The following is a 92887-nucleotide window of genomic DNA, read 5'->3' as shown; positions in this document are numbered from 1 at the left end:
GCCAAGACCAGCCTCCAACACCAGCTCACCGGCGCCGCCGTCAACCTCATCCGCATCAACGCCTGGCTCACCGACCAACCCCACGCACGAACTCGCACCAACCCCCTGACAGCACTTCGCCCCGCCGCATAACGACGGGGCGAAGCAACCAGGCCCGAATTAACCAACAGCATCCCCAGTCGGAGACGGGGCCCTCGGCGTACTGCGGGTTGTGAGCGGGTGTCAGCCGCGCAGCACCCGGCCCTGCTTGTCGGTGCGGTCGTTGCTCGTGAAGAACAGGATCGCGTCGATCAGAGCCCAGAATCCGAGCCCACCGCAAGTGAGGAGCTGAGCGACGCCCACGCCGACGGAACCGACGTAGAACCGGCCGATGCCCAGCGTGCCCAGGAAGAGCTGGAGGATGCCCGCGATGACCTTGGACTTGTCGGAGTACGGGCGGCCCTGCGGGTCGTAGCCGAACGGGGCGTCAGGTGTGGGGACGGGGACAGACATGCGAGTTGCTCCTGGCGTACAGAGGATTGAGGAACGAAATGTTCCGAGCGGTCGCCGGAGGAAACCCGCGACAAGCTGCACGCATGCGCTCGTCCCCCCTGCGGATCTTGAAGCCTAGAGGGGCGGAGGGGGCGGAGCGAGAGGGGTGAGGTGATCGTATTCGTTCCGTGACCCTTGGCCGAAAGGTCACTTGACACTTAGTGAAGTCCGGTGCGGCAAGCGCCCCTTCAGGTGCCCTGGGCGGTGACATTGTGCGGCTCGGCCGCGTGGGCGCACCCCTTCATGCAGGCGCCAGGGGACGCGCCCCTTCAGGGGCGCGGGGCTGTGTCAATTTGCGGCTCCGCCGCGTGGGCGCGACCAGCCACGACGTGCCCGCAGTCGAACTCCATGTCCGGCGGAGCGCTCAGTGAAGGTTGCGGACCACGGTCCACGCAACCGCCACGACCAGCACCAATGCCTGGGCCACGCGGCCGAGTTCGGGCCGCCACCGCCGGCCGCGCAGGCCCTCGACGCCCCACCGGGCCAGCAGGGCAAGAGCGAAAGGCGAGGCCAGCAGCAAGAGCCGGTTATCGTGCCACGCGGCGCTGAAGTGGCCGTGCATCAGGTCGTACACCATGCGAGTGCCGCCGCAGGCCGGGCAGAGCAGCCCGGTGACGAGGCGGAAGGGGCACTGGGGCAGCAGATGCCCCGGCTCGTGCGGATCGGTGCCGTAGAGATACCAGGCACCGGCGGCACCGGCGACGAACACGGCAAGCGGTGCCGTCGCCGGGTGCCGAAGTACGGATCCTGGCGCGGATCCGGACTCAGCCGCCACGCAGGACCCGCCCTTGGGAGTCCGTGTTGTTACTGCCGGTCAGCAGGATGATGCCGTCGATCAGCGACCAGATGCCGAGGCCGCCGCAGGTGAAGAGCTGGGCGATACCGATACCCACGCTGCCGATGTAGAACCGGCCGATGCCCAGCGTGCCCAGCGTCAGCTGGAGCACTCCGGCGACGACCTTGGACTTGTCGGAGTACGGCCGCCCCATGGGGTCGTAGCCGTACGGGGCGTTCGGGTCGCCCGTGTACATGCCGGGCTGCGGCGGCATGGCACCGGGCGGCGGGTAACCGCCGCCCTGCGGGTAACCGTAGCCGGGCTGCTGCTGGTACGGGCCCTGCTGCTGCCCGCCGGCATAAGGGTTCTGCCCCTGACCAGGATTGGGGCTGGCGTTCGGATACCCGTACCCCGGCGGCTGGTTCGGGGGCTGCGGGGGCTGCTCAGTCAAGGCGACGACTCCTGTGTTCCGGTGCTCCGGTTGACCCGGTACGCGAGAAAATAGACACGACCGCTCGTCATGTTGTCAGGCTGGACCGGGCGAGGGCCAGCCTGAGTTGCGACTTGCCCGTACAAATGGCCACGTCCTCCTGTAGGGGCGGCTGCGTTGGCCTCTCAACTTCCGTGCGCACATGCCGAGTTGCTGTGACTGACGGGACTCTTGTTACAGACTGGGCCCATGGCATCCCTGAGGAAGACCGCCGCCGCGTTGGCAGCCGCCGCGGCAGCGCTGTTCGCGATACCCCCCACGGCCTCGGCAGGCCCCGCCCCGCACGACAGGCACGACGCGCACGGCACGCTCGTACGGGAGAACTTCAACCGCCTCCCCCTCGGCCCGGTCACCGCGGGCCGCGGCTGGACCACCGACGCGGAAGGGGGCACGCTGGCCGTCGCGCCCAGCTCCACCGGCCACGGCCGCGAACTCCGTATCCGTACGGAAGGCAACGGCCACGCCTTCCTCGTCCTTGACGACCTCACCCTGCCAGGCAACAGCGCCTGGGCCCGCATGCGCCTGCGCGTGGCCGACTACCCCACAGCCCCCGACTGGGCCCACTGGACCCTCGCGGAGGCATCCGGCTCCGACTCCCCCACCCTGGTCCGCCCGCTCGGCGGGCAGTACGTCCCCACCGAGAACGCCAACTTCTTCGGCGTCGGCTCGGACCTGGGCCCCACCGGCGACTGGACGGCATGGAAGACCTCCTCCCCCGCGACGGCCGGAAAGTGGCAGTGCGTCGAGTTCCACCTGGACGCCACGGACAATCGCGTCACGGTCTACCTGGACGGCGTCGAACAACCCGACCTGACGGTCTCCACCAAGAACCACGGCGGCACCGAGGACGACTTCGTCTTCCCGACCTTCGACAAGCTGAAGCTGGGCTGGCAGCTCTACCAGTCCGACCCGACGCCGTCTTCGTACGACCTCCGTCTGGACGACATCGCCCTCAGCACCCGGCGCGTGGGCGGCTGCGGGGCCTGAGCCCGGCGTCGCCGCGGGGCTGAACAGGATGAGGACAAGGGGAGTGACCGGGATCTTCCCGATGGAACCGGCCGCGGGCTGAGTTCCGCGCGGCCAGCTCCGTCAGCGGCGATCACTCGATCGGGTGACCTCGGACGTCCGCTGGTGGACCGGATCAAGGGTTCGGCCCTGCACCACCTCAAGGAGCTACGCCCTGGCTGGACCACCTGGCCCGGCGCCGGAAGAGGGAGGAACAAAAGTGACCAGGCCCACGGCCCTCAGCCGCCCGGCCCGCTCGGCAGTGTCACCGTCACCGCCAGCCCCTTGCCCGGAGCCGTCCGGACCGCGACCTCGCCGCCATGTGCGGTCACCACGCCCTGCACGATCGCCATTCCAAGGCCGCTGCCCGCGCCGCCGCCCGCCCGGAAGAACCGGTCGAAGATCCGTGCCGCGTCTTCCTCCGCGAGCCCCGGCCCTTCGTCCGCGACGCACAGTCGTACGACCCCGTCCTGGCGCTCCAGAGCGAGGGTGGCCGGTACATCGGCGGGCGTGTGCGTGCGTATGTTGCCGACGAGGTTGCCGAGGACCTTCCGCAGCCCCGACTCGTCGGCCTGGACGAGGAGAGCACCGTCGGCGTCCACCTTGACCTGCCGGTCGGGCTGCTGGGCCCGCAGGTCCTCGGCGGCGTCGCGCACGAGACGGCTCAAGTCGACGTTCTTGAAGCGCAGTTCGGGCTGCTGGTCGAGGCGCGCCAGGGTGAGCAGCTCGTCGACGAGGCGGCCCATGCGGTCGGCCTCGCAGTTCATCCGGTCCCAGGCCCGCTTGCGCTGGACCGGATCGCGCAGCATCCCCTTGTCGTACAGCTGGAGATAGCCGCGGATCGCCGACAGCGGCGTACGCAGCTCGTGTGAGGCGTCCGCGACGAAACGGCGCAGCTGGGCCGCGCTGCGCTCGCGCGTGCGGTACGCCGACTCGACCTGGTGCAGCATCGAGTTGAGGGCGAGCCGCAACTGCTCGACCTCCTCGGTGGGATGCCGGCTGGAGGGCACCCGGCGGGTCAGATCCCCCTCGGCTATCGCCGACGAGGTCTCCACCATGTCCTCCAGGGGGCGCATCCGGCGCCGCACGCTGAGCATCGTCAGTATGCCGAGCAGTGCGAGCAGCAGGGCGCCGACGGTGAAGTCGAGCACGGCCGCCTTGCGGATCACCTCGTGCACGGACCCGGTCGACCTGGCCATCAGCACCGTCGTGCCGTCGGCCAGGGGCGCGGCGGAGACCCGGTAGGGGGTGCCGTCCAGTCTGAGGTCGTGCGGTTCCTCGTCGCCGATGAGGGCGGCCGGATCGTCCACCGCCGCGGCGAGCGCGCGCTGGGTTTCGGTGGGCGCGAAGGGTCCGATGGCCGCAGGACGCCCCTGATCGTCCACCGCCACGAAGATGCCGTCCTGCACCCACGAGTCGGCGTCCGCCTCCTTGTCGGAGGGGGTGGGCGAGATCCGGGCGCGTACGGCGGCCAGGGCGCTCAGAGAGTCGACCTGCTCGAGGGTGAGCTTGGAGTCCCCGATCGAGTCGCGGGTCGCCATCAGCTGGGTGTCGACGCTGTCCAGCAGGTAGGTCCGCATGCCCATCAGGCTCACCGCGGTCGCCACGACGATGCCCAGCGCCAGCATCGCCACGTTCGCCAGCGTCAGCCGGCCGCGCAGTGAGTGGCTGCCTTTGCGGCAACGGCCCCTGATGGTCACGCGAGCCCGTATCCCACGCCTCGGCGGGTCGTGATCACGGGTGCGCCGAGGGCGTCGAGCTTGCGCCGCAGATAGCTGATGTACGTCTCCACGACGGTCGACTCGGCCGAGTGCTCGTACTGCCAGACGTGGCGCAGGAGTTGCTCCTTGGGCACGATTCGCCCCTCGTTGCGCACCAGGAAGCGCAGCAGCGCGTACTCCGTCGGGGTGAGCTCCACCGAGCGGCCCGCGCGGTGCACGGAGTACGTCGTCTCGTCCAGCTCCAGGTCGCCGTAGCGCAGGGGCGGGCGCTGGGGGAGGACGTCGGCGGGGCGGGTGCGGCGCAGGACCGCGGTGATCCGGGCGACGACCTCGTCGATGTTGAACGGCTTGGTGATGTAGTCGTCACCGAAGCCGAGCGCGCCGACGATCTCCGCGGGCGCGTCCCGCGCGGTCAGGAACACCAGCGCCAGGTCCGGCTGGCGCTCGCGCAGTTCGCGGCCCAGCGCCCGGCCGTCGCCGTCCGGCAGCATCACGTCGAGGAGCGCGGCGTCGGGGCGCGTGCGCTCGGCGAGGGTGAGCGCGCCCCGGACGGTGCCCGCCGTCATCACCTCGAAGCGGTGGTAGCGCAGGGCGATGGCCAGGACGTCGGCGATGCTCGGCTCGTCCTCGACGACCAGGACGGTGGCCCCCTCGTGCACGCCCATGTCGCCGGCCTCCCCCTCGTGCCCCATGTGAGCGGTCATGTCCCCAGTATCGGCCGGGGCACTGACATCGGGGCCGTCGCCCTCTTTGGAGTTCCTTGAGAGTCATGGCCCTGCCGTGTCCACGCCCGCACCGCGCCGTCAATGCTGAGCCGCAGGACCTGGGGGACCAACCGACCGACAAACCGACCGACAACAAAGGAGCGTTGAGGCGTGGCGACATTGGCACGCTGGTGCTATCGGCACCGGCTGGTGGTCCTGTTGCTGTGGGTGGGGGCACTGTTCGGCGTGGGCTTCGCGGGGTCCGCCGCGGGCACGGACTACGCGAACAGCTTCTCCCTCCCGAACACGGACTCCACACGCGCGTACGACCTGATGGAGAAGGCCTTCCCGCAGAGCTCGGGCGACACCGACACGGTGGTGTGGAAGGTCGACGACGGCACGGTACGGGACGAGTCCGTACGCTCCCGGATCGAGCCCGCGCTCGAAGAGATAGGGCGGATGGAGGGCGTCGGCGAGGTCAGCAGCCCGTACGCCGCGCAGGGGGCCGCACAGATCAGTGAGAACGGGCGGATCGCCTATGCCCAGGTGACCTTCACCGAGCAGGCGAACTCCGTGCCCAAGGAACTGGTCGAGGACGTCGTCGACACGGCGCAGGACGCCGAACGCGCCGGTCTCCAGGTGGAGCTGGGCGGCCAGGCGATCACCCGCGTCCAGGAGCCGCCCACCGGCATCGCCGAGCTGGTCGGCATCGTGGCCGCGGCCGTGGTCCTCTTCATCGCCTTCGGCTCGCTCTTCGCGATGCTGCTGCCGCTCGTCGTCGCGATCGCGGCGCTCGGCACAGGGCTGATGGCGACCTCGCTGCTCAGCCATGTCACCGACGTACCCGAAGTCGCCCCGCTGCTCGGCTCGTTGATCGGCCTCGGCGTCGGTATCGACTACGCGCTGTTCATCGTGACCCGGCACCGGAAGGGCATCCTGCGCGGGATGAAACCCGAGGAGGCGGCCGTCACGGCCCTCAACACCTCGGGCCGGGCGGTGCTGTTCGCGGGCGGCACGGTGTGCATCGCGCTCGCCGGAATGCTGGTGATGAACATGCGGTTCCTGGACGGCGTGGTCATCGCGACCTCGCTGACGGTCGTCCTGAGCGTCCTGGCCGCGACTACCCTGCTGCCCGCACTCCTGGGACTGCTCGGCATGCGCGTCCTCAGCCGCAGGCAGCGGCGCCGGCTCGCCGCCGCGGGACCGGAGTCCGAGGAGGCGAGCGGCCTTGCGGCACGCTGGTCCGCGTTTGTCGAGAGGCGCCCGCGCTCGGTCGCCGTCACGGCACTGATCGCGATGATGATCCTGGCGCTGCCCGTCCTGTCGCTCCGGCTCGGCGCCACCGACCAGGGCAACCACCAGGAGTCGACGACCACACGACAGGCGTACGACCTGCTCGCCGAGGGCTTCGGGCCCGGCTTCAACGGCCCGCTCCAGGTCGTCGCGGAACGCGGTGAGACGGACGCGCTCGTCTCGGCCATCCGCTCGACCGAGGGTGTCGCACAGGTCGCAGCCGCGCCGCCCGCCCAGGGCATCACGGTGATCCAGGTCGTGCCGACCACATCACCGCAGTCCGAGCAGACGGACCAGCTGATCGACCGGCTGCGGGACGACGTGATCCCGGAGTCCGGGACCGAGGCCCATGTGGGCGGAGTGACCGCCGTCTTCAAGGACTTCGCGTCCGTGACCGGCGACCGGCTGCCGTACTTCATCGCGGCGATCATCACGCTCGGTTTCCTGCTCCTCCTGGTGGCCTTCCGCTCCCTGGTGGTGCCGCTGACGGCCGCCCTGATGAACCTGATCGCGGCCGCCGCGTCGTTCGGTGTGCTGGTGGCGATCTTCCAGTGGGGCTGGGGTACGGAACTCCTCGGCCTCGGCAAGGAAGGACCGATCACCGCCTTCCTGCCGGTCATCATGCTGTCACTGCTCTTCGGTCTTTCGATGGACTACCAAGTGTTCCTGGTGAGCCGGATGCACGAGGAGTGGGTGCACACCAAGGACAACGCTCGGGCGGTCCGGGTGGGCCTCGCCGAGACCAGCAGGGTCATCAACTGCGCTGCCCTGATCATGATCTGCGTCTTCTCGGCCTTCGTGCTCAGCGGCGACATGGAGGGCGCGATGGCGGGCATCGGGCTGGCCGCGGCGGTCGCGCTCGACGCGTTCATCCTGCGTACGGCACTGGTGCCGGCCGCGATGCACCTCCTGGGGAACTCCAACTGGTGGCTGCCGGAGGGGCTGGAGAAGCGGCTGCCGCATCTCGCGGTGGAGCCGCGGGAGGAGGCCGCCGAAGTCGGCGGGGCCGCCGAGAACGTGCTCCACGCGCGCGTGCCCGACGACAAGGGGCACTCCACGGTGGTCCACGGCTTCGTACGCGGTGCGGACGGAGGGCCGGTCGAGGGGGCCGTACTGACCCTGCACTCCAAGGGCGGTGGCCTCCGGCTCGACCAGGTGACCTCCCTGGCCGACGGCTCGTACATCGTCTCGGTGCCCGCGCCGGGCTCCTACCTCTTGTCGGCCACGGCTCCCGGGCACGCCGCCCGGGCACGCTCCGTGACGGTCGGCGAGGGGCCGTTGGTGTATGACGTGGAGCTCGCGGAGGACGAGATGGACGCGGTGAACTGACCGCGACCGATGAGTCCGATGAGTCCGATGACTTGGACGAAGGAGCCCAAGGCCCTCAGGCCTTGGGCTCCTTCGTGGGATCGGGGAGAGCCAGAGCAACTCGGGGAGGATGTCCCGCAGTTCGGCCGGAAACTTGGCCCTGGAGCCGACGAGTACTTCTCGGCAGACGCTGATCGCCTCCACGTGCGCATGCTCCGGCTCCTGGGAGAAGGGACTGAGCGGGCTGTCGGGATGAGCGGCGTTCTTGAAGAACTGCACCACCACCTGGTGTTCGGCGCGGACCGGCCGGCCCGGCTCCCAGCACTCCTCCCCCACTCTCGGCTTCTTACCGGATCCGAGGCGGTCAGGCCTGCCTGGAGGCCAGTTCCACGACCGTGATGTCGGACGGCGCGCCCACCCGCGTGGGCGGCCCCCACGCGCCGGCGCCCCTGGAAACGTACAACTGCGTGTCGCCGTAGCGCTCCAGGCCCGCGACGGTCGGGTTGGCGAGGGCCGCGACGAAGTTGCCGGGCCAGAGCTGGCCGCCGTGCGAGTGGCCGGAGAGCTGGAGGTCCACGCCGTGGTCCACGGCGTCGTGGATCTGCACCGGCTGATGGGCGAGCAGCACGCACGCGCGTGCCCGGTCGCGGTCGCCGAGCGCCTTCTCGTAGTCGGGCGCCTGCCCCTCGTCCTCACCCGTCACGTCGTTGACACCTGCGAGGTCGAAGCCGGGCAGCTCCGTGCGCACGTTCTGCATGGGCGTGATCCCCAGTTCGCGTACGTGCTCGACCCACTGTTCGACACCGGAGAAGTACTCGTGATTGCCGGTGACGAAGTACGAGCCGTGCCGCGCCTTCAACTGGGCGAGCGGCGCGGCGGCGGGCCCGAGGTCCTTCACGGAGCCGTCGACGAGATCGCCCACGACCGCGATGAGGTCCGGCTGGGTCGAGTTGATGGTGTCGACGACCCTCTGACAGAACCCAGGCCCGAGCACCGGCCCGAGGTGGATGTCGCTGACCACAGCAATCCGGAACCCGTGCGCGCTCCGCGGCAGTTTGGCCAGCGGCACGGTCACCCGCTTCACCTTCGGCCCGCGCAGCACGCCGTACGTCCCGTATCCGACCGTCCCGAGCGCGGCGGCGGCAGCAGCGCCACCGACCACACGGGAGACGAAGAGGCGCCGGGAGGGCCCACTGGCGGCGGCGCCGGACGTGGCGGCGGACGTGACCGTGGCGTCCGAACCGTCGTCAGGAGTGCCGTCGCCCTCGGCGCCCTCGCCCTCGCCCTCGCCCTCGCCCTCGGAAACAGGCTCCATCGCGCCGGCCCCGGCTTGCCCGGCCCCCGCCCCCACGACGGCATCGGGCGCGGCAACCGCCACCGGCTCGCGCTCGCCCACCGCCTCGGGTGCTGCGGGTGCCTCAGGCGCTGAACGCCGCTCGACGACCCGCCGTACGAGGGGCCGTACGACCTCTCCGACGAGCAACGCGAGCAGGAGATAGAGCACGATCGCCAGCCACAGGAACCCCGGCCATCCCAACACCTGTTGGAGCCAGAACGGCGCCCCGCCCCGCTCGGCGGTCATCGCCGCGACGAAGAGCAGCGGCCCGGCGATGAACACCGCCGCGCCCACGCGCCGGGCGGTCCCAGGACCGGTCGTCGTGTCGCGCACCAGGCGCCGCCACATGTACCAGTGGACCGCGCCGAAGAGGGCCAGAACCAGCAGGATGATGAGCACAAAGACGAAGGCCACGCGGAGCTCCCGTTATGACGTGCGGTGAATGGCGCGAACTCCGCGCAACCCGATGAACCCGACGACCGTCCCAAGGACAAAGGAGACAACGGCGAGCGTCAGGTGCACCCAGAAGTACCCGGTCGGATCGCCCGCGTCGTCGAAGGCGAGCCCACTCCCGTCCGCCCAGAGATTCTTGACGAAAGTGATCCAGATGACCCAGCTCCACACCCCGAAGGCGAGCAGGAACCAGGAGACGGGACGGCTGAGCTTCATACGTTCAGTATCGCTGCCGTCGAGTGGTGACCGCGTCCGGGGTGAGGAGACCCACAGCGGAGTGGGCCACAGTGCAGAGGGCGGCGGCGGAGAGGGCGGTGCGAGTTCCCGTCCGCGGCCAGGTACGTTCTCGTCTGTGTCCGCCATGAAAAAGACCGCCAAGTCCTCCTTGCTGGTCACCTCCGCCACGCTGTTCAGCTTGTCGCTCACCGCGACCGCGATCGCCACCGGGCCCGCTGTCGCGGACGGAACGCCGACACCGAGTCAGAAAGCGTCCCCGAAGGCCAGCACATCGCCCACCGCCACGCCCCCGGCGGACATGTCGACCGTGGGCGGCGCCCAACTGGGCAAGGCGGGCACCCAGGTGAACCTCGGCAGCGGCGCGCCGGTGCTTCCGAAGGATCTGAGCGCGCGCTCCTGGGTCGTCGCGGACGCCGAGTCCGGCGATGTGCTGGCAGCGCACAACGCGCACTGGCGGCTGGCTCCGGCGAGCACCCTGAAGATGCTGTTCGCGGACGCGCTGCTGCCGAAGTTCAGCCAGAGGGAGGAGAAGCACAAGGTGGTGCCCTCCGATCTGGCGGGCATCGGTCCGGGCTCCAGCGTGGTCGGCATCAAGGAGGATGAGACGTACACGGTCAAGGATCTCTGGCTCGGCGTCTTCCTCGCCTCCGGCAACGACGCGGTACGCGTCCTGTCCGCGATGAACGGGGGCGTCGACCAGACGGTCCAGGACATGAACGCGCACGCCGAGGAACTCCAGGCCCTCGACACGCACGTGGTCAGTCCCGACGGCTACGACGAGGTGGGGCAGGTGTCGTCGGCGTACGACCTGACCCTCATCGCCCGCTCCGGACTGCAGAAGAAGGACTTCCGGGAATACTCCTCGACCGTGCGCGCCAAGTTCCCGGGCGAGACGAAGAAGAACAAGAAGGGCAAGACGACCCGCACGTCCTTCGAGATCCAGAACACCAACCGGCTGCTGACGGGCGACTACGGCCTCGATGTCTACAAGGGCATCGCGGGCGTGAAGAACGGCAACACCACGAACGCGGGCTCCACCTTCACCGGGGTCGCCGAACGCGACGGCAAGGTGCTGCTCGTCACGGTCATGAACCCCGAGAAGGAGGAGGCCAACGAGGTCTACAAGGAGACCGCTCGCCTTCTCGACTGGGGTTTCCAGGCGGCGGACAAGGTCGAGCCGGTGGGTGAGCTGGTGCCGCCGAAGAGCGCGGACACCGGTACGGGGGCGCAGCCGGACGCGGAGGCCTCCGGTGAGGCGGGCGGCAGCTCGGGTGACGGCAGCCCCGTCGCCGCCTCGGCGCAGGAGCCGGGTTCGGGCGGCGTCGGTGTCGCGCTGGGCATCACCGGGGGTGTGCTTGTGCTCCTCGCCGGCGGGGCGTTCCTCGTCAACCGCCGCTGGCCGCTGCCCGACCTGGTGCGCCGCCGGCCGCGCCGCTGACGTCCGTCTTGCCGGCCTCGGGCTTGCCGGTGTGCGCGGCAACTTCCGCGGCCTCGTCGGCATCCGCGCCGGCTTCCTCCGAGGACTCCCCGGAGTCCTCGGCCTCCTCGGAGTCCTCGGCGTCCAGGGACTCGTTCTTCTGCGCCGCCGTCCAGGCGGCGCAGAAGAGCACCAGTTTCGCGGTGAAATTGATCCACAGCAGCAGTGCGACGGGCACGCCGAAGGCGCCGTACATGCTCTTCGAGGCGACGCCGCTGATATAGCCGCTGAGCAGCAGCTTCAGCAGCTCGAACCCGGCGGCGCCGATCAGCGCGGCGGTGAACAGCCGGCGGCGGGGCGGCTCGACGCCGGGCAGCAGCGTCAGGACGTACAGCAGGAGCAGGAAGTCGGCCAGGACGGCGATGGCGAACGCGGCGGTCTGCAGCAGCGCGCCACCCCAGCCTGCCTCGTCGATGCCGAGTTGCCGCGCGGTCCAGCCGACCATCGTCGCCGCGACGGCGGACGTGACGATCGTGACGAGTACGGCACCACCGAGACCGACCAGAACCCCGGCGTCCTTGGCTTTGCGCAGTACGGGGTTCTCGTCGGGCTCGGGCAGCTCCCACACCGCCCGCAGGCACTCGCGCATGGAACCGACCCAGCCGATGCCGGTGAACAGCAGCAAGGCGCCCGCGATGAGGCCGACGGTGCCGGCGTTGTTCACCAGGCCGCCGATGTCCAACTGATCGGAGATGCCCGGGATCTGCTCGGCGATCTTGTCCTCGAGCTCTTGCTGCCCTTTCTCGTCGAGGGTCGCGGCGGCCACCGCGGCGGCGACGGTGATCAGCGGGAAGAGCGAGACGAAGCTGATGAAGGTCATCGCGGCGGCGAGCCGCGTCCACTTCACACGGTCCAGGCGTTCGTACGAGCGCCACGCGTGCGTTGCCATCAGACGCGTGACGACCGGCCCGATGCCGGGGAGCCTCTTCAGCCAGTCCATGATCCGAACATGCCCCCTTTGCCGACGCCCAATGTCCGGGTACCCCGAACCCGTGGAAAGCACAGAAAGAGCGGCACAGGGGCGAGGGCCAGACGGTCCCGTACGGTCGCGGCCCTCGTGTGGCCGCGTTCTCGTATGCCCGGTGCCGTGACTCACCAGTCGGCCACCTCCAGGGCGTACATCCCGAGCCACGCCCCGCCGATCAGGGCAAGCGGACGGTCGCGCAGGACGACCTCTTCGGGCTCGCCCGCGGAGCCGCGGTCGGCGAAGACGGCGTACCGGAGGACGGCGAGGACGAAGGCGGCCATCGACAGCTGCCGCCAGGGCAGCACGCCGGTGTGCGGCAGGCCGCCCTCCTCCAGGGCCCACAGGCAGTAGCCGAGGACGGCGACGCCGGCCGCGAGCTGCCAGACGAACCGGAGGTAGCCAGTGGTGTATTCGGTGAGCAACGCGCGCGTGGCGCCCGCTTTTCCGGCCATCCGCACTGCTTCGGAGTACCGCTTGGCGGCGACCATGAACAGCGCACCGAAGCCCGTGGTGATCAGGAACCAGCGCGACAGCGGGATGCCGAGCGCGACCCCGCCGATCATCGCGCGCATCAGGAACCCGCTGGTCACCACGACGAGATCGACGACGAGGACGTGCTTGAGGCTGACGCAGTACGCCAGTTGCATGCCCAGGTAGGCGATCAGCAGCGCCGCGGTGGCCGGCGAGCACAGGACCACGGCGCCGGCCGGAGCGACGACGGCGAGGGCGGCCCCGACGGCGTACGCGAGCGGTACGGGCACCTGTCCTGCAGCGATAGGGCGATGGCGCTTGACCGGGTGGGCTCGGTCGGCGTCCGCGTCCCGTGCGTCGTTGATCAGGTACACGGCGGCGGCGCAGGTGGTGAACAGTACGAAGCAGAGCGCCACCTGGGTGAACGCGTGATGCGAGAAGAGATCGCCCGCAGCGGCCGGGGCGGCGACCACAAGGATGTTTTTGACCCACTGTCTGGGACGGGCGGCCCAGAACAGGCCTCTTAGGAGGCCGATTTTCTGCGGGCCGGGCTGCGGCTGTGGCGTGCCCTCCAGGAGGGTCGTTTCCGTCATGGTCACGGCCTCCTGGTGTTCGCGAGGCGGGGCGTCAGCATCCAGCGGGAGCCGAGCCGGGCGGTGAGCGCGCCGAGGGCCGCGCCCGCCGCCACATCGGAGGGGTAGTGCACGCCGGCGACAAGCCGCGAGACGCACATCGCGGCGGCCAGCGGCGGCACCGGACGCGCGCCCAGTGCCCCATAGGCGAAGGCCGCTGCCGCTGCAGCCGTGGCGTGCACGCTGGGGAAGGAGTGCCTGCCGACGGTACGGACCAGGGGCTCAACGTGCCAGGGGCGCGGTCGGCGCACAAGCCGCTTCACGCCCATGCCGACCAGGTGCGCGCCCGCGGTCAGGACCGTGCCGCGCAGCCAGGCACCGCGCCGGTCACCGTCCACGACGGCACCCACCAGCCCGGCCGCGAGCCACAGCCCTCCGTGCTCTCCCGCCCGGGAGAGGGCACGGGCGGCGGCCGCGACCCGCGGGTCCGTACCGCAGCCGTGGAGGGCCTCCAGGAGCCGACGGTCCATGTCGTCGAGGTTGTCCATGCCGATCCACTGTTCATGGCGACCACTCGGGAGATCAGCCAATATTTGCCGACATCCCATTAATCACCCGTTTCGGCGAGAGCAGTGATGCTTCGGTTGTTTCCTTGATCAAAGGCCCACATAGGGGCGATACGGTCGCCGGTATGCCCGCCGACTCCTCGTCCGCCATCGCCTCTGCCTCCGTCTCCGATATCGCCCCCGTGCCCCTCACGGGCTGGGCCCGCACCGCCCCCACGGCCGCCCGCCTGATCCGCCCTCGTACGTACGAGGAAGCCGCGGCGGCCGTCCTGGCGTGCGGGGCCCGTGGGGGCATCGCGCGAGGGCTGGGACGCGCGTACGGGGACGCGGCGCAGAACGCGGGCGGGGCCGTGCTCGACATGACGGGTCTTGACCGGGTCCACGCGATCGACGCGGACGGCGGGACGGTCCTGTGCGACGCCGGCGTCAGTCTGCACCGGCTGATGCAGTCCCTGCTGCCGCTGGGCTGGTTCGTGCCGGTGACTCCCGGGACCCGCTATGTGACGGTCGGCGGCGCGATCGGCGCCGACATCCACGGCAAGAACCACCATGTGTCCGGGTCGTTCACCCGCCATGTGCTCGCCCTGGAACTCCTCACCGCCGACGGCGAGATCCGTACGGTGAGCCGTGGCACCCCTCTCTTCGACGCCACCGCGGGCGGCATGGGCCTGACGGGCGTCGTCCTCGCGGCGACCGTGCGCCTCCAGCCCGTGGAGACGTCGCTGATGTCGGTCGACACGGAACGCGTCAAGGACCTGGACGACTTGATGGCCCGCCTCACCGCCACCGACCACCGCTACCGCTACTCGGTCGCCTGGATCGATCTGCTCGCCCGCGGCACCTCCGTGGGGCGCTCGGTACTGACACGCGGGGACCACGCTCCTGTCGACACACTGCCCGCACGCGCGCGTAGAGACCCACTCGCGTTCCGTCCTGTTCGCTTCCCCGCCGCCCCCTCCTCCGTCCCCGAGGGCTTGCTCGGCCGCACGACGGTCGGTCTCTTCAATGAGCTCTGGTACCGGAAGTCGCCCCGCGCGCGTACCGGTGAACTGCAGACGATCTCCGCCTTCTTCCACCCCCTCGACGGCGTGCCGCACTGGAACCGCCTCTACGGGAGGGGCGGTTTCGTGCAGTACCAGTTCGTCGTCGGATACGGCCAGGAGGGCGCCCTGCGGCGCATCGTGAGCCGGATCTCGCGGCGCCGCTGCCCGTCGTTCCTGGCCGTGCTGAAGCGATTCGGGGAGGGCGATCCGGGCTGGCTGTCCTTCCCGGTGCCCGGCTGGACGCTCGCCCTCGACCTCCCCGCGAACCTGCCGGGTCTCGGCGCCTTCCTGGACGAGCTGGACGAGGAGGTCGCGGCGGCCGGCGGACGCGTCTACCTCGCGAAGGACGCCCGTTTGCGGCCCGAGCTGCTCGCCCCGATGTACCCACGGCTCGATGAATTCCGGGCGCTGCGGGCGGAGTTGGATCCGGCCGGAGTGTTCACGTCGGATCTGTCGCGGCGCCTCGGGCTGTGAGCCGTACAGGGAGTCCGGTTTTCCAACCCACTTCTACAGGAGCTCGATTTCCATGAAGGACGCCTTCGGAACCCCCCAGTCCCTGCTCATCCTCGGCGGCACATCCGAGATCGCGCTCGCCACCGCGCGCCGTCTGATCGCCCGCCGCACCCGCACCGTGTGGCTCGCGGGCCGCCCCACGTCCGCCCTGGAGACGGCCGCCTCAGGGCTGCGCGAACTCGGCGCCGACGTACGCACCGTCGCCTTCGACGCGCTCGACTCCGACTCCCACGAGTCCGCGCTCGCCCCGGTCTTCGCCGAGGGCGACATCGACATGGTGCTGCTCGCGTTCGGCATCCTGGGCGACCAGGCGCGTGACGAGAACGAGCCCGGTGCGGCGGTGCGCGTCGCGCAGACCAACTACACCGGCGCGGTCTCGGCCGGTCTGATCTGCGCCAAAGCCCTCCAGGCCCAGGGACACGGCTCCCTGGTGGTGCTCTCCTCGGTCGCCGGCGAACGCGCCCGCCGCGCCAACTTCATCTACGGCTCCAGCAAGGCAGGCCTCGACGCCTTCGCCCAGGGCCTGGGCGACGCGCTGCACGGGACGGGCGTCCACGTCATGGTCGTGCGGCCCGGATTCGTGCGCTCCCGCATGACGGCCGGCCTCCCGGAGGCTCCCCTCGCGACGACCCCGGAGGCGGTGGCGACCGCGATCGAGGTGGGCCTGCGCCGCCGCTCCGAGACGGTGTGGGTGCCGGGGTCGCTGCGCCTGGTGATGTCGGCGCTACGGCATGCGCCGAGGGCGGTGGTCAGGCGCCTGCCGGTGTAGTCGCTGCCGGGGGGACCAGACGCGCGGTTGGCTTCAGCGCGTGGGCAGCGTGGTGTCGCTCTGCGTGGGCGCGCTCGCCTGCGGAGGCACCACCACTCCTCCGAAGACGAAGTCGCGGAGCCTGCGCCACACCCCGTCGGCGCCCTGCTCGTAGAGCGAGAAGCCGGTGCAGGGCCACTCGGCCTCGTACTCGGACAGTTCCTCGTACGCCCGGTCCATCGCCTCGTCGTCGATGCCGTGCGCCACCGTCACATGGGGGTGGTACGGGAACTGCAGTTCGCGTGCCACGGGCCCGGACGCGTCCCGGACCTGCTTCTGGAGCCACGTACAGGCCTCGGCGCCCTCGACGACCTGGACGTACACGACGGGTGACAGCGGGCGGAAGGTTCCTGTGCCGCTCAGCCTCATCGGGAAGGGGCGCCCGGCCGCCGCGACCTCGACGAGATGCGCCTCGATCGCGGGCAGCGCCGAGTCGTCGACCTCCGTCGGCGGCAGCAGCGTGACATGAGTGGGGATGCCGGAAGCAGCGGCGTCGCCGAAGCCCGCGCGCCGCTCCTGGAGCAGGCTGCCGTGTGGCTCCGGGACCGCGATCGACACGCCGATCGTTACGGTCCCCACGTCGTCTCCTGTCGTTGTGCTTGCTGTTGTGCTTGCCGTTGTGGTGGTGCCTGCCATGGCGCTCCGGGTGTTCCGGACGCTTCTGGCGGGCAGGTTTGGCCGCTGGTCCTGTGTGTCCCCTGTTTCCGTACGGCTTACGACTGTACGGCCGTCGGGCCCGATCCCGGGTGTCAGTGCCTCGGTCAGTGCTTGGCGGGCAGGAAGCCCACCTTCTCGTACGCCTGGGAGAGCGTCTCCGCGGCGACGGCGCGCGCCTTCTCCGCACCCTTGGCCAGGATCGAGTCGAGCGTCTCCGGGTCGTCCAGATACTGCTGCGTACGCTCCCGGAACGGCGTCACGAAGTCGATCATGACCTCGGCCAGGTCCGTCTTGAGCGCACCGTAGCCCTTGCCCGCGTACTTCTGCTCCAGTTCCGCGACACCGGCTCCGGTGAGGGTGGAGTAGATGCTCAGCAGGTTGCTGATGCCCGGTTTGTTCTCGGCGTCGTAGCGAATCTCCGTGCCGGTGTCGGTGACCGCGCTCTTGACCTTCTTGGCGGTCGCCCTGGGCTCGTCGAGGAGGTTGATGAGGCCCTTCGGAGTCGATGCCGACTTGCTCATCTTGATCGACGGGTCCTGGAGGTCGTAGATCTTCGCCGTCTCCTTGAGGATGTGCGGCGCCGGGACCGTGAACGTCTGCCCGAAGCGGCCGTTGAAGCGCTCGGCGAGATCGCGCGTGAGCTCGATGTGCTGCCGCTGGTCCTCGCCGACCGGCACTTCGTTGGCCTGGTACAGCAGGATGTCGGCGACCTGGAGGATCGGGTACGTGAACAGGCCCACGGAGGCCCGGTCGGCGCCCTGCCTGGAGGACTTGTCCTTGAACTGGGTCATACGCGACGCCTCGCCGAACCCGGTGAGGCAGTTCATGATCCACGCGAGCTGCGCGTGCTCGGGGACATGGCTCTGGACGAAGAGCGTGCACCGCTCCGGGTCGAGCCCGGCGGCCAGCAGCTGGGCGGCGGCGAGCCGGGTGTTGGAGCGCAGCTCGGCGGGGTCCTGCGGAAGGGTGATCGCATGCAGGTCGACGACCGTGTAGAACGCGTCGTGGGTCTCCTGCAGGGCCACCCACTGGCGGACGGCGCCGAGGTAATTGCCGAGGTGGAACGAGCCTGCGGTGGGCTGGATTCCGGAAAGCACACGGAGAGGACGCTGCATGGCGGAGCCATTCCCCTGAGGGTGGTGGTGGGAGACGGGCGGGCGTTCAGAGGCCATGTACGCCATTCTCTCAGGTGTCGGGGGCCGCTCCGGAACTGGTCGGAAACAGGTGGGAACCGATCTGTCTCCGGCGGTGTAACAAGAGTGTGAGGACGCGGGAGGGGGGCCGCATCGTCGATGAGGCCGCGGTGATCGCACGCGTACGCGCCGGAGAGCCGGAGGCGTATGCGGAGCTGGTGCGTGCCCACACGGGCATCGCGCTCAGAGCGGCCGCGGCACTGGGCGCGGGTGCGGACGCGGAGGACGTGGTGCAGCAGGCCTTCTTCAAGGCGTACTGCACCTTGGGGCGATTTCGGGAAGGCGCGGCATTCAAGCCGTGGCTGCTCTCGATCGTCGCCAATGAGACGAGGAACACAGTGCGGACGGCGGTGCGTCAGCGGACCCTGGCCGGCCGTGAGGCCGCGCTCGTGGAGGCGGAGCCGGTGATACCCGAGTCGGCGGACCCGGCGGTCGCGGCGCTGGAGGTCGAGCGCAGGGCGGCGCTGCTGGCCGCCCTGGACCGGCTGAGCGAGGAGCACCGGCTCGTCGTGACCTACCGCTATCTGCTGGAGATGGACGAGCCGGAGACGGCCCAAGCCCTGGGCTGGCCGCGCGGGACGGTCAAGTCCCGGCTCAATCGCGCCTTGCGCAAGCTGCAGCGGCTGCTGCCGGACTTCCAGCCCCGGGAGGGAGGTGATGAGCATGAGTGAGTCGTACGAGCACGGGGGCCCGGAGTCCTCGGGCGATCGTGCCCCCGGGGAGCCGGTGCGCGGGAGCTCGGACCGGCTGCCCGACGAGTTGCGCGCGCTCGGACGGTCGCTGGACCCGCCGGGCGCGAGCGGGACCGAGTCGATGGTCGAGCGGGTGCTGGAGCAGATACTGGCCGAGCACGTGCCGGTGCCGGTGGCCGAGCCGTCGGGACCGGCGACGCGGATCCGGTCGGCTCGGCGGTGGGCGCGGCAGCGCTGGCGTTCGCTGACCGCCGCGCTGTGTGGACTGCTGACGGTGCTGGTGCTCACACCTCCGGTGCGGGCCGCGGTCGTCGGCTGGTTCGACTTCGGCGGGGTCGATGTGCGGTACAAGCCGGGGCCGCACGCTTCTCCTTCTCCGGTGCCGGGCTGCGAGCAGGGACTGACCGTGGCTGGCGCGGCGCGAAGGGCGGGGTTCGAGCCGTTGGTGCCAAGGGAGTTGGGGCGCCCGTCGGCCGCGCAGGTGTCGGCCGACCGCCGGGTCCTGTCGCTGTGCTGGGACAACGGGGACGGTGAGGTGATACGGCTCGATCAGTTCCGGGCGACGCTCTCTCCGCTGTTCTGGAAGTCGACGACGGTGCCGTACGAACCGGCCACGGTGAACGGCGACTCGGGCCTGTGGTTCGCCGAGCCCCACCGCCTCGAGCTCGCCTTGGTCGACGAGCAGGGCCACGAGTACGCCCGGACCGTCCGCACGGCGGGGCCGACGCTGCTGTGGCAGCACCGGAGGGAGCAGCGGACGCTGCGACTGGAGGGTGTGGAGTCGCGGGAGCGGGCGGTGGCTGTTGCGGAGGCCGTGGAGTAGGGGCCGTGGAGCCGGTCCATGGGACAGGCGCCGCGAAGTGGTCGGAAGTCGTGCGGGCCGAGTGGGAACCCCGGCGGGTCGGGCGGTGTACCAGAAGTGACACGGTGCGGACGGGCCGCATCGGGGATCGACTGGGGGTCCGATGAGTCCGATGCGCAGGGTTCGTGAACTGGTAGCGGCAGCCGGGGCGTTGACGGTGGCGCTCGCTCTGGTTCTGACAGGGGCGCCGACCGCGGTGGCGGGTGGGCCGACGAGTGTGCTGCTCGTATCGCCCGACAGCGCGGAGACGGCATCGCTGTACAACAGTGACGAGGACTACACGCGCCTGAGGGACCTGCTCCCCCAGGAGGGCGGCGACCTCGAGAAGTTGCGGGAGAAGCCGCCGGACCTCGATTCCATAGGCCGTCGGATCAACATCACATGGATGATCCATGACGTTTGAAGTCGTAGGTACTGCTCACGCCGGGAGCCCGTTTCGCTCTGCAGAAGCCGGACAGCCAAGGAAGCGCCGAAATCCGATGAACGGTGGCGCCTCGACAACCGAGGGGACATACATACAGATGCGAGCGCAGCCTGCTACGTCTGAGGTGCGCAGGCCCGCAGCGCAACTTGTAGCATACGGGGGCAGCCAGGCAGGGTCAATGCGCGAAGGCGCACACCCGGGGCGGATCGCCGCATACCCGGCACAAGACGACTCGCGGCCGAGCCGTATACCAGACGCCGTCTGGAGTCACGCAGGCTCAAGCAGCCCCTTCCGTGACACCACCGGACGGGCGACGCGACGCCCGGCGGGGGTCGCGGAGAGTTCCCGCGCCAGCCGTGGCTGGTGGGACCGGAACGCGGACGACTATCAGGTCGAGCACGGCACGTTCCCGGCTCCACGGGCCGGCGCTCTTCGGGCTCTTGGATGATCGGCTCCCTCGTATTAGTCTGCGGCCTCGGCCTGGCAGGGTCCGTACCGGAGCCCTTTCCCACATGACGAGCAGCATCACTCCCTGGCGGGTGGACATGGTGCACCCTGACGTGACCGGCTCCCGGAGCGTCTGGATCCTCACTCAGCTCAAGTTGGGACCTGAGGCGTCGGAGCCACCGAAGGAGATCTGGCACCGGGCGGAGAAGCCAGACGAGCTCCGGTCCCTGCTCACCGACCTCCGCGTCATGAGCAAACACCCTGAGGGGACGAACCCGGATTCGGGGCCGAAGGACGCCTCGGACGACATATCGGCAGCGGTGCCGCCCGACGCCGGGAAGACCCCTGCGGCGACGGCCACGGCCGCCACAGCGGCAGATGACGGAACCGACTGGTGGTGGGCGATACCGGGACTGGCAGCCGGAGCCGTTCTGGCGCTGCTGCTGCGGCCGTTCGCGGTGCGGTTGCCGGGGGCACTGCCTCTGGGACGGGCGAGTACGGGATGCCGGGCCTCGGCAGGAGCTGCGGGACGTTTGACCGGTGCACGGCTCAACCGGCCGGCACACGCCCCCGCCCTCTGCTGAACCGAGTTGCCTCAGCGGAGGCAATTCGGTTCAGCAGAACCCGCACCGCCTCAGCCCAGGTCGATCTCCGGGTACAGCGGGAAGCCGGCCACGAGATCGGTGGCCCGGCGGGAGATCTCGTCCGCGACCTTCGCGTCGAGCACGTGCTGGGCCTTGGAGGGGGCGCCCTTGGCGGTCGTGCCGGGCTCCGTGGTCGTGAGGACGCGGTCGATGAGACCGGCGACCTCGTCCATCTCGGCGGTTCCCAGGCCACGCGTGGTGAGGGCGGGGGTGCCGATGCGGATGCCGGAGGTGTACCAGGCGCCGTTGGGGTCGGCGGGGATGGAGTTGCGGTTGGTGACGATGCCCGAGTCGAGCAGTGCGGACTCGGCCTGGCGGCCGGTGAGGCCGTAGGAGGTGGCGACGTCGATCAGGTTGATGTGGTTGTCGGAGCCGCCGGTGACCAGCGTGGCACCGCGCCGCATCAGGCCTTCGGCGAGGGCGCGGGAGTTGTCGACGACGGCCTGGGCGTAGTCGCGGAACTCGGGGCGGCGGGCCTCGGCGAGTGCGACGGCCTTGGCGGCCATGACATGAGGAAGGGGGCCGCCGAGCACCATCGGGCAGCCGCGGTCGACCTGGTCCTTGAGGGAGTCGTCGCACAGGACCATGCCGCCGCGAGGGCCACGCAGCGACTTGTGGGTGGTGGTCGTGACGATCTGGGCGTGCGGGACGGGGTCGAAGTCGCCCGTGAGGACCTTGCCGGCGACGAGGCCCGCGAAGTGCGCCATGTCGACCATCAGCGTCGCACCGACCTCATCGGCGATCTCCCGCATGACGCGGAAGTTCACGAGACGGGGGTAGGCGGAATAGCCGGCCACGATGATCAGGGGCTTGAACTCACGAGCGGAGGTGCGCAGGGCCTCGTAGTCGATGAGGCCGGTGGTGGGGTCGGTGCCGTAGGAGCGCTGGTCGAACATCTTGCCGGAGATGTTCGGGCGGAAGCCGTGGGTGAGGTGGCCGCCGGCGTCCAGGGACATGCCGAGCATGCGCTGGTTGCCGAAGGCCTGGCGGAGCTCGGCCCAGTCGACCTCGGAGAGGTCGTTGACGTTGCGGACGCCGGCCTTCGCGAGCGCCGGGGCTTCCACGCGGTCGGCGAGGACGGCCCAGAAGGCGACGAGGTTGGCGTCGATGCCCGAGTGCGGCTGGGCGTAGGCGTGCTCGGCGCCGAAGAGTTCGCGGGCGTGCTCGGCGGCGAGGGCTTCGACGGTGTCGACGTTGCGGCAGCCGGCGTAGAAGCGGCGGCCGACGGTGCCCTCGGCGTACTTGTCGCTGAACCAGTTGCCCATGGCCAGCAAGGTGGCCGGGGAGGCGTAGTTCTCGGAGGCGATCAGCTTGAGCATCTCGCGCTGGTCGGCGACCTCCTGGCCGATGGCGTCGGCGACCCGGGGCTCGACGGCGCGGATCACTTCGAGGGCGCTGCGGAAGGCGGTGGATTCGGTGGAGAGGGGTGCAGAGTTGTCAGACATCAGGGACCTCCGGACGTGGCGTTCAGCGTTCACGGTTCGGCCCAGGCGCACGGCACTTGTTCGTCACGGGCCGCTCCCCGATGGTCGGTCCCATCCCAGCGCGCCAGTCACGGCCCGCCGATCAGCCTACCGGGCCTCCCCGATCACAGATCCCCGAGTCCATCATGCGAGCGACGGCGCGAGGGACGATACGAGCGACGATGGGAATGCGCCTCAGACCGCCCGGATCCCTGAGAACCGGATCCCTGAGAAAGCGTGCCGTGAGGAGGGGAGATCCCGTGACCCGTACGGAGGCGCTGATCGCCTCGGCCGAAGCGCACAGCGCGCACAACTACCACCCGCTGCCGGTCGTCGTGGCCACGGCGGACGGGGCGTGGATGACGGATGTCGAGGGGCGCCGTTTTCTCGACCTGCTGGCGGGATACTCCGCGCTCAATTTCGGTCACCGCAACAGACGGCTGATCGAGGCGGCCAGAGCGCAGCTGGAGCGGGTGACGCTGACGTCCCGGGCGTTTCATCATGACCGGTTCGCCGAGTTCTGCGCGCGGCTGGCGGAGCTGTGCGGCATGGAGATGGTGATGCCGATGAACACCGGCGCGGAGGCGGTGGAGTCGGCCGTGAAGACCGCACGCAAGTGGGGGTACCGGGTCAAGGGCGTGCCCGACCAGATGGCGAAGATCGTAGTGGCGGGCGACAACTTCCACGGGCGTACGACGACGATCATCAGCTTCTCCACGGACGCTGAGGCGCGGGCAGACTTCGGTCCGTACACGCCGGGCTTCGAGATCGTGCCGTATGGCGATCTGACCGCGATGCGCGAGGCGGTCACTGAGAACACGGTCGCCGTGCTGTTGGAGCCGATTCAGGGCGAGGCGGGGGTGCAGGTGCCGCCAACGGGTTATCTCGCGGGCGTACGGGAGTTGACGCGGGAGCGGAATGTCCTGTTCATCGCGGATGAGATCCAGTCGGGGCTGGGGCGGACGGGCAGGACCTTCGCGTGTGAGCACGAGGGGGTGGTGCCGGACGTGTATGTGCTGGGGAAGGCGCTCGGGGGCGGGGTCGTGCCGGTGTCGGCGGTGGTGTCGAGCGCCGAGGTGCTCGGGGTGTTCCGTCCCGGTGAGCATGGTTCGACGTTCGGCGGGAATCCGCTGGCCTGTGCGGTGGCGATCGAGGTCATCGCCATGCTGCGGTCCGGGGAGTTCCAGGCGCGGTCCCGGGAGCTGGGGGAGCATCTGCATCGTGATCTGGCGGTGTTGCGCGACATGGGCAGGGTGACGCAGGTCCGGGGGCGCGGGCTGTGGGCGGGGATCGACATCGCCCCGGCCTACGGCACGGGCCGGGAGGTTTCCGAGAAGCTGATGGACCGGGGTGTGCTGGTCAAGGACACCCACGGGGTCACCATCCGGATCGCGCCGCCGCTGGTGATCAGCAAGGAGGACCTGGAGTGGGGACTCGCCCAGCTCCGGGCGGTCCTGAGGGCGTAGCGCGACGAGTCGCGGGGGACCGTCACAGAATCACATGCGGCAGAAAACGCGCGTACTCGTCCGTCACCAGCCCCGACGACTCGCGGATGCCGAGCCCCGCCGACTCGTGCTCGACGACCCACGCGCCGAGGACGACACGGTTGCCGCCGAAGGAGGGAAGGGGGGCCAATTCCTGGTAGCAGCAAGGCTCTTCACGGATCACGGGGGCGTTTCCGGGTTTGTGGACCGTGACGCCGGCGCCCTCGCGGCCGAGGAGGGGCTTGGCGACGTAACCGGCGGTGGTGGCGAGTTCGCGAGGCCCGTCGAGATGGGCGGGGAGGAGGTTCGGGTGGTCCGGGTAGAGCTCCCAGAGGATGGCGAGGAGCGCCTTGTTGGACAGGAGCATCTTCCAGGCGGGTTCGATCCACATCGTCGAGCCCGTGGCGCCGCCGTTGTCGAGGGTGTCAAGGACGTGCACGCCGAAGCGGTCGGTGGTCAGCCACTCCCAGGGATAGAGCTTGAAGCAGCTGCGGATGAAGCGGAGTTGCTTGTCGACGAAGCGGCCGGAGAGGCGGTCCCAGCCGATCTCCTCCATGGCGATCCAGTCGGTCTCCAGGCCGGCCTGTTCCGCGGTCTCCTTCAGATACGCGACGGTCATCAGGTCCTCGCCGAGTTCGTCGGCGGCGGAGTGCGCGAAGTAGAGCGGGCTGCCCGGCGGGAGGAGGGCGGACTGTTTCTTCCAGGCGTCGGCGAGGCGTTCGTGGAGGGAGTTCCACTGATCGGCGCCGGGGAAGCGTTCTTCCATCCAGAACCACTGGGGACTGGCGGCCTCGACCAGCGAGGTCGGCGTATCGGCGTTGTACTCGAGGAGTTTCGCGGGGCCGGTGCCGTCGTAGCGGAGGTCGAACCGGCCATAGAGGGCGGGGAGTTCGGACCGCCGCTGCCAGGCCTCGGCGACCGCTTCGGCCACCCGGGGATCGGTGATGCCGAGGTCGCCGAAGCGGTCCCGCTCGACGATGTGCGCGGCGGCGGCCAGGCACATGCGGTGGAGTTCCTCGACGACCGCCTCCAGGGCCTCGACCTCCGGCAGCGAGAAGACGTAGTACGCGCTCTCGTCCCAGTACGGGCGCAGGGTGTCGTCGGGGTAGCGGGTGAGGGGATAGATCAGCCCCTGCTCCTCGACCGTCTGCTGCCAGCCGGGGCGGGGCGTGAGGGTGCGGCGTTCCATGGCTGTCGTTCTCCGGCGCCGGTCAGCCGCCGCCGCTGCCGGAACCCGAGCAGCCGAAGCCGTCGCGGTCGACGGCATCGCTGCGGCTGAAGGTGCCGTAGTCGGCGTACCGGCCGTCGACGTCGGCGTCGTAGTACCAGGCGGCGTCGGTACCGGAACGCTCGCCCGTGCTGCTCGACCTGCGGCTCTTGCCGGACGTACTGGAGCCCGACTTGCAGTTCTTGTCGCCGATGATCTTGTAGCCGTTGGCGTAGTCGTAGCTGTCGCGGTCCACGCAGCGGCGGTCGGGGTCGGATCCGCATGAGGTGAGGGCGGCGGCTATGACGCCCATTCCACCGAGCACGACCGTGCTCGACCGCAAACGCCTGCGCTGATCTGCCATGGTGTCTCCCCGTTGGGCTTTCTCGGGCCCGTCCGACTGTCCGTACCGTCCTGTCCGTTCGTCCGGGATTAGCGTAGTGATCCACTGAGCCGATGACACAATCCGGCCGCCCGCAGCCAGCGGACCCAACCACACCAACCCACCGGGGCTAAGGCAGCACCCTGCACAGTGCGTCCAGCGCACCCGCCCAGGCGTGGTCCGGAGGTGTGCCGTAGCCCACGACAAGGGCGTCGTGCGGTTCAGCCGCAACGGCAGCGTCCTCGTGGCGGTAGCGGTTCAGGCCGTGCAGCAACAGGCCCTGCCAGCCCGCCGCCCGGATCACCGACTGCTCGGTGCCGGGCGGGAGTTGGAGGACTGCGTGGAGGCCTGCGGCGATACCGGTGGCCCGCACCGACGGAGCATGGGGCGCGAGCGCCGCTACGAGCTGGTCGCGGCGGCGGCGATAGCGCAGACGGGACGCGCGGACGTGACGGTCGTACGCGCCCGAGGTGATGAACTCCGCCAGGGTCAGCTGGTCCAGGACCCCGCACGACCAGTCCGTGCCGCCCTTCGCCGACACGACCTCCGACGCCAGCGACGGCGGCAGGACCAGCCAGCCGAGCCGCAGCCCCGGTGCCAGGGACTTGCTCGCGGTGCCCACGTACACGACGCGGTCCGGGTCGAGGCCCTGGAGCGCGCCCACCGGCTGACGGTCGTAGCGGAACTCCCCGTCGTAGTCGTCCTCCAGGATCAGCCCGCCGGTCCGCCGCGCCCAGTCCACGACGGCGGCCCGCCGGTCGGGCCGCAGCGGCACGCCCATCGGGAACTGGTGCGAGGGGGTGAGCAGGACTGCCCCCGCCCCCGTTCCCGCCAAGCCGCCGGTACCCGTTCCCAGTTCGTCGAACGGAAGCGGCACAGTCCGCAGCCCCGCCGCCTCCGCCACTCCCCAGTGCACGTCGAGCCCGTACGACTCCACGGCGAGCGAGCGCAGCCCTCGTTGCCGCAGTACAGCGGCGAGCAGCCGCAAACCGTGCACGAAGCCGGAACAGATGACGATGCCGTCGGGGTCGGTACGTACTCCGCGGGCGCGGGCGAGGTAGGCGGCGAGGGCGGTGCGGAGTTCGACGCGGCCCCGTGGGTCGCCGTAGCCGAGAGCGTCGTGAGGTGCCGAGGACAGCGCGCGGCGGGCCGACTTGAGCCACTCGGCGCGGGGGAAGGAGGCGAGGTCGGGGTTGCCGGGTTCGAGGCTGTGCGTCGGTCCGCGGGCCGAGCGAGGCCGGGGCGCGGTCGCCGAATCCGGCGCCACCACGGCCCGTTCCGCGACCCGCGTGCCCGACCCCTGGCGCGCGGTGAGCCAGCCCTCGGCGACGAGATCGGCGTACGCGTCGGCGACGGTGTTGCGCGCGATACCGAGGTCGGCGGCGAGCGACCGCGACGACGGCAGCCGCGTCCCCGGTGCGAGCCGCCCGCTCCGCACCGCCTCGCGCAAGGCGTCCGTGAGCCCTCGGCGCAGGCCGGGGCCGGTGAGTTCGACATGCAGGTCGACGCCCAAAGTGGCCCAGGATTTCGCCATGGAAATGGACCATACTCCTGGGCTATTCGAGCCGTAGGGTCGCAGTCATGACGACGAACGAGACGACCGACAACACGACCAGCAACACGACCGACACCACCTCGTACGTCCCCGAACACACCCCCCGGCTCGCGTGGGCCAAACTCGCGCCCGACGTCTACAAGGCCATGATCAGGCTCGACACGGCGGCCCGGCAGGGCGTCGACCCCGTGCTCCTGGAGCTGGTGAAGATCCGCGCGTCGCAGATCAACCACTGCGCCTTTTGCGTCGACATGCACTCCAAGGACGCGCTCGCGGCCGGCGAGAGTGTCGAGCGGATCATCCAGCTCAGCGCGTGGGAGGAGTCGCAGCACTTCTACACGGCGAAGGAAGTCGCGGCGCTCGCGCTGACCGAGGCGGTCACGGTCCTCACGGACGGTTTCGTGCCGGACGAGGTGTACGACGTCGCCGCCAAGCAGTTCGACGAGGCCGAGCTGGCGCAGCTGATCGCCGCGATCACGGTGATCAACGCATGGAACCGGTTCGGCGTGACCTGCCGTATGGTCGCGGGGCACTACCAGGCGGGCGAGCACAGGTGACGGCTCGCACGCAGGTCCTCGATCCCGAGGTCGGCAAGGCCATGTCCGCGCTGAGCGCCGCCGCGAAGAAGGGCCTGGGCGACTCCGGGCTCGCCGAGCTGGTGCAGATCCGCGCCTCACAGCTCAACCACTGCGCGTTCTGCCTCGACATGCACCTCGAACTGGCCCGCAAGCACGGCGTGAGCGAGAAACAGCTCGACCTTCTTTACGCCTGGGAGGAGGCGGAGGACCTCTACAGCGAGCGCGAGCGGGCCGCGCTCGCGCTGACCGAGGCGGTCACGGTCCTCACGGAAGGCTTCGTGCCGGACGACGTGTACGAGCGGGCGGCGCGGCACTTCGACGACGCCCGACTCGCGCATCTGATCGGTCTGATCACCGTTATCAACGGGTGGAACCGGCTGATGGTCAGCCGACGCATCCCGCCGGGAGGCCGCGCATGGTGAGCAAGGTCGAGACGTTCCGCGCGCTGCACCAGGGCCGCGCGCCGGGCGATCCGCTGGTCCTCCCGGGCCCGTGGGACGCCGTCAGAGCGCGGGGCTTCGAGACGCCGGCCCTTGCGTTCACACTGCCCACCTGCAGGTTAAACAATCGTTAGACAGTTGCTCGACACGGCGGTACGCTGATGAGCATGGCGAGCACCATAGGGTTCAGGCCCACCGAAGAGGACGAGCGCATCATTAAGTCCGCCATGCGCGAGGGCGACAGCACCAGCGACGTGATCCGCCGTGCGCTGCGGCTCCTGGAGCGTGAGGCATGGCTGACGCAGGCCCGTGCCGACGCGGAACGTCTGGCAGACGAGGACTTGTCAACTGAAGAGGACGCCTGGTGATCCGGGGAGCCGTGTACCGGGTCGACCTCGGCGACGCCAAACGGGGGCACGAGCAGCGCGGCAAGCGGTACGGCCTCGTGATGAGCCCGTCCTCGATGCCGTGGAACGTTGCAACGGTCATCCCCACGTCCACTGGCGCGCAGCCCTCGGTGTTCCGGCCGGAGCTGGACATCGCGGGCACCCGGACCCGACTGCTGGTGGACCAGATCCGTACTGTCGACGTCAGGTACATCCACGGTGACCCGGTCCACTACCTCGATCGTGACGAGATGGCCGAGGTCGAACACGCCCTCGGCCGCTATCTGGGCCTCTGATGAGCCGGGCGCCCCGTCAGAAAGGGTGCTCGTTCAACACGTGGAGGGCTACTTGGGCAGCCACGCCTTCCACGTCGACTCGTGGCTGTCCACCCACTTCTTGGCCGCCTCCTCAGGAGTCAGCTTCTCCTCGGCGATCATCAGGGAGACCTCGTTCTGGTCCTCGGTCGTCCACTTGAACTTCTTCAGGAAGGCCGCCGCCTTGCCGCCGCCACGCGCGAAGTCCGCGTTGAGGTACTTCTGCAGCGGGGTGTGCGGGTAGGCGCAGGCGACCTTCTTCGGGTCGGCGTCGCAGCCCTCCTTGTACGCGGGCAGCTTCACCTCGGTCATCGGGACCTTCTCGAAGAGCCACTGCGGGGTGTACCAGTACGTCAGGAAGGGCTTCTTCTCCTTGGCGAACTGCCTGATCTGCGTGATCTGGGCCGCCTCCGAACCGGCGAACACCACCTGGTAGTCCAGGTCCAGGTTCTGCACCAGCGCCTTGTCGTTCGTCACGTACGAGGGCGAACCGTCCAGCAGCTGCCCCTTGCTCCCGCTCTCCGCGGTGCGCAGCTGGTCGGCGTACTTGTTGAGGTTCTTCCAGTTCGTGACGTCGGGGTGCTGCTTGGCGAAGTACGTCGGGACGAACCAGCCGATGTGCCCGGTGACCCCGAGGTCACCGCCGCGCGCGATCGTCTTCTTGTCCTTGACGTACCGCTGCTCCTCCTCGGGGTGCCCCCAGTCCTCCAGGATGGCGTCGATCCGCCCCTGGCTGAGCGCATCCCAAGCGGGCACCTCGTCGACCTGCACGGTGTCGACGCGATAGCCGAGCTCGTGCTCCAACAGATACTGCGCGACCGCCACGTTGGCCTGCGCGCCCACCCAGGACTGCACGGACAGGGTGACCGTCCTGGAGCCCGCCACAGCCGCGAAGGGCGAGGCCTGCTTGGTCATGTCGGCGGCTCCGCAGCCGGTCAGCATCAGCAGGGCGGACACACCGGCAACGGCCGAGAGCATCTTCGTACGCATCTCAGGCCCCCTTCCTCGTACGGCGTTCCGTCGGCTGGGTCACCCGGTCGAGCATCAGGCCGAGGCAGACGATCGCCGCACCGGCCACAAGGCCGGTCGCCAGGTCGCCCTGGGCGAGCCCGAACACGACGTCGTAGCCGAGCGCGCCACCTCCGACCAGGCCGCCGATGATGACGACGGCGAGGACCAGGACGACGCCCTGGTTGACGGCGAGGAGCAGTGCCGGGCGGGCCAGCGGCAGCTGCACCTGCCTCAGTTGCTGCCAGCTCGTCGCGCCCAGCGAGCGTGAGGACTCCATCGCGGCAGGGTTCACCTGGCGCAGGCCCTGCGTGGTGATGCGGACGACGGCGGGCAGGGCGTAGACGACCGCCGCGGCCACGGCGGGTGCGCGGCCCACTCCGAAGAGGGCCACCACCGGGATCAGATACACAAACTGCGGCATGGTCTGGAACACGTCCAGTACGGGGCGCAGCAGCCGTTCGACGCGCTCGCTGCGCGCGGCCGCGATGCCGATCGCGAAGCCCACGACCAGCGTCACCGTCACGGCCGCGAGCACCTGCGAGAGCGTGTCGAGCGACTGGTTCCACACGCCGAGCACCCCGATCGCGGCCATCGCGAGGACGGCGGTGAGTGCCGTCTGCCAGGTGCCGATGAGCCACGCGAGCGTGGCGACGATCAGCAGAACCGACCACCAGGGCAGCCCCTGCAGGCCGTCCCGCACGGGGTTGAGGACCGAGGTGGTGAAGTGTCCCGCCCAGTCGGCGGTGCCGCCCACGTAGGGGACGCCGGAGTAGAGGTGGTCGGTCATCCAGTCGACAGCGCGGTTGACCGGCTCGGCGATGTTCACGATCCAGGTCTCGGGCCAGTCGAGGCGGTCCGTGAAGCGTCCGGCGAGGGCCACGGCCACCGCGCCGGCAGCCGCGTAGAGCCACAGCTTCGGACCGGACTCGGAGGGCTCGGCGTCCCCGGCTTGTTCTCCGGCCGCCGCCGTCACACGGTCCAGGACGACCGCGAGCAGCACGATGGGGATCCCGGCGGCGAGCGCGGCGCCGACGTCGACCGAGCCGAGCGCCTGGTAGACGCGGTCACCGAGGCCGGCCGCGCCGATGACGGACGCGATGACCGCCATCGACAGGGCCATCATGATCGTCTGGTTGAGGCCGAGGAGAAGTTCCTTGCGGGCGAGCGGCAGACGGGCGGTGAGCAGCCGCTGCCGCGCGGTGGTGCCCATGGACTCGACGGCCTCCATCACGCCCCCGTCGGCGCCGCGCAGGCCCAGCGCGGTGAGCCGGGCCATCGGCGGGGCCGCGTACACGACGGTGGCGAGGACCGCGGCCGGGACGCCCATGCCGAAGACGAGGACGACCGGCAGGAGGTACGCGTAGGCCGGGAAAACCTGCATGGTGTCGAGTACGGGACGCAGCGCGCGGTACGTGCGGTCGGAGAGCCCGGCGGCGAGGCCGAGCAGCACGCCGAGCACGACGGACGCGAGGACCGCGACCACCATGAGCGCGAGCGTCTGCATGGTGGGAACCCACATGCCGAGCAGCCCGCAGGCCAGGAAGGCGACACCCGTGCCGGCCGCCAGCCGCACCCCGGCCACGCGCCACGCGATGAGCGCCGCCGCGGCCGTGACGCCCGCCCAGCCCGCGGCGAGCAGGACGAGGTAGACGCCGCGGACGGAGATGACGACCGCGTTGGAGATGTGCCCGAAGAAATAGAGGAACAGCGGGTGGCTGTCGCGGTTGTCGATGACCCAGTCGCTCACCTTGCCCAGCTGTTCGGAGAAGTCGACGGTCAGGGCGTCGGGCCAGGCGCCGCTCGCCCAGCGGGCATCGGCGAGTGGCACGAGGACCGCCGCCACGAGGGCCAGCAGGAGGAGCTTGCCGACGACGCGGTTCCTCAGGAGCCCGGTGACACCGGTCTGGGGGACGGGCGCGGTGGCGGTGGCCATCAGACCACCTCCTTGGAGCCCGTCTCTGCCGCGGCCGTGGACTGCGTCCCGGCCACGACCCCGAGCAGCCGCTCGTGGTCGACCACGCCGACGCAGCGGCCGTCGTCCATGACCCGCGCGGGGAATCCGCTGCGGGTGACGGCCTCGATGGCCTCGGACACGGTCGCCTCCGGGGCGAGAGCCGGACCTTGCCCGGTTTCGTCGTCGCCGGCGGGCCGCATGGCCGTACGGACCGTCATGACCTGCTCGCGCGGCACGTCCCGGACGAATTCGCGTACGTAGTCGTCGGCGGGCGAGCCGACGATCTCCTCCGGCGTGCCGAGCTGGACGACGCGGCCGTCGCGCATCAGGGCGATGCGGTCGCCCAGGCGCAGGGCCTCGTTCAGGTCGTGGGTGATGAAGACCATCGTGCGGCCCTCCTCGCGGTGCAGCCGGATGACCTGCTCCTGCATATCGCGCCGGATCAGCGGGTCGAGCGCGCTGAACGGCTCGTCGAACAGCAGCACTTCGGGGTCCACGGCGAGCGCCCGCGCAAGCCCGACCCGCTGCTGCTGGCCGCCCGAGAGCTGCCCCGGCCGCCGCTGCTCCATGCCCTCAAGGCCGACCTTGGCGACGACCTCCTGCGCCTTTTTCCGGCGTTCGCCCTTCCCGATGCCCTGGATCTCCAGTCCGTACGCGACGTTGTCGAGCACGGAGCGGTGCGGCAGCAGCCCGAAGTGCTGGAAGACCATCGAGGCGCGGTGGCGGCGCAGTTCGCGCAGGCGCGTCCTGTCCATGGCGCGGACGTCCTCGCCGTCGATCGTGAGCGTCCCGGCGGTCGGCTCGATGAGGCGCGTGAGGCAGCGTACGAGTGTGGACTTGCCCGAGCCGGACAGGCCCATCACGACGAAGACCTCGCCCTTGCCGACTTCGAAGCTCACATCGCGGACGGCGGCGGTGCAGCCGGTACGGGCGCGCAGCTCGGCGGCGTTCAGCGCGCCGAGTTCCGGGTCGCCGGGTATGCGCTCGGCCTTCGGCCCGAAGACCTTCCACAGGCCGTCGACGGAGAAGACGGGTTCAACAGTGGTGGTGGTGGTCTTGGTGGGAGTTGACGTGGTCATCACTCGCCACCCCCGATCAGGTCGACGCACTTCTCCCCGACCATGAGCACCCCGATCATCGGGTTCACCGCGGGCATCGTCGGGAAGACGGAGGCGTCGGCGATCCGGATGCCGTCCAGACCGCGAATTCTCAACTGCGGGTCGACGACCGCCAGTTGGTCGTCGAGGGCGCCCATCCGGCAGGTGCCCGCCGGGTGGTACACCGTGTGGGCCACCGACCGCGCGTACACGCTGAGCTGCTCGTCACCCGTGACGTCGGGACCAGGGGCCACCTCGCGCTTCAGCCAGCCCGCCAGCGGCTCGGACTTGGCGATCTCGCGGGCGATCCTGATCCCGTCGACGAGGGTGCGGCCGTCGTAGTCGTCCTCGTCCGTGAAGTAGCGGAAGTCGAGGGCGGGCTTCTCGGCCGGGTCGGCGCTGGTCAGGTAAAGCCGGCCGCGACTGCGCGGCTTGGGGATGTTCGGAGTCATGGAGACGCCGTGGGCCGGCCGTTCGTACCCCAGCCGTTCCGGGTTGTCCGTGAACGGAACTTGGTAGAAGTGGAACATCAGGTCCGGGCCCGGCTGTTCGGGATCCCGGCGCACGAACAGGCCCGCGTCGGAGTCCATCGCGGAGTTCTCGGGAATCGGCCCGTTCGTCTCCCAGACGATCACCGACTCCGGGTGGTCGAGCAGGTTCTCGCCGACGCCAGGCAGGTCATGCCCGACGGGGATGCCGAGCGCCTCCAGGTCGCGGGCGGGCCCGATACCGGAGTGCAGGAGGAGCCTGGGCGAGTCCACGGCGCCCGCACACAACAGGACTTCGTTCTCCGCGCGTACGAGGATCTCCTCGCCGTCCTTGGTCCGTACGTGCACGCCGCGCGCCCGCGTCCCGTCGAGCTCCAGTTTGTACGCCCAGGTCTCCAGCAGGATCGTCAGGTTCGGGCGGTCCAGGAAGGGGTGGAGGTAGGCGACCGACGCACTCGAGCGCTTGTTGTTCTCCGGGTGGTACGCGAGGTCGAAGAAGCCGACACCCTCGCTGAACGGCTTCTTGTTGAAGCCCTCGACGCGCGGCACGCCCAGCGTGGCCTGGGCGGCGTCGACGAAGTCGCGGGCGATGGCGTTCCGGTCCTTCTCGTCGACGGCGACGATGTTGTTGCGCAGCCGGGCGTAGTACGCCTCCATCGGCACCGCGCCCCAGCCCTTGGCACCGGCCGTCTCCCACTCGTCCCAGTCGGACGGCAGCGGCTTGAACGCGATCAGCGTGTTGTGCGAGGAGCAGCCGCCGAGCACCCGGGCGCGGCTGTGCCGGATGAACGAGTTGCCGCGCGGCTGCCGGGTCGTCGGGTAGTCGTAGTCCAGCTCCCCGCCGAGCAGCCCCATCCAGCGGCGCAGGGTGAGAACGTCGTCGCGGCCTACGTCGGTGGGGCCGCCCTCGATGACGGCGACGGTGACGTCCGGGTCCTCGGTCAGCCGGGAGGCGATGACGGAGCCGGCGGTACCGCCGCCGATGACGACGTAGTCGTAGGTGTGCTCGTGGTCGGGCATGGGCTGCTCAGGCATGGGGGGATTACTCCTCGAAGTCGTTCAAGGTGCTGCGCTCGGGCGCGGGGACGGGGCGGGACGAGAGCCGGGGCATGGGCTGGCCCGGTGACTCGCGAACGGGGGCGGCATCCCGGAGTCCGGGGGCCCGGCGTCAGCCCGCGAACCACCGCACCGGCTTCGGCGCGAGGTTCTGGTACACGTGCTTGGTCTCGCGGTACTCGGCGAGACCGGCGGGCCCGAGCTCCCGCCCGACGCCGCTCTTGCCGAAGCCGCCCCACTCCGCCTGCGGGAGGTACGGGTGGAAGTCGTTGATCCAGACGGTGCCGTGCCGCAGCCGTCCGGCGACGCGCCGGGCGCGGCCCGCGTCGGCGGTCCAGACGCCGCCCGCGAGCCCGTACTCGGTGTCGTTGGCGAGCGCGACGGCCTCGTCCTCCGTACGGAACGTCTCGACGGTCAGTACGGGACCGAAGATCTCCTCGCGTACCACCTTCATCTCGCGGTGGCACTGGTCGAGGACGGTGGGCTCGTAGAAATACCCGGTGGCGGGCCGCTCTGCCGACGGTTCGGGCCGCTTGCCGCCGGCCCGCAGCACCGCGCCCTCTGCCAGGGCGGAGGCGACGTACGCCTCGGTCTTCTCCCGCTGCTGCTCGGACACCAGCGGCCCGCACTCGACGCCGTCCTCGGTGCCGCGGCCGAGCCGGATCCTGCCGGCCCGGCGGGCGAGTTCGGCGACGAAGCGTTCGCGTACGGACTCCTCGATGATGAGGCGTCCGCCGGCGGAGCAGACCTGCCCGCTGTGGATGAACGCGGCGTTCAGGGCCTGGTCGACGGCGGTGTCGAAGCCTTCCTCCGTGGCGCAGGCGTCGGCGAAGACGACGTTGGGGTTCTTGCCGCCGAGTTCGAGAGCGACCTTCTTCACGGTGACGGCGGCGGCCTGCGCCACTTTGATCCCGCTGATGAGACCTCCGGTGAAGGAGACGAGGTCGACACCGGGGTGCTCGGCGAAGCGGGCGCCCACGGTGTGCCCGGGGCCGGTGACGATGTTCGCGACCCCCTCGGGCAGGCCGGCCTCTTCGAGCAGTTCCACGAGGGCGATCGTGGTCAGCGGCGTGATCTCGCTGGGCTTGATGACGAAGGTGTTCCCGGCGGCGAGCGCGGGCGCGACCTTCCAACTCGCCTGAAGCAGCGGATAGTTCCAGGGTGTGATCATGGAGCACACGCCGATGGGTTCGTGCACGACGACGCTGTGGATGTCGTCGGAACCGGCGTCGACGACCCGGCCGCCGCCCTCACCCACGACGAGATCGGCGAAGTACCGGAAGGCGTCGGCGACACAGTCGATGTCGACGCGCCCCTCTTCGAGCGTCTTGCCCGCGTCCCGGCTCTCCAGCAGCCCGAGCCGCTCCCGGTCGCGCACGAGGAGATCGGCGACGCGACGAAGCAGGGCGGCGCGTTCGGCGACGGGGGTGCGGGGCCAGGGCCCTTCGTCGAAGGCGCGGCGGGCGGCCTCGATGGCCGCGTCCGCATCCCGGCCGTCACCCTCCGCAACCACGGCGAACGGTTTGGCGTCCGCCGGGTCGAGCACCTCGCGGGTGTCCCCCGAGACGGCTTCTCGCCACTCCCCAGCCACGTGAATCGTGTGCTGCGCCTGTCGTTCCGCTGGTCCCGCCATGATCGGTGCGCCTTTCGTTCCTGTTCCACGCTCGTGTGGCACGCCTGTGCCGCTGCCACGGAGCGGGTTGCCCCTGCCCTGGGCTGGGGAATACATGCACCTTCCGTGGCCGAAAGTGCGCTTCGTCACTACGGGCAGGGTCCGCTGGCGCGGCGCCCTGCCCGAAACTGGGGGCTGCCGCCCCCAGGCCCCCCACCAGGGGTGGGGTGACAAGTCGTGTCGCGGCTGTGGGTGCATTGTGGCTTGTCGCGCCCCGCGGCGGAGCCGCTGATGTCACAGCCCCGCGCCCCTGGGGTGCGTGCGTGGGTGCGGGGACGCGGGCCGGTGCGTCAGCCCGCCGCAGGCCGAGCATACGACCCGGTGTCGGTACACCGTGCGGGTGACCTGAGACAGAACCTAAGCGACGGGCATACGACGCACCGGCCCACGTCCCCTCCCGCCGGTGGGAAGCTGCGGGTAGTCGGGGGTACGGGCTTTTTCCCAGGGCGCGTGCCCTTCCGGAGCCCGGGCTTGCTCGGGGCGCCGGGCTTTCCCGGGACGCCGGGCTTTCCCGGGACGCCGGGAGTCGCAGGCCTTTGCTTTTAAGGGGCGCGGGGAACTGCGCGACCAGCCACGACGCCCCCGCAGCCGCGACACGACATGTCACCCCCACCCCCTGGCGGGGACCTGGGGGCGCAGTACCCCTGCCACCTACTTCGGACAATTCATGGGTTCCCCTTACGCCTCCCGGCACCTTTGACTAAAGTCAAAGAAATATGGAGCCAGTGTCCACAGAGCATGTGACCACCCTTCGGCGCTTCAACCGCTACTTCACCCGGCGTATCGGCGCACTCGACGACCACTACCTGGGCCAGGACCGGCCGCTCGGCGAGGCCCGGCTTCTGTACGAGATCGGGGACGGGGCCTCGCTGCGCGAGCTGCGCAGCCGACTCGGCCTGGACGCCGGGTACTTGAGCCGGATGGTGAAGGCCCTGGAGGCGCAGGGCCTGGTGCGGATCACCGTGCATCCGCGGGACACCCGGCTGCGGCTAGCGGAGCTGACCCAGGCCGGACGGGTCGAGGTGAAGGAGCAGAACCGGCGGGCCAATCGCCTCGCCGAAGGCCTGCTCGACGGGCTGACGCCGGCCCAGCGTGGGCAGTTGACCGAGTCCCTCGGCACCGCCCAGCGGCTGCTCAGGCTCGCCGCGATCACGGTCGAGCTCGTCGACGGAGCCGCCCCGGAGGCCCGCGCCTGCCTCGACGCCTACGCCGCCGACATCGACGTCCGCTTCCCCGAGGGCTACGACCGGGCGGCCCTCGTCCAGCCGCACGAGGCGTCGGGGGACACGGGCGCCTTCCTCGTCGCGTACGAGGAGGGCCGTCCCGTGGGATGCGCGGCCCTGCGGCGGCTCGAACCGGGCGTCGGCGAGATCCGGCATGTATGGGTGCACCCGGACGCCCGCCGCCTCGGCCTCGCCCGCCGCCTGCTCGCCGAGCTGGAGCGGCAGGCCGTGGAGCGCGGCTACGGAGTCGTACGCCTCGACACGCACGCCTCACTCAGCGAGGCACAGGCGATGTACCGGGCATGCGGATACACCGAGATCCCCCGCTACAACGACGACGTGTACGGGGCGTACTGGTTCGAGAAGTCCCTGGACAAGCCGCGCGTCATTCCGTGACCGGTTCCGGGCACACCATGGCCGGTGGGCAGAACCAGGCCAACGCCGTTTCCAGTACCTCCCGTTCGTCGTCGAAGCCGTCCGACTCCGGGCCGTAGGAGGTGATCGCGTACAGCTTGCCGTCCGTGGATTCGAAGCGGTGGTCGACGACGTGCCAGGTGCCGATCTCCTCCTCGCCCCTGAGGGAGTCGGCGAGGTATTCGAGGCGGGCGGCGGGGAGTCCGCTGTCCTCCGGGTTTTCTAGGGAGAGCTGCTCGAAGCCGTCGGGCTTGGGGGTGTCGGCGGACACGAACTCCTGGAGCGATTCCTCCGGGCTGGCTTCCAGCACCTCGTAGATCTGAAGGCGGCGGGAACCGTCCGCGCTGCGGTAGTTGACGACGTCGAAGCCGTGGATGGAGTCGGCCGTCTGCCGGTTCTCGACCCAGTCCTCCTGGACGGCCACGCGGAAACCCTCCTCGTCCTGCACGGGCTCGTATCCGAGAGGCAGTGTGGCCGTCGGGCTCGGGGACGCCGGGTCCCCGGTGCCCGTACCCCCGCCCGGGTCGCCGTTCGTTTCCCCGCTCTGTCCGGGCGCCGGGGTCTCGCGGGCCGTGAAGTACCCCCGCGGTCCCGGCTCGTCCTTCCAGCCCAGCGCCCACGTGCCGAAGGCCAGTGAGCAGACCGCGAGGACCACGACGGCGCCGCGCAGCGCCTGGCGCTGGCGTACTTCGTCGCGCCGCTGATCCACGACGATCTGCTGTTCCTCTTCGGGCCCCGCCCAGTCCTGACGGTCGGCGTCGAAGACCCTCACCATCGTTGGACCCTCACCATCGTTGTCCCTGCGCCATCGTTGTCCCTCCGGCTCAGCCGAGCAGCTGGGTGATCGCCTGGGTGACGGCGGTCACGGACGCGGCGGTCGCCGCGGCGGGACCGTAGGCCGCGAGACGGTCGCGGAGCCGGGTGAGCGGTCCTGGCGCGCTGCGCCCGGTGCGGGCGATCTCGCCCTCCACCTCCGCCAGTTCGGCGCCGAGGGCCTCGCTTTCGGTCGTACGCTCCTGCTGCCCGAGTTCGGTGCGCAGCGCCCGTACGGCGGTGAGCAGCTCCCCGTACCCCGGCTCGGCGGATACAGCCGTGTAGTTGACGGACTCGGCCTTGCCGTTCTCGCCGAAGGCCTGGGAGCCCCCGCTGATCGAACCGATGTGGATCTGCGGCCCGCCGCCCGTCCCCCCGCTCGCTCCCCCGTCGGTGCTCATACCGTGCTCCTCTCCGTGTGCGTGGCCTGGCCGTGCGAGCCCGTGGCGAGGGCGCCGCCGGACATCTCGTTGATGTAGAGCCCGCTGTTGTGGATGTTGGTGATGTTCTGTTCCAGGCGGTCGGTGCGGTAGCCGTGGGCCTGGAGGGCGTCCCGTACGCCTTCGCCGATCCGGTCCTGGAGGGTCCTGATGTAGCGGGCGACGTCCATCTCCTGGAAGAGGGACAGCTCGTCGGTGCAGGCCAGCTCGCGCAGCGAGACCAAGGGCGCGTCGGGCGCGGCCTGTTCGGGACGGGCCGACGACTGCCGCAGTGCGGAGCTCAGGGTGCGCAGGGCCGCGATCCCCGTCGCCAGGCCGACCGAGGGGGCGTCGATGAGGGCGCGGACGGCGTCCCGCAGCGGACCTTCCGGCGGGCGCCCGACGATGGCGTCGATCTGCCGGAACTCCGGCACGATCGGCCCCAGCACATGCGGCACCACTTCCAGCACGAGCATGCCGCCCTGAGTGTGCACCCGGACCAGCATCGAGACGACGACCTGCTCGTTCCAGGCCCCCACCCTGATCCGCAGGAAGTGCCGCCGGGCCTCCCCGCCCTCCCCCACGGACTCGGCCAAGTGCCGGTTGACCTGCGCGGACTCGTACACGCTCGCGGTACGGGTGTCGTCCGGGCCGATGACGAGCGGCTCGTCGCGGCCCACACCGGACGGAAGGTAGACGAACTCCTCGATCTCCAGCTCCCGCAGCCGGTCCCTGCTTCCGTCCCCGGCCGACGTCTTCAGCGCCCGCAGCCGAGGGGTGATCATGTCGATGATCTCGCGCGCGGTGAGCTGCGCGGCATCCGACCGGGGCGCCGGTACGCCGTTGCCGCTCTCCCTCACCTCCCTGCGCCGCAGTTCCAGCACCACCGACCAGGGCTTACGGGTCACTCCGGCGCCGACGAAGGGCCGGTTGACGTCGTAGAGCGTGAGTGAGGCGTCCTGCTCCCGGCGGATGCGCTCGGCGAGGGCCTCGTAGCGGCCGGGGAGGCCGGGGTCGGGTGTCTCGGCGAACGTCTGCCGGGCCAGCGCCATGCGCAGCGTCTGCTTACGCAGCCACTGGTGGCGCCAGACGACGAGGCCGAGCAGCAGCGGGAAGATCACGGGGTACCAGTTGTCCTCGATTCCTTCCCAGGCCCGTACCCAGTACCCGAGGCAGATCAGCCAGGCGCTCATGGTCACCAGCCAGCCGAGGCGCCGCTGCACCCACGCCAGTGCGGGCGGCAGCTTCAGCCGCTGCACCACTGCGGTGTCCGTGCCCCGGCCGGAGAGAACCCGGGCGAACCACAGCAGCAGGACGACCAGGGCGTACGAAGTCGTCCAGGTGCCCGGTACCACCCCGTCGAGCAGGCCCGGCGCCCCGGACTCGTCCCCGGCGTCCGAATCGAAGACATACCGGACGTAGTCGAGGAAGGACAGCCCGGTGTCGCCGCCGGCGCGGTCCTCCACGGTGTCCCTGATCATCACCACATCACTGACCAGGAACCCGGCCCACACCGCGAGGAGCAGCAGGGCCGTACGCACCTCTTCGCGGCGGGCGCTCAGTGCGTGTGCGAGGACGGGCAGGACGTCCGCGCCGAACGGCGGCGCCACCGGGCGCTCCGCATGTCCGACGAGTTCGTCGATGACGCGCCTGCGGAACCCCGCGTCCAGATGGGCACCCGCGCACAACAGCCTGGTGGCCTCGGTGTGGCCCCAGCGCCGCCTCGACGGTTCGCTTCCCATGCTCCCGACACTCCCGATTGCCGCAGGCGCACGCCGACTGCGGGCGAATTCCATTGGCGGACAAGGGAGTTGACGTTAGCGGAGCGACCACGGAGACGGGAGGGGCGAACGGAAATCCCGCTCGAACAGGTGAATCTTCCGGGACCGGCGCATGAGCGCTGCCGTACGCGGGGATAGCACGAGCCCGCACGGCCGGGTGTGGCCGTACGGGCTCGAGGATGCCGGGGGTCGGCTCGGCCGAACGCCGAGGATCGTCTCGGATCAGCCGCTCAGGTCGGGCCGTTAGATGAGGCCGAGACCGCGGACTGCCTCCCGCTCCTCCTCCAGCTCCTTCACCGACGCGTCGATGCGGGTGCGGGAGAAGTCGTTGATGTCGAGGCCCTGAACGATCTCGTACCGGCCGTCCTTCGCGGTGACCGGGAAGGAGGAGATCAGGCCCTCGGGGACGCCGTACGAGCCGTCGGACGGGATGCCCATCGACGTCCAGTCGCCCTCGGCCGTGCCGTTGACCCAGGTGTGGACGTGGTCGATGGCGGCGTTCGCGGCGGAGGCCGCCGAGGAGGCGCCGCGGGCTTCGATGATGGCCGCGCCACGCTTGGCGACGGTCGGGATGAAGTCCTCGGCCAGCCACTTCTCGTCGCCAACGGTCTCGGCGGCGTTCTTGCCGGCGACCGTGGCGTGGAAGATGTCGGGGTACTGGGTGGCCGAGTGGTTGCCCCAGATCGTCAGGCGCTTGATGTCGGCGACCGAGGCGCCCGTCTTCTTCGCGAGCTGGCTCAGCGCACGGTTGTGGTCCAGACGGGTCATCGCCGTGAAGCGCTCGGCGGGTACGTCCGGGGCGGCGGCCTGGGCGATCAGCGCGTTGGTGTTGGCCGGGTTGCCGACGACGAGGACCTTGATGTCGTCCGCGGCGTGGTCGTTGATGGCCTTGCCCTGCGGCTTGAAGATGCCGCCGTTGGCCTCGAGCAGGTCGCCGCGCTCCATGCCCTTCGTACGGGGGCGGGCGCCGACCAGGAGGGCTACGTTCGTGCCGTCGAAGGCGACGTTCGGGTCGTCGGAGATGTCGATGCCCTGAAGGAGCGGGAAGGCGCAGTCGTCGAGTTCCATCGCCGTGCCCTCGGCGGCCTTCAGCGCCGGGGTGATCTCCAGGAGGCGCAGCTTGACCGGCACGTCCGCGCCGAGCAGCTGGCCGGAGGCGATGCGGAAGAGCAGGGCGTAACCGATCTGGCCGGCCGCGCCGGTGACGGTGACGTTCACGGGAGTGCGGGTCATGGCGTTCTCCGTATGACAGCTGGCGGTGGGGCGTCCTTGCCCCGGGGTGCGGACCTACAGATGATCGATCTCTTGGCGTCAAGAGAGATCCAGCGATCAGGCTATCGCGCATCCAGGATCCCGGACGTCCGGGTCCATGTGGCCCACCCCACAAGCCGCTCCGCGGGTTGGGCCACATGAAGAGGCGGCCGCCGGTTCGGGAGAGGGGGATCGGCGGCCGCCGGGTGGGAGTGCCGGGGCCGGGAGGTGGTGCCACCTCCCGGCCGGGACCGGATTCCCGTGGGGGTTGAGGTTCGCCTGCCCTCGAGTTTGCGGGTCATTCCTGTTGTTCGCGGTTGCCTCCGGGGCGCCTTCCGGGAGGGTGAGTTCGGTGCATGGGCGGCTGCGGGTCCGTTGTGGCTTGTCGCGCCCCGCGGCGGAGCCGCTGATGTCACAGCCCGGCGCCCCTGAAGGGGGGCTCCCGGAGCCGTCAGTCATCATGCTCACCAGCCACTACGTGCCCGCAGCCTCCCACCGGCGGAAGGGGACGTGGGCCGGTGCGTCGTATGCCCGTCGCTCAGGTTCTGTCTCAGGCCACCCGCACCCTGTACCAACACCGGGCCGTACGCCCGGCCTGCGACGGGCTGACGCACCAGACCACGGCCCCGCACCCACCACCCACCCAAGGGGCGCGAGGAACTGCGCGACAAGCCACGACGCCGCCGCAGCCGACAACGAACCCCCCTGCTCAACCGGCGGACGCCGTGCAGCCCTCCTCGCCCGAAGCCAACGTCGCGCAAGCCTTCGCATCGCCCGCGTCCTTCACGGCCACCATCGGCGTGTACGTGTCGGTGTCCACCTTCACCCTGCCGGTCTGCTCCGCCGCGCCCGACGAGCTGATCTGGACCTCGTCGCCGACCGTGGCCTGCGTGATGCGGGCCCAGGCGGCGCCACAGGTCTCGCTGTAGCGGACCTCGACGAGGGCCGTGCCGACCGTGACGTTGTCGGTGGTCGTCGCCAACTCGCCGCCGCAGCCCATGTTCTCCGGGTCCTGGCCCGTGCAGTCCTCGCCGCTGCACTGGACACCGGGCGGCAGGTTCTTGCTGACGGACGGGGTCGGGCTCGGCTTCGCCTCGTCCCCGCTCCCGCCCTCCCCACCGGGGTCGGTGAGGTAGAGGGCCGCCGCGATCACCACGAGCGCGCCTACGACGCCCGCGAGGAACATCGTGACCCGCCGCTTCCGCCGCTGAGCATCCGGCGAACCACCGGAGCGCGGCGGCCGGGCGTCCTCGGGCGGCCCTCCGGTCGGACCGGACGGCCCGGTCGGCGCGGAGTACCCGGACTGACCGGACTTGCCGCCCGGTCCCGCCGAACCGGAGAGGTTTGACGGCGGAGCAACACCCCAACTGCCCGTACGCGGAGCTGAAGGACCCCCAGGAGTGGCCGTACCAGACCTGCCGGACACACCGGAGGAAGCCCCACCCGACGAACTCGACGAGCCCGACGACTCCCTCTGCGGAACCCGCCCAAGGAACGACGTCGGCGAATCCCCGCCCGACGCGGGGCTCCGCGGCGGCGCCGAGGCCCCGGCGCCCGCCGGCTTGGGCGGGGCCGCAGCCGCGGCCTTGCTCGCCGGCTTGCCGCGGCTGCCACCCTTGGCCTTGGGAGGCGTGGGCCCCAACTCCCCGAGCGCGGCGCGCGCCTGGGAGATCCGTATGGCCTCCATGGTCATGTCGTGGCGCATCTCCGAGCGGCTCCATGCCCGCTCGGCCAGCTCCCACATCGTGGTCAGATGGACCGGATTCGTTCCGGTCACCTCGGCCAGCGCCACGATCGCGCCCTTGGGCGCGAGCAGCCGGCCGTTCAGATACCGCTCCCAGGACGTTTTGCTGTAACCGGTGCGGTCGGCCACGGCAGCGACGCTCAGCCCGCTGCGATCGACAAGTCGACGCAGCTGGCTGGCGAACTCCCTGACCTGCGGATCGAGTTCATCCGGCAAGGCCCTCCAACGAGGCATTGCTCCCCCTCTTCCCCCCGTACGTGCTTACTTTCCTCGCGCGTGACGCCCTCTGCCGAGTCCCCGTTCCGGCCTACCCACAGGGATGCGCGGAGCCAGGATCTCAGTTCCCCGGGTGCGGGCGCACAGGAGCATTTCGAGCCGTGGGCATGCACCGTTGCACGCCCGCTGGTATGCGGTCCAGTGTCCCACCGAGATCCCGTGCTGCCTGCTGGGCCCCCTGGTCAGCGCACGGGAAGTCCTGGACCGTCCCGATTGCCCACGTTATCCCTGACGTTGGACGTGATCAGATCAAATCCCCGAACTTGTCAATACATCGACACAACGGGAACACATACACGACATCGTCTGTCACTAGTGAACCGGATGCATCAGGGGAATCGCATACCTACCGGCGGGTGAAGTACAGATCGTTACGGGACTCGTCGCACGACAAGCACGAGGTACCGGAACGGTCACCTCCGTGCCACAGGGAACTCACAGGTGTTGAAGCCCCGTTGGCACGTCCATGACTCTTGAGCGCAGGCGGCGTCCGTCCTCGCTCGGGGGAGTGGACGGACGTCGCCGACCCCCCGCCGGTCCTGGGCTCGTTGCACCGGTACAAACCGGGCGCAAGCCGGGGGAAAACCGAGCTCAGACCTCGATGCAGACACGTGGCCGTGCCGGGCCGGCAGGCACTGCGCCTCCACGACGTCCCAGCCGACGTGGTTGATGTCGAGCAGCACCCGCTCGGAGGCGCTGTGCCCGGCGTACAGTCCGCCGTCCTTGCGGGAGATGTCGCAGTCGTACGTCTGTCCGCGCCGGTAGCTCTCGGCGGCGAGCGCGGTCTGCTGACCGGGACTGTCGGAGTCGTCCTGCCAGGCCGCCCCGACGATCGTCCCCGCGCCGAACGCGACGAGCAGCGCGGCGACGGCTGCGAGGACGAGGCGGGGGCGCGGGCGCGCGGCGGGTGGTTCGCTGGAACAGCGGGATTCGGTTGCCGCTCGCAAGGCGCCCGTTCGCATGGTGACCGTTCGCGCGGCGGCGGTTCGCGTTGTGGCCGGCGCCTCCTCAAGCTCCGCTCCGGACGCCCCTGAAGCTTCCGCCGCCCCCGGAGCCGTCTCGCGCGCCCCCTCCGCCACCTCGTGCAGGACGAGCAGCCGGGTCGGGGCCGTGCCGCAGACGCGCGCGAGTTCGGTCACGGCCCCGCGGGGAACCGGCTTCTTGCCGTTGAGCCGGCGCTCCCATGACGAGGAGCTGTACGTGGTCTTCGCCGCGAGCGCGGCCAGGCTCAGTCCGCTGCGGTCCTTCAAGCGCCGGAGCTGAACGATGAGTTGCCTCTCCCGCTGGTCGAGCGAGTCGGGCAGTTCCTTCCATCGCGCCATGTCGCCACCCGGCTACGTCGACAGCGACTGGGCGGGCCCGAAGAGCGACTCCTCGCCGGTCCGGCTCTACGCACGGAGTGGCAAGTGCTTCACGAACTTAAAGCTGTCTTACATCTACTGCTGAGGCCCCGCGGCACCACAGGCTGACCGAGCCACCGCGAGGAAAACGCGGAGGCCCGCACTCCGACTCGGGGGAGAGTGCGGGCCTCCGCCACGTGCGCTCGTGCTCATCGGATCGTGAAGTGCAGTATGTCTTCCAGGAACGGGATCTCCAGCTTCGGGTCGGGCTGGACCATCATCGCGAGCAGCACGATGGTCACGCCCAGGACGCCATACGTGACGAGGTCCGTGAAGCGGGAGCGGACGGCGAGCATGCCCACGCCGGGCAGCGCCCAGCGCAGTACGCCGCCCAGGAGCAGCCCGACTCCGATCAGCAGCGTGCCGTACCGGAAGACGTCGAACGCGGTGAACAGCAGCCCGAGCCCGACGGTCCCCGCGACGGTGAGCATCGGCCACTGCCGCGCGGGCGCGGGCGCGTCGCCGGACGCGGCCCGGCCCCCGCCCTCGGGCCGAGCGGTGTCCCTCGTGATCCGCGGAAACCGCCGGGTGGTCCGCTGCGGCTCCCCGTCGGGGCCGACGGTACTGACGGCGTCCCGGGTGACGATCTCGCCCTCCCGCGGAATACCGCCGGCCGCCTCGGCGGAACCCGGCCCGCTGCCTGCCGGCTCCTCGCCGTGCGGCTCAGCGCCCGGCGAACCGCCGGAAGACGGCTCTTCAGCCTGCGCGGATGTCGCGGGCGACTCCAGGCCTTGCCGTTTCGCGGCACGCGGTTCTCCGTTGCGCGGCCGGTCGGCTTCCGGCTTCGCGGCCCGCGCGGACTCGGCGCGCGGGCCGGAGTCGCGTGCCTGTGCAGACCCGGTACCCGGCTCGGCGTCACGGGCCTGTGCAGGCTCGGTACCCGGCTCGGCGTCACGGGCCCGCCCTGCCCCGGAGCCCGGCTCGGCGTCGCGTGCCCGCGTCGCCTGCGGCGATTCGGTCGCGTCCCGGTTCCCGGTCGTGTCCTCAGCCGACACTGCGTTCCGCCGCCTCGACCACGTTGACGAGGAGTTGGGCCCGGGTCATGGGGCCGACTCCGCCGGGGTTCGGGGAGATCCAGGCGGCGACCTCGGCGACTTCCGGGTGGACATCGCCGACGATCTTGCCCTCGGCACTGCGGGAGACGCCGACGTCGAGGACCGCGGCGCCCGGCTTGACGTCCTCGGGGCGGACCAGGTGCGCGGAGCCGGCCGCGGCGATGATGATGTCCGCCTGCTTCAGGTGGGAGGACAGATCACGCGTACCGGTGTGGCACTGCGTCACCGTCGCGTTCTCGCTGCGCCGGGTGAGCAGCAGCGGCATCGGGCGGCCGATCGTCACGCCACGGCCGACGACCACGACCTCGGCACCCTTGATCTCCACGCCGTGCCGGCGCAGGAGGGTGAGGATGCCGTTCGGCGTGCAGGGCAGCGGCGCCGGCTCGTTCAGCACGAGACGGCCGAGGTTCATCGGGTGCAGACCGTCCGCGTCCTTGTCCGGGTCCATCAGCTCCAGGACACGGTTCTCGTCGATGCCTCTGGGCAGCGGCAGCTGGACGATGTAGCCCGTGCAGGCCGGGTCCTCGTTGAGCTCCCGGACGACGGCCTCGATCTCCTCCTGCGTGGCGGTCGCGGGCAGCTCGCGCTGGATGGAGGCGATACCGACCTGTGCGCAGTCGCGATGCTTCCCGGCGACGTACTTCTGGCTGCCGGGGTCATCGCCCACCAGGACGGTTCCGAGACCGGGCGTGATGCCCTTCTCCTTCAGGGCCGCCACGCGGACGGTCAGGTCGGACTTGATCGCGGCTGCGGTGGCCTTGCCATCGAGAATCTGGGCGGTCATGTGCCCATCCTCGCGGATGACCGTGCCCCGCTTCCAATCAGGGCGCCCCAAGGCCACCCAACGGCCGCTCGACCGCCCTGTCCCTCGTACGGCGTGATGCGCGGCTGAGGCGGCACACCCCTGCCTCATTCGCGAACAAAGGGGAAGTTTTTTGCGCACCCGCGTCGCCGGATGGGTCACCAAGGACGCGATCACGCAGACCGGTCACGCCCAGTCGGACCAGGGCCTGGACCGCGACGCCGGCGGGGATCTCGTATCCATCCAAGATCAGCGATGTTGCACTTGCACAACACCTACGGAATCCGTCTGGACAAATAAGCGGCGCGTTAAGGACGATGAACGCCACAGTGCCGCGGGGCAGTACCGGGGGGACGAACCGCATCTGTAGAACCTTCCTCCGAAATGTGCCGCGTCGTCCCCGCACTCACGCCACAACGGAGGAAAGACGCCATGAGCTTCGGCGACCCGAACAACCCCTACGGCGCGCCGCAGGGCCAGCAGCCCGGCTACCCGTCCCAGCAGCCCCCGGGCCAGCCCGGCTACGGCGCCCCGCAGGGACAGCCGGGTTACGGCTACCCGCAGGCGCCGCCCCTCCAGCAGCAGCCGTACGGCGGCTACCCCGGCGGTCCGATGCAGATGCCGGGCGGCGTGAAGTCCGCGCGCGTGATGCTGTTCGTCATCGCCGGTCTCCAGGTGATCGGCGCCATCCTGATGGCGATCTCCGCCGTGGCAGTCCAGGCGGCCAAGGACGACCCGTCGCTCGAGAACGAGGTCGAATTCCAGCAGCTCGCCGACTACCCGTCCGGCGTCCTGTGGTTCGCGACCGTCGCGGTCCTGGCCTGGGGTGTCTTCGCGATCTTCCTCGGCGCGAAGATCGGCAGCGGCGGCAACGGCATCCGCATTGCCGCCATGGTGTTCGCCATCATCACCGCGATCCTCGGCATCTACCCGTTCATCATCATCGGCCTGGCGCACACCGTGCTCGCGATCCTCATCGCGGTCTTCGTGGGCAGGTCGGACGGCGCCGCCTGGTTCAACCGCCCGCGCCACTGAGCCGCGAGGCGGCACGTTCGCGCCATTCACACCAAGGGCCGTGTCCCGCCCCCGCAAGGGGAGGGGCACGGCCCTGGCGCGTCGCCACGCCCTGATCCCACGGCGGCGCACGGACGGGGAAACCGGCCCCGCGGAAAAGAACTTGGCCCGGATTGCGGCGACTTGAAGAATGACGGCTATGCAGACGCGACAGGCGTGGCCTGATGACGCATCAGCGGTCGCCGGTGTCCATGTGCGCTCCTGGCAGGCGGCCTTTGCGGGGCTCGTTCCCCAGCACTACCTCGATGCCATGGACCAGAGCCGCGAAGAGGCCGAGTGGAAGGTACGCATCGCGGAAGCACAGTGGCCGTGGTCGGGAGTGCTGGTAGCCGAAACCGGGGCGGGCATCGTCGGATTCGCCGGTTTCGGCCCGTCTCAAGAGACCCCAGCCATCGCGGAAATCGGCACGCTCTACGCGATCCCCGAGGTCTGGGGCACCGGGATCGGAAGGCAGCTGATGCTGGCCACGCTGACGGCCCTCGGACAGGCCGACTACACGCAGGCCACCTTGTGGGTCCTGGAGGCCAACGAACGGGCCCGGCGATTCTACGAAGCCGCCGGCTGGCGCGCAGACGGTGCGACCGTGGAGGACACCACCGGCGGAGCCTCTCTCAACAAGTTGCGTTACCGCCGCCGCCTTGGCTGATGGTCTGGCCGTTTACGTTTTCTGCAAGAGGGGTCAGTGGCCGCAAATCGCGATTCCGACGGCACCCTTCCGGGTCACTGAGCGACGTCGCGCCAGGGACCCTCGGGTACCAGGGCTCGGAGAACGGTCGGCAGTTGTGGCGGCTCGAGACGGTCCGGCAGCGAGTCCAGGTCGGGCCACGCGATCCAGGCGTGACCGTGGAGGTTGGCCTGTTCGTCGGGGAGCAGGCCGGTTCGTACCAACTCCGGTTGGTCCTCGGCGAAGTGGGCTACGAAGAAGTGTTCCTGCCCGACGTACCGCTTGCCGTTCCACCGCACGTCACGGTCGACCGGCACCGAACGGTCCAGGACGGCGGCGGGGTTCAAGCCGGTCTCCTCGGCCAGTTCGCGACGTGCGGCCGTGAGCGGGGTCTCGCCGGGTTCGATGCCCCCGCCGGGCGGCTCCCAGAGCCGTGCCCCGTCAAACGGATCACGCCAGTGGAGAAGGAGCAGGCGGTGGGCGGCATCCAGGCAGATCACCCGCGCAGCGGGCCGATGTGTTGTCTCCACCGTGTCGACACTAGTCGGCACAGGTGCCGTAGAGGTTCGCCGATCAACTCGTCGGTACATCGCCGCCCTTGAGTGCGGTGATGAAGGGAGCCCAGGCGTTCGCGGGAAACAGGAGGGCGGGACCCTGGGTGTTCTTGGAGTCGCGGACGGGGACGAGGCCGGGGAGGTCGTCGCGGACCTCGACACAGTCCCCGCCGGAGCCGTTGCTGTAGGTGCTCTTGCGCCAGCGGGCGGCGCCGGGGAAGCCTTCGGCGACTTCGACGCAGTCTCCGCCGTCACCGTTGCTGTGGCTGCTCTTGCGCCAGACAGCAGTGCTCAAGTCAATCCGGTTGCTTGCCATTTCGGTAATCCTCTGCCGCTGCCTCGATCATGGCAAGGGACGCCTCCGGCGGCAGTGCGGCGGCCCTGAGCCGATCGTATGCCTTGCGGTAGCTCTTCACGAGGGCCGGATCGTCGATGGTGTCACCGCTGTACGACGACTCCGTGTAGACGAGTGGCGGGGCGTCCGGGAAGGTCATGATCTTGACCATGCCCAGCATGAGCGGATGCGGTCCGCAGTTCCACGGAAGGACCTGTGGAGCAATCCGACGCCGCCGCGCCAGTGCCGCGATCCTCTCCAGCTGTACAGCCATCTCCTCCGGCGGGATGATCGGGTTGCGCAACAGCACCTCCGGCAGGACCACCCAGTACTCCGGCTGCTTGTGGTCGTCCTCGAAGAGGCGGGCCCGCGCCATCCGGGCGCTCACCTTCTCCTCCACCTCGTCGTCGGACATCAGCGGGTGAGCCGCCAGGACGACGGCCCGTGCGTACGCCGGTGTCTGCAACAGCCCGGGAATGCCGGTGGGACACCACTCCTCGATGCACTCGGCGTGCTTCTCCGCCTCCAGAATCCGCTCGAAGTACCCGGCATGCCCCTTCCGCTTGGCCTTCCGCACGTCCTCGCACCGCCGCCCGAAGAACCCGTCCGTCTTCAGCACCCGGTCCACATGTCCGGCGAGATCCTCGGGCATTCTCCGCTGCCCCCGCTCGATCTCACTCAGGTAGGTAGGTGCGTAGAAGCTGCCCTCCACCGTCTCCTGCAGCGTGAGCCCCACCCCCTCCCGCTTCCACCGCAACTCCTTGCCGTAGAACTCCGGAACGCTCGCCGAACCGTCAATGTCCTTGCGCCCAGCCATCGTTGACCACCCTTTTCACACCCGGGGCCGTGGACCCCAAACCCCTTTTACGGTACGCCGCCTGACGTCAATGTGTGACGAATTCGTCACGCAACGCACAGGAAGGCGTGCAGCCATGACCCACCACGGCGACCCCCACGACGTACAGGACTGCGTGGACCAACTCCGCACCGCACTGGAAGCGAACGGCATCACGCTGCCGTCGCTCGGCGTCGAGGCGGCGGCCTTCGCGGGGACCTACCCGCCGCGTCACGGGGGCCTCGTGGCGCTCGGCAACTGCAACACGGCCACCGCCCACAAGCTGGCCAAGGCCCTGGACAAGGCGGCGGAGCGATGAAGTCCCTCGTCCTCGAACTGCTCGCGGCCCCCAAGGCCGTTCCCGAGGTCCGTCGCGCTGTCCGCGAGCACTTGGGCCGACCCTGTCCCGAAGTGCAGCTCTGCGTCAGCGAGTTGCTGGCGAACGTGATCAACCACCTCGGCGAGGGCATGCCGGTGACGGTTCGTCTGACCCGTACGGACGGTGGCCGGACGCGCCTGGAGGTCAGCGACCCGGACGCGTGCTCCTGGCTCATCCAACGCCGTCCGGGCCCGGACCGACGAGACGGGCCGCGGCCTCCTGCTGCTCGATGCCGTCGCGTTGGACTGGGGCGTGGAGCAGGGGCCGGGCGGCAAGACGGTGTGGTGCGAGTGCGCCTTGTGAGCCGCGACGGTTCTCAGCCAATGATCAACGTCCAACGCGCCATGCTCGGCGAAAGCTTCGCTTGCGTTCACGGACTTCCCCTACCCTGCGGCTCGTTGGCCGGGGAACGGTGGATTCCCCGGCATTTGGGGGAGGGGACGACTCCATGTACAGCGTCATCGTTGTGCCGCCGTCTTGTGGCGGCGTGGACGGACAAATCAGGATTGCCACCGGGGAGCGGCTCGCGTTCGGGCGGGCCGGGGTGGATGACGGGCTGACCATCGCGCATAAGGGGGTGCCGCGGGTCGCCGGTGAGATCACGGCGCACCGGAACTTCTGGCTGCTCAGCAACTTCAGCGAGGACCAGACGTACGTCGTGGAGAACCCGGAGGGCGCGGGCGAGCACATCAAGGTCGTGCCGGGGCGCATGGACGCGCCCGTACCGTTCGAGTTCTCGCGCGTGGTGCTGCCGGCCGCCGGTGACCTGCTGACCTTCGACGTCTGGGCGCCGCGTCACGTGTTCCGCAGCATCGCGCGGAACGGGCTGGCCGGAGCGGCCACCGTTCCGGCGTTCGCCCTGGACCGGACGAAACGGTACTTCGCGGTGCTGGCCGCGCTGTGCGAGCCCCGGCTGCGCGGGGAGTCACGCGCTCCGCTGCCCGCCGTGGAACAGTTGGTGGAGCGGCTGCGTCCCACCTGGCCCACGGTCAGCCGTTCCTCGGTCTACTGGAACATCGACTACCTGGCCGTCAAGCTGCGCCTGAGGCCCGCCCCGGACACGGCCGACCCGGGCGGGCCGCGCCTCAACGGCAAGAAGGAGTCCCTGGTCTCCCTCGCGCTCCGCTTCGACCTCGTACGCGAGGACGATCTCTGCGCGCTCGCCGCGCCGGCCTCCGTCACGCCGAGCCGGGTGATCCAGTGACCGGGCAGGAGTCGTGTGCGGTCCCCGTGCCGAAGGGCTACCGGGTCGGACCGTGGGAGATCCGCGAGCCCCTCGCATCCGGTGCGTTCGCCACCGTCTACACGGCCCGGCTGGTCGGCGACGCGGAGCCGGAACTGCCCCGTCAGGCGGCGCTGAAGTTCCTGCCCACCGGGACCCGCACCCCGCGCCAGTTGCGCCACCTGCGCGAACTGGCCGAGCGTGAAATGGAGTTGCTGGAGCGGCTGCGCGCACCCCGCCTGATCCGCATGTACGACACACTGACGGTCGACGACCCGGACCATCCGGAACTGGACGGCGCCACCGTCCTCGTACTGGAACAGGCCGAGGGCTCCCTGGACGCCGCACTGAAGCGGACTCCGGCTCCCGACTCCGGCCCCGCGCTCCTGGCCCAGATCTGCGAGGGCCTGCACCAGCTGCACCACGCGGGCTGGGTCCACGGCGACCTGAAACCGGCCAACGTCCTGCTGATGAAGGACGGCACGGTCCGGCTGGCCGACTTCAACCTGGCGGCCGAGATGGAGGGCACCCACGCCTTCGCCCCCGCTTTCGCCACCCCCGACTACGCACCACCGGAACTGCTCTGGTCCGAGATGGAAGAGCGGGGTACGCAGATCCGGCCCACCGCCGACATCTGGGCCTTCGGCGTTCTCGCCCATGTCGTCCTCACGGGAGCGTTCCCGATGTCGGGCGGCAGCACCGAGGCGCGCTCCGACGCGGCGATGCGCTATGCCCGGGGTGCCGAGGAACTGCGTCTGTCGCACCAACTCCCGGAGGGCTGGCGGGAGATCGTCCGCGACTGCCTTGGCCCCACGCACGAGCAGCGCGCCGCCGACACCGCCTCCCTGCTGCGCCGGGTGGAACAGGCCGCGGGCACCTCCCGCTCGGCTCGGCTGCCGAGGCTGCGGCCCCGGAAGTGGCGGCGCCCCGTCCTGGTGGCCGCGTTCGCAGCGGCGTTGCTGGGGACGGCGACAGTGACGTACACGTACGCGCTGAAGGACGAGGCCCCGGGCGCCTCGGCGCCTCCCAGCTGCGAAAAGCCCGCGATGTACGAGGACGAGACCCACGGCCGCGGCTACACGGCGGGCTGGAACGGCACCTATGACTTCGCCATCAAGCAGGGCGACGGCGGCAGCCAGGTCAGAGAGGCCCAGTGCCTGCTCAAGCATCTGCACGGCATCACCGAAGTCGGCGAGGTGGACGGCGACTTCGGCCCCCTGACCCATGCGGCTGTCGTCACCTTCCAGAAGCGCGCCGGACTGGACGCGGACGGCATCGTCGGCCCGAACTCGTGGCGTGCGCTGCGCAAGGCCGAGCCGGCCGAATAGAGAAACCCGGACCGACAGAGAAGCACAGTCCCTGCCGCGGGGGACCCTGAAAGCTTCCAGGTACCCCGCGCCGCTCTCCCCCACCAGAGTGGTCCACGCGTCAGCACGGGAAGCGCAAGCCTCGACCGCGCCGCTCGTCACACGCACCGACCACATCCAGAACAGCAGGGGGAAGGACCAATCATGAGCATTCGCAAGCAGTTTGCCGCTCTCGCCCTGACCGGCGCCCTCGCAACCGGCGGCCTGATCGCCGGCGCGGCCCCGGCCGCCGCGGCGCCCTCGGGCGCCCAGGCGACCTGCCCCTATCCGTACGCCTGCATCATCAAGAACGGCTCCATCATCGGGCGGTTCCGGGACGTCACGTCCGGATGGCAGAACCTGCCGTCCCGGCCCAGGGGCCCGCTTCAGGTCGTGAACACCCGTAACGACGATGTCGTGTACATCCGCTACTCGAGCGGGTCGACGGCGTGCATCACTCCCAACACCACGTGGAGCACGTCCAGCACGCTCACCGGAATCAGGATCTCCTCCTCTTCCACGTGCTGACCTGTTTCTGATCCTCTGGATCTGGCCGCGGTGACCGTCATGGGCGCCGCGGCCATTTTCCGTCCGCAGTGCCGTCGCACGTCCCTGACGCGAGTCCACAGAGCAGACATCGCCCTTCCACCGATCGCGATAGCCTCGGGTAACTGCTGTGGCACAAAAGCACCTTGTGCAGGAAGACCACCCGGGGGACCCATGTCAGACCAGCGGCCCGAGTCGCCGTATTCGCCGGCGACCGGGAACGCCACGCTGGGGCAAGCCGGTGCCGGCCCGCCGCAGCCTTCGGATCCGGCGCAGATCGGCCCGTACGTACCGCTGGGGCGCCTCGGCAGCGGCGGGATGGGCCGGGTCTATCTGGCGCGGCCCGTCGACGACAGGCCGGGGCTCGCCGCGGTCAAGGTGATCAGGCCCGAGTACGCCGAAGACGCCGACTTCCGGCGGCGGTTCGAGCGTGAGGCGGCCGTGCACGCCCGGGTCGGACCGCCGCACGCGCCGGAGCTGCTGGGCACCGGGTTCCAGGATGAGCTGCTGTGGATGGCCACGCGGTATCTGCCCGGCTTCAGCCTCTCGGACGCCGTCAAGGAATGCGGCGTACTGGAGCCGGCCGGAGCCTGGCGCCTCGTGGGAGAACTCGGCCGGGCCCTGTCGGCGCTGTCCGCCGAAGGGGTCGTACACCGGGACCTCAAACCGTCCAACGTGATCCTGTCCGAACAGGGCGCCCACGTCATCGACTTCGGCATCTCGCATGCCGTGGACGCCAGCGCGATCACCGGCACCGGCAACAGGGTCGGCACCCCCTCCTTCATGTCGCCCGAGTACCTCAGGGAGGGCCGCTGCGACACCGCCTCGGATGTGTTCTCGCTCGCGGGCACGCTCGTGTACGCCACCACCGGGCACGCCCCGTTCGGTGACGGCACCGGAGTGGACGTACTGCACCGCGTGGCGTACGAGGAGCCCGACGCGGAGATCATGGGTGAAGTCGCAGCCATGGACACAGCGTTGGGCGACCTGCTGGCCGGGTGCCTGGCCAAGGATCCCGCCGGGCGGCCGACCCCGCGACAGCTGATCGAAGCGGCCGAGGCGCACGGCGACGGCTCCTCGGCGAGCTCCTCCTGGCAGGAACCGCTCGACTCCCGGCTGCTCGACCGCCGCCAGGCCTGCGAGGTGCTGCGGCAGACTTCCGTCCAGCAGACCGGTCACGTACGCACGCCTACGCAGCGGGTGGCGGCCCCCGCTCCGGGACCGGGCTTCGGGCCTGCCACGCCTCCGGGAGCGTACGGGCCGGGGGCGCAGACACCGCCGGGAGCGTACGGGGCGGGATCGCAGACACCGCCTGGTGCGTACGGTGCTCCGACGCCGCCGGGGCAGTTCGGTCCGCCCTCGGTCGGGGTACCGCAGACGGGACCGACCCGAGGTCATCCTCCGGCCGGCGGTCGCGGGCGCGGTCGCAAGAAGGTGTACTTCGCCGTCGCCGCCGTGCTCGCCGTGTGTGCCGTCGTCGTGAGCGCCTTCCTGCTCACCCGGCCGGCCTCCGAGGACACGGCGGCCTCTTCGTCGCCGACGGCCTCCGAGACCAGCACCCCCGATGACAAGGCGAGGGCACCGCTGCCCAGTGACTCCGATCACTCGCCCTCCAACAGCAAGGAGAAGAAGGAGGAGGACGGGAGTGGCAAGGAGGACGCCTCCTCCGGAGGGAGCGGCGCCGGATCCGCGGCCGGAGGCGGCACGGGCGGTGCTGAGGACACCACGCCCACGGTGACCCCGTCGGCAACGCCGTCCGGCGGGAACGGCGGCGGGAGCGGTGGCGGCACCACCCCGCGCCCCTCCCCGACGCAGAGCACGGCCCAGCCGGCCACACCGCCGTGGATCTCCCAGTGCACGTACTACTCCGGCACACAGCTCACGCAGTTCGGCGACAAGAACCAGCGGGTGGTGCAGGTGCAGTGCATGCTCACCAATCGCGGGTACGGCATCGGGCCCGCGGGGGTGGACGGCCAGTTCGGCCAGGACACCTTGACCGCGGTGAAGCGGTTCCAGGGCGACAAGGGACTGAGCGTGGACGGCGACGTGGGGCCCAACACCTGGGCGGCGCTGCGCAGTCGGACGTAACGGCAGACGGCAACGGCCCGCCAGTGGTGACCAGCGGGCCGTTCGCACTTCCAGTCGGTGTCAGTGGAAGAAGTGCCGCGTCCCCGTGAAGTACATCGTGATGCCCGCCTTCTGCGCGGCCTCCACGACCACCTCGTCACGGACCGAACCGCCCGGCTGCACCACGGCCTTGACCCCGGCCGCGGTCAGAATCTCCAGACCGTCGGGGAAGGGGAAGAACGCGTCGGAGGCGGCGTACGAACCCTGAGCGCGCTCGGCACCCGCCCGCTCAACCGCCAGCTTCGCCGAGTCGACCCGGTTGACCTGCCCCATCCCGACCCCGACCGAAGCCCCGTCCTTGGCGAGCAGAATGGCGTTGGACTTCACGGCCCGGCAGGCCCGCCAGGCGAAGGCGAGGTCAGCCAACTCGTCGGCGGACAGGGCCTCGCCGGTGGCGAGAGTCCAGTCGGCCGGGTCGTCGCCCTCGGCCTGGAGTACGTCCGTGATCTGGGCGAGACCGCCGCCGTCGATCGGCTTGAACTCGGCCGGGGGCTGCGGGCCTTCGGGGCAGCGGAGGACGCGGATGTTCTTCTTGCGGGCGAGGATCTCGACCGCGCCGTCCTCGTAGTCCGGGGCGACGATGACCTCGGTGAAGATCTCGGCGACCTGCTCGGCCATCGCCACGGACACCGGACGGTTGACGGCGATGACGCCACCGAACGCGGACAGCGGGTCGCAGGCGTGCGCCTTGCGATGCGCCTCGGCGACGTCGGCACCGATCGCGATGCCGCACGGGTTGGCGTGCTTGATGATCGCGACGCAGGGCTCACTGTGGTCGTACGCGGCCCGGCGCGCGGCGTCGGTGTCCGTGTAGTTGTTGTACGACATCTCCTTGCCGTGCAACTGCTCGGCCTCGGCGAGACCGCCGCAGCCGCCCGTGTAGAGAGCGGCGGGCTGGTGCGGGTTCTCGCCGTACCGCAGCACGTTCTTGCGCTCGTACGTGACGCCGATGAAGCCCGGGAACTCCCCACCGTCACCCGCGTAGTCACCTGCGAACCAGCCCGCGACCGCCACGTCGTACTCGGCGGTGTGCCGGAACGCCTCCGCCGCGAGCCGCTTGCGCGCGGTGAGGTCGAAGCCGCCGTCCGCGACCGCCTTCAGCACGTCGCCGTAGCGGTCGGGGCTGACGACGACCGCGACCGAGGGGTGGTTCTTGGCGGCGGCCCGGACCATGGAGGGCCCGCCGATGTCGATCTGCTCGACGCACTCGTCGGGCGAGGCGCCCGAGGCGACGGTCTCGGTGAAGGGGTAGAGGTTCACGACGACGAGATCGAAGGGCTCCACGCCCAGCTCGGTCAGCTGGTTGCGATGGTCCTCGAGTCGCAGATCGGCGAGGATCCCGGCGTGCACGCGCGGGTGCAGCGTCTTGACCCGGCCGTCCAGGCACTCGGGGAACCCGGTGAGTTCCTCGACCTTGGTGACCGGGACGCCGGCGGCGGCGATCCTGCCGGCGGTCGAGCCGGTGGAGACGAGTGCGACCCCGGCCTCGTGCAGCCCGCGGGCGAGGTCTTCGAGCCCGGTCTTGTCGTAGACGCTGATGAGCGCACGCTTGATCGGGCGCTGTGTGCCTTCCGTGGTCACTTCGGCGGTCACGGGATAACTACCTTTCGTCCCTCGATGCGATAGCCGTGACGGGCGAGCCGCCCCACGACATCGACGAGCAGCCTTCGTTCGACTTCCTTGATGCGCTCATGGAGAGCGGCACCTTCGTCCTCGTAGTCCTCGTCCCGGACCTCGACCACGCCCTGAGCGATGATCGGGCCGGTGTCGACGCCGTCGTCGACGAAGTGGACGGTGCAGCCGGTGACCTTCACGCCGTACGCGAGGGCGTCGCGGACACCGTGCGCTCCCGGGAAGCTGGGCAGCAGCGCGGGGTGGGTGTTCACGAACCGGCCACCGAAGCGGGCCAGGAACTCTTTGCCCACGATCTTCATGAACCCGGCGGAGACGACCAGATCCGGCTCGTACGCCGCCGTGGCCTCGGTCAGCGCACTGTCCCACTCCTCCCTGGTCGCGTGGTCCTTCACGCGGCAGACGAAGGTGGGCAGGCCCGCGCGTTCGGCCCGCGCGAGGCCCTCGATGCCCGTACGGTCGGCGCCGACCGCGACGATCTCGGCCCCGTAGACGGCCCGCCCCTGCATGGCGATCGCGTCGAGGAGAGCCTGCAGGTTCGTACCTGATCCGGAGACCAGCACGACGAGGCGCTTGGCCACGGGATGGGCGGCGGCCACGGCGGGGCCCTTTCTCGGGAGAGCGTTTGTAGGGTCGTACGAATGCTTCACGCCCCCTGATACGGGGAAGTCTACGAAGCGGCCGACCGTCAGCAACGATACCGGCACAGCGATCGGCCCTCTTGGGACGGGGGCGTGGCCGGAAGGTAGCGTCTGGGAAGGATCCGCCGGGGAACACGGTCCACGTGGGGGGAACGCCTCCGACGCATGGGTCGTTGTCCAGGGGCGGGGACGAAACTCGGGCATGACGCCCGCCGCCTGCTCCACCCGCTTGCTTCGCCACCCGCTCGACCAGCACCAACCATCGATTTTGCTCCACCAGCCCGATTCGCAGACCTGATCCGCCAGCCCGATCCACCAGCCTGATTCGCCAGCCTGATTCGCCAAGGGGAAGACGCACACCTGATGCCGGACCGCAGCCTCCGACTCCTCCCACTCCTCCCCTCCCTCGTGTCCGGCCCTTCGGGGGGCGCCGAGGGAGGGGGGCGGGGTGCGTTCGACCCGTCCTCCCCGTCCTTCCCGTCGTTCGTTTCCGACCGGCCGTCCGGGGTGACGCCCGCGCAGGGGGGTGGGCGCGAAGGGCTGCTGCTGCGGGAGCGGCACTCGTCCTCGTCGGCCACTCCGCCGCGTGAGGGCAAGGGGTCGGAAAGCGGTTCGACGCGACCCTCGGGCGCCTCCGGTGAGTCTGGTGCCTCCGGTGACGGGAACTCGGGTGGGGACGCGTCGCCGCAGGGCGGGCAGGGAGCTCCGCCGCCCGCGGACGACAACCCGTTCGCGCCTCCGCCGGAGGGTGCGCCCGACCGGCCGTGGCAGCCGCGCCGGCCCGCGGACGGGCAGGGATCGGACGAGGGGCAGGGCGGCAACGGCGGGCACTCTCCCTGGGGCAGCCAGTGGAGCGACCGGCAGCCGGGGCCCGCACAGGGCGGCGGTTTCGGTGACCGGCCCCGCCCCACGGGTGGCCCCGGCGGGCAGGACGGCCCGGAGGGATCCGGCGGCCCCAACACCGGTCTTCGCTGGGACCCGACGGACCCGACCCAGCGCCGCGCCCGCTATGCCCTGCTCTCGGGCATATGGGCCTTCTTCTTCGCGCTCTTCAGTTGGCCGTACGTAGCGCTGCTGCTCGGCGCGCTGGCTCTGTACTGGGGCATCAGCACGCTGCGCGCCAAGCCCCGCGCGCCGGACCCGGACGCCCCGGCGCCCACGCCCGGCGCCGGCGCCCGCCCCCAGACCACGGCAGCGATCAGCGGCCTGGTCACCGCGTCGCTGGCCCTCGCCATGGTCGCGGCGGGCTTTGCGGCGCAGCTTGTGTACCGCGACTACTACACGTGCGTGAACGACTCCCTGACCAACACGGCGAGGCAGTCCTGCGACAAGCTCCTGCCGGAGGAGTTGCGGGGGTTGCTGGGGTCGCGGGGCTGAGGTCTGTTTCTCGGCTGCGGGTTGAGTGTGGCTGGTCGCGCAGTTCCCCGCACCCCTGGGGTGGGTGATGGTGCCGGGCCGTGGGCCGGTGCGGGTAGTTGGGGGTACGGGCCTTGCTCGGGGCGCGGCTTGCTCGGGGCGCGGGAAGGCGCAGGCTTTTGCGATTCAGGGGCGCGGGGCTGTGACATCAGCGGCTCCGCCGCGGGGCGCGACCAGCCACGACGCACCCGCAGCCGCGACACGCAGTGTCACCCCTCACCCCCTCGCGGGGGCCTGGGGGCGCAGCCCCCAGTTTCGGGAAGGGGCGGGGCTGGGGAAGAGAACCCTCCCACCCCACCCCCCGCCCCGGGAGCAAAGGGGTCCGACGATTCGACCGGGTCGACCGGCAGGAAGTCGTACGGCTCGAAGCCGGGCTCCTCACGGACGGCAGGCAGCACTTCCCGGTGCCGTCGCCGGGGCACCCGCAGCCACGTGGGCCGAGTCCAGGAGGGCCAAGACCACGTGAGCCAGGACTGGGACGCGCCCTGAAGCTTCCGCGCCCGCGGCTCGCGCAGACGCCACGCCCGCAGCCCCACCGCCACCGGCACCCCCACAACCGCGGTCCACCCCGCCGCCGCAGGCCCCGTCTGCCACCAGACAGGGCCGAAGTCGGCGAGTGCGGCCACCCCGAGGGGCCCACCGGCCAGTGTGGCGAGCACCGCGAGGGCGAGCCCGCAAAGAAGCGCCGCGAGCGCCACGGTTCCGGAGACCCGCCCGCGCGACCAGGCCTCGCCACGCGCGGGCGCCGTCGGGCTCACGTCCCCCGCTCCCTCCCCCCTCGGCACCCCCGCCGCCACCGCGAACCACGCCACCACCACCCCCGCGGCCAGCGGCACCGACGCCACGGCCCAGTTCAGCGGGGTCCCCGGGCCCGCGTCCGGCAGCGCCGTCAGCAGGGGGAACGCCGACAGCATGGGCGCGGGCGACGAGGACAGGGGATCCGTCACGTGCCCGGCCCCGAGAGCGAAGCCCGGGCCGAGTGCGTACGCCGCGCCCCATACCGCCGCGTTCGGCAGAAGAGCCAGCGCCAGCAGAAGCACGGCCACACGACCCGACCATGCTTCGGTCAGTTCCAGGAACGAGGCGCGGGCCGCCACTCCATGCCAGACCAGCGAAACGCCCACCAGCAGTGCCCCGCCCCCGACGAGCACCGCCGCCCCGGCCCCCGCCGCGCGCCCGGCGGCCATGAGAACGCCGCCCGCGACGAGACGGCGTACGCCCTTGGGAAGGGCACGACGGACGAATGGCGGCAGGGGCCCGCCAGGGCGCCCGTACGCCGTCCAGACCCCTGCCCCCGCCGCGGCCACGACGAACAGCGGCGGCCACACGACGCCCACCGTCCAGGACGGGCGGAACGTACCGCCCGAGGCGTACAGCAGGACTGCCCCGCCGACCGCCAGATAGCCCGCGACCACACCGCCCCACGCGCTGCGGGCGGCAGGCACCGCGCCCCCGCCGTCGCCCTCCGCCGCGTCGCGCGCCGCTCGGTGCAGCAGCCACGAGGGCAGCGCGATCAGGAGCAGCGGAGTGACACCGACCGGCGCGGGTACGCCGGAAAGGGTCTCGGTGCGGACGAGCTCGACGCCGTGCGCCAGCAGCCACAGAGCGGCGGCGATGTGCAACGCCCCGTCGGGACCGCTGTCCGGGTAGGGCGAACTGATCCACAGGAGTATCACGAGGACGGCGAACGAGCCGAGCCCCAGCCCGGCCGCGAGGACACCGCCGACGAGGCCGCCAACCGGTCCGGGCGACCGGGTGGGCGGGTGCGGCGGCATCGGGCCGCGGTCGGTCAGGTGGATCGGACGGGCCGCGCGGGCCGGGTGCCTCGAGTAGGCCGAGTGGGTTGGGTGAGTCACGCCGCCATACTCCCAACGACACGCACTTTCCCGGCGTAATGGGCGAAGTCTGGACGCGTCGCTCAAAATATGCTTTATGCACTCATATGTCTGGAGGGGCGCCCAGTGACACAAAGCCCGGCCAGAAGCCCCGCCAGTCCGCTGCCGCCGCCCAAGGAACGTCGCCGTCTGCGCCAGGCCCACTCCCTGAGCCAGGCCGAGGTCGCCGCCAGGGTGGGCGTCACCCCCAGGACGGTTCGGTCCTGGGAGACCGGCCGCACTACGCCACGGGGGCGCAGGCGGGAGGCGTACGCACGGTTGTTGGAGGAGTTGGCTCCGCTCGATGCGAAGCCTGAGGTTGAACCCGAGCCCGAGCCCGAGCCTGAGCCGGTGCCCGAACCCGAACCTGCGGCTGAGCCGGTGGCCCAAGCCTGGCCCGTGGCCGAAGCCGTGGCCCAGCCCGAGCCCTCCGCCCCCACCCCGACCCCCGCCCAAGCCTTCGACGCGCTCTACGCGTTCTGCGTCCCCAGCCTCGTACGGCAGACGTATCTCCTCACCGGGCGGCGGAAGTTGGCGCGAGAGTCCGTGGACCGTGCGTTCCAACTGGCCTGGCAACGCTGGCCGGAGGTGGCGGTCGACCCGGACCCGGCGGGCTGGGTGCGGGCGGTGGCCTACGAGTACGCACTGTCGCCCTGGCATCGGGTGCGCCTTCGCCACCGGCGCCCGGACACACCGCCCGCCGCCCCGAGCGATCGCCGCCTGCTCTCCGTACTGCTGAGCCTTCCGCCCGCGTACCGGCGCACGCTGCTCCTCCACGACGGCCTCGGCATCGGCCTGGCGGAAACAGCGGCCGAGACGGAGGCGAGCACCGTCGCGGCGGCGAACCGCCTGCTGCACGCACGCCAGGCGATCGACGAGCAGTTCTCTGACCTGACGGATCGACAGGAGCTACGACGCCGCCTGACGAGACTGATGAAACTGGCGGACAAGGAGCGCCTGCGGACCGCCCCGAAACCCGTAGCAGTCCGCATGAGCAGCGAACGCCGCGCCCAGCAGTGGACGCGCGCGGCCATCGCCTTCACCGCCCTGCTCGTCACCGCCACGGCCATCACCGCCAAAACGGCCCCGAGCCACTACGAACCTCCGGTGCCCCCGGGCGAGAAGATCCACGGCGTACCGCCCCGAGCGGTCCCCGGCACCCTCTCGGACAAAGAACAGAAGCTACGGGCAAAGCTGAAGTCGGAATCGGCGAACGGCCCCGAGAGACTGAGCCCCCAGAGCCGTTGAGCCGTTGAGCCGTTGACGCTGCGGGAAAAGCAGGTGGGCCCGCACCCCAGCGAGGGATACGGGCCCACTCAGCGTTCAGCCGAAGAAACTCAGCCGGCGAGAATCGCGCGCGCCAGCTTCGCCGTCTCCGTGGGCGTCTTGCCGACCTTCACACCGGCGGCCTCGAGCGCTTCCTTCTTGGCCGCGGCCGTACCGGAGGAGCCGGAGACGATGGCGCCGGCGTGGCCCATCGTCTTGCCCTCGGGCGCGGTGAAGCCCGCGACGTAACCGACGACCGGCTTCGACACGTTGGCCTTGATGAAGTCGGCCGCGCGCTCCTCGGCGTCGCCGCCGATCTCACCGATCATGACGATCAGGTCGGTGTCGGGGTCGGCCTCGAACGCGGCGAGCGCGTCGATGTGCGTCGTACCGATGACCGGGTCGCCACCGATGCCGACGGCCGAGGAGAAGCCGATGTCACGGAGCTCGTACATCATCTGGTACGTCAGCGTGCCGGACTTCGAGACCAGGCCGATGCGGCCCGGCTTGGTGATGTCGCCCGGGATGATGCCGGCGTTCGACTGGCCGGGGGTGATCAGACCCGGGCAGTTCGGGCCGATGATCCGCGTCTTGTTGCCCTTCTCGACCGCGTACGCGTAGAACGCGGCGGAGTCGTGGACCGCGATGCCCTCGGTGATCACGACCGCGAGGGGGATCTCGGCGTCGATGGCCTCGACCACGGCGGCCTTGGCGAAGGCCGGCGGTACGAAGAGGACGGAGACGTTGGCGCCCGTCTTCTCGATCGCCTCGGCGACCGTGCCGAAGACCGGGATCTCGTTTCCGTCGATGTCGACGGAGGTGCCGGCCTTGCGTGGGTTCACGCCGCCGACGATGTTCGTGCCGTCGGCCAGCATGAGCTTGGTGTGCTTCATGCCCGTGGCACCGGTCATGCCCTGGACGATGACCTTGCTGTCCTTGTCGAGGAAGATAGCCATGGTGGTCTGAGTCCCTCTTCCTTACTTCGCAGCCGCGAGTTCGGCGGCCTTGTCGGCCGCGCCGTCCATGGTGTCCACGCGCTGTACGAGCGGGTGGTTCGCGTCCGACAGGATCTGGCGACCCAGCTCCGCGTTGTTGCCGTCGAGGCGCACGACCAGCGGCTTGGTGACCTCTTCGCCCTTCTCGGCGAGCAGGGCCAGGGCCTGCACGATGCCGTTGGCGACCTCGTCACAGGCGGTGATGCCGCCGAAGACGTTGACGAAGACGGACTTGACGGCCGGGTCGCCCAGGATGATCTCCAGGCCGTTGGCCATGACCTGGGCGGAGGCGCCGCCGCCGATGTCGAGGAAGTTGGCGGGCTTCACACCGCCGTGGGCCTCACCGGCGTACGCGACCACGTCGAGGGTGCTCATGACGAGACCCGCGCCGTTGCCGATGATGCCGACCTCGCCGTCGAGCTTGACGTAGTTGAGGTTCTTGGCCTTGGCGGCGGCCTCGAGCGGGTCGGCCGCCTCCTTGTCCTCCAGCGCCTCGTGCTCCGGCTGGCGGAAGTCGGCGTTCTCGTCGAGCGAGACCTTGCCGTCGAGGGCGATGACCTGGCCGGAGGCGACCTTGGCGAGCGGGTTGACCTCGACGAGGAGGGCGTCCTCCTTGATGAAGGTCTCCCACAGCGTCACCAGGATGTCGGCGACCTGGTCGGCGACCTCGGCCGGGAACTTCGCCTGGGCGACGATCTCGCGGGCCTTCTCGATCGAGACGCCCTCGTTGGCGTCGACCGGCACCTTCGCGAGGGCGTCGGGGTTCTCCTCCGCGACGACCTCGATCTCCACGCCGCCCTGTACGGACGCCATGGCGAGGAAGGTGCGGTTGGTGCGGTCGAGGAGGTACGAGACGTAGTACTCCTCGAGGATCTCGGGAGCCGTCTCGGCGATCATCACCTTGTGGACCGTGTGGCCCTTGATGTCCATGCCGAGGATGTCCGTCGCGCGGGCGACGGCCTCGTCCGGGGTGGCGGCCAGCTTCACGCCGCCGGCCTTGCCCCGGCCGCCGACCTTGACCTGGGCCTTGACGACGGACTTGCCGCCAAGACGCTCGGTCGCCGCGCGCGCCCCCTCAGGCGTGTCGATGACTTCACCGGCCAGCACCGGTACACCGTGCTTGGCGAAGAGGTCCCTCGCCTGGTACTCGAACAGGTCCACGCGCGTCCGTCCCTATCAGGTATCTCGCGGTTCGTTGGTCTCCGTGGGCGTGCCGCGAGGGCAACGTGACTGCGCGGTCACTAGGAGGGCGTGGGCACGGTGGCCGACACGCGGCATGTCCGTACCGCAGGCTATCGCCGCTGACGGCGGGGTCGTAAATCGCAGATCACACCTGAGCGGTGATTACGGTCACAGATGCGGGTCTGATCAGGGCCTCACCAGGCTGGGGTTGGCCTGGTGAGGCCCCTGTAACAGCCCCTGAGGAACGCGCGAACAGCCACTCAGGGGTTGCAGGGCGGACGGTCCCCACCCCATTGGGGACCACCCGCCCCTGTCCGCGGGATTCAGGTCGGCCGGCCGATGGTTTTCGGCTGCCCGGCGCTGGTTCCCGCGGAGTCGGTCGGGTGCCGTACGGCTGGGCGTACGGCGCTCGGTCAGATGCCGTACACGGCGCCGTACGCAGTGCCGTGTGCGGCGCTCGGCAGGTAGCTCGGGGTGACGGACTCGGCCGCGCCCTGGACGCCGGTGGCCGCGTTGTGGACCAGCGGCCCACCGGCCGTCTCGACGGTCCCGGTCACGTCCTGCGCGAGGGGCGCGGCCCGCCCGGCGACACCGCCCGCGAACGGGGAGACCTCGCCGGCAAGGCCGTACGCGAAGGGCTGCACATCGCCCGCGACGCCGTACGCCAGCGTCGTGGCACTGCCGCCGACGCCTTGCGCGACGGGCTGCGCGTAGCCGACGAGGGTTTCCACGACCGGCTGCACGGCCCCGCCGACGCCTTCGGCGAACGTCGGCACCTGTCCGACGACGCCCTGCGCGAACGGGCTGGTCTGGCCCACCACGCCGTCCGCGACCGGCGGAACGTCACCCACGACGCCGTCCGCGAAGGGCCGCACATCACCGACGACACCGTCCGCGAGCACGCCCGCGTCACCCGCGGCCTGCCCGGCGACCGGCACCACACCGTCCACGGCGGTACGGGCGACCGGTGGGAGGAGAGAGGCGGCGGTGTCTTCGGTTACCTGACCCACCAGGCCGGTGGCGTACGGGGGGACGCCGCCTGCGACGCCGTACGCGTACGTCTGCGCGTCGCCGACGACGCCGTGCGGGTACGGGGCGGTGTCCTGGGCGACTCCACCTGCGTACGTCTGGGCATCGGCCACGACTCCGTACGCCAGCGCCGTCGTCCCGCCGAGAGCCTGGCCCGCGACGGGTACGCCGCCGTGGACGGCCTGGTCGGCGACGGGGGTGACGCCGCCGACCGCCTCACCGGCGACCGGGGTGACGCCGTGGACGGCGTCTGGGGCGACGGGCGGGAGGGCGGAGCCGGCGGTCTCGTCGACGACCGGGGTGGCGGTGGCGTGGATGCCCTGGACGGTGGAGGGAAGGGAGGTGACGGTGGCCTGGACCTGGGCGGGGGCACCGTTCACGGTCTGGCGGGCGGTGTCGATCGTGGTGCCGACGGGGGCAGCCGTCCGGCCCAAGGACGCGACCGTCCTGTCGGCGGTGGCGGCCGTCTGCCGGATCGTGGCCCGGACGTTGGACGGCACTCCCGTCGCGGCCCGCTCGGTGGCCGTGAGCTTGGTCTGCGCGGCGGCGAGCGCCTGCTCGAGCTCCGGGGCGAAAGTCGACAGCGGGCCGAAGAGGTAGTCGACCTCGTCCCGGGGGCCGGCGGCGTCGGACACGGCGTTCGCCGCCTTGTTCGCCGCCGCGGTCCTGGCCTCCTGCGCGGCGGCCTTCGCCCGGGCGACCTCGTGGGCGGGCAGCTCGGCCTCGACGTATTGGCGGGCCTGGTCGGCTACGCCGCCGGCCACCTTCGTGTTCGTCTCCGCAGAGGCGGTTGTCTTCGCCTCGGCAGTGGTACCGGTGACGGCGTCGTGCGCCTTGATCGTCGTGTGGGAGGCGGTGCTCTGCGCCTTGGTGGTCGGGGCGCCGGTGATGCCGGTGATCGTGTCCGTGACGGTGGAGGCGTCGGAGGCGTCGTGCAGGACGTCATCGACCACTTCGCCGACGGGGCTGTCGACCGCGCCGCCGGTCGCGTCGTCCACGGAGAGGGACACGTCGGGTACAGAAGCCGTCGACTTGGGCAGTTCGTCAGCGCCGGCGGCGGCTGAGCCGAGCGCCCACGCGCCGGTGACCCCGGCGGTGATGACGATGGAACGGCGAATGTTCTTGTGCATGCGTGCTTCAGATCCTTCGGGATACCGAGACTTGAGGACTTCGGGAGTGGGGGGGGCTTCCGGTGTCGGATGCGGTGCCGATCCCTTACCGGTCCGGGGAGTTGAGGACCGGTGGTGTCGGCAGCGGCTCCGGTCCGGATCCCGTTGGCTGTGTCCGGAGATCGGAGGGATGTCCGGACGACGGGCAGACCTGTTCCGCCCCCGCGCGGCAGGTCAGCGCGGGAAGTGCTGCCCTAGCCGGGGAAAACGGGAATGTCCCGGTACCTGTCCCTGGTCTCGGCCGCGGTCACCGCCGCTGCGATACCGGGCACCAGCCTCAGCTGTGCCCGGTTGCCGAACGCGACGGCATGCGCGTCGCCGTGCCGCGGCGGACCGTTGTCGGCCGCGGAACCATGCCCGAGCGCACCCCTCGGGGCACCCTCGTGCTCCTGGTGCGCGGGCGGCTGCGCGGGGTGCCGCGCAGCCTCGTCGTTGTCGCTCGCGCCGGCATCGGGCGCCACGTCGCCGCCGCTGAACTGCGGCCCGTACGCGCCCGTGGACCGGTCGCCGGACCTCTCTCGGGCGTCCTGCCCGGCGGACCCGCTCTCGTCCGCCGCCCCACCGGGCAACTGCGGCTTCGAACCGGCCGGCAACGTCTGTCCCGGCAGAACGGGCACTCCCGGCAGGTGCGGGAGAGCAGGGAGTTCAAGTCCGGGGAGTACAGCCAGAGGCGGCCACCATAGCGAGGCGGGCGCCTCGGGCTTGGCAACGCCACCGCCCACGACCTGTTCCACCAGGCCACCTATGGGCCGTACGGCGCCATCGGTGGCCGGCCGTATGACCTGCTCGGTGACCGGGCGTACGACGCGGTGGACTCCGTCGGTCACGGGGGCGGCCACCGGGGCGGTCGCCTTGTGGACGGGAACCAGGGGGGCGACGGTGCGGGGGCGGGCCGGGGTCTCGACGCCGGGCTCCGAGTCGGCCCCGGACACCGACGCGTCGCCGGGGGTGGCTTCGGCTTCGGACGCGGCTTCACCAAGGCCGGCGAAGCCGTCGAGCCCGATGCCGTCGGAGGCTCCAGATCCGTCAGCCCCTGGGGTTGCAGCCCCGGAGGTTTCAGCCCCGGCGGCTCCTGCCCTGGAGGTTTCAGCAGTCGCCGACCGCTGCTCCGAACCCGGCCGCTCCGCATGCCACTGCTCCGCGCCCCGCGCAACCGCTCCGACCGACCCCGTCACAACCGGCTCGGCCGAACCCGTCACCGACCGCACGACGCCCGTCGCCGTCACACCCGAAGTCGCACCGTCCGCCGCGCCCGCCCGCGCCCCGCACAGCATCCCGAGCACGAACAACCCACCCACCAGCAACCCCACTTGCAGCGCACGCCGTCCGGCCGCCGTGCGCGTCATACGCAGAGCGGCACCGGGCAGTGCGGCTGACAGGGTCGACACGGTCAAGACGGGGAGAGCCTCCCGTGCGGCGGGACGAGGCGGGCACGAAGTAGGACGGGGCGGCACACGGCGCACCGTTGAAGTCGCGACGATCCTTGCACGGGAGTCGGGAGGTTGCGCAAGCCCCCCTTCCCGTTGGGCATTCATGTCCGGTTTCCTGCAACCAGCCCCGCATGCCCCCCTTTTACCGCCCCGGGCTCCCGGTGTCCGGTATCGGCAGCGGGCGCTTCTCGATCGCCGCCGCCATCACCTCCGGGAACAGGTCGGGCGTGCACGCGAACGCCGGTGCGTCCAGCGCGGCGAGCGCCGCCGCATGCTCACGGTCATACGCGGGCGCCCCCTCGTCGGACAGCGCAAGGAGCGTCACGAACTGCACCCCTGACGCCTTCATCGCCGCGACCCGCTTCAGCATCTCGTTCCGTATGCCTCCTTCGTAGAGGTCGCTGATGAGCACGACCACCGTGTCGGCGGGGCGGGTGATCTGCGACTGGCAGTACGCGAGCGCCCTGTTGATGTCCGTACCGCCGCCGAGCTGAGTGCCGAACAGGACGTCGACCGGGTCGTCGAGCTGGTCGGTGAGGTCGACGACGGCCGTGTCGAAGACGACGAGCCGGGTGTTGATGGACCGCATCGAGGCCAGTACAGCGCCGAAGACCGAGGCGTAGACGACGGACGCCGCCATCGAACCCGACTGGTCGATGCAGAGGATGACCTCCTTCTTCATGGACTGGGACGCGCGCCCGTAACCGATCAGCCGCTCCGGCACGATCGTCCGGTACTCGGGCAGATAGTGCTTGAGGTTGGCCGCGATCGTGCGGTTCCAGTCGATGTCGTGGTGGCGCGGCCGGCTGATGCGGGCGCTGCGATCCAGGGCGCCGGTGAGCGTGGCCCTGGTGCGGGTCGCGAGCCGCTTCTCCAGGTTCTCGACCACCTTCCGCACAACGGCACGTGCCGTCTCCTTGGTCGTCTCGGGCATCGCCTTGTTCAGCGAAAGCAACGTGCCGACCAGGTGGACATCGGCCTCCACCGCCTCCAGCATCTCCGGCTCCAGCAACAGCGTGGACAGTCCGAGCCGGTCGATGGCGTCCCGCTGCATGACCTGAACCACGGAGGACGGAAAGTACGTCCGTATGTCCCCCAGCCACCGGGCGACTGACGGCGCGGAGGCCCCCAGCCCCGCCGACCGGTCCTTCCCCGCCCGCCCCTTGCCGACGGCCCCGGCGCCGCCCCCGTACAGCGCCCCCAACGCCCCGTCCATCCCGGCGTCCTGCCCGGCCAGCTCACACCCGGTGCCGTCCGCCTCCGCCCCGCCCAGCACCAGCCGCCACCGCCGAAGCCGCTCGTCGGAGGCACCGGCCTTGACGGCCGCGCCGGCCCGGCCCGTCGCTTCCGTGCTCATCTGCCCACCCCCGCAAGGTCGTTGTCGTTCGCGTCGCTGTTGTTCGCGTCGCTGTTGTTCGCGCTGTTGCCAACCGCGTCGTTGCCAGTTGCGTCGTCAGCGTCGGCGTCGTTCTCGTCCAGCCCCAGGAGCAGGCGCAGCATCGGCAGGACGGCGTCCGCGCGGTCGGTGTCGAGGTCGGTGGCGAAGCCGGGTATGGCGGAGCCGGTGGCCGCGGCACGCTCCCGCGTTCCCGGCCCGCGGCGGACCAGTTCGCCGAGCGTGCCCCGCACCCCGGGCTCGTACGCCGAGAAGGTCCGCCGCAGCAGCGGCAATACGTCCGTGAACGCGTCCCCCGGCACTCCGGTCAGCCATGCGTCGACCAGCCCGAGCAGCCGCTCGTCGTGCACGAGCAGCATCCCGCCCCCGGAGCCTCCGCCGACGAACCCCTCGATCCACGCCGCCGCATCCCCCGGCGCTGTCCCCGGCGACAGCACAAGCCCCATCAGCCGCGCGGCCTCTCCCTCGACCAACTCCCCGTCGTCCAGCAGCAGTCGAACGGCCCGCCCCCGTATGACCCCCGGGATCGCTTCGCGCGCGGAGAGCGTCCGAAGCACGGTATGCCAGCGGGTGCGTATACCGGTGCCGTCGGTCTCCGGACGAGGATCCTGGCCCGCGGCTGCAGACGACGCCTCCGTACGCACCTCCCCCAGCAGGCCCACCCCTCCATGCACCGCATCGACATGGCGACGCATCTCCTCGGCGGCGTCCGCGTCGAGGGCGGCGCAGGCCGGCGGCAGACCGACGAAGACGCGCTCGGTGAGACCCGCCGCGACCTCGGCCAGGGCTTGCGTGCCCGTGCCGCGTACGTCGCCGTAGCGCAGCGAGCGGACCAGGGCGGGGAGGGCCTGGGCGAGGTGGCCGACGTCCGCGTCGAGGGCCGCGCGGTCGGCGAGGATCCGCATCACCACGGGGAGGGCGTCCGGGAGTTCGGCGAGGAGGCAGCGCTCCGCAAGGGTGGTGACGTCGGCCAGGACGCCCGCCGCGACGGCGTCCGCCTCGGCCTTCGCGGTCGCCGCGGCGAGCACCGTGGTGCCCCATACCCCGGCCTCGGCGACCCGCACCGCCAACTCCGGCTCCCAGCGCAGCCGCCAGGTCTCCCGGAACGTACCCGTGCTCCCCCGCGACTCCGTCGGCGCACCCCACTCGATGCCGAGGAGGCGCAGCCGGTGCAGCAGCCTGCTGCGCCCGGCGTCGTTCTCCTTCCGCAGGTCGAGCTCCAACTCCCGCTCCAGCGCCTCCGGTTTGAGCCGCAGCCGCCGCTGGATCCGGGCCAGGTCACGCTGCAACGGCACCGCGGGCGCCGACTCGGGCACCTCGCCCAGTACGTCGCCGACAATGAGCCGGTCGTGCACGAGCGCAAGCGGCACATCCGAGCCCTCGCACATCACGGCCCGTACGGCGTCGGTGCTCTCGGTCAGCCCCGGCAGCGGGCGGCCCCGCATCGCGGCGAGCGTGTCGGCGAGCCGCACCGCCTCGATGACATGAGCCGACGACACGATCCGGTCCTCGCCGCGGAGCAGCCCCGCCACCTTTGTCATCCAGCGCTCGATCGGCCGGTCGGGAACGCTGAACAGATGCCCGTACCAGCCGGGCGAGTCGATCCCCGCGCCGTAACCACTGGCCCGGGCGAGCCGCCGGTGCGTCCACGGCACCCACGTCATGTCCACCTTTGCCTTGGGCAGGCCCTTGAGCAGCGCCTTGTCGGCGGCGACGGCCGTCTTGTGCCGCAGCGCGGGCACATGCCAGGCCCCGCACACCACAGCCACGTCGTCCCCGAACTCCCGCTGTGCCGCCCTCACTTGGAGCCGCATATACGCCTCCCGCACGAGATCCCGCTCGTGTCCCCCGCTCCCGTACGCCTCCCGCAACGCCCCCATGGCTTCCCCCAGCACCTCGAAGGGCCCGAACGCGTCCGAGCCGCGGACCCCCCGGTGCTCGATCACGTCCTCCCACCACCGCTCGGGATCGTCGTACCCGGCGGTCTCGGCGAGCACGGCGAGCGGATCGATCCGGATGGCTTCCTCGGACGCGCCGCTGCCCGAAGTCTGCGACGTATCCGGTGCTGACGTCTCCGGTGCTTCGGGCCCGTCCGGTGTTCCGGACGCATCAGGCCCGTCCGGTGTCGCGGACGCGTCGGGCCTGTTCTGCGCCCCTGACGCATCCGGTGCTTCCTCCTGCCCCCACGCCAGCGTGTGCGTGGCGGGGAGGTCGATGAAGCGGGCCGGAACCCCGTGCTCCAGGGCCCAGCGGATGGCCACCCATTCCGGGGAGAACTCGGCCAGCGGCCAGAACGCCGACCGACCGGGCTCGTCCACGACATGCGCGAGGAGCGCGACGGGCGGCTGCATGCCTTCCTCGGCGGCCAGCGCGATCAACGCGTCGGCCTCCTGTGGGCCCTCGATCAGCACCGTCCGAGGGCTCGCCGCCTCCAGGGCCGCCCGCACAGCCCGCGCCGAACCGGGCCCGTGGTGCCGCACTCCGAGCAGCAGGGGACCCGAACCGCGCCCGGCACCTGCGGCCCGCGCGGCCTCCGGCAGGGATCCGTTCACGCGCTCACCTCCCGGCAGGCGCGGTAGAAGTCCTTCCAGCCGTCGCGCTCGCGGACGACCGCCTCCAGGTACTCCTGCCAGATGACGCGGTCGGCCGCCGGATCGCGGACGACGGCGCCGAGGATGCCGGCGGCGACGTCACTCGCGCGCAGGACGCCGTCCCCGAAGTGGGCGGACAGGGCAAGTCCGTTGGTGACGACGGAGATGGCCTCGGCGGTCGACAGCGTGCCGCTGGGCGACTTCAGCTTCGTACGGCCGTCGGCGGTGATGCCGTCGCGCAGCTCGCGGAAGACGGTGACGACGCGGCGGATCTCGTCGATGCCGTCGGGCACGGCCGGCAGGTCGAGGGAGCGGCCGATCTGGTCGACGCGTCGCGAGACGATGTCGACCTCGGCGTCGGCGCTCTCCGGCAGCGGCAGCACCACCGTGTTGAAGCGGCGGCGCAGGGCGCTGGACAGGTCATTGACACCTCGGTCGCGGTCGTTGGCGGTCGCGATCAGGTTGAAGCCGTGTACGGCCTGCACCTCCGAACCCAACTCCGGTATCGGCAACGTCTTTTCCGACAGGATGGTGATGAGCGTGTCCTGTACGTCGGCGGGGATACGGGTCAGCTCCTCGACGCGCGCGGTCATTCCTTCCGCCATGGCGCGCATGACGGGGCTCGGCACCAGTGCGTCGTGGCTCGGGCCGTGGGCGAGCAGCTGCGCGTAGTTCCAGCCGTACCGGATCGCCTCCTCCGGTGTGCCGGCCGTGCCCTGCACAAGCAGCGTCGAGTCGCCGCTGACCGCGGCTGCCAGGTGCTCGGACACCCATGTCTTCGCCGTGCCGGGCACGCCGAGCAGGAGCAGTGCCCGGTCGGTGGCGAGTGTGGTGACGGCGACCTCGACGATGCGGCGCGGGCCCACATACTTCGGTGTGATCACCGTGCCGTCCGGCAGGGTGCCGCCGAGCAGGTACATCGCGACGGCCCACGGCGACATCCGCCAGCGGTCCGGGCGCGGGCGGTCGTCCTGCGCGGCCAGCGCTGCGAGCTCGGCGGCGAACGCGTCCTCGGCGTGCGGCCGCAGCTCCTCGCCCTTCTGTCCCGCGGGCGCCTGCACGGACGTACGCCCGCCCGCGCTCGTGTTCGCGGGCGCGGATTGATCGCGGCTCGGGTCGACAGACGTCGGGTCGACGGAAACAGGCATGGCTAGGTCCCCCTCCAGCTCGGCCGGGTCGGCCGGTTCGGATCTGGTGTCCACCCTGCACCACACCACTGACAATGCGCTCTGACCTGCGCAAATACCCTCGCGAGGGTCGATTGTCAGTGGTGGGATCTACCTTCGATGTCATGACTCAGCAGGGGGTGCGCTGGACTGCGGATCAGGTGCTGGCACTGGCACCTGACTCCGCGTCACGCAAAGCGGGAAGCAAACTCGGCGCGGCCGGGCCGTGGTCGGAGGCGGGCAGTTCTGACGAGGGGACGGTATGGGGACTGTGCAGGGGCAGTGGCAGCAAGCCGTATCAGACGGTCATCGACCTCGCGGACTCCACGGGGCCCGCGTACAAGTGCAGTTGTCCGAGCCGCAAGTTCCCGTGCAAGCACGCGCTGGGACTGCTGCTGCTCTGGGCGGGCGAGAGCGGGACGGACAGCTCGGTGCCGCGGGGGCAGGCGCCGGACTGGGCAGAGCAGTGGATAAAGGGGAGAAGACAGCGCGCGGAGGAGAAGCGGACGACGAGCGGGACGTCCGGCCCTCCGACGGTTGATCCCGAGGCGGCGCGACGCCGGGCGGAGCGGCGTGCCGAGCGGATCACGGCCGGCGCGACGGAGCTGGAGCAGCGGCTGACGGACCTGCTGCGCGGCGGTCTGGCCACGGCGGAACAGGCGGGATACGGGCTGTGGGAGGAGACGGCGGCCCGGATGGTCGACGCGCAGGCGCCGGGACTGGCCGCGCGTGTACGGGAGTTGGGGGCGATTCCGTCCTCCGGCCCCGGCTGGCCGGTCCGGCTGCTCGAGGAGTGTGCCCTGCTCCACCTGCTCGACCAGGGCTGGCTGCGGCGCGAGCGGCTACCGGAAGGACTCGCGGCGACGGTCCGTTCCCGGATAGGGCTGCCCGGCTCGGCGGACGGCCCACCCGAGCGCGACCGCTGGCTGGTCCTCGCCCAGTACGACACGGCGGACAGCCGCCTCACGACCCGCCGCATCTGGTTGCACGGAGCGGAGTCGGGACGCACGGTACTGCTCCTGTCATACGGAGCTGCCGGCCGCGCGCCCGAACTGGCACTGCCCGTCGGACTGGCCCTCGACGCGGAGGTATCGGCGTACACAGGCGCGGGCCGGCCGCGGGTGGCCCTGGGCGAGCAGTTCACGCCCCCTTCCCCCGTGACGCTCCGCCCACCGGGGGTGAGCGTGGCACAGGCGGCGGCCCGGTACGGCCAGGCCCTCCGGGACGACCCATGGCTGGACTCCCACCCGGTGACGCTGGCCCGCGTCATACCGACCCCGGACGCCGATTCCTGGCAACTGGCGGACGCCGACAGCGACCTGGCGCTCCCCCTCACCCCTGCCGCCCAGTCCCGCTCCGGCCTGTGGCGCCTGGTCGCGCTGTCGGGCGGAGCCCCGGTCACGGTGTTCGGAGAGTGCGGCCACCGAGGCTTCACGCCGTTGACGGCGTGGCCTGAGGAAGCGGGAGAGGCGGTGCCGCTGTGCTGACGCCGGCGCAAGGTCTCTCCCTGTCGACCAGCTCACCTGATTCCCTCACCCCCGCACGGAAGGAATGCCCATGAACAGCCCCCTCCCTCTGACGGACGCACCCACCGGGAGCTCCTGGGAGGAGCTCGTGACCGTGGCGTTGCTCGGGACCGAGCGGCGTACGTTGCCGGGGACGGCGCCCGGACGGGAGGCCCCAGCAGCCCTGCTGGACGCAGCGGCGGTACAGACGGTGCGACGGCGGGCCGGATTGCGGCCGGGGCGGGCGGCGGCGCGGCCGGAGCCGGCGGCGGAGGATCCGCGTCCGGCGCTTCCCCGCCCCGCCGCGCGCAGGCTGGCGATGCTCCTCGCCGACCGGCCTGGCACGGGGAGCGGCGGCCGCAGAGGAACGGCGCCCGACCTCATGGAGTTGCTGCCGCAGTGGCTCGCCCTGGCGAACGAGCGCGGTTTCGCGGCACCCCCGGAGTTGCTGCCCGCGCTCCTGGACGCGGCCAGGGGGCGTACGGATCTTCGGCCGGCCGCGCTGACATTCGCGGGTCCGCGTGCGCTGTGGCTGGCACGACTGAACCCGGACTGGCGGTTCGCGCTGCGGGCGATACCTGGCGGCGGAGCCGCGCTGCCCGGTATCGGAGAACCGGAGCGGACACGGCAGTTGTGGCAGGAGGGCCTGTTCGCCGAGCGGGTGGCACTCCTCGCGGCGATACGGGCGCGGGACGCGGCAGCCGCGCGCGAACTGCTCGCCACGACCTGGGCGACGGAACGGGCCGAGGACCGGCTGATGTTCCTCGACTCTCTGCGCACAGGGCTGTGCGCGGCGGACGAGCCGTTCCTGGAACAGGCATTGGCCGACCGGAGCCGCAATGTACGGGCCACGGCGGCGGAGCTGCTGTCCGCGCTGCCGAGTTCGGCGCTGGCTGGGCGGATGGCGGACCGCGCCGGCTCGTGCGTGGCCGTCGACCATACGGGCCGCGGGCCCACGATCGTGGTCGAGGCGCCGCATGCGTGCGATGCGGGCATGGAGCGCGACGGGGTGGTGGCCAAGGCGCCGGCCGGCCGGGGTGAACGGTCCTGGTGGCTCGGCCAGTTGGTCGAGGCGGCCCCGCTCACCACTTGGTCCCGGCGGCTCGGCGGGCGCACGCCGGAGCAGATCGTGGCGTTGCCCGTGGCGGACGGCTGGCAGAGCGAACTGCATGCCGCGTGGTGCCGGGCGGCGGTGCGGCAGCACGATCCCTCCTGGTCGAGGGCACTGTTGGGGTCACCTTCGGCGCCGGAAGCCGGGGGGCCGGGGGCAGTGTCGCTGGCCGAGCGGGCCAAGCTGCTCGGCACGTTGGGCTCCACCGAGCGGGCCCAGTGGGTGGCCGGGTTCATAGCTGTGCACGGGTTGTCCGAGGCGTTTCAGTTGCTCGGGGTATGCGGTGTCCCCTGGGCGGGGCCTCTGGGGCGGGCCGTTGTGGACGCGCTCAATATTGCGCGGGATGCGGGGAGTTATCCGTGGAGCTTCAGCGGGGTCATGGGACTCGCGGAGCGCTGCCTCGACCCGTCGGAGGCCGCCCGTCTCGACGCCCTCACGGCCGTGCCCGACGAGCCGGAGAACGCGTCACCCGGTGCCGGGGGGTACTGGGCGGAGTCGTTCCAGCGGCTGGTGGGGACGTTGCGGTTGCGCGCGGCAATGCGGCTCGAACTGGACGGGGCGCCGATGGGGGTGGGGGGTTAGGTTCGTTGACGGGTGCGGGTGGGTGAGTGGTTGCTCGCGCGGTTCCTCGCGCCCCTGGGGTGCGTGCGTGGGTCGGGGCCGTGGGCTGGTGCGTCAGCTCGTCGCAGCGTGGGCATACGGCCCTTCGGCTCACAGGGCGCAGGTGGCCTGAGACAGAACCTGAGCGACGGGCATACGACGCACCGGCCCACGTCCCCTCCCGCCGGTGGGAAACTGCGGGTGGTTGGGGTGCGGGCTTTCCCGGGGCGCTTGCTCCTCGGGGCGCGGGCAGTCGCAGGCTTTTGCTTTCAGGGGCGCGGGGCTGTGACATATGCGGCTCCGCCGCGGGGTGCGACCAGCCACGACGGGCCCGCACTCGCCGACGAACCGAACCCACCACCCCCGTAGGCGCCCTCGCTCAACCAGAGGCAGCCGGCTGCCGAACGTTCGCTCGGACCCAGTCCACGATCGACGCCGTCGTGGCCCCCGGCGTGAAGATCTCGGCGACACCCTTCTCCTTGAGGGGCGGAATGTCCGCCTCGGGGATGATTCCGCCACCGAAGACCTTGATGTCCGACGCCTCGCGCTCCTTGAGGAGTTCGATGACGGCGGCGAAAAGGGTGTTGTGGGCCCCGGAAAGAATGGAGAGCCCGATCGCGTCCGCATCCTCCTGGATCGCGGTGTCGACGATCTGCTCCGGCGTCTGATGGAGGCCGGTGTAAATGACCTCCATGCCGGCGTCACGCAGGGCCCGCGCAATCACCTTGGCGCCACGATCGTGGCCGTCGAGCCCCGGCTTGGCCACCACCACGCGGATCGGACCGGCTGCCACACCCATCACTGTTGCCTCCATGTACCGACTTCCGCCCCGCCGAGAAACGATCTCCAGCGAACCGGACTGCGAAAATCCGTATCTAGCAAAAACCTAAATCGACCTGTTACCGTCCCGCACCGGCTTGTATCGACTGATAGCACCTCAAGACGCAGACGGCGACTCGTCGCAACCGTTACACGTCAGCCCACGTCAGGTGTACCCAGCGGCACAGCCACCCCGCACCGCGCCGGCCGGGGAAGTGAACGAACGTTATCGCCACCATCCCGCAACCGGCAGTTTCGCGGTGGAGACCGAGGGGGAAATCACACGATGGGACAAGTTCGCCGCGCACCGATCCCGCACCCTGAGGCACATGGGCCACAGCCGGGCCGGGCGCAAGGGGAGCCGCCACGAGGTCGCCGCACCTCCGCGCCGCCAGCCGGGCGGCCGGATGGCGCGGCATTTCGGCGACCGCACGACGACGGGAACTCCCGTCGTTCCACGGGCGTGATAAACGCCACCCGTGCACCGTCGTACTCCTCGTCGGCGGTTTCCCATGAGGGCACACGGGGGACAAAGCCGTCCTTCCGTGCGCCGACGGGAGGTCGGCCATGAAGGTCACCAGGGCAGTAATGCCCTTTTATCCGCTTTTGCCGCTCTGTCAACGGCTGTTGCCCAGCAGACTGGCCGGACTCTCACTGACTCTCCTCAAGGCCACGGCCCTTGAGGTCGCGATCCTCGCGGGACACCTGATCCTCTATCCCACGGGCATCACCCAAGAGCGCCGCCCGGGCGCCGCTTCGCCCTCTCCGGCCCCCAACCTCCCCTCCGCCTCACTCCCCAGGCCCCGCCGCGCACCGGACGACTTCACCTCCGAGATCGCGACCGAGGCAGACACCGACCGTGACGCCGAGGCCCACCGCCTGCCTACCCAGCCCAAACCACCGGTCGTCCTCCTCCACGGATTCATAGACAACCGCTCGGTGTTCGTGCTGCTGCGCCGCTCACTGGCCCAGCACGGCAGGCAGCAGATCGAGTCGCTCAACTACTCGCCCCTGACCTGCGACATACGCACCGCCGCCGAGCTGCTCGGCCGGCACATAGAGGAGATCTGCGAGCGCACCGGTCAGCAGGAGGTGGACATCGTCGGCCACAGCCTCGGCGGACTGATCGCGCGCTATTACGTGCAGCGTCTGGGCGGCGACGTACGCGTACGGACGCTTGTGACCTTGGGCACGCCGCACTCGGGCACACGTGTGGCACCGCTGATGAACGCGCATCCGATCGTGCGGCAGATGCGGCCCGGCTCCACCGTGCTCGAGGAGCTGCGCGAGCCCGCACCGGCCTGCCGGACCCGGTTTGTGAGCTTTTGGAGCGATCTCGACCAGTTGATGGACCCGTTGGAGACGGCCTGCGTCGAGCACCCGGACCTGCTCGCACAGAACGTACGGGTGAGCGGGATAGGCCACCTCGCCCTGCCCGTGCACCCGGCGGTCGCAGCCGGCATACGGCAGGTGCTCGACATCGAGGAGACCGCGGGAGTCCCTGCCGCCGCACGCACCGGCGGACTGACCGTGGCGTAAGTCACAACACTCCCCGCGCACCGGCTGGATATCGAACGCCGAACAGCCGGGGAACACCCCCGCGCCCTCGAACGTTCATCGAACGAAAGGCCAAAGTCGCACCCGCAGTCCGCCGAAAGGCGGCCGAATGCCCGTTTCCCGAGCGGGGGATGACGGCCGAAGATTGTCGCGCCCGTCTACCGCCGGGTACAGTCACCGCACTGCTCTGCCAGCGCCCCTGTCGTCGAGGCGAAAGAGAAGTTGGTGAACGACCGTCACCCGTCGGGGACCGTACCGCCCCCGGCCGCGGCTCCCGAAGCCGCCTCGACGCACTTCGCGTCGCATGGCGAGCACGGGTTCCAGTACGGCGACTTCACCACGTACGACGCCTACACCGCCACCGGATTTGACGCGGCGCCCACCGGCATCTACGACACATACGGCACACCGGGTGCCTGCGCGGCGCCACCCTTCGAGGCCACGACGAGCTTCGAGACCGATCCCCTCTTCGGCGACCTGCCGGGCAGCGGCGTCACGGGTTCGTACGCGTCCACCGGCAGTCACCAGACGCTGAACTACGACCCCTACGCGGCTCACCACCACGCCGCGTACGACACCGGCGGCCATGACGCGAACGGCCTGTGGACGGACACCTCCGGTCAGCAGCGGCTCATGGGAATCCCCGCGCAGTCCACGGGCCCCGACATCAGCGGTCAGTGGGACGCCAACGCCTGGCTCCAGGCCGATCCGCTCGGCCAGGCCCAGCAGTGGAACACGCAGACCTTCGACTCGGGTGCGTACGACGCCACCGCGTGGAACTCGGACGGTGGCGAGCAGCACGCGTCGTACGACCAGCACGAGCCGCATGAGCAGTACGAACCGTACGACCAGTCGGCCACAGCGATCTTCGAGCCGGTCACGTACGAACAACAGGCCGTCATAGAGGACGAGTTCCCCGCCTCCGACGACCTGGACACGGACACCGGCACCGATCTCAGCACCGGCAGCCACGACGAACCCCCTCTCCTCGACGGCCCCGAAGAGCTCGCCCCGGACGCCACCGCCGTCCTGCCGGCCCCCCGCCCGGGGTCCCGTACCGCATCCCGTGCAGCCTCCCGCTCCCGCCGCCGCACCCCGCCCAAGCGTTCCGCTCTGCTGACGGTTGCGGTGCCGTCCGCGTGTGTGATGGGTGTGGCCGGGATCGCGGCAGCATCCGTGGGCAGCGGGAACGGGAACGAGAGCAATGAGACGACGGCCGCGACCGGCACGACCGCTGTGCAGCCGGCAACCGCCAACAACAAGCTCGACACCCAGCTCGAGAGCCTGACCGCGGACGCGGACGACTTCGCCGACCGGGCGAGCCGTACGCAGGAGCGGATCGATCTCAAGGCCCAGCAGGAGGCCGAGAAGAAGCGGGCGGCGGCGGAGGCGGCGCGCAAGGAGCGGCTGCGTCCGAAGTTCGCGGTGCCGGTCGAGCAGAAGGGGCTCAGCGCCTACTACGGCCAGGCCGGCATCAACTGGATGTCCGTGCACACGGGCATCGACTTCCCCGTCTCGTACGGCACGACGGTGATGGCCGCGACCGACGGCGTCGTCCGTACGGAGTGGAACAGCGCGTACGGGAACATGGCGATCGTGACCGCGAAGGACGGTACGGAGACGTGGTACTGCCACCTCTCCACGTACAAGGTCGCTTCCGGAACCGAGGTGAAGGCCGGCGACCCGATCGCGTTCTCCGGCAACTCCGGCAACTCGACGGGCCCGCACCTCCACTTCGAGGTACGCCCGGGCGGCGGCGACGCGATCGACCCCCTGCCGTGGCTCCGCAGCCACGGCCTCAACCCGACGTAACCGCCCCGCCGCGCGGCCACCGAGCCCCGCAGGGCTACAGCTTCTCCACCGGCGCGTACCGCAGCAGCAGCCGCTTCGGCTTTGTGTCCCCGAAGTCGATCGTCGCCTCCGCGTTCGACCCCGTGCCCTTCACGCCGACCACCGTGCCGAGCCCGAACTGGTCGTGTGTGACCCGGTCCCCCACGGCCAGCGACACCACCGGCTTCTCCGTGGCCCCGCCCCGCCGCGTGGCGAAGCCGGAGGCGCCCGAGGCCGCCGAGCGCGAGCGGGAGGAGGGCAGGGAGGCCGCCACGCCCGCCGCGGGGCCGGAGGCCACCGCTCCCATGGACCCCGTCCGCTTCCACTCCAGATGGGTGTCCGGAATCTCCTCCAGGAAGCGGGACGGCGGGTTGTACGAGGGCTGCCCCCAGGCACTCCGCATCGAGGACCGCGTCAGATACAGCCGCTCCCGCGCGCGTGTGATGCCCACGTACGCGAGCCGCCGCTCCTCCTCCAGTTCCTTGGTCTGGCCGAGCGCGCGCATGTGCGGGAAGACACCGTCCTCCATGCCGGTCAAGAACACCACGGGGAACTCGAGGCCCTTGGCGGTGTGGAGGGTCATCAGCGTTATGACGCCGGAGCCGTCCTCTTCCTCGTCCGGGATCTGGTCGGAGTCGGCGACGAGCGCGACCCGCTCCAGGAAGTCGGAGAGCCCGCCCACAGCCTCGCCCTCACCGGCGTCCTGCTCGAACTCCAGGGCCACGGCGGCGAGTTCCTGAAGGTTCTCGATACGGGTCTCGTCCTGCGGGTCCGTGGAAGCCTGCAACTCGGCCAGATAGCCGGTGCGTTCGAGCACGGCCTCCAGGACCGTGGCCGGGCCCGCGCCCGACTCGACGATGGTCCGCAGCTCCTCCATCAGCGTGTTGAACCGCTTGACGGCGTTCGTGGAGCGAGCCGCCATGCCGTACGCCTCGTCGACGCGGCGCAGCGCCTGCGAGAAGCTGATCCTCTCCCGCGAGGCGAGTGCGTCGATCATCGCCTCGGCCCGGTCGCCGATGCCCCGCTTGGGGACGTTGAGAATCCGCCTCAGCGGTACGGAGTCCTCAGGGTTGGCGAGAACCCTCAAGTACGCGAGGACGTCCCGGACTTCCTTGCGCTCGTAGAAGCGGACGCCGCCGACGACCTTGTAGGGCAGGCCGACGCGGATGAAGACCTCTTCGAAGACGCGGGACTGGGCGTTCGTACGGTAGAAGACGGCGACGTCGCCGGCCTTCGCCTCACCGGCGTCCGTCAGCCGGTCGATCTCGTCGGCGACGAACTGCGCCTCGTCGTGCTCCGTGTCGGCGACGTAGCCGGTGATGCGCGCGCCCGCGCCCGCGTTGGTCCACAGGTTCTTGGGGCGGCGGCTTTCATTGCGCTCGATGACCGCGTTGGCGGCGCTCAGGATCGTCTGTGTGGAGCGGTAGTTCTGCTCCAGGAGGATCGTCGTCGCGTCCGGGTAGTCCTCCTCGAACTGGAGGATGTTGCGGATGGTCGCGCCGCGGAAGGCGTAGATGGACTGGTCGGCGTCACCGACGACGCACAGTTCGGCGGGCGGCACGTCGTGCTCGCTCGGGGGTACGTCCACGGGGTGCTCGGAGGTGCCGACGAGTTCCCGTACGAGGGCGTACTGGGCGTGGTTCGTGTCCTGGTACTCGTCCACCAGTACGTGGCGGAAGCGGCGGCGGTAGTGCTCGGCGACGTCCGGGAAGGCACGCAGGAGGTTGACCGTCGTCATGATCAGGTCGTCGAAGTCGAGGGCGTTGGCCTCGCGCAGCCGCGACTGGTAGAGCGCGTACGCCTGGGCGAGAGTCTTCTCGAAGCCGTCATTCGCCTGCGCGGCGAAGTCCTCTTCGTCGATCAGCTCGTTCTTGAGGTTCGAGACCTTGGCGCTGAACGACTTGGGCGGGAAGCGCTTCGGGTCGAGGTCCAGGTCGCGGCAGACCAGGGCCATGAGGCGCTTGCTGTCGGCGGCGTCGTAGATCGAGAACGAGGACGTGAAGCCGAGCTTCTTCGACTCCCGCCGCAGGATCCGCACGCACGCGCTGTGGAAGGTCATCACCCACATCGCGTTCGCACGCGGGCCGACGAGGTGCTCGACGCGCTCTTTCATCTCGCCCGCGGCCTTGTTGGTGAACGTGATCGCGAGGATCTGGCCCGGATGCACCTTCCGCTCGCCGAGCAGGTACGCGATCCGGTGCGTGAGCACACGGGTCTTGCCGGAGCCGGCGCCGGCCACGATGAGCAGGGGGGAGCCGGAGTGCACGACGGCCGCGCGCTGGTTGTCGTTCAGCCCCTCCAGGAGCGAGGCCGCGTCCACATGGGGACGGGGTGCGCCGTCGCGGTAGTAGGCCTCCCGGTCCGGCGGCACGTCGAACTTCCCGCCGAACAGATCGTCCGGAACCTGCTCCGGTACGTGATCGTCCTCGGGCGGTGGCGGGGGCTCTTCCTCGTGGTCCCGCGAGGGCTTGAGGTCCGCCAGGAAGCTGTCATCAAAGAGGCTGCTCATCGCTCTCCGAGTCTAGGCTCCCCCACTGACACCTCGCGGCCGCCCTGAAAAGCTGCCCCAAAACCCTGGAGGCTCTGCCGGGACGAGCCTGCCGGGATTCCTCTCACCCTCCAGGACCGTCCCGTCACGGTCGGCGACGGATCATGACGCCTGAGGTCAAGGTCACGAAAACGTATCGGACAATTCGCACATCAACCTTCACAGGAGCCACACGAGTTGGTTAGCTTTCGCAGTGGGCCGCTCGACCCCCACCGGCGAACGTCGCCGGGCCGTGCGGCTCCCGCCGAGTCCGGTACGCCCTTGTGGCCGCCCGGAGCCGGGGACCCACCGACCTTGGGGTGAATCGGGCCAACTCCCTTAGGGGACGAGGACCGTAGGGCAAACCTTCCGAAGCACACGCCCGAACCCGACAGCTAACTCGGTAGGCGGAGCACGGAAGGAGTCGCCTTCGTGGCGCCACACCGCAAAGCGCGGTCGTCCAGTCCCAAGGGCATACGGACCCCTGCCCTCGCCACCGCCGCTCTTACTTCGGTGGCCCTCCTGTCGCAGACCGCGAACGCTTCGCCCTCGGCGGAGCCGAAGCCCAGCCTCGACGAAGTCCAGAAGAAGGTCGACGACCTCTACCAGCAGGCGGAGACGGCGACCGAGAAGTACAACGGCGCCAAGGAGAAGACCGGCAAGCAGCGCAAGAAGGTCGACAACCTCCTTGACGACGTGGCCTCCCGCACGCAGAAGCTCAACGAAGCGCGCGAGGAGCTCGGTACGTTCGCCGCCGCGCAGTACCGTACGGGCGCCGCCGCCCCTGACACCGCGTCCCTGCTGCTCGCGGACAACCCGCAGGACTACTTCGACCAGAACCAGCTGATGGACCGGCTGACCAGCCGCCAGCAGCAGGCCGTCGACGACTATGCGACGCAGCAGTCCGAAATGACGCAGAAGCGTCAGGAGGCCTCCGAGAGCCTTCAGGCGCTCACCAAGACCGAGAACACCCTGAAGTCGTCCAAGGCGGACGTTCAGCGGAAGCTCGCAGAGGCGCGCCAGATGCTCTCGCAGCTGACCGCCGAGGAGAAGGCGCGGCTCGCGGCGATCGAGCGGGAGAAGCGCGAGGAGGCCCAGCGCAAGGCGGAGGAGCTGGCGCGGCAGCAGCAGGCCGCGGAGGAGCAGCGCCGCCAACAGCAGCAGGCCCAGCCGACTCCCGCGCCCTCCACCGGCGCGGGGACCTCGACCGGCACGGGCACCTCCGCGGGCACCACGACGGCCAAGGGCGAGAAGGCGATCGCCTTCGCCCGTTCCCAGACCGGCAAGCCGTACGTCTGGGGCGCGTCGGGACCGGACTCCTACGACTGCTCCGGCCTCACCCAGGCGGCCTGGAAGGCCGCCGGCGTCACCCTCCCGCGCACCACCTGGGACCAGGTCAAGGTGGGCACCCAGGTCTCGGTCGCCAGCGCCCAGCCCGGCGACCTCGTCTTCTTCTACGACGACATCAGCCACGTCGGCCTCTACCTCGGCGACGGCATGATGATCCACGCCCCGAAGCCGGGTGCGTACGTCCGCGAGGAGTCGATCTACTACATGCCGGTCCACAGCGTGGTCCGTCCGGCGTGAGGCACGCGCGCGTGGACCCCTTTTCGGGGTGCACGCGCGCGTGAGCCCGTTTCGGGGCTCCTCAAGGGGCCGCTTTTGAGGCTCTTCAGGCCGTCACGTCCAGAGCACCGCAATGAAAACGTTCGCGGTGGTCAGCCCGCCGACCAGGCCGAACAAGCCCTTGTCCACCTTCTCCTCGTCCCGCTTCACGTACACGAGGCCCAGGATCACGATCAGCAACGCCAGCTTGACGCCGATCTTGATGTTGTTGACCGTCTGGTCGTCGGCCTGGTTGAGGCCGACCAGGATCACGCCCGTGACGAGCATGGTGAACGCGCCGTGGAGCATCGCGGGGCCGAAGCGGGCCGTGCCCTCGCCCATCGCCTTCATCTGGGTGAGGAAGCCGCCGAGGAGTGCGGCGATACCGATGATGTGCAGGGCGACGAAGAGATGGATGAGTACGTCCATGACGCCGGAGCCTAACCGGGGGCCCCTGCACGGCCTCACACCACCCCGCGTCCCCGTACGGGCCCTGACGGACGCCTGCGGACAGTGACAGAGGCCTGCGGACACGGACGGGCCCATAGCACCGCCGAGCCGCCCGGGCCTCCACGACTGCCGCATCGGTCAACGCCTCGCGTCAACTCGGCGCCTCCAGGCCGGGATCACGGTCGTACACGGTCACCTCGTTGCCCAGTCCCGTCAGTTCCGTACATGGCGTTACCAAGCCGGCACGGTCAGGTTTAGCGTCCTTCCCCAGGTGACCGGCTCCCCACCGCCGTCCGGACCAGGGGCGGCAGCCGGTACATCACCGCCGAGAAGATCCGGCGGCGGCCCGCTCCCCCTGTGCGGGCCGCCGCCGGACGCGTGACCGGCCCGTTCGGGAAGGAAGTGTGTCCAGGTGGCAGCGCACCGCAAGCCAAGACAGCGCTCACTCGGTGGCAATACGGCCCGCACCGCCTTCACGATCGCACTCGCGGGCGCGGCGAGCGCCACCTCCTTCGACGGTGCGGGGCACGCCGAGCCACGGTTGACCCCGGATCAGGTGCGGGCGAAGGTCGACAAGTTGTACCAGGAGGCGGAGGTCGCCACCGAGAAGTACAACGGGGCGAAGGAGAAGGCCGACAAGGCGGAGGAACGGGTGGACTTCCTCCAGGACGAGGCCGCCCGCAGGACGGAGCGGCTCAACTCCGAGCGGGACACTCTGGGTTCGGTGGCTGCCGCGCAGTACCGGGACGGGGGCCTGGACCCCGCGCTGCGGCTCTTCCTCTCCTCGGAGCCCGATCAGTACCTGGATGAGGCCGCGTTCGCCGAACGCGCCGGCAGCCGGCAGGCCTCGACCGTTTCGCGCGTACGCGGCCAACTGCGCGAGATCGAGCAGTTGCGCGGGGCCGCCCATGTCGAGCTGGCCTCGCTCAAGTCCCAGCAGGCGGCGCTGAACCGGCACAAGAAGACGGTCACGGGAAAGCTCGGCGAGGCCCGGCGGCTGCTGTCCCGCCTGACGGACGAACAGCGAGCACGGATCGGCGCGGACGACGCCGCCACGGCCCGCACCTCACGCTCCGCTCCGCCGGCCCCGGGCTCGACCGCTGCGGCTCCCAACTCCCGTGCGGCGGCCGCCGTTTCGTACGCGTACGAGAAGCTCGGCAGCCCGTATGTGTGGGGTGCCACCGGTCCCGACGCCTTCGACTGCTCGGGCCTCATGCAGGCTGCGTACCGCTCCGCGGGGATCTCGCTGCCTCGGACGACGTATGCCCAGATCGACGCCGGGGAGCGAGTCTCGCGCGCCGGCCTCAAGCCCGGTGACCTGGTGTTCTTCTACTCCGGCATCAGCCATGTGGGGCTCTATGTGGGGAACGGGCAGATGATCCACGCGCCCAATCCTTCGGCGCCTGTGCGGCTCGCTCCGCTTGACGAGATGCCGTTCGCGGGGGCCACGAGGGTGGTGTGAGGTTGTCTCGCCCCGCCGCGCCTACCCGTCCCATCCCTGGGGCTGCGCCCAGGCCCCCTCAGGAAGGACCTCGGGTGCAGGTCGGTTGTGGCTGGTCGCGCCCACGCGGCGGAGCCGCAAATTGACACAGCCCTGCGCCCCTGACGGGGCGCACCCGGCTACTCCGCCCACGAGACCCGCCGCCTCGGCGACCAGGCCGACACCCTGGCGCAACTGCTCCACGCCGACACGACATACCCCGCGGGCAGCAAGGTCCTGGAGGTGGGCTGTGGAGTGGGCGCCCAGACGGTCCACTTGGTCGAGGCGAGCCTCGAGGCGCACTTCGCGGTGGACGTCTCGGCCGCTTCCCTCGCTCAGGCGCGCGCCCGCGTCACGGCCCTGTTCCCCCAGGGCCACGTGACGTGGCACCAGGCGAATCTTTTTGAACTCCCCTTCTCTGACGCCGAGTTCGACCACATCTTCGTCTGTTTCGTCCTGGAACACCTGCCCGCCCCGCGCCAGGCGCTGACCGCCCTGCGCCGCGTCCTCCGCCCCGGCGGCACGCTCACGGTCATCGAGGGCGACCACGGCTCGACGTTCTTCCATCCCCACAGCCCGTACGCCCACGCCGCCATCGACTGCCTGATCCAACTCCAGGCCGCACCCGGCGCAAACGCCCTGATCGGCCGCGAACTGCATCCCCTCATCGCCGACGCCGGATACGACGACGTTACGGTCCGCCCCCGCACCGTCTACACCGACCGCTCCCGGCCCACCCTGGTGGACGGCTTCACCCGCAACACCTTCATCGCCATGATCGAGTCCGTACGCAAGGGCGCCCTGGCGGCGGGCCTCATCACCCCCTCGGACTGAGACCGAGGCATAGCCGACCTCCACCGCACAGCGGTGGATGACGGCACCTTCCACTACACGTTCTTCAAGGCGGTCGCCATCAGTCCGGCCCATCCCGAGGAATCGGGTTGCCCCCAGCGGAGCGCACCCGCTTGAGTCGCCACAGCCATACGACCGGGAAGGTCAGACCAGTCGTCGTGCCGTCGCCCATCGGGTCAGCTCGTGGCGGTTGGACAGCTGGAGCTTTCTGAGGACCGCCGAGACATGGGACTCCACCGTCTTCACCGAGATGAACAGCTGCTTGGCGATCTCCTTGTAGGCATACCCGCGGGCGATGAGGCGGAGGACCTCGCGCTCGCGTTGAGTGAGGCGGTCGAGGTCCTCGTCGACGGGCGGGGCGTCGGTGGAGGCGAAGGCGTCGAGTACGAAACCGGCCAGGCGCGGGGAGAAGACCGCGTCGCCGTCCTGGACGCGGAAGACGGAGTTGACGAGGTCCGTGCCGGTGATCGTCTTCGTCACATAGCCCCGGGCGCCGCCCCGGATGACGCCGATGACGTCCTCGGCGGCGTCGGAGACGGACAGCGCGAGGAACCGTACGGGCTGCTCGGCATCCGCCATCAACGCGGCGCAGCGGCGCAGGACTTCGACCCCGCCGCCGCCCGGAAGGTGCACGTCGAGGAGGACGACCTCGGGCCGCGTGGCCGTAATGACCGAGACGGCCTGGTCGACGTCGGCGGCCTCCCCGACCACCTCCACACCCGTCCGCTCGGTCTGCCCGATCTCCGCCTGGACCCCCGTACGGAACATGCGGTGGTCGTCGACGAGGACCACCCGGACCCGCCGAACGGGTCCGGCATCCGCCGAATCAGGCGTGCCCGCCGGGTCGTTGGCTTCGGCGGCGGCCTGCGACGGCGCGTCGGCCGCGGCAGAGCCGGTCCCCGCGGCAGGGCCCTCGGCCGCGCCCGCGCCGGTCGCGCCACCGCCCGGCTCGACCGTCCCGGCCGGCTCGTTCGCGTCGCTCATGTCTCCGCCCTCTCCATCTCCAGCTCGACCTCCGTGCCGCCGTCCGGTACGGCGCGCAGCCGGGCCGTGCCGCCGTTGCGCTCCATGCGGCCGATGATCGATTCTCTGACGCCCATGCGGTCGTCGGGTATCGCGTCCAGGTCGAAACCGGGGCCGCGGTCCCTGACGGACACGAAGACCGTCCTGCCCTCGACCTCGGCGTAGACCTGCACCGCGCCGCCCTCGCCACCGTACTTGGCCGCGTTCACCATCGCTTCCCTCGCGGCCTGCATCTGGGCACCGATTCTGTCGTCGAGCGGGCAGTCGCCGACGACCACGACCTCTATGGGGACGCCGTGCTTGTCCTCCACCTCCGCCGCGCTGCGCCGGACCGCCTCGGCGAGGGTGTCCGGCTCGTCGGCCTCGTCCTTGCCGGTGCCCTCCGGTTTGTACAGCCAGTTGCGCAGGTCGCGCTCCTGGGCGCGGGCGAGGCGGCGGACCTCGCCCGCGTTCTCCGCGTTTCGCTGTATCAGCGTCAGGGTGTGCAGTACCGAGTCGTGGACATGCGCGGCCACCTCCGCCCGCTCCTGGGCGCGGATACGCATCAGCCGCTCCTCGGAGAGGTCCTGGGTCATGCGTACGAGATAGGGGCCGGCGAGCAGCGCTATGCCGACGAGGACCGCGAGCGCCGCCTGCAACACCGAGCCGAGGTGGGCGGCGGAGCCCTGGAGGACGAATATCCCGGAGACGCCCACGGTGACCAGCAGGACTCCGGCCGCGGAGCGGGCCAGCGTCAGCGTGCGCCGGTGGCGGCCGACCTCCATCCAGCGGGCCCGCCGCGCATTGTCCGCCTGGCGCCAGACCAGGGCCACGCCCGCGCCGACGAGGACGAGGGGCCAGAGATACACCTTCGCCCCGCCGCTCAGGTCCACATTGCCGACGAAGATCATCGCGACCACGACCATCGCGAGCAGCGCGACGATCTGGCCCTTGTCGGGCTTGCGGGCGACAAGTCTGCGGCGCCCGTCGGTGGAGGTCTCGGTGGCGATGGCCGGAGGTCGTCCGGTGTCCACGCCTCCGACGCCGAGCGGCACGAAGAACCAGAACGCGGCATACAGCAAGGCCCCGAGGCCCTCGGCCATGAACAATCCGACGAAGACCAGCCGCACCCAGATCACGGGCAGCCCGAGATGCCCGGCGAGCCCCCGCGCCACACCACCGAGCCAGCGTCCGTCACTGCTGCGGTAGAGCTTGCGCGGCGGCCGCGGGTCCTCGACGGGCACAGCTGCGACTTCCGGCATGCCATCGATATTCACACGCGAGTCGAGCCAGGACATCAGGGTCGACCCCCGAGACTCCCCTGATCTTCGACGCCCGGGGCGTCTCGGGGATCAAGGGCCTGATGCCTCGGGGACGATTTCAGGGTTCGGCCAGGGTCGTCCCGACTGCCGCCGGGCCGCCGCGCCCGTCACCATGGACACATGACAGACCACCAGCACGCCGCGGCGGGTCCGGTACCCGGTTCCGGCCCGGGCGAGGCTCCGCCCGCCGGGCCGCGGGACGCGGTGCCCGCCGCCGGCGCCCCGGCCACCGCGGGTGAGGAACCGCGCGCGCACGGGGACCCGCCCGCGCCCGGAGATCCGGTCGTGCCCGAGGTCCCGCAGAAGTTCCGGCGCGACCGGCGGCACAAGATGCTGGGCGGCGTGTGTGCGGGGCTCGGGCGGCAGTGCGACATGGACCCGGTGATCTTCCGCATCGGGCTCGCGGTGCTCTCTGCGAGCGGCGGCATCGGCCTCATCTTCTACGGCTTCGCCTGGCTGTTCGTGGCGTACGACGACGAGGAGGAGAACGAGCTGCGCAAGCTGCTCACCGGCCGCGTCGACGGCCAGGCGCTGACGGCCGTGCTCTTCGCGCTCGTCGGCTGCGGGGTGTTCCTGTCCATGCTGGGCAACGGCGGGGTGCTCACCTTCGCCACCACGCTCGCGCTGGTTCTGGCGGGCGCCGGTTACTGGTCGCGGCAGCGCGGCGCACCCGGCCCCGACCCGCTCGCCGCGCAGGCGGTGGCCGATGCGCCACCGGAAGCCCAGGCACCGCCCGTCCCCGACTCCTTCTCCTCCTGGTGGCGCGATCCCATCGTCAAGGACGGCACTCATGTAGGAGGCACCGGTTATCTATGGGGGCCGAGTGACACCCAGGACCGGGACATCGCGGCAGCGGTCAATATCGCGCAGGGCAACTACGGCAGGGACATACGCGCACGCGAGCCGAAGCCGCGCGGCCCTCGCTGGATCGGCGGCTGGGTGTTCCTCCTTGCCCTGCTGGCGGGCGCCCTCGGCACCAGTGCGACCTGGGACGACCACGCGCTGGGCACCAGCCTCCAGGCCGGCCTGGCGAGCGCTCTCATCGTTCTCGGCGCAGGCATAGCGGTCAGCGCGTTCCTGGGGCGTACGGGGGCGGGGTCGGTCTTCCTCGCGATCATCACCGCGGCCCTGCTGGCTTGCTCGGCGGCGCTCCCGAAGGACATCAGCACGCACTGGGTGCGCACGAACTGGACACCGGCCGCGGTGGCGGACGTACGGCCTGCCTACGAACTCGGCACCGGCGTCGGCACGCTCGATCTGACCCGGATACCCCTGGCCGAGGGCCAGACAGTGACGACGAGCGTCGAGGTGGGCGTGGGCCGGCTCAAAGTCGTCGTGCCCAAGGACGCGACGGTGAAGCTGAACGTCGAAGTGGGCGTCGGCGACATCCAGTTCCCCGGCGACGGAAAGCAGGACGTGGACGTGGCCCCCGGCAAGTATGAGGAACGGACTCTCAAACCCACGAGCAGCACCAAGAACGGCGGCACGCTCGACCTCACCCTCGAGGTCGGCGTCGGACAGGCGGAGGTGGCCCGTGCTACGTCATGACTTCCAGCCCGGCCGGCTGATAGCAGGCTTCTTCCTCACGCTCACCGGCATCATCTACGCCGGCGACGCGGGCGGGCTCTGGGAGACCCCCTGGTTCGCGGTGATCCCTCTCGTCACCGGCGGCCTGTGCCTGGCAGCAGCAGCGGGCACGATGACACACGCGATACGCCACCGTCGCAAGAGGCTCGCTTCCCGGGAGCCACGGGAGGCGCCCATGCAGAGCTAGGAGCTGGGTCTGATCGCCGGAGACCTGGCCGGACCTAGGGCCTGTGTGATGTCGTGATCAATCGGCTGTTCGCAGGATGTCTTCGAGCCAGATCATCGAGGCGCGGAGTTCGAGGCCTGCGAGGTAGCTCT

The 92887-nt window shown here is 70.5% G+C and carries 81 protein-coding genes, 4 pseudogenes and 2 riboswitches; of the genes and pseudogenes, 37 read left to right on the top strand and 48 right to left on the bottom strand.

The features are described 5' to 3' along the window. Positions 1 to 222: 222 nt before the first annotated feature. The 3 genes from ABD357_RS07345 to ABD357_RS07335 all read right to left on the bottom strand — a co-directional run bounded on the left by ABD357_RS07345 (position 223) and on the right by ABD357_RS07335 (position 1757). Positions 223 to 492 carry a TM2 domain-containing protein gene (locus tag ABD357_RS07345; protein ID WP_344388377.1) on the bottom strand — a complete coding sequence of 90 codons (270 nt, stop codon included), beginning with the start codon at positions 490 to 492 and terminating at the stop codon, positions 223 to 225. A 403-nt stretch (positions 493 to 895) separates the two neighbouring features. After that, complete coding sequence (locus ABD357_RS07340; RefSeq protein ID WP_344388375.1) at positions 896 to 1306, bottom strand: DUF2752 domain-containing protein; 411 nt, start codon at positions 1304 to 1306, stop codon at positions 896 to 898. Further along, entirely contained in the window at positions 1296 to 1757 is a 462-nt protein-coding gene (locus tag ABD357_RS07335; protein WP_344388372.1) for a TM2 domain-containing protein, read from the bottom strand. Before ABD357_RS07335 ends, ABD357_RS07340 begins: the two co-directional genes overlap by 11 nt. 228 nt (positions 1758 to 1985) lie before the next feature. On the opposite strand from ABD357_RS07335, the gene ABD357_RS07330 reads away from it, so the two are divergent. Beyond that, a complete protein-coding gene (locus ABD357_RS07330; RefSeq protein ID WP_344388369.1) occupies positions 1986 to 2783 on the top strand; it encodes a hypothetical protein in 798 nt (265 codons plus the stop codon). A 123-nt stretch (positions 2784 to 2906) separates the two neighbouring features. Further along, positions 2907 to 2981: pseudogene (locus ABD357_RS45000) on the top strand (type II toxin-antitoxin system RelE/ParE family toxin); the annotation flags it as partial. Positions 2982 to 3040: 59 nt separating this feature from the next. Here the strand turns inward: ABD357_RS45000 and ABD357_RS07320 are convergent. Together ABD357_RS07320 and ABD357_RS07315 are read right to left on the bottom strand one after the other, a co-directional pair. Further along, on the bottom strand, positions 3041 to 4429 hold the full coding sequence (locus ABD357_RS07320) for a sensor histidine kinase (RefSeq protein ID WP_344388393.1): 1389 nt from the start codon (positions 4427 to 4429) through the stop codon (positions 3041 to 3043). A 68-nt stretch (positions 4430 to 4497) separates the two neighbouring features. After that, complete coding sequence (locus ABD357_RS07315; protein ID WP_344388392.1) at positions 4498 to 5187, bottom strand: response regulator transcription factor; 690 nt, start codon at positions 5185 to 5187, stop codon at positions 4498 to 4500. Positions 5188 to 5406: 219 nt separating this feature from the next. Here ABD357_RS07315 and ABD357_RS07310 point away from each other — a divergent pair, with 219 nt between their 5' ends. Further along, positions 5407 to 7848, top strand: coding sequence for an MMPL family transporter (locus ABD357_RS07310; protein ID WP_344388390.1), 2442 nt, complete (start codon positions 5407 to 5409; stop codon positions 7846 to 7848). A gap of 84 nt (positions 7849 to 7932) precedes the next feature. On the opposite strand, the pseudogene ABD357_RS07305 reads toward ABD357_RS07310, so the two are convergent. From ABD357_RS07305 to ABD357_RS07295, 3 genes and pseudogenes are all read right to left on the bottom strand, one after another. Then, positions 7933 to 8118 (bottom strand): annotated as a pseudogene (locus ABD357_RS07305) (TetR/AcrR family transcriptional regulator); the annotation flags it as partial. A gap of 73 nt (positions 8119 to 8191) precedes the next feature. Continuing rightward, entirely contained in the window at positions 8192 to 9577 is a 1386-nt protein-coding gene (locus ABD357_RS07300; protein ID WP_344388367.1) for a metallophosphoesterase, read from the bottom strand. A gap of 12 nt (positions 9578 to 9589) precedes the next feature. Next, on the bottom strand, positions 9590 to 9832 hold the full coding sequence (locus ABD357_RS07295; RefSeq protein ID WP_033325322.1) for an SCO4848 family membrane protein: 243 nt from the start codon (positions 9830 to 9832) through the stop codon (positions 9590 to 9592). A gap of 136 nt (positions 9833 to 9968) precedes the next feature. Here ABD357_RS07295 and ABD357_RS07290 point away from each other — a divergent pair, with 136 nt between their 5' ends. Further along, complete coding sequence (locus tag ABD357_RS07290; protein WP_344388366.1) at positions 9969 to 11291, top strand: D-alanyl-D-alanine carboxypeptidase family protein; 1323 nt, start codon at positions 9969 to 9971, stop codon at positions 11289 to 11291. Here ABD357_RS07290 and ABD357_RS07285 read toward each other — a convergent pair. The 3 genes from ABD357_RS07285 to ABD357_RS07275 all read right to left on the bottom strand — a co-directional run bounded on the left by ABD357_RS07285 (position 11239) and on the right by ABD357_RS07275 (position 13888). Beyond that, positions 11239 to 12270 (bottom strand): YihY/virulence factor BrkB family protein, encoded by a 1032-nt coding sequence (locus ABD357_RS07285; RefSeq protein WP_344388364.1) that lies wholly within the window; start codon positions 12268 to 12270, stop codon positions 11239 to 11241. The two genes, ABD357_RS07290 and ABD357_RS07285, sit on opposite strands and share 53 nt — an antisense overlap. 152 nt (positions 12271 to 12422) lie before the next feature. Then, positions 12423 to 13361, bottom strand: coding sequence for a decaprenyl-phosphate phosphoribosyltransferase (locus tag ABD357_RS07280; protein ID WP_344388363.1), 939 nt, complete (start codon positions 13359 to 13361; stop codon positions 12423 to 12425). Positions 13362 to 13363: 2 nt separating this feature from the next. After that, a complete protein-coding gene (locus ABD357_RS07275) occupies positions 13364 to 13888 on the bottom strand; it encodes a phosphatase PAP2 family protein (RefSeq protein WP_344388361.1) in 525 nt (174 codons plus the stop codon). A gap of 143 nt (positions 13889 to 14031) precedes the next feature. On the opposite strand from ABD357_RS07275, the gene dprE1 reads away from it, so the two are divergent. After that, on the top strand, positions 14032 to 15423 hold the full coding sequence (dprE1, locus tag ABD357_RS07270; RefSeq protein ID WP_344388359.1) for a decaprenylphosphoryl-beta-D-ribose oxidase: 1392 nt from the start codon (positions 14032 to 14034) through the stop codon (positions 15421 to 15423). 52 nt (positions 15424 to 15475) lie between these two features. After that, positions 15476 to 16231, top strand: a complete 756-nt coding sequence (gene dprE2, locus ABD357_RS07265) for a decaprenylphospho-beta-D-erythro-pentofuranosid-2-ulose 2-reductase (protein WP_344388358.1) — start codon at positions 15476 to 15478, stop codon at positions 16229 to 16231. Between the two features lie 33 nt (positions 16232 to 16264). Here the strand turns inward: dprE2 and ABD357_RS07260 are convergent, their stop codons facing one another. Then, entirely contained in the window at positions 16265 to 16849 is a 585-nt protein-coding gene (locus ABD357_RS07260) for a 2'-5' RNA ligase family protein (RefSeq protein ID WP_344388356.1), read from the bottom strand. Between the two features lie 182 nt (positions 16850 to 17031). Further along, entirely contained in the window at positions 17032 to 18042 is a 1011-nt protein-coding gene (gene trpS / locus ABD357_RS07255) for a tryptophan--tRNA ligase (RefSeq protein WP_344388354.1), read from the bottom strand. A gap of 146 nt (positions 18043 to 18188) precedes the next feature. Here trpS and ABD357_RS07250 point away from each other — a divergent pair, with 146 nt between their 5' ends. From ABD357_RS07250 to ABD357_RS07230, 5 genes and pseudogenes are all read left to right on the top strand, one after another. Further along, positions 18189 to 18791: an RNA polymerase sigma factor gene (locus ABD357_RS07250; RefSeq protein ID WP_344388352.1), complete on the top strand. Its 603-nt coding sequence runs from the start codon at positions 18189 to 18191 to the stop codon at positions 18789 to 18791. Next, positions 18784 to 19635, top strand: a complete 852-nt coding sequence (locus tag ABD357_RS07245; RefSeq protein WP_344388350.1) for a hypothetical protein — start codon at positions 18784 to 18786, stop codon at positions 19633 to 19635. The genes ABD357_RS07250 and ABD357_RS07245 overlap by 8 nt, the downstream gene beginning before the upstream one ends. 151 nt (positions 19636 to 19786) lie before the next feature. Next, a complete protein-coding gene (locus ABD357_RS07240; protein WP_344388347.1) occupies positions 19787 to 20077 on the top strand; it encodes a hypothetical protein in 291 nt (96 codons plus the stop codon). 199 nt (positions 20078 to 20276) lie between these two features. Beyond that, positions 20277 to 20507, top strand: a pseudogene (locus ABD357_RS07235) (class I SAM-dependent methyltransferase); the annotation flags it as partial. 103 nt (positions 20508 to 20610) lie between these two features. Next, positions 20611 to 21129, top strand: coding sequence for a hypothetical protein (locus ABD357_RS07230; protein WP_344388345.1), 519 nt, complete (start codon positions 20611 to 20613; stop codon positions 21127 to 21129). A gap of 50 nt (positions 21130 to 21179) precedes the next feature. Here the strand turns inward: ABD357_RS07230 and ABD357_RS07225 are convergent, their stop codons facing one another. Beyond that, positions 21180 to 22634 carry a glycine hydroxymethyltransferase gene (locus tag ABD357_RS07225; RefSeq protein ID WP_344388344.1) on the bottom strand — a complete coding sequence of 485 codons (1455 nt, stop codon included), beginning with the start codon at positions 22632 to 22634 and terminating at the stop codon, positions 21180 to 21182. A 32-nt stretch (positions 22635 to 22666) separates the two neighbouring features. Continuing rightward, positions 22667 to 22755, bottom strand: a riboswitch (ZMP/ZTP riboswitch). Between the two features lie 157 nt (positions 22756 to 22912). On the opposite strand from ABD357_RS07225, the gene rocD reads away from it, so the two are divergent. Further along, positions 22913 to 24118: an ornithine--oxo-acid transaminase gene (gene rocD, locus ABD357_RS07220; protein WP_344388342.1), complete on the top strand. Its 1206-nt coding sequence runs from the start codon at positions 22913 to 22915 to the stop codon at positions 24116 to 24118. A 22-nt stretch (positions 24119 to 24140) separates the two neighbouring features. Here the strand turns inward: rocD and ABD357_RS07215 are convergent, their stop codons facing one another. The 3 genes from ABD357_RS07215 to pdxR all read right to left on the bottom strand — a co-directional run bounded on the left by ABD357_RS07215 (position 24141) and on the right by pdxR (position 27259). Continuing rightward, on the bottom strand, positions 24141 to 25325 hold the full coding sequence (locus ABD357_RS07215) for a glutathionylspermidine synthase family protein (RefSeq protein ID WP_344388340.1): 1185 nt from the start codon (positions 25323 to 25325) through the stop codon (positions 24141 to 24143). A gap of 22 nt (positions 25326 to 25347) precedes the next feature. Continuing rightward, positions 25348 to 25707, bottom strand: a complete 360-nt coding sequence (locus ABD357_RS07210; RefSeq protein ID WP_344388338.1) for a hypothetical protein — start codon at positions 25705 to 25707, stop codon at positions 25348 to 25350. A 148-nt stretch (positions 25708 to 25855) separates the two neighbouring features. Further along, on the bottom strand, positions 25856 to 27259 hold the full coding sequence (pdxR, locus tag ABD357_RS07205) for a MocR-like pyridoxine biosynthesis transcription factor PdxR (protein ID WP_344388336.1): 1404 nt from the start codon (positions 27257 to 27259) through the stop codon (positions 25856 to 25858). Between the two features lie 47 nt (positions 27260 to 27306). Between pdxR and ABD357_RS07200 the strand changes: the two genes are divergently transcribed. The 5 genes and pseudogenes from ABD357_RS07200 (at position 27307) to ABD357_RS07180 (ending at position 28980) form a co-directional block, all read left to right on the top strand. Further along, complete coding sequence (locus ABD357_RS07200; RefSeq protein WP_344388334.1) at positions 27307 to 27837, top strand: carboxymuconolactone decarboxylase family protein; 531 nt, start codon at positions 27307 to 27309, stop codon at positions 27835 to 27837. Continuing rightward, the gene (locus ABD357_RS07195) at positions 27834 to 28280 is read left to right on the top strand and encodes a carboxymuconolactone decarboxylase family protein (protein ID WP_344388333.1); all 447 of its coding nucleotides are present in this window, start codon (positions 27834 to 27836) and stop codon (positions 28278 to 28280) included. The genes ABD357_RS07200 and ABD357_RS07195 overlap by 4 nt, the downstream gene beginning before the upstream one ends. After that, positions 28277 to 28396 (top strand): annotated as a pseudogene (locus ABD357_RS07190) (isocitrate lyase/phosphoenolpyruvate mutase family protein); the annotation flags it as partial. The gene ABD357_RS07195 and the pseudogene ABD357_RS07190, both read left to right, overlap by 4 nt. A gap of 69 nt (positions 28397 to 28465) precedes the next feature. Next, on the top strand, positions 28466 to 28666 hold the full coding sequence (locus ABD357_RS07185) for a hypothetical protein (protein ID WP_344388331.1): 201 nt from the start codon (positions 28466 to 28468) through the stop codon (positions 28664 to 28666). Next, positions 28663 to 28980 carry a type II toxin-antitoxin system PemK/MazF family toxin gene (locus tag ABD357_RS07180; protein ID WP_344388329.1) on the top strand — a complete coding sequence of 106 codons (318 nt, stop codon included), beginning with the start codon at positions 28663 to 28665 and terminating at the stop codon, positions 28978 to 28980. The genes ABD357_RS07185 and ABD357_RS07180 overlap by 4 nt, the downstream gene beginning before the upstream one ends. A gap of 48 nt (positions 28981 to 29028) precedes the next feature. On the opposite strand, the gene ABD357_RS07175 is transcribed toward ABD357_RS07180, so the two are convergent. The 5 genes from ABD357_RS07175 to ABD357_RS07155 form a co-directional block, all read right to left on the bottom strand. Next, positions 29029 to 29988 carry an ABC transporter substrate-binding protein gene (locus ABD357_RS07175; protein ID WP_344388327.1) on the bottom strand — a complete coding sequence of 320 codons (960 nt, stop codon included), beginning with the start codon at positions 29986 to 29988 and terminating at the stop codon, positions 29029 to 29031. A gap of 1 nt (position 29989) precedes the next feature. Next, the gene (locus ABD357_RS07170; RefSeq protein ID WP_344388325.1) at positions 29990 to 31942 is read right to left on the bottom strand and encodes an ABC transporter permease; all 1953 of its coding nucleotides are present in this window, start codon (positions 31940 to 31942) and stop codon (positions 29990 to 29992) included. Continuing rightward, positions 31942 to 33042: a quaternary amine ABC transporter ATP-binding protein gene (locus ABD357_RS07165; protein ID WP_344388324.1), complete on the bottom strand. Its 1101-nt coding sequence runs from the start codon at positions 33040 to 33042 to the stop codon at positions 31942 to 31944. Before ABD357_RS07165 ends, ABD357_RS07170 begins: the two co-directional genes overlap by 1 nt. Then, entirely contained in the window at positions 33042 to 34568 is a 1527-nt protein-coding gene (locus tag ABD357_RS07160) for a GMC family oxidoreductase (protein WP_344388389.1), read from the bottom strand. The genes ABD357_RS07165 and ABD357_RS07160 overlap by 1 nt, the downstream gene beginning before the upstream one ends. Before the next feature lie 148 nt (positions 34569 to 34716). Beyond that, on the bottom strand, positions 34717 to 36237 hold the full coding sequence (locus ABD357_RS07155) for an aldehyde dehydrogenase family protein (protein WP_344388321.1): 1521 nt from the start codon (positions 36235 to 36237) through the stop codon (positions 34717 to 34719). 755 nt (positions 36238 to 36992) lie between these two features. Between ABD357_RS07155 and ABD357_RS07150 the strand changes: the two genes are divergently transcribed. Further along, complete coding sequence (locus ABD357_RS07150) at positions 36993 to 37895, top strand: GNAT family N-acetyltransferase (RefSeq protein WP_344388319.1); 903 nt, start codon at positions 36993 to 36995, stop codon at positions 37893 to 37895. Here the strand turns inward: ABD357_RS07150 and ABD357_RS07145 are convergent. The 8 genes from ABD357_RS07145 to ABD357_RS07110 form a co-directional block, all read right to left on the bottom strand. Beyond that, a complete protein-coding gene (locus ABD357_RS07145; protein WP_344388317.1) occupies positions 37885 to 38688 on the bottom strand; it encodes a hypothetical protein in 804 nt (267 codons plus the stop codon). The two genes, ABD357_RS07150 and ABD357_RS07145, sit on opposite strands and share 11 nt — an antisense overlap. A 49-nt stretch (positions 38689 to 38737) precedes the next feature. Then, a complete protein-coding gene (locus tag ABD357_RS07140) occupies positions 38738 to 39127 on the bottom strand; it encodes a hypothetical protein (protein ID WP_344388315.1) in 390 nt (129 codons plus the stop codon). Continuing rightward, positions 39124 to 40887 carry a hypothetical protein gene (locus tag ABD357_RS07135; protein ID WP_344388313.1) on the bottom strand — a complete coding sequence of 588 codons (1764 nt, stop codon included), beginning with the start codon at positions 40885 to 40887 and terminating at the stop codon, positions 39124 to 39126. Before ABD357_RS07135 ends, ABD357_RS07140 begins: the two co-directional genes overlap by 4 nt. 282 nt (positions 40888 to 41169) lie before the next feature. After that, complete coding sequence (locus ABD357_RS07130) at positions 41170 to 42159, bottom strand: malate dehydrogenase (RefSeq protein WP_344388311.1); 990 nt, start codon at positions 42157 to 42159, stop codon at positions 41170 to 41172. A gap of 727 nt (positions 42160 to 42886) precedes the next feature. Then, positions 42887 to 44155 carry an XRE family transcriptional regulator gene (locus ABD357_RS07125; protein WP_344388309.1) on the bottom strand — a complete coding sequence of 423 codons (1269 nt, stop codon included), beginning with the start codon at positions 44153 to 44155 and terminating at the stop codon, positions 42887 to 42889. Between the two features lie 455 nt (positions 44156 to 44610). Further along, positions 44611 to 45519 carry a helix-turn-helix domain-containing protein gene (locus tag ABD357_RS07120; protein WP_344388307.1) on the bottom strand — a complete coding sequence of 303 codons (909 nt, stop codon included), beginning with the start codon at positions 45517 to 45519 and terminating at the stop codon, positions 44611 to 44613. Between the two features lie 227 nt (positions 45520 to 45746). Beyond that, complete coding sequence (locus tag ABD357_RS07115) at positions 45747 to 46202, bottom strand: DUF3017 domain-containing protein (RefSeq protein WP_425584758.1); 456 nt, start codon at positions 46200 to 46202, stop codon at positions 45747 to 45749. Between the two features lie 379 nt (positions 46203 to 46581). Continuing rightward, positions 46582 to 47436: a bifunctional methylenetetrahydrofolate dehydrogenase/methenyltetrahydrofolate cyclohydrolase gene (locus ABD357_RS07110; protein ID WP_344388305.1), complete on the bottom strand. Its 855-nt coding sequence runs from the start codon at positions 47434 to 47436 to the stop codon at positions 46582 to 46584. A gap of 450 nt (positions 47437 to 47886) precedes the next feature. Here ABD357_RS07110 and ABD357_RS07105 point away from each other — a divergent pair, with 450 nt between their 5' ends. Beyond that, entirely contained in the window at positions 47887 to 48489 is a 603-nt protein-coding gene (locus ABD357_RS07105; protein ID WP_344388303.1) for a hypothetical protein, read from the top strand. A 178-nt stretch (positions 48490 to 48667) separates the two neighbouring features. Beyond that, positions 48668 to 49174, top strand: coding sequence for a GNAT family N-acetyltransferase (locus tag ABD357_RS07100; protein ID WP_344388302.1), 507 nt, complete (start codon positions 48668 to 48670; stop codon positions 49172 to 49174). A gap of 74 nt (positions 49175 to 49248) precedes the next feature. Here the strand turns inward: ABD357_RS07100 and ABD357_RS07095 are convergent, their stop codons facing one another. From ABD357_RS07095 to ABD357_RS07085, 3 genes are read right to left on the bottom strand one after another with little or no spacing between them, the layout of a single operon-like run. Next, positions 49249 to 49722 (bottom strand): NUDIX hydrolase, encoded by a 474-nt coding sequence (locus tag ABD357_RS07095; protein WP_344388301.1) that lies wholly within the window; start codon positions 49720 to 49722, stop codon positions 49249 to 49251. A 43-nt stretch (positions 49723 to 49765) separates the two neighbouring features. Further along, positions 49766 to 50062, bottom strand: a complete 297-nt coding sequence (locus ABD357_RS07090) for a DUF397 domain-containing protein (RefSeq protein ID WP_344388300.1) — start codon at positions 50060 to 50062, stop codon at positions 49766 to 49768. Beyond that, entirely contained in the window at positions 50043 to 50897 is an 855-nt protein-coding gene (locus ABD357_RS07085; RefSeq protein WP_344388299.1) for a helix-turn-helix domain-containing protein, read from the bottom strand. Before ABD357_RS07085 ends, ABD357_RS07090 begins: the two co-directional genes overlap by 20 nt. A gap of 115 nt (positions 50898 to 51012) precedes the next feature. On the opposite strand from ABD357_RS07085, the gene ABD357_RS07080 reads away from it, so the two are divergent. The 5 genes from ABD357_RS07080 to ABD357_RS07060 all read left to right on the top strand — a co-directional run bounded on the left by ABD357_RS07080 (position 51013) and on the right by ABD357_RS07060 (position 56496). Then, positions 51013 to 51234: a hypothetical protein gene (locus ABD357_RS07080; protein WP_344388297.1), complete on the top strand. Its 222-nt coding sequence runs from the start codon at positions 51013 to 51015 to the stop codon at positions 51232 to 51234. Between the two features lie 508 nt (positions 51235 to 51742). Continuing rightward, entirely contained in the window at positions 51743 to 52498 is a 756-nt protein-coding gene (locus ABD357_RS07075) for an FHA domain-containing protein (protein WP_344388294.1), read from the top strand. Beyond that, positions 52495 to 53844, top strand: coding sequence for a protein kinase domain-containing protein (locus ABD357_RS07070; RefSeq protein WP_344388292.1), 1350 nt, complete (start codon positions 52495 to 52497; stop codon positions 53842 to 53844). The genes ABD357_RS07075 and ABD357_RS07070 overlap by 4 nt, the downstream gene beginning before the upstream one ends. Before the next feature lie 183 nt (positions 53845 to 54027). Further along, positions 54028 to 54390, top strand: coding sequence for a hypothetical protein (locus ABD357_RS07065; protein WP_344388291.1), 363 nt, complete (start codon positions 54028 to 54030; stop codon positions 54388 to 54390). A gap of 192 nt (positions 54391 to 54582) precedes the next feature. Further along, positions 54583 to 56496 carry a protein kinase domain-containing protein gene (locus ABD357_RS07060; RefSeq protein WP_344388289.1) on the top strand — a complete coding sequence of 638 codons (1914 nt, stop codon included), beginning with the start codon at positions 54583 to 54585 and terminating at the stop codon, positions 56494 to 56496. A 60-nt stretch (positions 56497 to 56556) separates the two neighbouring features. Here ABD357_RS07060 and purH read toward each other — a convergent pair whose 3' ends face one another. Together purH and purN are read right to left on the bottom strand one after the other, a co-directional pair. Next, positions 56557 to 58128: a bifunctional phosphoribosylaminoimidazolecarboxamide formyltransferase/IMP cyclohydrolase gene (purH, locus tag ABD357_RS07055; RefSeq protein ID WP_425584755.1), complete on the bottom strand. Its 1572-nt coding sequence runs from the start codon at positions 58126 to 58128 to the stop codon at positions 56557 to 56559. After that, positions 58125 to 58766: a phosphoribosylglycinamide formyltransferase gene (purN, locus tag ABD357_RS07050; RefSeq protein WP_344388287.1), complete on the bottom strand. Its 642-nt coding sequence runs from the start codon at positions 58764 to 58766 to the stop codon at positions 58125 to 58127. Before purN ends, purH begins: the two co-directional genes overlap by 4 nt. Before the next feature lie 405 nt (positions 58767 to 59171). Here purN and ABD357_RS07045 point away from each other — a divergent pair, with 405 nt between their 5' ends. Further along, positions 59172 to 60185, top strand: a complete 1014-nt coding sequence (locus tag ABD357_RS07045; RefSeq protein ID WP_344388285.1) for an ICP22 family protein — start codon at positions 59172 to 59174, stop codon at positions 60183 to 60185. Between the two features lie 248 nt (positions 60186 to 60433). Here the strand turns inward: ABD357_RS07045 and ABD357_RS07040 are convergent, their stop codons facing one another. Further along, the gene (locus tag ABD357_RS07040) at positions 60434 to 61999 is read right to left on the bottom strand and encodes a cell division protein PerM (RefSeq protein ID WP_344388383.1); all 1566 of its coding nucleotides are present in this window, start codon (positions 61997 to 61999) and stop codon (positions 60434 to 60436) included. A gap of 186 nt (positions 62000 to 62185) precedes the next feature. Between ABD357_RS07040 and ABD357_RS07035 the strand changes: the two genes are divergently transcribed. After that, positions 62186 to 63346, top strand: a complete 1161-nt coding sequence (locus ABD357_RS07035; RefSeq protein ID WP_344388283.1) for a helix-turn-helix domain-containing protein — start codon at positions 62186 to 62188, stop codon at positions 63344 to 63346. An 89-nt stretch (positions 63347 to 63435) separates the two neighbouring features. Here ABD357_RS07035 and sucD read toward each other — a convergent pair whose 3' ends face one another. The 7 genes from sucD to ABD357_RS07000 form a co-directional block, all read right to left on the bottom strand. Next, entirely contained in the window at positions 63436 to 64320 is an 885-nt protein-coding gene (gene sucD, locus ABD357_RS07030; RefSeq protein WP_033329097.1) for a succinate--CoA ligase subunit alpha, read from the bottom strand. Between the two features lie 21 nt (positions 64321 to 64341). Further along, a complete protein-coding gene (gene sucC / locus ABD357_RS07025; protein ID WP_344388278.1) occupies positions 64342 to 65520 on the bottom strand; it encodes an ADP-forming succinate--CoA ligase subunit beta in 1179 nt (392 codons plus the stop codon). Positions 65521 to 65954: 434 nt separating this feature from the next. Further along, positions 65955 to 67700: a hypothetical protein gene (locus ABD357_RS07020; protein ID WP_344388276.1), complete on the bottom strand. Its 1746-nt coding sequence runs from the start codon at positions 67698 to 67700 to the stop codon at positions 65955 to 65957. Positions 67701 to 67933: 233 nt separating this feature from the next. Further along, the gene (locus ABD357_RS07015) at positions 67934 to 69127 is read right to left on the bottom strand and encodes a hypothetical protein (RefSeq protein ID WP_344388274.1); all 1194 of its coding nucleotides are present in this window, start codon (positions 69125 to 69127) and stop codon (positions 67934 to 67936) included. Positions 69128 to 69311: 184 nt separating this feature from the next. Further along, entirely contained in the window at positions 69312 to 70526 is a 1215-nt protein-coding gene (locus tag ABD357_RS07010; RefSeq protein ID WP_344388272.1) for a VWA domain-containing protein, read from the bottom strand. Further along, entirely contained in the window at positions 70523 to 73117 is a 2595-nt protein-coding gene (locus ABD357_RS07005; protein WP_344388270.1) for a DUF5682 family protein, read from the bottom strand. Before ABD357_RS07005 ends, ABD357_RS07010 begins: the two co-directional genes overlap by 4 nt. Continuing rightward, on the bottom strand, positions 73114 to 74304 hold the full coding sequence (locus ABD357_RS07000) for an ATP-binding protein (protein ID WP_344388381.1): 1191 nt from the start codon (positions 74302 to 74304) through the stop codon (positions 73114 to 73116). The genes ABD357_RS07005 and ABD357_RS07000 overlap by 4 nt, the downstream gene beginning before the upstream one ends. A gap of 143 nt (positions 74305 to 74447) precedes the next feature. Here ABD357_RS07000 and ABD357_RS06995 point away from each other — a divergent pair, with 143 nt between their 5' ends. Then, the gene (locus tag ABD357_RS06995) at positions 74448 to 75809 is read left to right on the top strand and encodes an SWIM zinc finger family protein (RefSeq protein ID WP_344388267.1); all 1362 of its coding nucleotides are present in this window, start codon (positions 74448 to 74450) and stop codon (positions 75807 to 75809) included. Between the two features lie 70 nt (positions 75810 to 75879). Continuing rightward, a complete protein-coding gene (locus ABD357_RS06990; protein WP_344388265.1) occupies positions 75880 to 77520 on the top strand; it encodes a DUF5691 domain-containing protein in 1641 nt (546 codons plus the stop codon). 397 nt (positions 77521 to 77917) lie between these two features. On the opposite strand, the gene icmB is transcribed toward ABD357_RS06990, so the two are convergent. Continuing rightward, a complete protein-coding gene (gene icmB / locus ABD357_RS06985) occupies positions 77918 to 78337 on the bottom strand; it encodes a coenzyme B12-dependent isobutyryl CoA mutase small subunit (protein ID WP_328769183.1) in 420 nt (139 codons plus the stop codon). A 349-nt stretch (positions 78338 to 78686) separates the two neighbouring features. On the opposite strand from icmB, the gene ABD357_RS06980 reads away from it, so the two are divergent. From ABD357_RS06980 to ABD357_RS06970, 3 genes are all read left to right on the top strand, one after another. Continuing rightward, positions 78687 to 78824: a hypothetical protein gene (locus ABD357_RS06980; RefSeq protein ID WP_344388262.1), complete on the top strand. Its 138-nt coding sequence runs from the start codon at positions 78687 to 78689 to the stop codon at positions 78822 to 78824. A gap of 100 nt (positions 78825 to 78924) precedes the next feature. After that, the gene (locus tag ABD357_RS06975; protein WP_344388260.1) at positions 78925 to 79896 is read left to right on the top strand and encodes an esterase/lipase family protein; all 972 of its coding nucleotides are present in this window, start codon (positions 78925 to 78927) and stop codon (positions 79894 to 79896) included. A gap of 243 nt (positions 79897 to 80139) precedes the next feature. Then, positions 80140 to 81726, top strand: coding sequence for a M23 family metallopeptidase (locus ABD357_RS06970; protein WP_344388258.1), 1587 nt, complete (start codon positions 80140 to 80142; stop codon positions 81724 to 81726). A 34-nt stretch (positions 81727 to 81760) separates the two neighbouring features. On the opposite strand, the gene pcrA is transcribed toward ABD357_RS06970, so the two are convergent. Continuing rightward, positions 81761 to 84253 carry a DNA helicase PcrA gene (pcrA, locus tag ABD357_RS06965; protein WP_344388256.1) on the bottom strand — a complete coding sequence of 831 codons (2493 nt, stop codon included), beginning with the start codon at positions 84251 to 84253 and terminating at the stop codon, positions 81761 to 81763. Positions 84254 to 84524: 271 nt separating this feature from the next. Continuing rightward, a riboswitch (cyclic di-AMP (ydaO/yuaA leader) is annotated at positions 84525 to 84696 on the top strand. 7 nt (positions 84697 to 84703) lie between these two features. On the opposite strand from pcrA, the gene ABD357_RS06960 reads away from it, so the two are divergent. Next, positions 84704 to 85858 carry a C40 family peptidase gene (locus ABD357_RS06960; RefSeq protein WP_344388254.1) on the top strand — a complete coding sequence of 385 codons (1155 nt, stop codon included), beginning with the start codon at positions 84704 to 84706 and terminating at the stop codon, positions 85856 to 85858. Between the two features lie 93 nt (positions 85859 to 85951). Here the strand turns inward: ABD357_RS06960 and ABD357_RS06955 are convergent, their stop codons facing one another. Continuing rightward, entirely contained in the window at positions 85952 to 86305 is a 354-nt protein-coding gene (locus ABD357_RS06955; RefSeq protein WP_344388251.1) for a hypothetical protein, read from the bottom strand. Positions 86306 to 86738: 433 nt separating this feature from the next. Here ABD357_RS06955 and ABD357_RS06950 point away from each other — a divergent pair, with 433 nt between their 5' ends. Together ABD357_RS06950 and ABD357_RS06945 are read left to right on the top strand one after the other, a co-directional pair. Then, positions 86739 to 87788: a C40 family peptidase gene (locus ABD357_RS06950; RefSeq protein WP_344388248.1), complete on the top strand. Its 1050-nt coding sequence runs from the start codon at positions 86739 to 86741 to the stop codon at positions 87786 to 87788. Positions 87789 to 87992: 204 nt separating this feature from the next. Then, a complete protein-coding gene (locus ABD357_RS06945) occupies positions 87993 to 88640 on the top strand; it encodes a methyltransferase domain-containing protein (RefSeq protein WP_344388379.1) in 648 nt (215 codons plus the stop codon). 162 nt (positions 88641 to 88802) lie between these two features. Here ABD357_RS06945 and ABD357_RS06940 read toward each other — a convergent pair whose 3' ends face one another. Both ABD357_RS06940 and ABD357_RS06935 read right to left on the bottom strand, forming a co-directional pair. Beyond that, positions 88803 to 89642 carry a LuxR C-terminal-related transcriptional regulator gene (locus tag ABD357_RS06940; protein WP_344388246.1) on the bottom strand — a complete coding sequence of 280 codons (840 nt, stop codon included), beginning with the start codon at positions 89640 to 89642 and terminating at the stop codon, positions 88803 to 88805. After that, positions 89639 to 90922, bottom strand: a complete 1284-nt coding sequence (locus tag ABD357_RS06935) for an ATP-binding protein (RefSeq protein WP_344388243.1) — start codon at positions 90920 to 90922, stop codon at positions 89639 to 89641. Before ABD357_RS06935 ends, ABD357_RS06940 begins: the two co-directional genes overlap by 4 nt. A 180-nt stretch (positions 90923 to 91102) precedes the next feature. On the opposite strand from ABD357_RS06935, the gene ABD357_RS06930 reads away from it, so the two are divergent. Then, positions 91103 to 92530, top strand: coding sequence for a PspC domain-containing protein (locus ABD357_RS06930; protein ID WP_344388241.1), 1428 nt, complete (start codon positions 91103 to 91105; stop codon positions 92528 to 92530). Beyond that, positions 92517 to 92756, top strand: a complete 240-nt coding sequence (locus ABD357_RS06925) for a hypothetical protein (protein ID WP_344388239.1) — start codon at positions 92517 to 92519, stop codon at positions 92754 to 92756. Before ABD357_RS06930 ends, ABD357_RS06925 begins: the two co-directional genes overlap by 14 nt. Positions 92757 to 92887 lie beyond the last annotated feature (131 nt).

Source organism: Streptomyces vastus (assembly GCF_039532825.1).
Taxonomy (GTDB): Bacteria; Actinomycetota; Actinomycetes; order Streptomycetales; family Streptomycetaceae; genus Streptomyces; species Streptomyces vastus.
This window is presented reverse-complemented; position numbering and strand designations above follow the sequence as displayed.

What these genes read in the sequence shown, in the direction of transcription:
- ABD357_RS06990 (WP_344388265.1), top strand. Translation starts at nt 75,880, where the DNA reads ATGAACAGCCCCCTCCCTCTGACGGACGCACCCACCGGGAGCTCCTGG.
- ABD357_RS07125 (WP_344388309.1), bottom strand. Translation starts at nt 44,155, where the DNA reads ATGCCTCGTTGGAGGGCCTTGCCGGATGAACTCGATCCGCAGGTCAGG.
- ABD357_RS07165 (WP_344388324.1), bottom strand. Translation starts at nt 33,042, where the DNA reads ATGACCACGTCAACTCCCACCAAGACCACCACCACCACTGTTGAACCC.
- ABD357_RS07020 (WP_344388276.1), bottom strand. Translation starts at nt 67,700, where the DNA reads ATGCACAAGAACATTCGCCGTTCCATCGTCATCACCGCCGGGGTCACC.
- ABD357_RS06995 (WP_344388267.1), top strand. Translation starts at nt 74,448, where the DNA reads ATGACTCAGCAGGGGGTGCGCTGGACTGCGGATCAGGTGCTGGCACTG.
- ABD357_RS07090 (WP_344388300.1), bottom strand. Translation starts at nt 50,062, where the DNA reads ATGGCAAGCAACCGGATTGACTTGAGCACTGCTGTCTGGCGCAAGAGC.
- ABD357_RS07185 (WP_344388331.1), top strand. Translation starts at nt 28,466, where the DNA reads ATGGCGAGCACCATAGGGTTCAGGCCCACCGAAGAGGACGAGCGCATC.
- ABD357_RS07200 (WP_344388334.1), top strand. Translation starts at nt 27,307, where the DNA reads ATGACGACGAACGAGACGACCGACAACACGACCAGCAACACGACCGAC.
- dprE1 (WP_344388359.1), top strand. Translation starts at nt 14,032, where the DNA reads ATGCCCGCCGACTCCTCGTCCGCCATCGCCTCTGCCTCCGTCTCCGAT.
- trpS (WP_344388354.1), bottom strand. Translation starts at nt 18,042, where the DNA reads ATGCAGCGTCCTCTCCGTGTGCTTTCCGGAATCCAGCCCACCGCAGGC.
- ABD357_RS07130 (WP_344388311.1), bottom strand. Translation starts at nt 42,159, where the DNA reads ATGACCCGCACTCCCGTGAACGTCACCGTCACCGGCGCGGCCGGCCAG.
- ABD357_RS07330 (WP_344388369.1), top strand. Translation starts at nt 1,986, where the DNA reads ATGGCATCCCTGAGGAAGACCGCCGCCGCGTTGGCAGCCGCCGCGGCA.
- icmB (WP_328769183.1), bottom strand. Translation starts at nt 78,337, where the DNA reads ATGGGTGTGGCAGCCGGTCCGATCCGCGTGGTGGTGGCCAAGCCGGGG.
- pdxR (WP_344388336.1), bottom strand. Translation starts at nt 27,259, where the DNA reads ATGGCGAAATCCTGGGCCACTTTGGGCGTCGACCTGCATGTCGAACTC.
- ABD357_RS06935 (WP_344388243.1), bottom strand. Translation starts at nt 90,922, where the DNA reads ATGCCGGAAGTCGCAGCTGTGCCCGTCGAGGACCCGCGGCCGCCGCGC.
- ABD357_RS07135 (WP_344388313.1), bottom strand. Translation starts at nt 40,887, where the DNA reads ATGGGAAGCGAACCGTCGAGGCGGCGCTGGGGCCACACCGAGGCCACC.
- ABD357_RS07060 (WP_344388289.1), top strand. Translation starts at nt 54,583, where the DNA reads ATGTCAGACCAGCGGCCCGAGTCGCCGTATTCGCCGGCGACCGGGAAC.
- ABD357_RS07170 (WP_344388325.1), bottom strand. Translation starts at nt 31,942, where the DNA reads ATGGCCACCGCCACCGCGCCCGTCCCCCAGACCGGTGTCACCGGGCTC.
- ABD357_RS07280 (WP_344388363.1), bottom strand. Translation starts at nt 13,361, where the DNA reads ATGACGGAAACGACCCTCCTGGAGGGCACGCCACAGCCGCAGCCCGGC.
- ABD357_RS06955 (WP_344388251.1), bottom strand. Translation starts at nt 86,305, where the DNA reads ATGGACGTACTCATCCATCTCTTCGTCGCCCTGCACATCATCGGTATC.
- ABD357_RS06975 (WP_344388260.1), top strand. Translation starts at nt 78,925, where the DNA reads ATGAAGGTCACCAGGGCAGTAATGCCCTTTTATCCGCTTTTGCCGCTC.
- ABD357_RS07065 (WP_344388291.1), top strand. Translation starts at nt 54,028, where the DNA reads ATGAGCATTCGCAAGCAGTTTGCCGCTCTCGCCCTGACCGGCGCCCTC.
- ABD357_RS07225 (WP_344388344.1), bottom strand. Translation starts at nt 22,634, where the DNA reads ATGTCTGACAACTCTGCACCCCTCTCCACCGAATCCACCGCCTTCCGC.
- ABD357_RS07150 (WP_344388319.1), top strand. Translation starts at nt 36,993, where the DNA reads ATGGAGCCAGTGTCCACAGAGCATGTGACCACCCTTCGGCGCTTCAAC.
- ABD357_RS07285 (WP_344388364.1), bottom strand. Translation starts at nt 12,270, where the DNA reads ATGGACTGGCTGAAGAGGCTCCCCGGCATCGGGCCGGTCGTCACGCGT.
- ABD357_RS07315 (WP_344388392.1), bottom strand. Translation starts at nt 5,187, where the DNA reads ATGGGCGTGCACGAGGGGGCCACCGTCCTGGTCGTCGAGGACGAGCCG.
- ABD357_RS07155 (WP_344388321.1), bottom strand. Translation starts at nt 36,237, where the DNA reads ATGGCGGGACCAGCGGAACGACAGGCGCAGCACACGATTCACGTGGCT.
- ABD357_RS07345 (WP_344388377.1), bottom strand. Translation starts at nt 492, where the DNA reads ATGTCTGTCCCCGTCCCCACACCTGACGCCCCGTTCGGCTACGACCCG.
- ABD357_RS07210 (WP_344388338.1), bottom strand. Translation starts at nt 25,707, where the DNA reads ATGGCAGATCAGCGCAGGCGTTTGCGGTCGAGCACGGTCGTGCTCGGT.
- pcrA (WP_344388256.1), bottom strand. Translation starts at nt 84,253, where the DNA reads ATGAGCAGCCTCTTTGATGACAGCTTCCTGGCGGACCTCAAGCCCTCG.
- ABD357_RS07275 (WP_344388361.1), bottom strand. Translation starts at nt 13,888, where the DNA reads ATGGACAACCTCGACGACATGGACCGTCGGCTCCTGGAGGCCCTCCAC.
- ABD357_RS07140 (WP_344388315.1), bottom strand. Translation starts at nt 39,127, where the DNA reads ATGAGCACCGACGGGGGAGCGAGCGGGGGGACGGGCGGCGGGCCGCAG.
- ABD357_RS07295 (WP_033325322.1), bottom strand. Translation starts at nt 9,832, where the DNA reads ATGAAGCTCAGCCGTCCCGTCTCCTGGTTCCTGCTCGCCTTCGGGGTG.
- ABD357_RS06940 (WP_344388246.1), bottom strand. Translation starts at nt 89,642, where the DNA reads ATGAGCGACGCGAACGAGCCGGCCGGGACGGTCGAGCCGGGCGGTGGC.
- ABD357_RS06930 (WP_344388241.1), top strand. Translation starts at nt 91,103, where the DNA reads ATGACAGACCACCAGCACGCCGCGGCGGGTCCGGTACCCGGTTCCGGC.
- ABD357_RS07010 (WP_344388272.1), bottom strand. Translation starts at nt 70,526, where the DNA reads ATGAGCACGGAAGCGACGGGCCGGGCCGGCGCGGCCGTCAAGGCCGGT.
- ABD357_RS07160 (WP_344388389.1), bottom strand. Translation starts at nt 34,568, where the DNA reads ATGCCCGACCACGAGCACACCTACGACTACGTCGTCATCGGCGGCGGT.
- ABD357_RS07110 (WP_344388305.1), bottom strand. Translation starts at nt 47,436, where the DNA reads ATGACCGCCCAGATTCTCGATGGCAAGGCCACCGCAGCCGCGATCAAG.
- ABD357_RS07000 (WP_344388381.1), bottom strand. Translation starts at nt 74,304, where the DNA reads ATGCCTGTTTCCGTCGACCCGACGTCTGTCGACCCGAGCCGCGATCAA.
- ABD357_RS07120 (WP_344388307.1), bottom strand. Translation starts at nt 45,519, where the DNA reads ATGGCGCGATGGAAGGAACTGCCCGACTCGCTCGACCAGCGGGAGAGG.
- ABD357_RS07245 (WP_344388350.1), top strand. Translation starts at nt 18,784, where the DNA reads ATGAGTGAGTCGTACGAGCACGGGGGCCCGGAGTCCTCGGGCGATCGT.
- ABD357_RS07075 (WP_344388294.1), top strand. Translation starts at nt 51,743, where the DNA reads ATGTACAGCGTCATCGTTGTGCCGCCGTCTTGTGGCGGCGTGGACGGA.
- ABD357_RS07230 (WP_344388345.1), top strand. Translation starts at nt 20,611, where the DNA reads ATGACGAGCAGCATCACTCCCTGGCGGGTGGACATGGTGCACCCTGAC.
- ABD357_RS07175 (WP_344388327.1), bottom strand. Translation starts at nt 29,988, where the DNA reads ATGCGTACGAAGATGCTCTCGGCCGTTGCCGGTGTGTCCGCCCTGCTG.
- sucD (WP_033329097.1), bottom strand. Translation starts at nt 64,320, where the DNA reads ATGGCTATCTTCCTCGACAAGGACAGCAAGGTCATCGTCCAGGGCATG.
- ABD357_RS07100 (WP_344388302.1), top strand. Translation starts at nt 48,668, where the DNA reads ATGCAGACGCGACAGGCGTGGCCTGATGACGCATCAGCGGTCGCCGGT.
- ABD357_RS07320 (WP_344388393.1), bottom strand. Translation starts at nt 4,429, where the DNA reads ATGCTGGCGCTGGGCATCGTCGTGGCGACCGCGGTGAGCCTGATGGGC.
- ABD357_RS07215 (WP_344388340.1), bottom strand. Translation starts at nt 25,325, where the DNA reads ATGGAACGCCGCACCCTCACGCCCCGCCCCGGCTGGCAGCAGACGGTC.
- ABD357_RS07045 (WP_344388285.1), top strand. Translation starts at nt 59,172, where the DNA reads ATGCCGGACCGCAGCCTCCGACTCCTCCCACTCCTCCCCTCCCTCGTG.
- ABD357_RS07240 (WP_344388347.1), top strand. Translation starts at nt 19,787, where the DNA reads ATGCGCAGGGTTCGTGAACTGGTAGCGGCAGCCGGGGCGTTGACGGTG.
- ABD357_RS07080 (WP_344388297.1), top strand. Translation starts at nt 51,013, where the DNA reads ATGACCCACCACGGCGACCCCCACGACGTACAGGACTGCGTGGACCAA.
- ABD357_RS07105 (WP_344388303.1), top strand. Translation starts at nt 47,887, where the DNA reads ATGAGCTTCGGCGACCCGAACAACCCCTACGGCGCGCCGCAGGGCCAG.
- dprE2 (WP_344388358.1), top strand. Translation starts at nt 15,476, where the DNA reads ATGAAGGACGCCTTCGGAACCCCCCAGTCCCTGCTCATCCTCGGCGGC.
- ABD357_RS06980 (WP_344388262.1), top strand. Translation starts at nt 78,687, where the DNA reads ATGGGCCACAGCCGGGCCGGGCGCAAGGGGAGCCGCCACGAGGTCGCC.
- ABD357_RS07040 (WP_344388383.1), bottom strand. Translation starts at nt 61,999, where the DNA reads ATGCCGCCGCACCCGCCCACCCGGTCGCCCGGACCGGTTGGCGGCCTC.
- ABD357_RS07145 (WP_344388317.1), bottom strand. Translation starts at nt 38,688, where the DNA reads ATGGTGAGGGTCTTCGACGCCGACCGTCAGGACTGGGCGGGGCCCGAA.
- ABD357_RS07085 (WP_344388299.1), bottom strand. Translation starts at nt 50,897, where the DNA reads ATGGCTGGGCGCAAGGACATTGACGGTTCGGCGAGCGTTCCGGAGTTC.